Here is a 111,363-nt window from a genome sequence, read left to right on the forward strand (position 1 = left end):
AGGTATGTATTTATTTTTTTGAATGTTGTGTCAATCGACTCTAATGTTTGCCAATTTTTTTCTGGGATGGATTCATTGCTATTAAGATGCTTGGCTATTTGATTAAGATTATTGTATGGCTCTGATATTTTCTTTTCGAATGCCTCATATATCTTTTTTAAAGATTCGCTATTGATTTCAATAATCAAACCAAATCCATCTGTAATTATTTTTTCAATCAACTGCTCATAGGTTAAGCCGGTTTTAATTTTTAATTCTTGGAATGCAAGTGCAGTCTTTTCTGTTGTTCTAATTGTTATGGTAGAACCTTTACTTCTGTTTGCTTTTTTCTTCTCCTTATCTGGAAATAAATCACTCATATAATCACCTTAAATTGTTATCTTAATTTTGGCAGTCTTTCCGCTTTTATATTTTCTAAACGAAGTGCAGAAAATCGAGCAACAATGGAAGTCCACGAAGTGGCACTCCATTGTTATTGCTCGCATATAATTAGAATGCCATATAAATGTTGTATCATATATTTTAATGTTTTCAAGTGGCGTGGACTGCCATTTAAATTGATAACAAAATATTGGAAACAAAAAAGGCCACTATTTAGTGGCCTTTGGTAACTGAATAAATTAGTTAATTGAAATATTGATTTAGGTTGTCAATGCCAAATTCTTTCAAAGGGTTATGGAGTGGAAACTTTTTATTGATAACATCAACATGTATATCTTTATAGTAAATCTTGCATCTTAACATTCTGGCTTTCTGGTCGAATGAAAAACTGAAAGCAATATTGTTGCTTGTGAAGAAACTATTGATTTTTAACCTTCCGGCTTCTGTCTTATATAAATCAATTATGTCATTGTAAGAATGAACCATCAAAGAAATATTCCTTGTTGAGCTTTCAATATTAAGCTCCGCAAGCTCTCTTTCTAATGCTTCAATCTTAATTTCTGTTTCGCTGGCTTTCTTTATGAAAGCGGCTGGAATGATTCCATCTGTGAATGCTTCAAAAGATTTATTGATATTGTCTTGATAGTTCTTTTGTTCAAGCAATAAATTTTTCACATGTGAAATTTTCTTTTCAAGTTCTTTATCTTTTTCGGTACTTGTTAAAAGTTTGAACAAGGTTTTATGGAATGAGCCGACTGATGTGGTTTCATTATTCCAATCATTGGGGTTTATTGTTTCGCTGCTTGTTGTGGCAAATTTAACCAATTCTAAAAAAACACCGAAAGCCAAATCAAATCTAAAACGCGGTTGGTCGCAGCCGTTTTTTAATTCTTTTCTGGTGAAGCATTGGAAATATGGATAAACAACGCCTTTGGGGTTTGTTTGCTTTTCAAATAGCATTGAGGCATTGCAATTACTGCATTTAATTGAGTGCCTGAAAATATTCAAACTACCTACGGTTTGATTTCCATAATGTTTGCGGTGTGCTCTATTTTTCATTGAAGCAACTGCTTCATTGAATAACTCAAATGAAACTATTTGAGGGTAATAATTTTCAATATATCGTTCAAACACCTTCTTTTTATTTTCGTCTCTTCTTTGAGCCATATAAGAGCCGAGAACATATTTGGTGTCTAAAAGATGTTTAATGTTGCGGTTTGTCCATTTTCGCTTTGAATATTCATTTACCTTTTTAATAGTCAATGAAACGCCAACATATTTAAGGCTTTCAAATATGTCTCTAATTTCTTGGGCTTCTTCTTCTACGATTTCAAAGCGGCTTTCTTCTTTATTAAATGAAATGCCATAAGGCGGATTGTGACCGTTAAAAATTTCCTTTTCTTCATCTGCTAATTTTTTGGCTCTATTCCAAGCAGATTTACGACGAACAGATTTAGTTTTGCTTTCTTCGTGTGCTCGCTGAGCAATCACGGAAAGCATAATATCTTGTTCCATACCATCTTTGGCACGGCTATACATCTGACCATCTATTGTGGTCACAAGCGTCACGCCACGGTCTAAAATCGTATAAACAAGGTCTTTTGATAACCTCATTTTTTGCCGAGACAATCGGTCAATTGACTCAACAAAGACAAAATCACCATCTTGGATTTTTTGACTAATAATTAAGTCGATAAGGTCTTTGAGCTTTCCTTTGTTTTTATTTGAGCCATCAAAGCCAGATATGCCGGTATCACTGAAAATATTTTCAGTCCTTAGCTCGATACCTTGCTGCTTTGTGATGGCCTGAATTGAAGCCATTTGACGGTCTACCGAGTCCCTACCGGCTTCGCCCTGGGCTTTTGATGAGTAGCGTATATAGGCGTATGCGGTAGGCATTCCGGGCTTCCTGCTGAGATCTTAGGAAGTGTGAGAATACCACCTGCCAGTCTCCAGCGGTTCTCGCAGCACCTCCAGCACTTTCCTATCGAATTCCGGCAGCTCATCAAGGAACAGGATACCCATATGGGCCAAGGTTATTTCGCCAGGCTGCGGGCGACTGCCACCCCCCACCAATGCCGGCCCGGAGGCACTGTGGTGCGGCGTGCGAAAGGGGCGCTGCGGCCAGTGCTGCAGCGGCAGATGGCTGGCTACCGAATGGATGGCGGCGACCTGTAGCGCCTCGCTTTCGTCCAGCGGTGGCAGCAAGCCGGGCAGGCGGCTGGCCAGCAGCGTCTTGCCGGTACCGGGTGGGCCGCTGAGCAGCAGGTTATGCGATCCCGCGGCAGCCACCAGCAGCGCACGCTTGGCGGCCAACTGGCCCTGCACTTCGGCCAGATCCGGATAGGGCAGGCTCTGCCTGAGCAGACCCTGGGCTGCATAGGGTTCGAGAGGAGCACTGCCGTTGAGGTGCGCGGCGATCTGCAGCAGGTGCTCGACGGCGATTACCTTCAGCCCCGAGGCCAGGCTGGCCTCTTCGGCATTGGCCTGTGGCACCAAGAGGGTGCGCCCGGCTGCGCGCGCGGCCAGGGCGGCCGGCAATACGCCCTGCACGGGGCGCACCGCGCCTGACAGTGCCAGTTCGCCCAGGCATTCGCATTCATCCAGGGATTGAGCCGGCACCTGCCCGCTGGCCGCGAGAATCCCCAGGGCGATGGCGAGATCGAAACGGCCGCCGTCTTTCGGTAAATCGGCGGGCGCGAGGTTCAAGGTGATGCGTTTGCTGGGGAATTCGAAGGCGGCATTGAGGATGGCGCTGCGCACGCGATCCTTGCTCTCCTTGACTGCTGTCTCCGGCAGGCCCACCAGCGTCAGGGAGGGTAGGCCGTTGGCCAGGTGCGCTTCGACGGTGACGGCCGGTGCTTCGACGCCGACCTGGGCGCGGCTGTGGACGATGGCCAGGGACATGATCTCTCCTTGATCAGTCCACCTTCCTGTGGGATCAGTCGGTGGATGGGTTCAGCTTGGCTTCCAGTTCGGCGACCTTTGCTTCCAGCGCCTCGAGGCGGGCGCGGGTGCGGGCCAGGACTACCATCTGGCTGTCGAATTCGTCACGGCTGACCAGATCGAGCTTGCTGAAACCGCTCTGTAGCAGGGCTTTGAACTGCGCTTCCAGTTCGGCGCGAGGCAGCGGGCTGTCGCCGCTGAAAAGACGCGAGGCGTGGCTACTGAGAGTGTCGAGCAAGGCTTTCGGCGGCAGCATGATCAGGTTCCGTAAACAGACGGTCGGCAGTGTAGCACGCAGCCAGCGGCGGGGCGGTCTAGCACTGCTTGCACGATTTTTGAGCATTGCTCAATGTGTCGATGCACCAAGTTTGTGCGTTGCATTCGACGTGAATGACCGGTCACCGTGGCTGGAAGCTGTTAAAGGCCTGATAGATAGCGCTTTTGCGTGAGCTGGCAAGCTTTCTGCTTAGACCCCAGCGACGCATGCACCGATGCAGTTCTGGTGCTGCAGGCGAAGCGGGGGAGTGCTTCGTCGGGAGCGGTTGGTGGGTATCGACCACGCCAGGCTGGAGCGGTCGATGCATTACAAAAGCCAGACACTGCGCTTAGACTTGAGCCGGGTTCGCAATTCCTGGGGCAAGTCCACCTTACACGGGAGAAAGTTTCATGAAGCTAGTCACTGCCATCATCAAGCCGTTCAAGCTGGACGACGTGCGCGAGTCGCTGTCGGAGATCGGCGTGCAGGGCATTACCGTCACCGAGGTCAAGGGCTTCGGCCGCCAGAAAGGCCATACCGAGCTGTATCGTGGTGCCGAGTATGTGGTCGACTTCCTGCCCAAGGTGAAGATCGACGTGGCCATCGCTGACGATCAGCTCGATCGCGTGATTGAGGCCATCACCAAGGCCGCCAACACCGGCAAGATCGGTGACGGCAAGATTTTCGTAGTCAACCTGGAACAGGCGATTCGTATCCGTACCGGCGAAACCGATACCGACGCGATCTAACAAGCCTCCGAACCCCACGCCCCAGGAGTAAACCCATGACTCTGCGAACTTTCGCAGGGCTAGGAGCCCTTTTGTCCTCGAATTCTGGCTTTACGCTGTTTTCGAGGGCCAAAGCCGGAGCTGGCGATGTCTTCGCCGCTCTGCTGTGTCAGACCCTCTTTGGTCTTGCGCTCGGCCTAGTGATGGGAATGCCTGGTCGCCTCACGGCGCAAGGGGTTCCGGTGATCCAGAGCGAGCGTGGCAACGACCTGTAAGCATGCGGAACGCGTCCTGAGCCAACCTGGACGTTTCAACCGAACAGCGCACAACAAAAGCGCCGGCAAGAGGTGAAAAATGGATAACACAGCATTGACTGCATTGCAGTACGGCTTCGATACCTTCTACTTTCTGATCTGTGGTGCCCTGGTGATGTGGATGGCAGCGGGTTTTGCCATGCTCGAATCCGGCCTGGTGCGTGCCAAGAACACCACCGAGATTCTGACCAAGAACGTGGCGCTCTATGCCGTGGCCAGCGTCATGTACCTGGTGATTGGCTACCACATCATGTACTCCAGCCCGGAAGGCGGCATCCTGCCGAGCCTGGGCTTCCTGATCGGTGACGAAAACAGCGTCGACTCGGTACTTGCCGGTGGCGACGATGCACCTTACTACTCGGCGCGTTCGGACTTCTTCTTCCAGGTGGTGTTCGCCGCGACCTGCATGTCGATCGTGTCCGGTGCCGTTGCAGAGCGCATGAAGCTGTGGGCCTTCCTGGCTTTCGCCGTGGTCATGACCGGCTTCATCTACCCGGTTCAGGGTTTCTGGAAATGGGGCTCGGGCTTCCTCAACGAAGCTGGCTTCCTCGACTTCGCCGGTTCCGGCGTGGTTCACATGGCCGGTGCCGCCGCTGCTCTGGCTGGTGTTCTGCTGCTCGGTGCGCGTAAAGGCAAATACGGCGCCAATGGCCAAGTCAACGCCATCCCGGGTGCCAACCTGCCGCTGGCGACGCTCGGCACCTTCATCCTGTGGATGGGCTGGTTCGGCTTCAACGGCGGCTCGCAGCTGAAGATGAGCACCATCGAAGATGCCAACGCCGTTGCCCAGGTGTTCGTCAACACCAACATGGCAGCCGCCGGTGGCCTGATTGCCGCGCTGATCGTTGCCCGCATCCTGTTCGGCAAGGCTGACCTGACCATGGCGCTCAACGGTGCCCTGGCTGGCCTGGTGGCCATCACCGCGGAACCGCTGACCCCGAGCGGCCTGCAGGCGACTCTGATTGGCGGCGTGGGTGGTGTGCTGGTGGTGTTCGCCATCCTCGGTCTGGACAAGGTCAAGATCGACGATCCGGTTGGTGCCATCTCCGTACACGGTGTGGTCGGCATCTGGGGTCTGCTGGCTGTTTGCCTGACCAACAGCGATGCTTCGCTGGGTGCTCAGTTGCTGGGTATCGGCAGTATCTTCGCCTGGGTCTTCATCGCCAGCCTGATCGTCTGGAGCATCATCAAGGCGGTGATCGGTCTGCGCGTCAGCGAAGAAGAAGAATACGAAGGTGTGGATATCGCCGAGTGCGGTATGGAGGCCTACCCGGAATTCACCAACAAGTGATCCTCCGGTAAATCGCAAAGGGCGCCTTCGGGCGCCCTTTGTTTTTTCTGGCAGCACGCTAGAATGCGCGCGCTGGAGCCATCGAGAGTGAGAGCGGCATGTGGCAGCAACGCATCATCAGCCTGCGTCCGCGTGAGCGCGGTTTTCATCTGGTGACCGAGGAAGTGCTGGCAGCATTGCCGGAACTGGCGCAGGTACGTGTTGGTCTGTTGCATCTGTGGCTGCAGCACACCTCGGCATCGCTGACGGTCAACGAGAACGCCGATCCCGCGGTACGCCGCGATTTCGAGCGCTTCTTCAACCGTCTGGTGCCGCAGGGGGAGGCGGGCTACGAGCACGATTACGAAGGGCCGGATGATTTGCCGGCGCACTTCAAGGGCAGTCTGCTGGGCTTTCAGCTACAGCTGCCGATACAGCAGGGACGGCTGGCACTTGGTACCTGGCAGGGGATCTACCTTGGTGAGCATCGCGATCATGGCGGTGCTCGGCGAGTGGTGGCGACCTTGCATGGTGAGGCTATTTGAATTTTTTCCGGTCGAGCGGTGTACATCGCGCGACTGGGCTATAACTAACCTGCTTTTCGCAAGTCATGAGGTTGAACATGAGCGACGAAGACCTGGAACAAGACGATCTGGACGGGGCTGACGAGGACGATGGTGAGGAGCTGGCTGCTGCCGATGACGGCGACAGCGGTGACGATGAAGGCGATGGTGCGGTTGTAGCCAGCGGCAAGAAGAGCAAGGCCAAAGCCGTTGAAGTCGATGAGCTGCCCAGCATCGAAGCCAAGCAGAAGGAGCGCGATGCCCTGGCGCGTGCCATGGAAGAGTTTCTCTCCCGTGGTGGCAAGGTGCAGGAGGTGGAGCCCAATGTGGTCGCCGACCCACCCAAGAAGCCCGACAGCAAATACGGCAGCCGCCCCATCTGAGGACGGCTAGCTACAAGGAACCCGCCCCTGTGGCGGGTTTTTTGTTGCCCATATCCCCGGTGGCACCCCTCGAGGCTTGCGCGCAAAAAAACGCTGCCGACGTCGATGGCGCGGCATAGGGTGCGCCGTGCGCACCGATGTCGTGCGTGGCTCGAGCCTAGACGCGCCGCGACGCCGTGCGGGTCAGCGCGTCCAGCTGCCCAGCAGTGCCGGTAGTTCGGCCAGGCTGACGATCTGCGCGTCCGGGGTCGTTTCACCCTCCCAGGACCGCCCTTGCGGGTTGAACCAGATCGCACGCATCCCGGCTGCCTGGGCGCCGGCAATGTCGTCACTGGGGTGATCGCCGATGTGCACGGCGCGCTCGGCCGCCACGCCGCCTGCGCGGCTGAGCGCTTCACGGAAGGGTTTCGGGTCCGGCTTGCCGATGCCCAGTTCTTCGGCACAGAGGGCGAACTGGAAGTAGTCCGACAGACCCAGGCGACGCACGTCGGCATTGCCATTGGTGATCACCCCGAGCATGAAGCGCTCGGCCAGGGCCTCCAGCGTCGGATGTACCTCGGTGAACAGTTCGACTTGATGGCGGGCGCTGAGAAAGACCTGGAATCCCGCTTCGGCCAGCGTCTGCGCTTCGCCGTACGGGTAGCCGGCGTCTTCCAGTGCATGGAACAGAATGCGCCGGCGCAACTCGCTGAGGCGATGCTTGAGCATCGGCTCGGCGTCGAGCAGACGGCTGCGGACCGCCCACAGATGCTCGACCGGCACTGCGCCCAGGCGCGGTGCATGCAGGGCCAGCCAATTGCGCAGGGCGGCTTCGGCATCCTGCATCACCGGAGTGACGTCCCACAGGGTGTCGTCGAGGTCGAAGGTGATCAGTTCAATGCTCATTCGGAACCGCCTTTGCGCTTGGCGCGTGGATGGGCCTGGTCATAGACACTGGCCAGGTGCTGGAAGTCCAGGTGGGTGTAGATCTGCGTGGTGGCGATATCGGCATGGCCAAGCAGCTCCTGTACCGCGCGTAGATCCTGCGAGGATTCCAGCATATGACTGGCGAAGCTGTGGCGCAGCATGTGTGGATGCAGGTGCTGGCCCAGCTCGCGCACGCCGGCCTGGCGCACGCGCAGTTGCACAGCGCGTGGCCCCAGGCGTCGGCCCTGCTGGCTGATGAATACGGCACCGTCGCCAGGGTTGGCCAGCTTGCGCAGTGGCAGCCAGTGTTCCAGTGCCTGTCGCGCCATGCTGCCGACCGGCAATTCGCGCACCTTGTTGCCCTTGCCGCGCACGCGTACCAGACCGGCGGGCAGGTCCAGGCCGTCGAGGTCGAGTCCGACCAGCTCGGACAGGCGCAGGCCCGAGGAATAGAACAGCTCGAGCATGGCCTGATCGCGGCGGGCGATGAAGTCGTCCTCGACTGCGCCGTCGAGCAGTTGCGCGCTGCGGTCGGCGTCCAGGGTGCGGGGAAGGCGGCGCTCGCGTTTTGGCGGGCTCAGGCCGGTCGCCGGATCGTGACGGCACAGGCCTTCACGCAACAGATATTGATAGAGGCTGCGGGTGGCCGAGAGCAGGCGCGCCAGGCTGCGGCTTGCCAGGCCCTGCTGATGCAGGCGGGCAACCAGGCGGCGCAGGTTACGTGTGTCCAGCCCGGTCCAGTCGCTCAGGCCTTCGGCTTCGCAGAATGTCCGCACCTTGTTGAGGTCGCGCCAATAGCCGTCGAGGGTATGCGTCGACACTTGGCGCTCGCGGCGCAGGTGTTCGATGTATGCGTCGAGGTGGGCTTCAAGTGTCACGTGGCGGGTTCCGAGCGGGCCAATGGTGGATGAGCTTCGTCATCCACCCTACACGACCTAGCAGGCCGTTGAAAAACTACCTACATTGCCATTGCTGCGTTAAAAACAGCCTCGCGTGCGAGCCCAGTCAAAATGCTCATTTACAACACGTAAAGTCGGACGCGACCCCGGTCGTTTTTCGGCTGTTTTTGCGGGGCCGCCATCGGTATTGCACTGGCTGCCTCGCCTACGTTTTTCAACAGCCTGCTAGCGTACCGAACGCAGCGGTGTGGAGAAACCGGGCACGACACGTGCCAGTACTTCGGCGATGTAGCCGAGGAACAAGGTGCCGAGCGAACTCTTGTAGTGCTGCGGGTCGGCGCTGCCGATGGCGAGAATGCCATGCAGGCCCTGATGGTTGAGGCTGACCACGGCGGCGGAGCCGACTTGCGCCGCGTCTTCCTTGCCGAAGAGAAACTCCAGCTCGTGCGGGCGCAATACGCCGCAGATGGTCTTGCCGCCGCTGAGCAGGCCGCCGACCTGTTGATGCGCCTCGGCCGAGCTGACCGAGCGACCGACCGGCAGCTTGTTGTCGCTGAACAGGATCAGGCCGACGAAGGGCACCTGGAATTCATGGCGCAGGCTGTCTTCGACCACACCGACCACTTCCTCGAGGCTGCCGGCATCGAGCAGGTCCAGCACCAGGCGGCGGGTCTTGTCGAACAGGCGGTCGTTGTCGCGCGCCACGTCCATCAACTGGCCAAGGCGGTGGCGCATCTCGATGTTGCGCTCGCGCAGCAGCTTGACCTGGCGTTCTACCAGCGACACGGCGTTGCCGGGCTGGTGCGGAATACGCAGCTCGGGGATCAGTTCTTCATGGTCGATGAAGAACTCCGGGTGCAGACGCAGATAGGCCGCGACCGTTTCCGAATCGAGCGGTTTGGGCGAATCCTGCTGGTCGGTCATAGGCGAACCTGTCCTTCGTATACGCGGGCAGCGGGCCCGGTCATCATAACCGGCTGACCTTCGCCTGCCCATTCGATGGACAGTTTGCCGCCTGGCAGTTCCAGTTGCACGGGCGAATCCATCCAGCCCTGGCGAATTGCCGCAACGGCCGCCGCGCAGGCCCCGGTGCCGCAGGCCAGGGTTTCGCCGGCACCACGCTCCCACACGCGCAGGCGCGCACGCTGACGATCCTGTACCTGCAAAAAGCCGACGTTGACCCGCTGCGGGAAGCGCGGATGGTGTTCCAGTTTCGGCCCAAGCGTGTGCACCGGCGCGTCATCGACGCTATCGACGCGCAGCACCGCATGCGGATTGCCCATCGACAGCGCGGCCAGCTCTACGCTCTGGCCCTCGACGTCGACGCGATAGGTCAGCGCGGCCTGGTCGGCCTGGAACGGCACCTGTTCCGGCTGCAGGCGCGGTGTGCCCATGTTGACGCAGACCTGGCCATCGTTCTGCACGCGCAGCTCGATGATGCCGCTCTTGGTCTCGACGCGAATGACCTTCTTGGTGGTCAGGCGCTTGTCCAGCACGAAGCGGGCGAAGCAGCGCGCGCCGTTGCCGCACTGCTCAACTTCCGAGCCGTCGGAGTTGAAAATGCGGTAACGGAAGTCGACATCCGGGTGACTCGGCGGCTCGACGATCAGCAGTTGGTCGAAACCGACACCGATGTGGCGGTCGCCCCATTGTTTGGCATGCTTGGGTTGCACGTGGGCGTGCTGACTGATCAGGTCGAGGACCATGAAGTCATTGCCCAGGCCGTGCATCTTGGTAAAGCGCAATAGCATGACGTCGCCCTCAGGCCGGCAGCAGGCTTTCGCCGGCATAGAGCTCTTGGACTGTCTCGCGACGACGCACTTCATAAGCCTGCTCGCCATCTACCAGCACCTCGGCGGCGCGGCCGCGGGTGTTGTAGTTGGAGCTCATGACGAAGCCATAGGCGCCCGCCGAACGCACGGCCAGCAGGTCACCCTCGGCCAGCACCAGCTGACGATCCTTGGCCAGGAAGTCGCCGGTCTCGCAGATCGGTCCGACCAGGTCGTAGTTACGCGACTCGCCTTCACGCGGCTGCACCGGCGACACGTCCATCCATGCCTGATACAGGGCGGGGCGGATCAGGTCGTTCATCGCCGCATCGACAATGGCGAAGTCCTTGTGCTCGGTGTGCTTGAGGTATTCCACCTGAGTCAGCAGTACGCCGGCGTTGGCGACGATGAAGCGGCCCGGTTCGAATACCAGGCCCAGGTCGCGACCTTGCAGGCGTTTGCGCACGGCGGTGATGTAGTCGCCGGCCAGCGGCGGCTGCTCGTCGCGGTACTGCACGCCAAGGCCACCACCGAGGTCCAGATGTTTGATGGTGATACCGCGTGCGGCCAGTTTGTCGACCAGCAGCAACAGGCGATCCAGGGCATCGAGGAAGGGTTCGAGAGTGGTCAACTGCGAACCGATATGGCAGTCGACGCCGATCACTTCCAGGTTCGGCAGCTCGGCAGCGCGGGCATAGACCGCCTCGGCCTGCTCGATGTCGATGCCGAACTTGTTTTCCTTGAGGCCGGTGGAAATATACGGGTGGGTGCCGGCGTCCACGTCCGGATTGACCCGCAGCGAGACGGGCGCTTTGACGCCAAGCTCGGCAGCGACCTTCTGCAGGCGCTCCAGCTCGACGTTGGACTCGACGTTGAAGCAGTGCACGCCGACTTCCAGCGCGCGGCGCATGTCGTCGCGGCTCTTGCCAACGCCGGAGAAGACGATGCGACTCGGCTCGCCACCGGCGGCCAGTACGCGCTCCAGCTCACCGCTGGAAACGATGTCGAAGCCGGCGCCGAGGCGTGCCAGCACGTTCAGCACGCCGATGTTGGAGTTGGCCTTGACCGCGAAGCAGACCAGGTGCGGCATGCCGGCCAGGGCATCGGCATAGGCGCGGTACTGCCCTTCGATATGGGCGCGGGAATAGACGTAGGTGGGCGTGCCGAAGCGCTGGGCCAGCGCGGACAAGGCAACGCCTTCCGCGAACAGCTCGCCGTCGCGGTAGTTGAAGGCTTCCATGGGGCAGCTCCTGTCAGAGTTCGAAACGGTCTCGGCTGTTGCCGGCGTTGTCGTCGCCCGGCAGATACAGCGGGCCTTTCTGACCGCAGCCAGCCAGCAGGCAAACGGCGGCGAGGAGCGCGAGGGTCAGTCGCTTCATGGGACAGTCCTTGAAAATAAGCGTGAATTGCGCCGGAGTATACCGACCCCCTGCCACCTTGCCTATGCGCCCGGCGCCCGCCTGGCGGGGCGCTGGCTCGATTTGCGTCTGCATCTGGCGTGTGTGCCGAAGGCATTCGTGCCGGCTTGGGTTAGCATGCGGCGAGTAACGAGGAGCCTCGATGGACAATCCCGCGATTCTGGCCGGCTCGGTCTCGGTGGCCTACCTGCAAGGCTTGATCGAACACCTGCAGCGCCACGGGGTGGCGGCCGACGCGCTGCTCGCCCATGCCCAGCTCAGCCCTGAAGCCCTGAGCCAGCGCGATCAGCGTATCGCGGCCAGTGCCTACCTGACGCTGCTGGGCGAAGGCGTGCGCCTGACCGGTGACCCTAATCTGGGCCTGCATCTGGGGGAATCGGTGCGGCCGGGTTATTACGGCGTGCTCGGTTACCTGATCATGAGCTGCGCAACTCTGGCCGACGCGCTGCACCGCCAGGCGCGCTATGCCTCGCTGGTTGGCAACCTGGGGCTGGTGGTGCTCGACGACGAGCCCGCTCGGCCCGACAGCGAGCCGCTGGTCGCCCACAGCTGGCAGCCGTTGCTGGCGCAGCAGCAGCGCCAGCTGAGTGAAGAAACCCTGGCCGGCTGGGTCAGTTTCGGACGCTGGATCAGCGGCCTGGATATCGCGCCGACCGAGGTGCGCTTCCAGCATCCGGCGCCGGCGGATACCTCTGAGCACGCGCGCATCTTTCGCTGCCCGGCGCTGTTCGAGCAACCCGACAATGCCCTGATCTTTCCCAAACGTTTGCTCGCGGCGCCGCTGAACCAGGCCGACGCCCAGGTGCGTGGCATGCTCGATGCCTACGCCGATCGCCTGCTGGCCGAGCTCAATCAGGGCAACAGCGTGCTTGATCGCGCGCGCCTGGAGCTGGCGCGCCAGTTGCCGGAGCAGGGGCCTGATCTGGAGGCCATCGCCGCTGCCCTGGCGCTGAGCCCGAGGACCTTGCAACGGCGCTTGCGTGAGGGCGGGCTGTCGTTCAGCCAATTGGTCGACGAAACCCGCCAGCAATTGGTGCTGCACTACCTGCGAGATCCCGCACTGGAGCTGGCGGAAATCGCCTTTCTGGTCGGTTTCAGCGAGCCGGGTTCGCTGGCGCGCGCATTTCGTCGCTGGACGGGAACGAGTCCGGGCGAGTACCGTCGCCACCTTTGCGCCTAGGCCGCTAGCCTGGTCTTGCGTTTTCGCCTAATTTTTCTGCAGTCGCTGCATCTAGTGAGGACACCCCGATGAGCCTGAGCGAAGCCCGCTTTCACGACCTGGTCGATGCCACCCAGCAGGCGGTGGAGGACATCTTCGACGACAGCGGTCTGGACGTCGATCTGGAAAACAGCGCCGGTGTGCTGACGGTGCGTTTCGATAATGGCAGCCAGCTGATCTTCAGCCGTCAGGAGCCGATTCGCCAGCTGTGGCTGGCCGCGCGCTCCGGTGGCTTCCACTTCGACTACGACGAGGCCGACGGCCGCTGGATCTGCGATACCAGCGACGAACAGCTGGGTGAAATGCTGGTACGAATCACGCTCGAGCAGTCGGGCGCCGAGCTGGAGTTCGATGAGCTCTGAGCCGAACGTGGCGCCGCTGGCTTCGCCGTGCCGGCGCCAGTGTTGCCTCGACGAGCATGAGCAATGCCTCGGTTGCGGTCGTACCCTGCAGGAGATTCTCGACTGGGGTGCGGCCGATAACGCGCGGCGCCGCTTGATCTGCCAGGCCGCCGAGCAGCGGTTGCGTGAGCGCAAACGGGCGCACTGACCCGGCGGTCTTGTTTATTTGTCCGGCTGTGTTAGGGTCGACAGAACATTCAGCTGAACCCCGCCTTCGGGCGGGGTTTTGCTTTTTTACGGTTTACGCAAGGAGTCCGCCCGGCATCATGAACAGTTCACCGACCATCACCATTACTCGCCTCGATCTGCAGCGTCTGGAGCGCCTGCTCGACAGCCTGGACGAGTTCGGTCCTGGCGCCCAGGCGCTGCAGGCTGAGCTGGATCGCGCCGACGTGGTGGGGCACGACGAGGTGCCGGCTGGTGTGGTGACCATGAATTCGCGCGTGCACTGCCGCGAGGAGAGCAGTGGCAAGGACTATCACCTGACCCTGGTCTACCCGCAGGATGCCGGTGGCGAAGGCAAGGTCAGCATCCTCGCGCCAGTGGGCAGCGCCTTGCTCGGTCTGTCCGTCGGCCAGCATATCGACTGGCCGGCGCCGGGCGGCAAGCAGCTCAAATTGACCCTGCTGGAAGTCGAATACCAACCGGAAGCAGCAGGCGAATACGACCGCTGACGCCTTTCTCTAGGCTGGGCTAGAGTGAGGTTTCCGCTAATGGCAAGGAGGCCTCGCCATGCCGAGTCTGCCGCTGTATTTCCCGCCGTCCTACCAGCTGTCGCGCGCCTTGCTTTGCGCCGAGCTGCTGATGGCCGCCTACGGCCAGTACGAGCAATGGCTGGCGCAGCAGTGCCCGCGCACGCCCGAGCGCTTTCATTGGCAACAGCCTGATCTGGAGGGCTGGCAGCTTTCCGCGCCAATCTGGAGCGTGCTCAGCGATTGGCATGTGTTCAATGAATCCGAGCCCTTCGGCTTCGCCGCGCGGGATCCGCAGGGTGATTGCTATCTGGTGTTTCGCGGCACCGAGTCGGTGCAAGACTGGCTCGATGACGTCGACCTGGATCAGCGCGATTACCCCTGGCAGGCTGGGGCGGGTCTGGTGCACGACGGCTTTCTGAAACTCTACACCTCGTTGCGTGACCAGGCTCTGCTGGCACTGGACGGCTTGCAGCCGCAGGCGCGGCTCTGGGCCTGTGGTCACAGCCTGGGCAGCACCCTGAGTACGCTGGTGGTGCCGGATCTGCTGCAGCGCTGGCCTGCATTGCCGCTGCAGCATTACAACTTTGCCAGCCCGCGTCTGGCGTCCCCGGCGTTCGCCAGCTACTACAACGGGCTGGCCGTGCCGACTTACCGGTTGGTCAACGACAGCGACCTGGTGCCCGAGGTGCCACCGGCGGACAGTGATCGCTGGTTCTATCAGCACCTGGGCTTGCCGGTGACCTTCACCGCCAGTTACGGAGGTGTCGCCGCCAACCACAGCATGGGCGGCTGCTACCTCTATGCACTGAACAATCCGGATGCGCCGATGAAGGGCTAGACCTGCTGCAGCGCCATATTGAGGGCATCTTCCAGCCCGCTCTTGTAGTGCAGGTAATGCACCGTTTGCGCCTGTTGCCCGGCCAGCACGGCGGACAGGTCGAGGTCGGTGATGTAGCAGGGATAGCGTTCGCCGCCGGCACGCTGGGCGAGGATGTGCTGCGCCACGGCGCGATACAGCTCGCGGCCGTACTCCAGCTCTGAGAATTCGCGATGGTTGCAGTACAGGGTAACGTGGCGCTGGCGACCGTCGCCAGGCTCGACGATGGCCTGCACATCGTAGAACGGGTGGCTGACCTGCGCCTCGGGCGCCGGTCTGCGCTCAAGGCGCTGAGCGCGTAATGGCGCCGCCGGCAGCAGTTGGTAGTAGAGAATTTCCAGGGGCGGCTGGTTGTCGGCGCCATCGAGCGGCAGCATGGCATTGCGCCGATAAAGCAATGACTGCAGGAAACGGTGGATCGGCGTCAGCAGGCTCTGCTCATCGCGAAATGGCAGGCGCCGGCGCCAGAGTGCATTGCGTTCATCGAGCAGGGTCAGTTCCGCTTCGCCGCTGGTTTCGTGCAGGCGATAGAACACCTGGATGCACTGTGGGCGGCCCATGGGCAGGATCAGCGCGAGGTCGTCGCCATCGAGGGCATGGCGGTCCAGGTGCAGGGGGCTGTAGAGCTCCTGCTCGGCGCCGAGGTGCTCCAGCAGTGCTGGCAGATCACCCAGAGCAGTGTGGCTGACCTGGCCGGGTGTCAGCTGCAACACGTGGTAATGCTGGCGTACCTGCACCAGATAGCGTGACTGGCGACCTTCGGCATAGGTGTCGAGCAGGTCGCGCAGCAACTCGTCGACGCGTTCGGCAATCGGCTGGGCGCGATTACGACAGTAGCAGCGCACCTGTACCTGGGGTTGCGGGCCGCCGATCGGCAAGCTGTTGAGCAGATCGCGCAGGCAGTCGAGCAGGGCGTCGGTGCCGTCATGGCGGCTGACCTGCAGTTCGTTCCAGCTGTTGAGCACCACCTGATCGAGGGTCAATACCAGGTTCTCGCGCACCCCCGAATAGCCCAGCGCATCGGTGCGCCCGGTGGTCATGTGCACGTTCATCTGGCTGTGCTGCCTGAGCGGGTCAACCCCGACATTGACCAGCAATAGCACCTGGCTGGGGATGCTGGCGCGCAACAGGGCGGCCTCTTCGACGCTGGGCTGCGGCAAGGGGAAGCTTTGCTGCAGGCTGGCGATCAGGTTGGACAGTTCGAAATCGGTCAGGTCGCTGGCGCCCGGATGCAGCGACAGGCGCGTGCTGCTGTCGATCACGCCGTTGCGATGGCACCAGGCGAGCAGTTCGATCAGTTCGCGCGAGCGCTTGAGAGGGGCGAAATCACTCCACTCCTGGGCGCCCAGGCTGCCGTTGAACAGTGCCCACTGGTATTCGTTGGGCGCCTCAGGGCTGGGGTGCTGGACCAGGGTCAGAGTGTCTTCGGCCAGGTCCGGGGCGATACCGGGGTTGATGTACTCCACCTTGCCGGCCTTGCGTTCGAAGGCTGCATACAGGCGCCGGCCCAGCACGTTGAGGTCACGGTTGTTCAGTGAACTGCCGGTTTCGGCACTGCGGGCGAACTGCGAGAGGAAGCGGTAGCTGTAGGTCAGCTCGTTGACCAGCACGCGGCGCTCGGCGGCGACCTGGCGCACCTTCCACTGGCTGCGACTGTCGAGCACGTTGAGCTGGCGGCTGTGCCAGCCCCATTCAGCAGTCAGGCGCTCAAGCAGTAGGCGCTGCCAGCTTTTGGCGCGGCCGCGCGTCGGTGGGCGGCTGACCTTCTTGTTGACCTTCAGGTACAGGCAGCGGCGAATCAGCTCCAGCCTTTCCTGGTCGCCGCGCGCGCTCAGATACTCTTCCAGGCGACGGTAGACGACGATGTAGGGGTCGAGTTCGTCGAGGTCCAGGCGGCCTTCGAACACCGCCCGCTTGAAACGCAGCGCCAGGCACTCGACCTTGGGATGCTCGCTGGCGTAGACCTCAGTCAGCAGCAGTTTGAGTACCGACTTGTAGGGCGACTCGATGCCCTTGTACAGCTGCCACATGCCGGCGCCGATGAACTCTTCCGGTGGGATATGCGCCAGGTTACCGAGGTCCAGTACGTCCTCGGCGCGTACGAAGCGCTTGCTCAGCAGGGTGCGGCAGTAGTCGTGGTAGCGCGTTTCCTCGTAGACCGGCACCAGCCACCAGAGTGGCGTACGACCGCCTAGCCAGATGGCGGTGCGGTAGAACTCGTCAAGCAGCAGATAATGCTGGGTGGTGCCGCAATCATCGGAGGTCAGTTGCGCCTCACGCGCGCCCTGGGTGAAGCGCTGCGGGTCGACCAGAAAGACATGCACTTCGGCGCCCTGGGTGGCGGCCCAGCTTTCCAGTTGGTCGCACTTTTTGCGCAGATCCTGCAGTTCCTGCGCCGTGAGGTTGGGCGAGTGGCACAGCCACAGGTCCATATCGCTCTGCTCGGCCTGCGCCACGGTGCCCAGGCTACCCATCAGGAACAGCCCATGCAGCGGCGCGGCGCCCTGGCCACGACGTGGCTTGTAGACGAACGAGCGGGTCAGGCGCTGGACTTCGGCGAGGCTGGCATCATCCGGCTCGAAGCCGCTGAGGCCGGCCGGTGTGCTGGCCGAGACATAGCCAGGTAGCAGTGGATGATTGACGTGCAGCAGCAATGGCAACAGCTTGAGGACCAGTTGCTGACGTGTGGACAGCGCCTCCATGGCCCGCTGCAGGCGGCCCTGATTGATCTGCAGAAAGCGCGCGCGCAATTGCGCCAGCACCTTGCGGTCGATGCCGTCATCGATATCGGGGCGTATTTCCTGCGTGCGCGTCATGCTCGAACTCTACTGCAGATGCGGCAAGCCTATCAGCGGCAGGCTCGCCAGTGCAGTGCCTTTGACGCTATATCGCCCGCCGCGCCTTTCCCTGAAGGGTGGCCGGCGGGCAACCGAGATTAAGCGGAGGTGGTCTGACGGGTCGAGAGAATGGTCAACAGGGCTTGCGCATGCTCGGCGGCATCGATGCCCAGGCTGGTCAGATAGCCGCCGTCGGCTTGGCTCACCAGGCCTTTTTCGTGAAGACGGGTGATGGCGCCTTGCGCCTTGAATGAGGCGTTGTTGTGCACCTTTAGCCCCTCCTGATGATTGTCCAGGTTGTACAGGGCGAGGATTTCCAGCTCGTCGATCAGGTCAGCGGTGAATGACTTCATGGTGACTCCGTCTTGTTGTTATGGCGCTCTTGCAGTGTAGAGCCATGTGCCGAGCTCTGCCCATCGCTGAGCTGCCAGTTGGCAAGAATTCGTTGATAGGTGCCATCCTGCTTGATCTGTCGCATGCCTGCGTCGAAGTCTCGCAGCAAGGCAGCAGCCCGTGGGTGGTGGCGGGAGAAGGTCAAGTAGAGTCGCGGGCGATGTACCCTGGTTAGCGCCTTGAATTGGCCGACCAGTTCGGGGTTGTCGCGCAGCAGTGCGTCGGTGGTGCCGCGAAAGGCGATGACGTAGTCCACGCGCCCGCGCTGCAGCATGCGAAAGCCATTGATATCGCGTCGCACCGCAATGCGCTGAATATCTGCATAGCTGTCGAAGTACTCGCCGTAGGTATAGCCGATGGTGACCGCCACGCGTTTGCCACGGATGGCGTCCAGGTCATCTATTGCCGCGTCCCCTGCATGGCCCCAGAGCAGAATGTCGTCGCTGAACAGCACCTCCTGCGGTAACAGGAACTCCGCACGGATGTGCGCATCAGGCGTGGTGTTGAAGCAGCCTGCCAGGCTGCCTGAACGCGCCAGCTCCATGCAGCGCGAATAGGGATAGGGCGTCAGCTCGACGGATGTGTCGCTGGCATTGAAAGCGGCGCGGACTATGTCTGCCGACATGCCCTCGATCCTGTCATTGCGCAAAGCTGTGTAGGGGTACCAGTCATCCTCGGCACCAATACGCGGCGTTTCGGCTCGAGCAATGCACGCTCCGCTCAAGCAGAGCGTGAAGACAAGCAGAGCGAGAGTTCGAGTCGACTGACAGGCCATCGAAGACGGTGCCTTCTTGGTCGGAGTTGGCAGTGACAGTAGCAATCTGCTTGCCAGTCCGGCCAGTGGCCTGGATCAATCCTTGCTCAGTTTTCTTCCGGCAGCTCCGGCAGGGCGCGCAGGGCCTGCTCATACCAGGCGCCATCGAAGGGACGATCCTCGCGCAGCATGGCGTCGACTTCATGGGCCAGGACCAGCGCCATCAGCTCGAGGATCTCTTCGCGCTCGTAACCGACCAGCGTCAGCTTGTTGTAAACCGCCTTGGCTGCAGCGGGCTCAACGCTTTCCAGCTGGTTTTCGATGGCCTGAATCAGGGTGGCTTCGGCGAAGTCTTCGTCTTCTTGCTCGTTGTTTTGACTCATGGTTCCTCTCGTGTTCAGGCCCTGGCTCAGTCGCAGGGGACGCCAACGCCTTTCAGGCTGACTTTGAAGAATTGCAGACGAAAGCCGGAGTTCGCGGCTCGACGGCAAAGACTCGTATTGAGGGTGCGGTACTCGGCGATGAAGATCGGTTTGCCCTGGTTGCGCATGTGACTGTAACCGTCGCATTCGTTGTAGCGATAGCAGCTCTCGTTGATGGCAAAGTCGAAGTAGTCGCCAAGCTCAGGCAGCAGTTCCACGGCATTCTTCAGGCCGATGCTCAGGTCGCGGCTGTGCGCCTCGCTGGCCAGCCAGCGGTTGAAGTCTATTTGCTCGGCTTCCGTCAGGCTCAGGCCATTGTCATTGCTGTAGCCGTCCACGTTGTCCGGATCGACAGCGTCGCAGCCCTTGTCGACGGCCAGGTCCAGGCGTTTGGCCAGCAGTTGGCGTACATCGTCACGGCGATAGTCGAGCCAACGCTCGCCAGGCCAATCAGGCAATGCTTTGCCCAGCGCCGCCGTGGGGTAAGCCTGAGCGTCGCTGCGCCAGTCTTCCCAGGTGCCCGCGCTGAAATAGCAGATGACGATACGGCCTCCCGCCTTGAGATTGGTGATGGTTTGCTTGGGCGTGTCGTACAGGTCGATGTCATAGACCAGGCGATTGGGTGTTTGCAGTTTGCCATCGAGCTGCATATGCCAGGAGGCATTGGCGGGAATGGTGATCGGTGTAGCCGCTGTCAGTGCCGGGGCGATAACGCTGAGCAGTGCAAGGAGTGTGCGCATGATGGTCCGGGGCAGGTGGAGGTGTAATTACCTTAGGCTAGAGGTGTTGCCCTGGCCAGGCGCTGGCTTGCTCAGCCTGCGGCGAAGTCCAGCAAGGCCTGGCCGGTAAGGCGATAGGTCGTCCATTCGCTCTGCGGGCGGGCGCCGAAGGATTCGTAGAAGTCGATGGCCGGGGTGTTCCAGTCCAGCACCGACCACTCGAAGCGACCGCAGCCTCTCGCCACGGCCAGTTGTGCCAGGTGGCGCAGCAGCGCCTTGCCGGCGCCCAGTCTGCGAGCCTCGGGGCTGACGTAGAGGTCCTCCAGGTAAAGGCCGTGCTTGCCCAGCCAGGTGGAGTAGTTGAAGAAGTACACGGCATAGCCAATGGGCTGGCCGTCGTTCTCGCAGATCAGGCCGTGGGCAGTGCTGCCTTCGGCGAACAGGCTGTCGCGGATGCCGGCTGCGTCGGTTTTCACCTCGTGCTCGGCCTTTTCGTAGATGGCCAGGTCGGTGATGAAACGCAGGATCAGCTCGGCGTCGTCAGGGGTGGCGGGGCGGATATTTATAGCCATGGAATGTCTCGCGGCAGTGTTCAGCTGTAAGTGACGGTCAGCCACGTCAGGGGCAGGCCAACCAGGCAGAGGAAACCGAATGCGGCGACCCAGGCGCTGCGCGAACTCATCGGGTCGGCCATGCGCAGCGGCAGATTCGGGTAGTGGCCCAGAGTCAAAAGTCGTAGTGCCAGCCAGCCGGTGGCGTAGAAGACGTAGCCGATGATGATTTCAAGCGCGAGCTCGGCGATTAACGCCAAGCCGCGCAGCAACAATTCTGCCATGGGAACTCCTTTTCCCAGGTATTTCTCCGAGACGTCGCTTAGCGGCTAGCCAGCAGTTCCCGACCGCGCACTACCGCCGCACGCACCTGATTCGGCGCCGTGCCACCGATATGGTCGCGTGCGCCGACCGAGCCTTCCAGGGTCAGCACGGCGAATACGTCATCACCGATCTGGTCGCTGAACTGGCGCAGCTCGTCCAGGCTCATCTCGGCCAGGTCCTTGCCGCTGTCGACGCCGTACTTCACCGCATGGCCAACGATCTCGTGGCAGTCACGGAAGGGCAGGCCCTTGCGCACCAGGTAGTCAGCCAGATCGGTGGCGGTGGAGAAGCCGCGCAGCGCTGCCTCGCGCATGATCTCGCGCTTGGGCTTGATCGCCGGGACCATGTCGGCGAAGGCGCGCAGGCTATCGCGCAGGGTGTCGGCGGCGTCGAACAGCGGTTCCTTGTCTTCCTGGTTGTCCTTGTTGTAGGCCAGCGGCTGGCCTTTCATCAGGGTCAGCAGGCCGGTCAGGGCGCCGAATACGCGGCCGGTCTTGCCACGCACCAGCTCGGGCACGTCCGGATTCTTCTTCTGCGGCATGATCGAGGAGCCAGTGCAGAAGCGATCCGGCAGGTCGATGAACTGGAACTGGGCGCTGGTCCACAGCACCAGTTCTTCGGAGAAGCGCGACAGGTGCATCATCGCCAGCGAGGCGGCGGCGCAGAATTCGATGGCGAAGTCGCGATCCGACACGCCGTCCAGCGAGTTGCCGCCCACGGCATCGAAGCCCAGCAGTTCAGCGGTGATCTCGCGCTGGATCGGGTAGGTGGTGCCGGCCAGCGCGGCGCTGCCTAGCGGCATGCGGTTGGTGCGCTTGCGGCAGTCCACTAGGCGCTCGTAGTCGCGCGCGAGCATCTCGAACCAGGCCAGCAGATGATGACCGAAGGTCACCGGCTGGGCGGTCTGCAGATGGGTGAAGCCGGGCATGATGGTGTCCGCTTCGGCTTCGGCCAGACCCAGCAGGCCCTGCTGCAGGCGGGTGATCTCGGCCAGGATGACGTCGATCTCGTCGCGCAGCCACAGGCGAATGTCGGTGGCTACCTGGTCGTTGCGCGAGCGGCCGGTATGCAGCTTCTTGCCGGTAACGCCGATGCGGTCGGTCAGGCGCGCCTCGATGTTCATGTGCACGTCTTCCAGGTCCACGCGCCAGTCGAACTGGCCGGCTTCGATCTCGCCCTGGATCTGCTTGAGCCCATCAATGATGGCGTCACGCTCGGCATCGGTGAGTACGCCGACCTTTGCCAGCATGGTCGCGTGGGCGATGGAGCCCATGATGTCGTGGCGGTACAGGCGCTTGTCGAATTCGACCGAGGCGGTGAAGCGGGCGACGAAGGCGTCGACAGGTTCGCTGAAGCGGCCGCCCCAGGATTGGTTGGTTTTTTCGCTGCTCATGGCACTTGCTCTGGATCGGGCGGCCGCGTCGGCGGCCGGCATGGCGGACAAAGTGCGTCGATAATAACAGGGTCGGCAGGCGTTTCGCCGGGGCGCGTTCGCTGTTGGGCGTTCGATGGCGTTGTCGGCTGTTTCACAATTTTGCCCTGAAGGCGGCATTTCGGTGCTTTATTTTGTCCGGCTGGAGCCGTCTGGCTTGCCGGCTCGCAGGGCGACAAGGAAACTGCGTCGATGCACAGACAATCCTCTACCAAGAACAAATACAACGCCGCTATCGACGACTTCTTCGTCCCGGAGCTGTGTCAGCCCGAAGCGCTGCTGAGCATGGTGCTGTTGGCCGAGTTGCTGGTATTGGTGTTGGTGCTCGCCGAGCCGATGACGCCGGGTTTCGACTGGGTACGCCTGGCCCTGACTTCACTGTTCGTGCAGTGGATCGTGCTGTTGTCGGCTGCTGTGCTCTGCCGCTTGCGGCCGCTGTTGGCGCGTCTGCGTCCCGCGTTGGCTGGGGGGCTGTGCTGCGCGCTGGTGGTGCTGCTGACCCTGGGTTGTACGGCCGTGGCCGACTATTACGAGCTGGGCGGGCCACTGCCGCGCAGTGGTGAAGTGAATCTTTATCTGCGCCATGCGTTGATCAGCCTGATCATGTCCGCACTGCTGCTACGCTATTTCTATCTGCAGAGCCAATGGCGTCGGCAGGAACAGGCCGAGCTGCGTGCGCGGATAGAATCGTTGCAGGCGCGGATTCGCCCGCACTTTCTGTTCAACAGCCTCAACAGCATCGCCAGCCTGGTCACGCTCGATCCCTACAAGGCCGAGCAGGCGGTGCTGGATCTGTCCGATCTGTTTCGCGCCAGCCTGGCCAAACCTGGCACGCTGGTGCCTTGGAAGGAGGAACTGGAACTGGCGAAACGATATCTATCGATCGAGCACTATCGGCTCGGCGAACGACTACAGTTGCAGTGGGAGGTCGAAGGTGTGCCGGAGGATCTGCCGATTCCCCAGCTGACCCTGCAGCCTCTGTTGGAGAATGCGCTGATCTATGGCATCGCGCCGCGTATCGAAGGCGGTCTGGTGCGGGTCGAGGCGGATTACCAGGATGGTGTGTTCAGCTTGTGTGTCAGCAATCCGTATGAAGAGCGGGGCGAGCAGCATCCGTCACGGGGAACGCAGCAAGCGCTGAGTAATATCGATGCGCGCCTGGCGGCACTTTTTGGGCCGAGGGCGAGTCTCAGCGTGGAGCGCCGTGACGGCCGTCATTACAGCTGTCTACGCTATCCTTGTGCGAGACTCACGCAGGAAGCCAGAGCAATATGAATGTCCTGATCGTCGATGACGAACCCCTTGCCCGCGAGCGCCTGAGCCGCATGGTCGGTGAGCTCGAGGGTTACCGGGTCCTGGATCCCGCCGCCAGCAACGGCGAGGAGGCCCTGACCCTTATCGATAGCCTCAAGCCGGATGTGGTCCTGCTGGATATCCGCATGCCCGGCCTCGACGGCCTGCAGGTCGCTGCCAAATTGTGCGAGCGCGAAGCGCCGCCAGCGGTGATCTTTTGCACGGCTCATGATGAATTTGCCCTGGAAGCCTTCCAGGTCAGTGCAGTGGGTTATCTGGTCAAACCGGTGCGGCCTGAGAGCCTGAGCGAAGCGCTGAAAAAGGCCGAGCGGCCCAATCGTGTGCAGTTGGCCGCCCTGACTCGTCCCGCAGCGGAGACTGGCGGCGGCCCGCGTACCCATATCAGTGCGCGTACCCGCAAGGGCATCGAGCTGATTCCACTGGATCACGTGGTCTACTTCATCGCTGACCACAAATACGTCACCCTGCGTCACGAGGGCGGTGAAGTCCTGCTGGATGAGCCGCTGAAGGCGCTGGAAGACGAGTTCGGTGATCGCTTCGTGCGCATCCACCGCAATGCGCTGGTGGCGCGCGAGCGCATCGAGCGCCTGCAGCGCACCCCGCTCGGACACTTTCAACTGTTCCTCAAAGGTCTGGACGGCGACTCGCTGGTGGTCAGCCGCCGCCACGTGGCCGGCGTGCGTAAGCTGATGCAGTCTCTTTAAGAGGCGGGGCGTCGGCTGCGGCCTATGGCCGCCTCCTTCAACTGGCGCCGGGCGAGCCTGTTATGATTCGCGGCAATCGGTTTTCTGGAATTGCCCCATGTCCCGCGAAATTCGCATCGCCACCCGTAAGAGCGCCCTGGCCCTGTGGCAGGCCGAACATGTCAAAGCCCGTCTGGAACAGGCTCATCCAGGTCTGAAGGTCAGCCTGGTGCCCATGGTCAGCCGCGGCGACAAGCTGCTCGACGCGCCGCTGGCGAAGATCGGCGGCAAGGGGCTGTTCGTCAAGGAGCTGGAAACCGCACTGCTGGAAAACGAGGCCGACATTGCCGTGCACTCGATGAAGGACGTGCCGATGGACTTTCCCGAAGGGCTGGGCCTGTACTGCATATGCGAGCGTGAAGACCCGCGCGACGCCTTCGTCTCCAACACCTATGCCAGCCTCGATGCGCTGCCTCCCGGCAGCGTGGTCGGTACGTCCAGTCTGCGCCGTCAGGCCCAGTTGCTGGCGCGCCGGCCAGACCTGAAAATCCAGTTCCTGCGCGGCAACGTCAATACCCGCCTGGCCAAGCTCGATGCCGGTGAATACGACGCCATCATCCTTGCCGCAGCCGGCCTGATTCGCCTGGGGTTCGAAGACCGCATCCGCAGCTCGATCAGCGCTGAGGACAGCCTGCCGGCCGGCGGCCAGGGCGCCGTGGGCATCGAGTGCCGCAGTGCCGACAGCGACGTGCATGCCTTGCTGGCGCCGCTGCATCACCGTGACACCGCGCTACGTGTCACCGCCGAGCGCGCGCTGAACAAGCACCTCAATGGCGGCTGCCAGGTCCCTATCGCCTGCTATGCCCTGCTCGAAGATGACCAGCTGTGGCTGCGCGGTCTGGTCGGCCAACCTGACGGCGGCCTGTTGTTGCGCGCCGAAGATCGCGCCGCCAGTAGCGATGCCGAGGCTCTGGGCGTGCGTGTCGCCGAGGCGCTGCTGGCGCAGGGGGCCGATGCCATTCTCCAGGCCGTCTATGGTGAGGCCGGTCACCCTTGAGCGCCTGGCGCCTGTTGCTGACGCGTCCTGCCGAGGATTGTGCGGCGCTGGCGCAGATACTGGCTGCGCAGGGTGTCGTCAGCCACTGCATGCCGCTGCTGGCCATCGAGGCACTGGACGAGACACCCGAGCAGCGCAGCGCCTTTGCCGATTTGCAGCGTTACTGCGCGGTGATCGTGGTCAGCAAGCCGGCAGCCCGAATTGGCTTGCAGCTCTTGGCGCAGCATGGAGCGTCGACGCCTGATCTGCCCTGGTTCAGTGTCGGCGCGGCTACCGCTGCGGTACTCGCCGAGCAAGGCTTGGCCGTGCATTTTCCCGACGTGGGCGATGACAGCGAAGCGTTGCTCGCTCTGCCTGCACTGCAGCAGGCCATCGCGGCACCTGCACCGTGCGTGCTGATCCTGCGCGGCGAAGGTGGCCGAGAATTCCTCGCCGAACGCTTGCGCAGCCAAGGTGTGAGCGTCGACTATCTGCCACTGTATCGCCGCGTGCTGCCACAGTACGCGCCGGGCGAGTTGAGCCGACAGGTGCGAGCGGAACGCCTGAATGGCCTGGTTGTCAGCAGTGGGCAGGGTTTCGAGCATCTGCTGCAGCTAGCCGGCGATGACTGGCCGGCGTTGGCTCGGCTACCCTTGTTCGTACCCAGCCCGCGCGTCGCCGAACAGGCCCGCGCTGCGGGTGCCCAGATCGTTGTGGACTGTCGTGGCGCCAGTGCCGCGGCCTTGCAGGCAGCTTTGGAGCAGTTTCCGGCTGCCGCCCTCTAAAAGGACGGATACGTGAGCGAAGCATCCACCCCGAACACGCCAGAAGACAAACCGGCCAGCGAAGCCGTGAAACCCACACCTGCACCGCCACCGGTGAAGGCACCACGCAGTGGCGGTGGCAGCGGCCTTGCTGCATTCGCCCTGCTGATTGGCCTGGCTGGCGCCGGTGCTGGCGGCTGGAGCCTGTGGCAACTGCATGCAATGCAGAGCAGGGACCTGCAGCAGGCCGAAGACCTGCAGCGCACCCGTGACGACAGTGCGAAGAAAGTGGATGAGCTGGCCCAGCGCCTCGATTCGCGTCTGTCCGCCCTGCCCAGTGCGGCTGAGCTGGACGAGCGCCGTCGTCTGCTGGCTAACCTGCAGAGCGATCAGCAGCGCCTGAGTCAGCGCCTGGAAAGCGTGCTCGATGGTAGCCGTCAGGATTGGCGCCTGGACGAGGCCGAACACCTGCTGCGCTTGGCCACCTTGAGATTGTCTGCGCTGCAGGATGTGGCCAGCGCCGAAGCGCTGGTACTGGCCGCCGATGAAATCCTCCGCGAGCAGGACGACCCTGCCGCATTCGCCGCCCGTGAGCAGCTCAGTCGTAGTCTCGAAGCCCTGCGTACCACCGAGCGCCCGGATCGCGTCGGCCTGTTCCTGCAGCTGGGCGCCTTGCGTGAGCAGGCCGCTACCCTCAATCCACTGGCGCCGACCTTCGAAGGGCAGGGTGACGTGCTCTCCGACCTGGCAGCCGAAGGCGACGGCAGTGCCTGGTGGAGCGAGTGGGCGAAGAAGCTGTCGGAGTACTTCCGTATCGAGTTCGACGCCGATCGCAACGTGCGTCCGCTGCTGTCCGGGCAAAGCCTGTCGCAGGTGCGCCTGAGCCTGTCGCTGGCGCTGGAACAGGCGCAGTGGGCCGCACTGCATGGTCAGACCGGTGTGTACAAGCAGTCGCTGAAACAGGCCGAGGAAATCCTCGACGCCCACTTCAACCTGGATAACCCGGACAGTCGCGCCCTGCGCCAGCGTTTCGGCGAGCTGGCCGATGCCAGCATCGAGGTCAAGGTGCCGGATCTGAGCGACTCGCTCGATGCGCTGCAGGCCTACCTGCAACGCAAACAGGCGCAACGTCGGCAGGGGGCCGCGGCGGCCGAGGAGGCGCAATGAGACGCCTGATCTGGCTCCTGTTATTGCTGGCCATCGCCGCCGGGCTGTATCTGCTCAGTCTGGCCATCGAGGCTGATCGCGGTTATGTGCTGTTCGCCTACCAGGGCTTTCGCTACCAGTCCGGCCTGTGGGCATTCCTTGGCCTGCTGGTGGTCGTGGTGGTGCTGTACTACCTGATCAAGTGGACACTGCGTTTGTTGCTCAGCTCGACACGGCTGGCCAACCCCTGGTCGCGTCTGCATCGTAACCGCCGTGTGCGCCTGGCTTCCGAGCAGGGCATGCTCGACCTGGCCGAAGGTCGCTGGGCGCGTGCCCAGCGTCAACTGACCCGTGCCGCCGAAGCCGACAGTCAGCCATTGATGTACTACCTCGGCGCTGCTCGTGCTGCCAGCAAGCTTGGCGATCACGAGCAGAGCGACGCATTGCTCGAGCGCGCACTGAACAAGCAACCCCAGGCCGAGCTGGCGATTGCCCTGACCCATGCCGAGCTGCAGCGTAACCGCGGCGACAGCGACGCGGCACTGGAAACCCTGCAGGCCATGCGTGAGCGCCACCCAGGCCATCACCTGGTGCTGCGTCAGTTGCAGCGTCTGTATCTGCAGCGCCAGGACTGGTCGGCACTGCTTGGCTTGCTGCCCGAGTTGCGCAAGGAAAAGGCGTTGCCCGCTGCAGAACTCGACGAACTGGAGCGCGAGACCTGGCGTGGTCGCCTGGCCGATGCCGGCCTTGCTGGTCAGGGCCATGGCGAAACTGCGCTTCAGCCGCTGACGCAAGCCTGGCAGCAGCTTTCCGCGCCACTGCGTCAGGAGCCTGAGCTGATCGCCACCTATGTCGAGCAACTGCGTCGACTGGGCGCGCAGGAAGAAGCCGAGGAAGTTCTGCGCGGCGCGCTCAAACGTGGTTACGACAGCCGTCTGGCGCGCTTCTACGGCGTGCTGCGTGGCGCCGACCCGGCGCGTCAGCTGCAAACGGCCGAACTCTGGCTCAAGCAGCATCCGCAGGATCCTGCCCTGTTGTTGACCCTGGGCCGCCTGAGCCTGCAGAACCAGTTGTGGGGCAAGGCGCGAGACTATTTCGAGACCAGTCTGAAGCTTGAGCGCCACCCGGAGACCTGCGCCGAGCTGGCGCGTCTGCTGGCGCAATTGGGTGAGTTGGAACGCAGCAATCAGCTGTTGCTGGAGAGCCTCGGTCTGTTACATCAGGGCTTGCCTCCGCTGCCGCAACCGCAGGACGTGACAGCCTGAATGGATGCGGCTGATTGCCGCAGTTTACTCGCCGTACGGACGGAGGGGCGTTCGGGCATGATGAATAGCCTGCTCTGAGTCATGGGGCGCCTTGAAAGGCGCCCTCGCTTTCCTCTACCGTACTGCCCTCGATTTCCCTCCCGGAGCCACCATGCACTTGGCCAGCCCGCGTCCCCTGTTTTTCCTGGCATTCATCGGCTGCGTACTGCTGATGGCGGCTGCGTTGTACCTGGAACATGTCGTTGGCCTGGAACCCTGTCCGATGTGCGTGCTGCAGCGAATCTGCGTGATTCTGTTCGGCGTGGTCTGCCTGATCGCTGCGATCCATGGGCCGGGGAGTCTCGGTCGTCGCATCTATGCGGTGCTGGCACTGCTGTTCGCCAGCGCTGGCGCCGCTACCGCTGGCCGGCAGATCTGGTTGCAGAGCGTGCCAGCCGATCAGCTCGAAGCCTGTCTGCCCAGCCTCGAGTTCATGATGGAAGCCCTGCCGATGCAAGACATCGTGCGCCTGGTGTTCCAGGGTAGTGCTGACTGTGCCGAGGTGAAGTGGACGCTGTTTGGTATGAGCATCCCCGAATGGAGCCTGCTCGGTTTCATCGGTATGCTCGGTTTCTGCCTGTTCCAGCTGCTGCGTCGCAATTGAGAATGCGAATTGCACGAAGCCACGCGGGTCGTGGCTTCGAGATTAAACGCTCGTATGAAACTTTCTCACGGCGATGCCTTGATGGTGGGTGCCCACGAGCATAATCTGGCTCGCACGCACCGCCGGAAAAATGCCATTTTGCGGTTGCCTTCCCAAGGCCAAGCACCGATTGACAGAAAAACGTCTCGGGAGCGGACGTATAACAGGCATTATCGATAAGGGAAGCGAGGTTCATCATGCTTGAGAGTTGCCGGAACGCACAGGAACGTTGGGGTGGGGTTCACCAGCTGATTGATCGCTGGCTGGGTGAGCGCCGCGAACTTGTGCTGGCTTACACCGCCCTTACCAAGGCGCCGCAGGCGCCAGCCATCAACTGTGAGTCTCTGCAGGGTTTCTGCGAGTTGCTGGTGGACTACGTGTCTGCTGGTCACTTCGAGGTCTACGAGCAGCTGACCAACGAGGCCAAGGCCTTCAACGACCAGCGTGGTCTGGAACTGGCCAAGCAGATCTACCCGCGTATCGAAGCCATTACGGCGGTCGCGCTGGCGTTCAATGACCACTGCGACAATGGCGATTGTCGCGACAGCACGTCGCTGGTGGCAGAGCTCAATCATCTGGGGCAGTTGCTGCACGAGCGTTTCGAACTGGAAGACTGCCTGATCGAAGTGCTGCACAACGCTCATCAGGAACAGGCCGCCGAAGCGCTCTGAACCCTTGCTGGCAATGGTCCGGAGCACTCCGGGCCGTCAGGCTGACGCCAGTCAGTCAAGCGTCGACGCACAAGTTTTTAGCAGCGGCGTCCCGCCGCGCATCAGGGCCGCGCGCAATCGAAAAGCTTCCCCCCCGGGCGGGCTCCTGCGCAAGACCGCTTTGGCAACCTGATCGGATCGGCATCAGGCCTGCAGGCTGGCCTTCAGTCGGCCACGTCGAGCAGGCGCAGATCGAACACCAGCGGCGCATAGGGCGGTATCAGGTCGCCCGCACCTTCCTCCCCATAAGCCTGATCCGATGGAATCACCAGGCGCCAGTGAGCGCCTTTCGGCATTTGCAGCAGTGCGCTGCGCCAGCCGCCGATCAGGCTGTCCAGGCGAAACCACTGCGGTGTGCTGCTCTCGTCGAAGACGCTGCCGTCCGCCAGTTCGCCGCGGTAGCTCACCTGTACTCGGCTGCGAGCGGTGGGCATGGGGCCGCTGCCAGGGCTGAGCTCTGTCACCAGTACGCCGTTGGCCAGCTCCCGCACGTCAGGGCGGCGACGTTGCTCGGCGAGAAAACGCTGCTCGGCCTCGATAGCTTTGCTCTGGCGCTGTGGTGAGGCTTCGATACGCGCTTCGTGCTCATCGAGCAGCTGCTCGATCCGACTGGCGTCGAGGCGCAGAGGCTTGCCCTCATAGGCCTGGCGCAAGCCTTCGAGCAGCTCGCTCAGCGGCAGGTCTGGCACCTCGTCGTGCAGGCGCTCGCCGAGTCGCACGCCGAGGCTGTAGGCCAGATCCTGCTGGTGCTGGTCAGCCTGTACGCCCAGGCTGCAGCAGATGGCGAGGGCGGCTAGTACGGCGCGGCTCATTACGGTGTCTCCCGATCAAGATGCTTAGGGGCTGTTGAGATTACGCTGCGCCGCAGTCTGCGCTGAAACGGCAAAAGGCCTCGACGATTATGCCAGCGCGGTTCGGCATCTGCTCGGTTCGCCAAAAGGCCTATGGCGAGCCCTCGCGGCTGCGTCTAGTATGGGCGCGTTCACATCCGCCTGGAGGCGCGCCATGTCGGCCAAGAAGAAGTCCATCACTACCCCGTTGCACCTGCTGCACCAACTGTCTGCCAGCCTGCTCGAACACCTGGAAAATGCCTGCTCGCAAGCGCTGATCGACGCCGAGAAACTGCTCGCCAAGCTGGAGAAGCAGCGCGGTAAGGCGCAGGAAAAACTGCACAAGGCTCGCAGCAAGCTGCAGGACGCGGCTGTTGCCGGCAAGGCCAAGGCGCAAGCCAAAGCCAAGGATGCAGTCGCCGAGTTGGAGGAGCTGCTCGACTCGCTCAAGGCCAGCCAGAGCGAAACCCGCACCTACATCGCCCAGCTCAAGCGTGATGCCCAGGAAAGCCTGAAGCTGGCACAGGGCGTAGGCAAAGTGAAGGAAGCCGCTGGTAAGGCGTTGGATGCACGTGAGACCAAAGCCGCTGCTCCGGCCGCCAAGCCGACCAGCAAACCGGTCGCGGCGAAGAAGCCTGCTGCTGCGAAGACGCCCGTGAAGAAGGCCCCGGCCAAACCGACTGCTGCCAAACCGGCGAGCAAACCCGTCGCCAAGCCAGCAGCGAAACCTGCGGCAGCCAGCAAACCTGCGGTTAAGCCAGCTGCCAGCAAGGCCGTTGCGGCAAAACCCGCTGCGCCGAAAGCTGCCGCCAAACCCGCTGCCGCCAAGCCAGCCGCCAAACCGGCAGCCAAGCCTGCTGCAGCAAAAGCACCGGCCAAGCCCGCAGCAGCCAGTAAACCTGTCGCCAAACCTGCTGCCAAGCCGGCTGCCAAGGCCACGCCTGCAAAACCCGCGAGCAAACCTGTCAGCAAGCCGGCTGTGGTGAAGAAACCAGCCGCTGCCAAGGCTCCGGCGAAGAAGGCTCCGGCCAAGCCAGCAGTTGCCAAACCAGTCGCCGCAGCGGTTGCTCCGGCAGCCCCTGCTGCTCCTGCGACCACCAATGGAGCCACCGCCCCGGTTACTCCGAGCGCTTCCTAAGGGTGATCAACGGCGCCGCGTAGCACCTGCAGCGCGGCGCTGTTCCCTCCGGCCAGGCGAATCAGCCAATCGTTTTCGCCTGCCTCGTTTGGCCAGTGCTCGGCCAGCACCTGCAAACGATCGAGCAATACCCGCTCGGCCTGCAGTTCCAGTTTCTTGACCTGCTCACGCAAGGCTGCCAGCTCCGTATCCTGGCTTGCGTTCGCGCGCCAGTCCTGGCGTACCTGGCGCAAGGGTGCGATCACCTCGCGTTGCCAAGGGGCAGCCGCTTGCTGCAGTGCCTGCAGGCGCTCATCCAGGCAGCGCACACCGCGCCGCTGCAACCAGGCTCCGGTCAGCAGCAGGCAAACGTCACTACCTGTGTCCTGCAACTCCAGGCAGGCCTGTTCCACGCCTGCTCTGGCGTAGAGTTCGAGGGCGAAATTCCACAGATCCTGCACGCGGCCTCCGGGGCGATTTGATAGACTCCGCCGCCATTATGATCCGACTCCAGAACCTCACTCTACAGCGTGGCCCGCAGCGTCTTCTCGAAGGCGCCGAGCTGACCCTGCACGCCGGTCACAAGGCCGGTCTGATCGGTGCCAATGGCGCCGGTAAATCCAGCCTGTTCGCCCTGTTGCGTGGCGAGCTGACGCCTGATGCCGGCGATTGCCTGCTGCCTGGTGATTGGCGCATCGCCCATATGCGCCAGGAGGTCGACACCCTTGATCGGCTGGCGGTGGACTATGTGCTCGACGGTGATCACAACCTGCGCCGCGTGCAGGCCGAACTGGCTGCCGCCGAGCAGGCGCATGATGGTGCGGCCATCGCTCGCCTGCACAGCGAGCTGGACAGCGCCGACGGCTACACCGCCGATGCTCGCGCGCGCAAACTGCTGGCCGGTCTGGGCTTCGAGAACGCGCAGATGGATCGCCGCGTCGGCGACTTCTCCGGTGGCTGGCGCATGCGCCTGAACCTGGCCCAGGCGCTGATGTGTCCGTCCGACTTGCTGCTGCTCGACGAGCCGACCAACCACCTGGATCTGGACGCCATTCTCTGGCTGGAAGGCTGGCTGCAAAGCTACCCCGGCACCTTGCTGCTGATTTCCCATGACCGCGATTTTCTCGATGCGGTGGTCGACCACGTCGCCCATGTCGAACAGCGCAAGCTGAATCTCTATCGCGGCGGCTACACGGCCTTCGAGCGTACCCGTGCCGAACGTCTGGCCCAGCAGCAACAGGCCTACGAGAAGCAGCAGGCGCAGCGCGCGCACATGGAAAAGTACATCGCCCGCTTCAAGGCCCAGGCCACCAAGGCCCGTCAGGCGCAGAGCCGGATCAAGGCCCTGGAGCGCATGGAAGAGCTGAGCGCGGCGCATGTCGACTCGCCCTTCGACTTCGTTTTTCGCGAGGCCGACAAGATCTCCACGCCACTGCTCAGCCTCAGCGAAGGTCGCCTGGGTTATGGCGACAAGACCGTGCTGCAGCAAGTCAAGCTGAGCCTGGTGCCGGGCGCGCGTATTGGCCTGCTCGGCCCCAACGGCGCGGGCAAGTCGACGCTGATCAAGAACCTGTCGGCCGAACTGCAGCCGCTCGGTGGCAGCCTGACCCGTGGCGAGAACCTGGTGATCGGCTATTTCGCCCAGCATCAGCTCGACGCCCTGGACGACAAGGCCAGTCCGCTGCTGCACCTGCAGCGCCTGGCACCGGCCGAGCGCGAGCAGACCCTGCGTGATTTCCTCGGTGGCTTCGACTTCCGTGGCGCACGTTGTGACGAGCCGGTGGTGAATTTCTCCGGTGGCGAGAAGGCGCGTCTGGCCCTGGCGTTGATCGCCTGGGGCAAGCCCAACCTGCTGCTGCTCGACGAACCGACCAACCACCTCGACCTGGAAATGCGCCTGGCTCTGACCATGGCCCTGCAGGAGTTCGCCGGTGCTGTCGTAGTGGTCTCGCACGATCGTCATCTGCTCAAGAGCACCACCGATGAATTCCTGCTGGTCGCGGAAGGGCGTGTGGTGCCGTTCGACGGCGATCTGGACGACTACGCGCGCTGGCTGATCGATTACCGGCAGCGCCAGGCGCCACCGAGCGCACCAGCTGAAGGGGCGGCGGACAAGACCGACAAGCGCGCCCAGCGCCAGGCCGCCGCCGCGCTGCGTCAGCAACTGGCGCCGCACAAGAAGCAGGCCGACAAGCTCGAGCAGGAACTGGGTAAGGTGCAGGAAAAGCTCGCCGCCGTGGAAACCCAGCTGGGCGACAGCGGTCTGTACGAGTCCGCGCGCAAGGATGAGCTGCGCCAGCGTCTGGCTGAACAGGCGCAGCTCAAGGCCCGCGAGGCCGAGCTGGAGGAAGCCTGGCTGCTGGCGCTGGAAACCCTGGAGGCGTTGCAGCAGCAATTGGAGGAAGCCGAGTAATGGAACAGCTTGAACTGCTGGCGGCCTGGCGCGACCCACTGATTCGCACCGGCCAGGTACTGCTGATCATCCTGCTGGCGTGGATCGCCCAGCGTATTCTCACCCGTGCCATCAGCCGTCTCGGCGCGCGTTACAGCCTGCTGCCGCCAGAAGTGCTGCAGCCGCTGCGTGGGCTGGTGCGTTGGCTGATCATGGGCAGCGCTCTGCTCATGGTACTGGAGCGCCTGGGTGTTTCCGCGACCGTGCTGTGGACGGCGCTGACCGGCTTCACCGCTGTCGCCGCGGTGGCGTTCTTCGCCATTTGGAGCGTGCTGTCGAACATGTTCTGCGCGCTGCTGATCTTCACCATGGGGCCGTTCCGTATCGGCGATACGGTCGAGGTGATCGACAGCGCCGACAAACCGGGCGTCAAAGGCCGGGTCATCGCCATCAACCTGTTCTACACCACCCTGCAGGACCTCAGTGAGGAGGCTGCCGGCGCCGTGTTGCAGGTGCCCAACAGCCTGTTCTTCCAGAGGTCGGTGCGCCGCTGGCGCTGACCGACTGGTCGAGGCGCTGGAGCAGGAGTAGGCTGTGCTGCTCTTCCCCTGAATTCAGCTTCTCGAGGTACGCATCATGGCATTGGAAACCTGGCTCGCTTTCTTCGTCGCCTGCTGGGTGATCAGCCTGTCGCCGGGTGCTGGTGCCGTGGCCTCGATGTCGGCCGGTATGCAGTACGGCTTCTGGCGCGGCTACTGGAACGCGCTCGGCTTGCAGCTCGGTCTGGCGCTGCAGATCGCCATTGTCGCCGCGGGTGTGGGCGCCGTCCTTGCCACCTCGGCCCTGGCCTTCAGCCTGATCAAGTGGTTCGGCGTGGCCTATCTGGTGTTCCTCGCTTACAAACAGTGGGTCGCCCTGCCCAGCGATCTGGATGCCGGCGCGGCCGAGCGTCCTATCGGCCGGCCGCTGGCCCTGGTTCTACGTGGCTTCTTGGTCAATTTCAGCAACCCCAAGGCCATCGTCTTCATGCTCGCGGTACTGCCGCAGTTCATCAATCCGCATGCACCGCTGGTGGCGCAGTATCTGGTGATGGGCGTGACCATGATCATCGTCGATCTGATCGTCATGGCCGGTTACACCGGCCTCGCCTCGCGCGTCCTGCGCCTGCTGCGCACCCCTCGTCAGCAGCGGGTAATGAATCGCAGTTTCGCCGCGTTGTTCGCTGCCGCTGCGGGCTTGCTGGCGACCGTCAAGCGCGCGGCAGTCTGAGGCTCGCCCGCTATCGTCCAACGCTGGCCGATAGCGTTTGTCCGGGATGTTCTGAAAAGCCATTCATCGTCTCTCCCGCGAAGGCGGGAGCCCGGGTGATTGGCAGGTTCTGGATGGCCGCCTGTGCAGGCAAGGCGGTTTTCAGGGTCCGCTCGGCAGTTTGTTACTGAATATTTCATATTCTTCTTGTGCTCAATCGTTAGGCCAGCAACAATTTAATGCCACCCATTCTCGTTTGGGATGCATTAATGACCCGCTTTCGCTTCTCTCTTTCCTGGCTGATGCTGCCCTTGCTGGCCAGCCTGAGCTTTCTCGCCATTGGCGAGCCCCTCGACGGCGCCGCACAGGCGTTGCACCTGATCGGTTACATCGGTGCTGATTACCCGGCCACCGTTGCGGGCGGTCAGGTTATCGATGCCGGTGAATATCAGGAGCAACTGGAGTTTCTCGATGTACTGCAGGGCCTGATCGTCGCCTTGCCCGCTCAGGTCGGCCGCGCCGAGCTGGAGCAGGGCGTCAGCAATCTGCGTCAGGCGATTGCTCAGCGCCAGCCGGGCGAGGAGGTTGCTGGCGCCGCCCGCAAACTGGGCGCACGTCTGGCTGAGCTTTATCAGGTGGCGCAGAGCCCAGTGCTGACGCCGGACCCGGAACGCGGCGCGCCGCTCTACGCTCAGCACTGCTCGGTGTGCCACGGCGACACCGGCCTGGGCGATGGACCTGCCGGTATCGGCCTGGAGCCAGCACCGGCCAATCTGCGCGATGCCGCGCGTCTGGATCGGCTGAGCCTTTACGATCTCTACAACACCCTCGGTCTGGGCATCGAAGGCACCGATATGCCTGCCTTTGTTGATCAGCTCGACGAACGTCAACGCTGGGATCTGGCTGCCTACATCGCCGGCTTCACAGCAGTGCCGGCGCAGAGCCAGACACGCTTTGCCATGAGCGAGCTGGCGGGGCGTACGCCCGCCGAGATCGCCGCCACCGGCGGTGATGTCGCCGCGTTCCGCGCCCTGCGCGCGCATCCGGTGCTGGAGCAGCGCGGTCCGCAGCAACTGATCGGCTACACCCGCTCGACCCTGGAGCGCAGCCTGCAGGCTTATCGCGAGGGTGATCGCGAGCAGGCTTATGACCTCTCCGTAGGCGCCTATCTGGAAGGCTTCGAACTGGTCGAAAGCGCTCTCGACAACCTCGATGCCGCGCAGCGCAAGATCACCGAGCGCGCCCTGATGGCCTATCGGCAGGCGCTGCAGGATGGCGCCAGCGTCGCGCAGGCTGCTCTGGCACTGGAGCAGGCCAAGGTCGAGCTGGACAAGTCCGCTGCACTGCTGGCCGAGGGCGCCATGGACGACAGCCTGAGCTTCTTCGCCAGCCTGCTGATTCTGCTACGCGAGGGGTTGGAAGCGATTCTGGTGCTGGCGGCGATTCTCGCCTTCCTGCGCAATACCGGGCAGCAGCAGGCGGTACGCAGTGTGCACATTGGCTGGGGTCTGGCGCTGCTCGCCGGTGTCGCGACCTGGGCGGTGGCGGCCTACCTGATCGATATCAGCGGCGCCCAGCGCGAGCTGCTGGAGGGCGCCACGGCGCTGTTCGCCAGCGTGGTGCTGCTGTGGGTCGGCGTGTGGATGCATGATCGTCGTCATGCTGCGGCCTGGCAGGATTACATCAAGAGCAGCCTGGTCGGCGGTGGTGGCCGTTTTGGCTTCGCCATGCTGGCGTTCTTCTCGGTGTATCGCGAGCTGTTCGAAGTGATTCTGTTCTACGAAACCCTCTGGCTGCAGGCCGGCCCTGCCGGGCACGGTGCGGTGCTGGGTGGCGCTGCTGCCGCGCTGGTGCTGCTGATCGGCCTGGCCTGGGTGATCCTGCGCGGTTCGCGCAAACTGCCGCTGGCGACCTTCTTCGGCGTAAACGCGGTGCTGCTGTGCGTGCTGTCCGTGGTCTTCGCCGGTCATGGCGTGGCCGCGTTGCAGGAGGCTGGCGTGCTAGGCACGCGTCCGGTGGCCTTCTTCGAGTTCGACTGGCTGGGCATTCATGCCGATGCCTGGAGCCTGTCGGCGCAGGGCCTGGCGCTGGTCGGTATCGCACTGCTGTACGGACGCAGCCTGCTAGGGGAGCGTCGACGCATGGTCGAGCAGGCCTAGACAACCTGCTCAGGTTTGAACGAGGGCGAGCTTTGCCCGCCCTCGTTGTGTCATAGCGTGAACCGCCGCTACGACAGCTGGTCTCAGTGCACCTAGGCTGCTTCCAATTCCTCTGCCGAGTGCGCGCATGTCTTCCTCGATCCACTCCACTCACTACGCCGACAGCCCCGATCTGGCGTTGGCTGTATTGCGTCACCCCACCCTGGAGCAGGCACTCTCAGCGGCCTGTGCCCAACTTGCCATACGTGAGGCCTTTCTCGCTGCGTTGCGTGATCCAGCCATCGGTCCACAGCCGCGGCTGCTGTTGGCAATTTCCGGCGCCGACATGCGTGGCCAGCGTCGCCTGGCTGCGCTGGTAGCCGAGCTGCTGCCGGACGAGCTGGAGCTGGATCTGATCGAACTGGCCGAGGATAACCTGTCGCGCGCCGTGCGTGAGCGCTGCGAGCCGTTCTACCAGGCCTGAGCCTCGCGCCTGCTGGCATACTGGGCGCTGGTTTCTCTACGGACGTTGCTGCATGCGCGTATGGATCGACGCCGACGCCTGCCCTCGGGCGGCGCGGGATCAAGTGGTCAAGTTTGCCCTCAAACGGGGTTTCGAAGTGGTGCTGGTGGCCGGGCAGGCCGTGGCGCGGCCGAACTTCGCCTGTGTGAAACTGATCGTGGTGCCCAGCGGGCCGGATGCCGCCGATGATCATCTGGTCGAGCACGCGGTGCCTGGCGAGCTGGTGATCTGCAGCGACGTGCCGCTGGCCGACCGCCTGGTGAAGAAGGGCGTGGCCGCGCTCGATCCGCGTGGCCGCGAGTTCGACGAGCGCAACATGGGCGAGCGTCTGGCGGTGCGTAATCTGTTCACCGATCTGCGCGAGCAGGGACAGGTGGGTGGTGGTCAGGCGCCGTATTCGGAGAAGGACCGGCAGGCTTTTGCCAACGCGCTGGATCGGATTCTCACGCGTTTGAGTCGTTAGCAGCCTCGGCTATCGAGGCAATGACCGTAGGAGCGAGCTCTGCTCGCGAATTTCCTGAGGCTGGGCGCTTCGCGAGCAGAGCTCGCTCCTAAAAGGCATCCGTTCAGCCGCACAGATAGGTGCCGGTGCCAACCGCCACCAGTACGCCCTCGTCGTTGTGCAGCTCCATGCGAATCACCGCCACCTTGTTACCGGCGCGCAGTGGCGTGGCCGTGGCAGTGAAACGCTGGCCGCGACCGGGGCGCAGGTAGTCGATGCGCAGGTCGATGGTGCCGAGCTTGGACAACTTGCTCATGCGCTCGGCTGGCGGCAGGTGCTGGTGGTTGGCGAAGGCGCCGATCAGCGCCATGGCGCCGCCACAGACGTCGAGCAGCGAAGAAATCACCCCGCCGTGGAGGATGCCGTGGACGAAGTTGCCGATCAGTTCGGGTTTCATCGGCAGGTGCATGGTCACCTGCTCGGGGCTCAGCTCATCGAGCTCGATGCCGAGCACCTGATTGAAGGGAATCCGCTGGAAGAAACTGGCCACCGCCTGCTGCAGGTCGGGGCTGAGGACGAAGGGCTGGGACATGGCAGGGGCTCCGGGAAATCCTGTCGCCACGCTGCCGCAGGCTGGCCGGTTTGGCCAGCGGCGCGGCGGGAGTGTCGTGAGCATTGGCCGGATCGGCCTGGCTGCAGCCGATAGAGCGGTGTTGCGTTTCAGTCCGGCCATGGCGAGCGAGGTGGGCTGAAGCCCACCCTACAAGGCTCCGGCATTACATGGGTCAGTGGTGCGCCAGCTCCAGCACGCGGTCGACCATCTTGTTGATGCCCGACGCTGCCTCGGCGATGGACTGGGCGAGCATGTAGGCCGGCGTGGTCACCAGCTTGCGCTGGCTGTCTTCGATGATGTCGCTGACCTCGCACTCATGGTGCTCGGCGCCCATCTGGGTCAGGGCGGCGGCGGTGTCGTGATCGTTGCCGATGGTGCAGACCACGCCGGCACCGAAGATCTTCGCCGCCAGTGCCGGGGCGATGCACATCAGGCCGACCGGCTTGCCGGCATCGACGAAGGCCTTGCAGGCGGCCAGTACGTCCGGTTGTACGGTGCAGCCGGCGCCACTGGTGGCGAAGTCGGAGAGGTTCTTCGCCACGCCGAAGCCGCCGGGCAGGATCAGTGCGTCGAACTCGGCCACATGCAGCTCTTTCACGTCCTTGATCTTGCCGCGGGCAATGCGCGCCGATTCCACCAGGACGTTGCGCGTCTCGTCCATCTCGTCGCCGCTGTAGTGATCGACCACGTGCAGCTGCGGCACGTTGGGGGCGAAGCACTGCACCCCGGCGCCACGCTGGTCGAGGCGCAGCAGGGTGATCACGCTTTCATGGATCTCGGCGCCATCGTAGACGCCACAGCCGGACAGAATCACTGCCACTTTCTTGCTCATGCTCGACTCCTGGTGAGGAAAGACGCGACCGTGAAGCGGGCGCGGGTACTACCAATTCTTGGGTTGTCGCCAAATGCCACTCGGACTGTCATTTGCCGCCGCGAAGCCTGGCGAAGCTGCGCATAGGATGAATAACAGCTCATTCCCGACACAAGTACAACGATACGGCGCAGTCATGAATTATGTTCTCTACGCAGTGCCCTTCTTCTTCCTGCTGATCGGCCTGGAATTGCTCGCTGACCGCTGGCGCGGCATGCGTACCTATCGCCTGGCCGATGCCCTTAACAGTCTAAGTGCCGGCGTATTGTCCCAGGCCACCGGGATTCTCACCAAGGTGGTCGGCCTGCTGACCTACGCCTTCGCCTGGGAGCATTTGGCGCTGTTCGAGTTGTCCGAAAGCAGTCTCTGGGTGTGGCTCTTCGCCTTCGTCTTCTACGATTTCTGCTACTACTGGAACCACCGCCTGGGCCATGAGCGCAACGTGCTCTGGGCCGCACATGCGGTGCACCACCAGAGCGAGGACTACAACCTCTCCACCGCGTTACGGCAAACCAGCACCGGTTTCATCTTCGGCTGGATCTTCTACTTGCCGATGGCCGTGGTCGGTGTACCGCCGCTGGTCTTCCTCACTGTTGCCGCCCTGAACCTGCTCTATCAGTTCTGGGTGCATACCCGGCATATCCCCAAACTGGGCTGGTTCGAGTGGCTGTTCATCACTCCGTCCAACCACCGCGTGCACCATGCACAGAATCCTATCTACATGGATCGCAATTACGGCGGTGTGTTCATTGTCTGGGATCGAATTTTTGGCACCTTTCAGGAGGAGCTCGATGAAGAGCCGGTGGTCTTCGGCGTGACCGTGCCGCTGGCAAGCTGGAACCCGCTGTGGGCCAACCTGCAGGTTTACGCCGGGCTGTGGAACGATGCCAGACGCGCTGGCGCCTGGTGGGACCGCCTGCGCATTTGGTTCATGCCCACCGGTTGGCGCCCGGCCGACGTCGCGGCGCGTTATCCACAGGCCAAGGCGGACCTGAGTCACTTCCGCAAGTTCGAGGTACCGCTGGGGCGTGGCGCCCAGGTCTACGCGCTGCTGCAGTTCGTCTGCTACCTGCTGGCCGGCGTGTGGCTGCTGGCGCAGGGCGATTCACTGGCGATAGGCGCAGTGCTGCTGGCGTGCCTGTGGATGGCTCTGGGCCTGTGCAGCATCGGCATGTGGCTGGAGAATCGCAGCAATGCCTGGCAGATGGAGTGCCTGCGTCTGGTGAGCAACCTGCCGGCGTTCTGGCTGGCTGGTGAACTGGGCATGCTGACGTTGGATGCCAGTGCCTGGACCTGGCTTATCGCTTACAGCCTGGCCAGCCTGCTGGGCATCTGGCTGGCTCGCGGTTCAGCCGCGCCGGCGCTGACGCCACCGGTATAGCCAGGCGAGGGAAAGCAGCAGCACCACGGCCGCGAGCAGGATGACCTGATAGTTGCGCAGTTCTTCCAGCAAACCGCCCATGGCATTTCCCAGGCTGTAGGCCAGCAGGCTGATGCCGCCAGCCCAGACGCCGGCACCGATGGCGTCGAGCAGCAGATAACGGCGCCAGGAATAGCCGGACAAGCCGATGGTCAGCGGCATCACCGTGCGCAGGCCGTAGAGAAAACGAAAGCACAGCACCCACAGGTCCGGGTAACGTTTGATCAGCGCGCTGGCGCGTTCACCCAGCGGTTGCCAGCGCGGTTTGCGCTCAAGCAGCGCGCGGCCATGGCGACGGCCCAGGTAGTACCACAGCTGATCGCTGGCGAAGGTGCCGAGGAAGGCGCACAGCGCCACCCATTCGATCTCCAGCACGTTGCGCACGGCCATGTAGGCAGCCAGCAGCAGGGATACTTCACCTTCGAGAAAGGTGCCCAGTACCAATGCTGGATAGCCAAACTGGCGGATCAGGTCTTGGAGCATGCCGTGCGCTCGATGAGAAGGTGCTGAAGACTACTCTGACCACGAGGAAGCCGGAAGGTGGCGCGTCATGCCACAATGGCCAGGTTTCGTGGCATTGCCGCCGCCCTGGCTGCGACCCGCAGTCGCATCGCGTCATGCGGCTGTCATCATTTGGTCATAATGCCCGCTTATAACCGTCACACTGGCCCGCCCGTGCGGGCTCTGGAGTCTGCCGTGAGCGTTACCCCCGCCAATCGTCTGTTCCCTGCCACCCGCCTGCGTCGCAATCGCCGCGACGATTTCTCCCGCCGTCTGGTGCGCGAAAATCGCCTGAGCGTCGATGACCTGATCCTGCCAGTGTTCGTCCTCGACGGCGAAAACCGCCGCGAAGCCGTACCGTCGATGCCGGGCGTCGAGCGTCTGTCCATCGACCTGCTGCTCAAGCAAGCCGAGCACTGGGTCGAGCTGGGTATTCCGGCGCTGGCACTGTTCCCGGTGACGCCGCTGGAGAAGAAATCCCTCGACGGGGCCGAGGCCTGGAACCCGGACGGTATCGCCCAGCGCGCGATCCGTGCTCTGCGTGCGAAATTCCCCGAGCTCGGCGTGATCAGTGACGTGGCGCTCGACCCGTTCACTACTCATGGTCAGGACGGCATCCTCGATGAGTCCGGCTATGTGCAGAACGACATCACCGTTGATGCGCTGGTCAAGCAGGCGCTATCGCATGCCGAGGCCGGTGCCCAGGTGGTGGCCCCGTCGGACATGATGGATGGCCGCGTGCAGGCGATCCGCGAGGCGCTGGAACTGGCCGACCACGTCAACGTGCGCATCATGGCCTACTCGGCCAAGTACGCCAGCGCCTACTACGGCCCGTTCCGCGATGCGGTGGGCTCGGCCGCCAACCTCGGCAAGGGCAACAAGCTCGGCTACCAGATGGACCCGGCTAACGGCAACGAGGCGCTGCACGAAGTGGCAGCCGACCTGGCCGAAGGCGCCGACATGGTCATGGTCAAACCCGGCATGCCCTACCTGGACATCCTCTGGCGGGTGAAGGATGCCTACAAGGTGCCGACCTTCGTCTACCAGGTCAGTGGCGAGTACGCCATGCACATGGCCGCGATTCAGAACGGCTGGCTCAGCGAGGCGGTCATACTGGAGTCGCTCACCGCCTTCAAACGTGCCGGTGCCGATGGCATCCTCACCTATTTCGCCGTACGGGCGGCAGAACTGCTAAAACAAGAGCGATGACGCTCTCAGGAACCCAGCGATGAACAGCGAAGGACTCAACAGCGAAGTGCTCGACAACAACCCGCCTCAGGCCGAGGTGGTCGCCGAGACGCCCGTGGTGGAAACTCCACCGCCGGCCCCGATCCCCAGCCTGGATGACAGCAGCCTGTACATCCACCGTGAACTGTCGCAGCTGCAGTTCAATATCCGGGTGCTGGAGCAGGCGCTGGACGAGTCCTATCCGTTGCTCGAACGCCTGAAGTTCCTGCTGATCTTCTCCAGCAACCTCGACGAGTTCTTCGAGATTCGCGTCGCCGGCCTGAAGAAACAGATCAATTTCGCCCGTGAACAGGCCGGCGCGGATGGCCTGCAGCCACACCAGGCGCTGGCGCGCATCAGCGAGCTGGTGCACGAGCAGGTCGAGCGGCAGTACGCCATCCTCAACGACACCCTGTTCCCGGCGTTGGCCAAGCACAACATCACCTTCATTCGCCGGCGGTTCTGGACCACCAAGCTCAAGGCCTGGGTACGCCGTTACTTCCGCGACGAGATCGCGCCGATCATCACCCCCATCGGCCTCGACCCGACGCACCCCTTCCCGCTGCTGGTGAACAAGAGTCTGAACTTCATCGTCGAGCTGGAAGGCGTCGATGCCTTCGGCCGCGACTCCGGTCTGGCCATCATCCCGGCGCCGCGCCTGCTACCGCGCATCATCAAGGTGCCGGAGGACGTCGGTGGCCCTGGCGACAACTACGTGTTCCTGTCGTCGATGATCCACGCTCACGCCGATGATCTGTTCCAGGGCATGAAGGTCAAGGGCTGCTACCAGTTCCGCCTGACCCGCAACGCCGACCTGTCGGTGGACACCGAGGACGTCGAGGATCTTGCGCGCGCCCTGCGTGGCGAGCTGTTCAGTCGTCGTTATGGCGATGCGGTGCGCCTGGAAGTGGTCGACACCTGCCCGAAACACCTGCGCGATTATCTGCTCAAGCAATTCGGCCTGACCGAGGGCGAGCTGTACCAGGTCAACGGCCCGGTCAACCTGACCCGCCTGTTCAGCATCACTGGCCTGGATAACCACTCGGACCTGCAGTACGCGCCGTTCACCCCGGTGATCCCCAAGCTGCTGCAGAACGCCGAGAACATCTTCAGCGTGGTGAGCAAGCAGGACATCCTCCTGCTGCATCCCTTCGAGTCCTTCACCCCGGTAGTGGACCTGCTACGCCAGGCGGCGAAGGACCCGCACGTGCTGGCGATCAAGCAGACCCTGTATCGTTCCGGCGCCAACTCGGAGATCGTCGATGCTCTGGTGGAAGCAGCGCGTAACGGCAAGGAAGTCACGGCGGTGATCGAGCTGCGTGCGCGCTTCGACGAAGAATCCAACCTGGCCCTGGCCAGCCGTCTGCAGGCCGCTGGCGCAGTGGTGATCTACGGTGTGGTCGGCTTCAAGACCCACGCCAAGATGATGCTGATCCTGCGCCGCGAGAACGGCGAAATCGTTCGCTATGCTCACCTTGGCACCGGCAACTACCACGCTGGCAACGCCAAGCTGTATACCGACTACAGCCTGCTCACCGCCGACGTGGCCCTGGGCGAGGACGTGTCCAAGCTGTTCAGCCAGCTGATTGGTATGGGCAAGACCCTGCGCATGAAGAAGCTGCTGCATGCACCCTTCACCCTGAAGAAGACCCTGCTCGACCTGATCGCCAAGGAAACCACAGCGGCGGCCGAGGGCAAGCCGGCACACATCATCGCCAAGTTCAACTCGCTGACCGACCCCAAGGTCATCCGCGCGCTATACAAGGCCAGCCAGACCGGGGTGAAGATCGACCTGGTGGTGCGTGGCATGTGCTGCCTGCGACCAGGTATTGCCGGGGTCTCGCACAACATCCAGGTGCGCTCGATCATCGGCCGCTTCCTCGAGCACACGCGGGTGTTCTACTTCCTCAATGGCGGTGACGAGCAGATTTATCTGTCCAGCGCCGACTGGATGGAGCGCAACCTCGACAAGCGCGTGGAGACTTGCTTCCCGGTGGAGGGCAAGAAGCTCATTACCCGCGTCAAGAAGGAGCTGGAAAGCTACCTGACCGACAACACCCAGGCCTGGGTGTTGCAGTCCGACGGCCGCTACCTGCGCCAGCAGCCCACCGGCAACCAGAATCCACGCAGCGCTCAGTCCGGGCTGCTGGAGAAGCTGACCGCGCCGGTGATCATCGCTCGATAAAAAAGCGGCTGCGTGCAGCCTTCTGATGACCCTCTCCCATTCATGGGAGAGGGTGCCCGAAGGGCGAGAGAGGAGGCTTTGTGGTCCTGGCGGGTCTCATCCGCCCTACAGGCCGAGCCGCGCCCGTAGGGTGCGCCATGCGCACCGGGGTATCAGCGCACGCTCAAGGTCAGATCGATACGGCTGAGCCACGCGGCTTCGGCTTCGAAGTCCGCCAGGGTCAGCGGGTTGGCGGCCAGCCAGCCTTCAGGGAAGACGATCTCCAGGCTGTTGTCGCCGGCCTTGAACTGCACCTGTGGCATGTCCTGCGTACCACGGATGTGGTGGAACAGAATGGCGAAGCGCAGCAGCACGCACAGGCGCATCAGCTTCACGCCTTCCTCGCCGAAGTCTGCGAACTTGTCCTTGGGAATGTTGCGGCGGTGGCCGCGCACCAGCAGGGCGAGCATCTGCTGGTCCTGGCGCGAGAAGCCGGCCAGGTCGGAGTGCTCGATCAGATAGGCGCCGTGCTTGTGGTACTGGTAGTGAGCGATATCCAGACCCACCTCGTGCACCTTGGCACCCCAGCTCAGCAGTTCGCGGTGCCAGTCGTCGGTCAGACCCCAATCGGCGGACACCTTGTCCAGCGCTGACAGCGCCTTGGCCTCGACCCGTGCGGCCTGGTCGACATCGACGTGGTAGCGCTCCATGAACGCCGCCAGCGTGCGTTCGCGTACGTCCTCGTGCTGGTGACGGCCGAGCAGGTCATACAGCACACCCTCTCGCAGCGCGCCTTCGGAGTGGCTCATGCGCTGAATGTCACAGGCATCGAAGATGGCTTCGAGAATTGCCAGGCCGGCGGGGAAGATGCCACGGCGGTCCGGCTTGATGCCGTCGAGGTCGATCTTCTCCACCTCGCCGAGTTTGAACAGTTTGCGCTTGAGCCAGGCCAGGCCTTCGAGCGTGACCTCGCCATTACCGAGGCCGGCGGCCTTGGTCGCCAGGCCGATGGCCTTGATGGTGCCGGAGGCGCCGACCGCGTCCTCCCAGCCGAGCCGGCGCAGGCCCTGTTCGATGCCCATCAGTTCCAGGCGAGCGGCGGTGTAGGCCTGGGCGTAGCGCGCCGGGGTGACCTTGCCGTCCTTGAAATAACGCTGAGTGAAGCTGACGCAGCCCATTTGCAGGCTCTCGCGCAGCAGCGGCTCGAAGCGCTGGCCGATGATGAACTCGGTGCTGCCGCCGCCGATGTCGGCGACCAGGCGCTTGCCGGGCGTGTCGGCGATGCTGTGGGAGACGCCGAGATAGATCAGGCGTGCTTCCTCGCGACCGGAAATTACCTCGACCTGATGACCGAGGATCTCCTCGGCGCGGCGGATGAACACCGCGCGGTTGCGTGCCTCACGCAGGGCGTTGGTGCCGACGATGCGTACGGCGCCTTCCGGCAGCGTGTTGGTGAACTGGGCGAAGCGGCGCAGGCAGTCGAGCCCGCGCTGCATCGCTTCTTCGCTGAGCTGACGCTCGTCGTCCAGGCCTGCGGCCAGTTGCACCTTGTCGCCGAGGCGCTCGAGGATGCGAATTTCGTGATTGTCGGCCTTGGCCAGCACCATGTGAAAGCTGTTCGAACCCAGGTCGATGGCAGCGATCAGGGGAAAACTCTCGGCAGGGGCTTTGGGCATGATTACGGCATCTCGTTCGATTTCCGCGCATCCTGCCACGACTGAGCGCATGAGCCAACGCATACGGTTGTCGCATGAAACTGGTCTAGACCTGTGATTACTGCAGGTTCAGTACACTCAGTGGCTGTTTCAACACCTGCTCGTCGCAGTTGTGACCCTCGCCGCCACGGTCCACCACGATGAATCGGCCGGGGTGCTGCAGGCACAGCAGTGGGTGATGCCAGGTGCCGCGGGCGTAGTTCACCCCCTGATCTGGCGCGCTGATGAAGGCGCGGATCTGCGACTCGTCCAGCTCGCCTGGTGGGGCGACGACGATCAGCATGCGCCCGCCGTCCACCGGATAAAAGGCCTGGCTGCCCAGCGGGTGGCGTTCGAGCATGCGGATGGCGATGGGCGCGTGCCAGGCCTTACCCTCGAACAGGTTGACCAGGGTGCGCGGCGCCTCGCCGGCCAGCTCCACTTTGGCCAGGTCGTGGTAGCGCGTGGTGGTGCCTACGTTGATCGGGAAGGCCGTGGCACCGGCCGTCTCGATCACCTCGCCGAAGGGGGCGAAGGCTGCGCGGGTCAGCGGCTCGATGCGCAGCGGTAGGGGCGCTGGTGCGTTCACAGGTTCACCGAGCCGATGAAATTGCGCAGCTCTTCCGTGCGTGGCGTGGCGAACAGCTCCTTGGGGTCACCGATTTCATGCACCTTGCCATGGTGCATGAACACCAGCTTGTTACCCACTTCGCGGGCGAAGCGCATCTCGTGGGTGACCATGATCAGGGTCATGCCCTCGCTGGCCAGTTGCTTGACCACCGCCAGCACCTCGTTGACCAGCTCCGGGTCGAGCGCCGAGGTGATCTCGTCACACAGCAGCACCTTGGGCGACATGGCCAGGGCGCGGGCGATGGCTACGCGCTGCTGCTGGCCGCCGGAGAGGCGCTCGGGGTAGGCGTCGAACTTCTCCGCCAGGCCGACGCGCTTGAGCATCTGCCGGGCGATCTGCTCGGCTTCGGCGCGCGGGGTTTTCTTCACCACTTGCGGCGCGAGCATGACGTTCTCGCCGACGGTCAGATGGGGGAACAGGTTGAACTGCTGGAACACCATGCCGACTTTCTGCCGCAGGCTGCGCAGGTCAGCGCGGGCGGCGTCGATGTACTCGCCATCGACTTCGATGACGCCATCGTTGATCGACTCCAGACCGTTGAGGGTACGCAGGAAGGTGCTCTTGCCCGAGCCGCTGCGGCCGATGATGGCGACCACTTCGCCTTCCTCGACCTTGAGGTCGATGCCCTTGAGCACATGGTTGTCGCCGTAATACTTGTGCAGGGCGGTGACGTTAAGCAGTGACATTCAGCCTCCTTTCCAGGCGGTATGCAGCGAGCGAGAGCGGGTAGCAAAGCAGGAAGTAACCGAGGGCGACGAAGCCGTAGACCATGAAGGGCTCGAAGGTGGCGTTGGCCAGCATGCTGCCGGTCTTGGTCAGTTCGGTGAAACCGATGATCGAGGTCACCGCGGTGCCCTTGACCACCTGTACCGAGAAGCCAACGGTAGGCGCCACGGCGATGCGCAGTGCCTGCGGCAGGACGACATGGCGCAGGGTTTCCAGGCGGCTCATGGCCAGGCTTTCAGCGGCCTCCCATTGGCCGCGGGTGATGGCCTCGACGCAGCCGCGCCAGATCTCGGCCAGAAAGGCGCTGGTGAACAGGGTCAGTGCGGTGGCCGCAGCCAGCCAGGGCGACACGTCGATGCCGAGCAGGGCGATGCCGAAGAACACCAGAAAAAGCTGCATCAACAGCGGCGTGCCCTGGAACAGTTCGATATAGCCACGGGCCAGGATGCGCGGCGCCGATAGCGGCGACAGCCGCGCCAGCAACACCAGCAGGCCGGCGATACCGCCGCAGACGAAGGCCACCAGTGACAGCAGCAGGGTCCACTGCAAGCCGGTGAGCAGGTTGCGCAGGATGTCCCAGAGGGTGAAGTCCATCAGCGGGCTCCCATGATGAAGCGGCGGCCGAACCAGGCCAGCAATTGGCGAATTCCGATGGCCATGACCAAGTACAGCGCGGTGGTCAGCAGGTAGGTCTCGAAGGCACGGAAATTACGCGACTGGATGAAGTTGGCGGCGAACGACAGCTCCTCGGTGGAAATCTGCGAGCACACTGCCGAACCCAGCATGACGATGATGATCTGGCTCGACAGCGCCGGCCACACCTTGGCCAGCGCCGGGCGTAGCACCACATGGCGAAAGGTCTCGAAGCGGCTCATCGCCAGCGCCGCAGCGGCTTCGAGCTGACCGGAGGGGATGGCCTGAATGCCGGCACGGATGATCTCCGTGGAGTAGGCGCCGAGGTTGATCACCATCGCCAGCACCGCGGCCTCCCACTCGCTCAGGCGCACGCCGAGTGAGGGCAGACCGAAGAAGATGAAGAACAGCTGGACGATGAACGGCGTATTGCGGATCAGCTCCACGTACACGCCGAAAATCCGGTCGAACGGGCGGATGCGCCAGGCGCGCAGTATCGCCCCGACGATGCCGAGACCGACCCCCAGCAGGGTGCCGATCGCCGTCAGGCCGAGGGTGAAGGCCGCGCCCTGCAGCAGCAGATCACTGTGCTGCAGGACGGCGGCGAAATCGAACTGATACGCCATGGCTCAGCTCTCCGCGCGGCTCAGAGGCCGGCCGGCAGCGGCTGCTTCAGCCACTTCTGGCTGAGCGACTCGAGGCTGCCGTCGGCCTTGGCGTCGGCGATGATGGTGTTGACCTTGTCCAGCAGCGCGCTCTGGTGCTTGTTCACGCCGACGTACACCGGCGAATCCTTGAGCTTGAGCTTCATGCTGGGTACGCGCTTGGGGTTGCGCTCGGAGATGGCCACCATCACCACGTTGCCGCTGGCGATCAGCTCGACCTGGCCGGAGAGGTAGGCGGCGATGGTCGAGTTGTTGTCCTCGAAGCGCTTGATGGTGGCGCCTTTCGGGGCGACGTTGCTCAGCTCGATGTCCTCGATGGAGCCACGGGTGACGCTGATGGTCTTGCCGCTCAGGTCTTCGAGGCTGGCGATGGCGGCGTCCTCCGGGCCGAACACGCCGAGGTAGAAAGGCGCGTAGGCGGCGGAAAAGTCGATCACCGCTTCACGCTCGGGGTTCTTGCCGAGGCTGGAGATCACCAGATCGACCTTGCCGGTGGTGAGGAAGGGGATGCGGTTGGTGCTGTTGACCGGGGTCAGCTCCAGTTTCACCGCCAGCTTGTCGGCCAGCAATTGCGCGGTGTCGATATCCAGGCCGCGCGGCTTCATGTCCGGGCCGACCGAGCCGAATGGTGGAAAGTCCTGCGGTACGGCGACCTTCAGCACACCGGCCTTGCTGATGTCTTCGAGTGCATCGGCGTGAGCGGTGCTGGCGCCGAAGGCCAGGGCAGCGAACAGGGTACCCAGCAGGGTGCGGTGAAATTTGCGCATGTCGAACTCCCGATGAATTAACGAAAACTGAAGCGTTTTGCCTGGCTCGTGCAGTGCATCGCCTGTGCCAAATTCAATGAAATAAGGGCTCTCATCGTTTCAGGCGAGTGGAAACAAGGTCTTACTGGTCTGAACAGTTGGTGTAACTGACCAGTTGGTCAGAAGCGTTTCTGAGCTATCTCGGTGCATCCGCGTGACGGGCTGTTCCACAAGAGGGCGTCGCTTGCCTGGGGCGGCCTTATGGCCGTACAAAGGCGACTTCACTGGACTGACCGGCCCGAACAGTCATGAATGCTTCTGCTCCCCGCGCGGTACCCGAATACGCCTTGCAGGCAATCCGCCGACTGATTGAGGAAGAGGGTTATCGCCCCGGCGACGCGCTGCCGTCGCAGCGCGATCTGGCCGAGCGCCTCGGTGTCAGCCGTGCGTCACTGCGTGAGGCGCTGTCGTCGCTCAGCGCGTTGGGCCTGGTCAGCGTGCAGGCCGGCAAGGGTGTATTCGTGCAGGAGGCAAGTAAGGCCGAGGCGGCCGGCGCTTTCGCCTGGCCCTTCGCCGCACAGGTGTCGGCGGCCGATACCTTCCAGTTGCGCTTCGCTCTGGAGGGCTTCGCCTGCGGCCTGGCGGCCGGGGTGATGACCGCCGAGGAGCTGGACATTCTCGAAGACAACGTCGAGCAGATGCGCCGCGAGCTGCGTGCCGGCGATTTCGAGCAGGCCAACCGGCTGGATTTCGAGTTTCACCAGCGTATTCTCGCCGCCAGCGGCAACCAGGCGATGTTCGCCCTGGTTACCTCCAGCGCCGAGATCTTCCTGGAAAGTCAGAAGCTGCCGTTCATCCGCCCGGAGCGTGCGCAGGAAACCTGGCAGGAACATCGCAAGATCCTCAAGGCCCTGGCCCGGCATGCCGCCGGCCCGGCACAGAAAGCCATGCAGCAGCACATCCGCGCGGCAGCGCTGCGCACTGGAATAGCCTTCATCACGCTTGGTGATTGAAACTATTGAGTGGCTCAATCGCCAGTGCCTTTCGGTGTCAGGCAAGCCGGGCTATGATGTCGCCACTTTTTGGTTGCCAGTCATCCTTGGCAGCAGCCCATCGGGCCGTCGCAAGCGACGTCAAAAATTCCTCCCGGCAATTTTTTGCTTCCGAATATACGGAGACTCCTCATGAGCGAATTCATCACCAACGTCAGCGACGCCAGCTTCGACCAGGACGTCATCCAGGCTGAAGGTCCGGTTCTGGTCGACTATTGGGCTGAGTGGTGCGGCCCGTGCAAGATGATTGCACCGGTGCTCGACGAGATCGCCAAGGAATACCAAGGCAAGCTGAAGATCTGCAAACTGAACATCGACGAGAACCAGGAAACGCCGCCTAAGTACGGCGTGCGTGGTATCCCGACCCTGATGCTGTTCAAGAACGGCAACGTCGAAGCGACCAAGGTCGGCGCGCTGTCCAAGTCGCAGCTGGCTGCTTTCCTCGATAGCAACATCTGAGGCAAGTCGCTGTGGAAGAGGCCCCGCAATTCGCGGGGTTTTTTCGTTTTCGGGGCTAGACGCTGTTTTTTCACAGTGTTAAATTCGACCCCGCTGCATCCTCCATGCAGCTCTCTGCACGCCGTCGCCGATTCATTCCTATACGAACTCGTTCGCGATCCTGTCGCCTTCTCTGCGGCGCGGCTTCTCAAGCTAACAGCTTTCTTCTCCTCTCGATGATCACGTCATTCCTATGAATCTGACCGAACTCAAGCAAAAGCCGATTGCCGAACTGCTGGACATGGCCGAACAGATGGGCCTGGAAAACATGGCTCGTTCGCGCAAGCAGGACATCATCTTCGCCCTGCTGAAAAAGCATGCCAAAAGCGGCGAGGAAATTTCCGGTGACGGCGTGCTGGAGATCCTCCAGGACGGTTTCGGCTTCCTGCGCAGCGCCGATTCTTCCTACCTGGCCGGCCCTGACGACATCTACGTCTCGCCCAGCCAGATCCGCCGTTTCAACCTGCGTACCGGTGACACCATCGTCGGCAAGATCCGCCCGCCGAAGGAAGGCGAGCGTTACTTCGCCCTGCTCAAGGTCGACAGCATCAACTTCGACCGTCCGGAAAACGCCAAGAACAAGATCCTGTTCGAAAACCTGACGCCGCTGTTCCCCAACAAGCGCCTGACCATGGAAGCCGGTAACGGCTCCACCGAGGACATCACCGGCCGTGTGATCGACCTCTGCGCGCCGATTGGCAAGGGCCAGCGCGGCCTGATCGTCGCCCCGCCGAAAGCGGGCAAGACCATCATGCTGCAGAACATCGCCTCGAACATCACCCGCAACAACCCCGAGTGTCACCTGATCGTTCTGCTGATCGACGAACGCCCGGAGGAAGTGACCGAGATGCAGCGCACCGTGCGCGGCGAAGTGGTTGCCTCGACCTTCGACGAGCCGCCGACCCGCCACGTGCAGGTCGCCGAGATGGTGATCGAAAAGGCCAAGCGCCTGGTCGAGCACAAGAAGGACGTGGTCATCCTGCTCGACTCCATCACCCGCCTGGCGCGTGCCTACAACACCGTGATCCCGAGCTCCGGCAAGGTACTGACCGGTGGTGTCGATGCCCACGCCCTGGAGAAGCCGAAGCGCTTCTTCGGCGCCGCGCGTAACATCGAAGAAGGCGGCTCGCTGACCATCATCGCTACCGCGCTGGTGGAAACCGGCTCGAAGATGGACGAAGTGATCTACGAGGAATTCAAGGGCACCGGCAACATGGAGCTGATCCTCGATCGCCGTGTTTCCGAGAAGCGCGTGTTCCCGGCGATCAACATCAACAAGTCGGGCACCCGCCGCGAAGAACTGCTGACCGGTGAAGAAGAGCTGTCGCGCATGTGGATCCTGCGCAAGCTGCTGCATCCGATGGATGAGATTGCGGCGATCGAGTTCCTCATCGACAAGCTGAAAGCGACCAAGACTAACGATGAGTTCTTCCTGTCGATGAAGCGCAAGTAAGCGGTTCATGTCTTGCCACAAGGCCGGGGAAACCCGGCCTTGTGGTATCTGGAGGCTTTCAAGCCTTCTGAAAGCCCGACTTCGGCGCTAAACTTTGCGGCCGACTCTTGCCTGTCCGACACGAGGCTCCTGCATGCAGTATCGCGACCTGCGCGATTTCATCCGTGAACTGGAAAAGCGCGGTGAACTCAAGCGCATCCAGACCCCGGTATCGCCCGTTTTGGAAATGACCGAAATCTGCGACCGCACCCTGCGCAAGGGCGGCCCGGCACTGCTGTTCGAAAAGCCCACAGGCTTCGATGTGCCAGTGCTCGGCAATCTGTTCGGCACGCCCAAGCGCGTAGCCCTGGGCATGGGTGCCGAAGAGGTGTCCGAACTGCGCGAGATCGGCAAGCTGCTGGCCTTTCTCAAGGAGCCTGAGCCGCCCAAGGGGCTCAAGGATGCCTGGAGCAAGCTGCCGATCTTCAAGAAGGTCATTTCCATGGCGCCCAAGGTGGTCAAGGACGCGCCTTGCCATGAGGTGATCGAGGAGGGCGACGACGTCGACCTGGGCAAACTGCCGATCCAGCACTGCTGGCCGGGCGACGTGGCGCCGCTGATCACTTGGGGCCTGACCATCACCAAGGGCCCGAACAAGGAGCGGCAGAACCTTGGGATCTACCGCCAGCAGGTGATCGGCCGCAACAAGGTGATCATGCGCTGGCTCAGCCACCGTGGCGGCGCGCTGGATTACCGCGAATGGTGCCAGAAGCATCCGGACAAGCCTTACCCGGTTTGTGTCGCGCTGGGTGCCGATCCTGCGACCATTCTCGGCGCCGTGACGCCAGTGCCCGATACCCTCTCCGAATACGCCTTCGCCGGCCTCTTGCGCGGCCATCGCACCGAGCTGATCAAGGCGGTTGGCAGCGAACTACAGGTGCCGGCCAGTGCCGAGATCGTGCTCGAAGGCGTGATCCATCCGGGCGAGACCGCGCCGGAGGGCCCCTACGGCGATCACACCGGCTACTACAACGAGGTCGACACCTTCCCGGTGTTCACCGTCGAGCGTATCACCCGGCGCCGCGATCCGATCTACCACAGCACCTACACCGGCCGGCCGCCGGATGAGCCGGCGATCCTCGGCGTGGCGCTGAACGAAGTGTTCGTGCCGATCCTGCAGAAGCAGTTCCCCGAGATCACCGACTTCTACCTACCGCCGGAAGGCTGTTCCTACCGCATGGCGGTGGTGACCATGAAGAAGCAGTACCCGGGCCACGCCAAGCGCGTAATGCTCGGTGTCTGGTCGTTCCTGCGACAGTTCATGTACACCAAGTTCGTTATCGTCACCGACGACGATATCAACGCACGGGACTGGAATGACGTGATCTGGGCGATTACCACGCGCATGGACCCCAAGCGCGACACGGTGATGATCGACAACACGCCGATCGACTACCTCGACTTCGCCTCGCCGATCTCCGGCCTTGGCTCGAAGATGGGCCTGGACGCCACCCACAAGTGGCCGGGCGAGACCACCCGCGAATGGGGCCGCGCCATCGAGAAGGATCCAGCCGTGGTGGCGCGTGTCGACGCGCTGTGGAGCGAGCTGGGAATCGATTGATGAACGTCACCCTGCAACCTTCTGGCGTCACCCTCGCGCTGCATCCGGGCGAACGCATTCTCGATGGCGCCCGCCGTCTGGGCTACGACTGCCCGCAGAGCTGCCGCAATGGCAACTGCCATATCTGCGCCGCGCTGCTGGTGGAGGGGCGGGTGCGGCAGAACGGCGCCGAGCTGGATCACGGCGAGCTGTTCACCTGTCTGGCCGAGCCGCTGGAAGACTGCGTGCTGCATTGGGATGGTGTGCTGGCGCCGGGTGAGTTGCCGGTGCGCGAGCTGAACTGCCAGGTGACCGAATGTCAGGCGGTGGGTGGCGATGTGTTCCGCGTGTGTCTGCGCGCCCCGGCCGGCAAAGTGCCGCGTTATCACGCCGGACAGTACCTGCTGCTGCAGCGCCCGGATGGCGAGATGGCGGCCTTTTCCCTGGCTTCGGCGCCACACGCCGGACGTGAGTTGGAGCTGCATATCCTCGCCCGCGAAGACAGCAGCATTGCCCTGCTGGAGCATCTGCGCAGCACCGGCATGGCTCGTGTGCAGATGCCCTACGGTGACACCCACCTCGCCGACCTGCCCGATGGGCCGCTGGTGCTGATCGCTGCCGGCACTGGCATGGGCCAGATGCACAGCCTGATCGAGCACTGCCGCGCGGCGGGTTTTGCCCATCCGGTGCATCTGTACTGGGGCGCGCGTCGGCCCGAGGATTTCTACGAGCTACCACATTGGGCAGAGTGGCAACAGTTGGATAATCTGCACCTGCATCAGGTGGTCAGCGACCAGTGCGGCTGGCAGGGTCGTTGCGGCCTGCTGCACGAAGCGGTGCGCCAGGATTTCCCGGATCTCAAGGCATTGCACGTCTATGCCAGCGGCTCGCCAGCGATGGTCTATGCCACGCTCGATGCGCTGGTCGAAGCGGGGATGGACGCCCACCAGATGCGCGCCGACGTGTTCGCCTACGCGCCGCGGCCGTAACCATAGGGCGCAGACTAGCTTGGTGGGTGCTCCCGCCCCAGGCAGTTCAGAGAAGCGTCACGCCACCTTGCCGATCGTCTCGCGCTGAGCAAAACGGTCGGCCGCTTATCCGCCTGGTTTCAGCGGGAGGGGCGAAATATCCCCCAGCGCTCTGCCTCAGCCAATCCATGGGTTTTCGTTGTCACGTCCTGGCTCTGCGCCACCAATTTAAAGTTGGCACTTTCCGATTCGCTGCCGAGTCGTAACTGATGCAGAGGGATGGCGAAGTATCGAGAGCATTGCCAGATATTGGCCTCGCAGCATGGTCATGCCCTGCGTACGAACGGCAGCCGCATAAGCGCTGCCGGTTCCAGGCGCGCCGCTCCTTCTTTGGCCGCCACAGACATGCGAGGAGATTGTCATGGGCTTGGGAACCATACTGCTGATCATTCTGCTTCTGATGCTGGTTGGTGCGCTCCCCGCGTGGCCCCATAGCCGCGGCTGGGGCTACGGGCCTACTGGTGGCTTGGGACTGGTGCTGGTCATCGTGCTGGTGCTGGTGCTGCTGGGATACATATGAGCCTTCGTCGCTGACGGACCGGCAACTTCCAGCTCGTTGCCGTCGCCCATTTTGCGCAGGCCGCCAGTTGGATCTGGCAGCCCGTAGAGTGGGCGTTGGCCCACCAGCGGTGGTTGGTGTGGGGTAACGGTCCACCCCACAAGGCTTGGCGTCGCAGGGGCGGGCCTTACCGCCCCTAGGCTCCCTGGCGAATTTGCACCACCAGCTTGCCTACAGCCTTGCGCTGGCCGAGGGCATCGATGGCTTCGCCGCCACGCTCCAGCGGGAAGGTCTGCGAGACCAGCGGCTTGAGCTTGCCTTCGGCATGCCAGGCGAACAGTTGCTGGAAGTTCGCTGCGTTGTCTTGCGGCTGGCGTTGGGCGAAGGAGCCCCAGAACACGCCGACCAGGGAGGCGCCCTTGAGCAGCGGCAAGTTGGCTGGTAGCGCCGGGATGCCACCGCCGGCGGCGAAGCCCACCACCAGGAAGCGGCCGTTCCATCCGATGCTGCGGAAGGCTTCTGCGAACAGCGTGCCGCCCACCGGGTCGTAGATCACGTCGACGCCCTGGCCGCCGGTGAGCTTTTTCACCTCGTCCTTTAGGCTCTGCTCACTGTAGTTGATCAGCTCATCGGCGCCGGCTTTGCGCGCCACTTCCAGTTTCTCGGCGCTGCTCGCTGCGGCGATGACCTTGGCGCCCATGGCCTTGCCGATTTCCACAGCCGCCAGGCCGACGCCGCCGGAGGCGCCGAGCACCAGCAGGGTTTCACCCGGTTGCAGGTTGGCGCGCTGCTTGAGGGCGTGCATCGAGGTGCCGTAGGTCATGCCGAAGGCCGCCGCGGTGGTCAGGTCCATGCTCTTGGGCACCGGTAGCACGTTGTAGGCCGGCACGGCGACCTCTTCGGCGAAGCCGCCCCAGCCGGTCAACGCCATGACCCGATCACCCGCGCGCAGATGGCTGACTTTCTCGCCGACGGCCTTGACCACACCGGCTACCTCGCCACCCGGGGCGAAGGGAAAGGGCGGTTTGAACTGGTATTTGCCTTCGATGATCAGCGTGTCGGGGAAGTTGACCCCGGCGGCCTGCACCTCGATCAGCACCTCGTTCTTTTTCGGCTCGGGGCTTGGCAGGTCTTCCAGTACCAGGGTATCGGCGGGGCCGAAGGCTTTGCACAGCAGGGCTTTCATGAAGGTCATTCCTCTTGCAGGGTGCCATGCAGTGTAGAAAGCGCCCGCTGAGGGTCAACGAGCATGCCGATGCCTGATAGGTCGGCATAAGCGCCGGACTTGGGTGCGGGCCTGTGGATGGCTATGCTAGGCACATCCCCGATGGAGTGCCGAACGTGAAACTGTTGACCGCCCTGCTACTGAGCCTGTCGATCTGCCTGCCTGCCCTGGCCTCTTCGGAAAAGAAGGAGGAGGCTCCTGCGACGATTTATCACAACCTGACGCCAGCGCTGATCGGCAACCTGGCGGATCAAGGCAATCGCCTGAAGTTCTTCAAGGCCGATGTATCCCTGCGGGTGACCGGTACCGAGGCCGAGGAGAAGCTCAAGCAGCATGAACCGCTGATCCGCCATCAGATGGTGATGCTGTTTTCGGCGCAGACCAGCGAGACCATCAACGCTCCCGATGGCCGTGAGAACCTGCGCCTGGAAGCCTTGAAGAAGGTGCAGGACGCGATCAATGGTGAAGAGGGCAAGCCGATTGTCGAAGACCTGCTGTTCAACAATCTGATTATTCAGTGAAAGGGTGCGGCTTCAGCAGCGTGATTTTCGCGGCTGAAGCCGCTCCTACATGTTGTTCAGGCCATCTGCGCCAGGGTCTTGCGAAAACGCGTCAGTGCCGCGACGAAGAACAGCGTGCCGATGCCGGCGATAGCCAGCATGTAGGGCCAGACGATGGTCAGCCCCGCACCGCGATAGAGAATGGCCTGGGCCAGCGCGACGAAGTGAGTGGTCGGCGCCGCCAGCATGATCTGTTGCACCAGCTCGGGCATGCTTTCACGTGGCGTGGTGCCGCCGGAGAGGATCTGCAGCGGCAGCAGCACCAGGATGATCAGCAGGCCCAACTGCGGCATCGAGCGCGCTACCGTGCCGAAGAAGATACCCATCGAGGTGGTGGCGAACAGGTGCAGGGCCGCGCCGGCCAGGAACAGAGCGATGGAGCCTTCGATCGGCACCTGCAGCCAGCCCTGAACCACCAGCAGCAGTGACAGGGCTGCAGCCGTCAGTACCACCAACCCCATCGACCAGACCTTGGCCAGCATTATTTCCAGTGGCGTCACCGGCATCACCAGCAGGTGTTCCACGGTGCCGTGCTCGCGCTCGCGGATCAGCGCTGCGCCGGTGAGGATGATCGACAGCATGGTGATCTGGTTGATCACCTCCATCACCGAGCCGAACCAGGCGCGCGTCAGGTTGGGGTTGAACTGTATGCGCAGCGCCAGTTCGGCCGGCTGCTGCAGCTCGCCACGGTAGCGGTGGACGAACTCGGCCACCTCGCTGGCACCGATGTTTTGGATATAGCCAGCACCGGTGAAGGCCATGCTCACCTGGGTGGCGTCGACGTTGAGCTGGATCGCCGGGCTGCGGCCGGCGAGCACGTCGCGCTGGAAGTTCGGCGGAATGTTCAGGGTGAAGGTATAGCGCCCGGAATCCATGCCGCGATCCATCTCGCTCAGGTCGATGCGCTCCGGCGTACGGAAATAGGGCTCCTGAAAGGCCTGGATCAGCCGCTCGGAGAGCTGCGACTGGTCTTCGTCGACCACGGCGATGGCGGCGTTGTGCAGGCTCTCCGGCATGCTGGTGGCGGCGGAGTAGATGCCCATGCTGAAGGCCCAGAGGATCAGCAGCACCAGTGCCAGATCATGCTGCAGGCTGCGCAGCTCCTTGATGCCGAGGTGGAGGATATTGGCCAGGCGTTCCATCAGACCTCCTGTTTGCGCAGCAGGCTGGCGCTGAGCAGCGTCAGCAAGGGGATGGTCAGCGCCAGGGTAAGGAAGTACCCGACCAGATCATGGAGTTCGAGTGCCTTGGAGAACAGGCCCCGGCTGATCACGAGAAACTGCGAGGTCGGGTAGAGCTGGCCGACCAGCGCGCCGAAACCTTCCAGCGAGGCCACCGGGTAGATCAGCCCGGAGAACTGGATGGCCGGCAGCAGGGTGGCGATGGCGGTGCCGAACACCGCGGCGATCTGGCTCTTGGTAAAGGTCGACATGAGCAGGCCGAGGCCCGTGGCGCACGCCAGGTAGAGCAGGGCGCCTGCCAGCAGGGTTAGCGGGTTGCCCTTGAGCGGTACGTCGAATACGGTCACCGCCAGCAATACCAAAAGAACGAAGTTGAACAGGCCCAATGCGATGTAGGGCAGCTGCTTGCCGAGCAGGAACTCCAGGCGGGTGACTGGTGTGACGTAGAGGTTGATGATCGAGCCCAGCTCCTTCTCGCGCACCACGCCGAGGGCCGTGAGCATCGCCGGGATCAGCATCAGCAGCAGCGGAATCACCGCCGGCACCATGGCCTTGAGGCTTTCCACGTCCGGGTTGTAGCGGTAGCGCACTTCCAGTTCGGCGGCGCTGGCGGCTTGCGGCTGGGGTGAGCGGCGCGCCAGTTCGCTCAGGTAGTGCTGATGCAGGCCGGTGACATAGCCCTTGATGGTTTCGGCGCGGGTCGGCATGGCGCCGTCGATCCACATGCCGATCTGCGGATTGTCGCCGCGCTTGAGGTCGCGGCCGAAATTCGGCGGAATCTCCACCGCCAGGCTGATGTCGCCATTGCGCAGGCGTCGTTCCAGTTCGTCGTAATCGGAGAGCGGCGCCTTCTCCAGAAAGTAGCGCGAGCCGGACAGGTTCAGGTGGTATTCCTGGCTGGTGGTGGTCTGGTCGCGATCCAGCACGGCGAAGCTCAGGTCCTCCACGTCGAGGCTGATGCCGTAGCCGATGATGAACAGCAGCAGCACCGTGCCGAGCAGTGCCATGCCGCCGCGAATGGGGTCGCGGCGCAGTTCCAGCGCTTCGCGCCGGGCATAGCTGAGCAGGCGGCGCAAACTGAACAGCTGGCGCTGCGGTGGTGGTGCCTGTTCAAGCGGCGGCGCCTCGCTGGCGGGCTGTTCGCCAACCGCCTCCTGCAGGTAGGCGATGAAGGTGGCTTCGAGGCTATCCAGCCCGCGTTTTTCCATCAGGCCTTGCGGCGTGTCGCTGTCGAGCACCTTGCCGGCGTGCATCAGCGAGATGCGGTCACAGCGCTGCGCCTCGTTCATGAAGTGGGTGGAGATGAAGATGGTCACGCCGTCACGGCGCGAGAGGTCGAGCATCAGTTGCCAGAAGCCGTCGCGGGCCACCGGGTCGACGCCTGAGGTGGGCTCGTCGAGGATGAGGATCTCCGGCTTGTGGATCACCGCCACGGCCAGTGACAGACGTTGGCGAATGCCCAGCGGCAGGCGTTCGGGGAGCATGTCCATGACTTCGCCGAGGTCGAAGCGTGCTGCCATCTGTGCCACGCGCGGCTCTATCTCAGCGGTCGGCACATGGAACAGCTGGGCATGCAGCATCAGGTTCTGCCGCACCGTCAGCTCGCCGTACAGGGAGAAGGCCTGGGACATGTAGCCGACGCGCTTGCGTGTGGCCATGTCGCGCGGGTCGACGGCCTGGCCGAACAGCAGCGCCTCGCCCTCGGACGCTGGCAGCAGGCCGGTGAGCATCTTCATGGTGGTGCTCTTGCCGCAGCCGTTGGAGCCGAGAAAACCGAAGATCTCGCCACGGCGGATGCGGAACGATACCGAGTCCACCGCGACGAAATCGCCGAAGCGCATGGTCAGGCCCTTGGCTTCGATGGCGATCTCGTTGCTGTCTTGCAGGGGTGGAATGACCACCTGCTGATGTCCGCGGCGGCGTTCCTCGGGCAGCAGGGCGATAAAGGCCTGTTCCAGGCTGGTGCTATGGGTGCGGGTGCGCAGTTCTGCCGGGCTGCCTTCGGCCAGCACGCGGCCGGCATCCATCGCTACCAGATGGTCGAAGCGCTCGGCTTCCTCCATGTAGGCGGTGGCCACCAGCACGCTCATCTGCGGGCGCTGCGTGCGGATGCGGGCGATCAGTTCCCAGAACTGGTTGCGCGACAGTGGGTCGACGCCGGTGGTCGGCTCGTCGAGGATCAGCAGGTCCGGGTCATGGATCAGCGCGCAACACAGCCCCAGTTTCTGTTTCATGCCGCCGGACAGCTTGCCTGCCGGGCGCTCGCGGAACGCGGCCATGCCGGTGCTGCGCAGCAGATCGTCGATGCGCCGCTCGCGCTCGGCAGCGTCCTGGCCGAACAGGCGGCCAAAGAAGTCCAGGTTCTCGAACACCGACAGTGTCGGATAGAGGTTCTTGCCCAGGCCCTGCGGCATATAGGCGATATGCGGGCAGACACGGCGGCGATGGCGGGCATCGGCCATGTCACCACCGAGCACCTCGATGTTGCCTTCCTGAATCTTGCGCGCACCGGCGATCAGCGCCAGCATACTGGACTTGCCGACGCCGTCCGGACCGATCAGGCCGACCATGCGACGCTCTGGCAACTGCAGATCCACCTTCTGTAGGGCCTGGGTCTGGCCGTAGCGCAGGCCGACGCCAGCCAGGCGTGCGACCGGGGCGTTCATTGCGGAACCTTGATCGCCAGATGCGTGGGCCACTCGGCGTCAGGATCGAGGCGCAGGTAGGCCATGCCTGGTACGCCGGTCTTGACCTGCTGCAGGTGTTTGCTCAGCAGCTCGGGGTCGATGCGCGCCTTTACCCGGAACATCAGCTTCTCGCGTTCGCTGGCGGTTTCCACGGTCTTCGGCGTGAACTGGGCGACGCTGGCGACATAGCTGACCTTGGCTGGAATCACGTATTGCGGTGCGGCGTCGATCACCAGGCGCACCTCGCTGCCCAACGCGACGCGACCTGCCTGGCGCTCGGGCAGGAAGAAGGTCATGTAGACGTCGGTCAGATCCACCAGGTTGAGCAGCTTGCCGCCGGCACCGAGCACTTCGCCGGGTTGAGTGACGCGGTATTGCACGCGGCCGGCGCGTGGTGCCTTGAGCTGGCTGTCGTCGATGTCCACCTGCAGCCTCTCGACGCTGGCGCGGGCCGCTTCGGTGGCCGATTGCGCTTCGATGGCCTGCGACTGGGCTGCAGCTATGCCGGCCTCGGCCGAGCTGACCTGAGCGCGCGCGGCGGCCAGCGCGGCCTCGGCACTCTGCAGGCGGGCCAGGTCGTCATCCAACGTCTGCTGAGGCAGGGCGTTGCGCTTGACCAGCGTGGCGCTGCGCGCGTGACGTTTGCGCGCGGCATCCAGCTCCGCCTGGCGTTGGTGCACCACGGCCTCGGCGGCAAGTTTTTCGCTTTGACGCAGGCTGATCTGGCTGGCGGCGGTGATCTGGCCATTCTCTGCCTGACGCAACTGGGCACGGGCCTGGGCCAGTTGGGCTTCGAGCACCTGGGTGTCCATGCGGGCGAGAATCTGGCCGGGCTCGACGAAGTCACCTTCGTCGACTTCGATGCTGGCGACGCGCCCGGCTAGTTTGGTCGCCACATCCACTTCGGTGGCTTCGATGCGCCCGTTACCGCTGGCGAACCCCTCGCCCAGCCCCGCTGGGCGCAGTTGCCACCAGGCTGCGGCCGCCAGCAAGGCCAGGCTGGCGGCGATCAGATAGGGCAGGCGGCGTTTTGCGTTGGTCATCTCGGCTTCCCTGTAGCGCCCCATGGCTGGGGGCTATCACGACATTTCCATTGTCTGCCAGATGCGCCTCAGGGGGCTTGATGCAGGTCAAGCGCGGGGGGCTGCCACAGGCAGGTTCGGTTGCGACCCTCATGCTTGGCACGATACAGCGCCTGATCACCTTGGGCGAGCAGTTCGCCTGGCTGTTCGTCGCTCACTGGGTCGACCACCGTGATACCGATGCTCAGGGTCAGGTGGCCGAACGGGCTGGCCGGGTGATGGATATCCAGGCTGGCGATGGCTGCATGGACGCGCGCGGCGACCTGCTCGGCACCCTCCAGATTAGTGTTGGCGAGAATGATCGCGAACTCCTCGCCACCGTAGCGGCAGGCCGTATCGCCTTCGCGTTGCAGGCTGTCGCGCAGGGCTGCACTGACTCTGCGCAAGGCGTCGTCACCGGCGAGGTGGCCCAGTGCATCGTTGTAGGCCTTGAAGTGGTCGATATCCAGCATCAGCAGCGCCAAAGGCGCGTTGAGGCGGCGCAGGCGGCGCCATTCGGCGAGCAGTTGCTGATCGAAGTAACGGCGGTTGTACAGCCCGGTCAGGCCGTCGAGCTGCGACAGGCGCTGCAGTTGCGCTTCCAGTTGCAGTCGCTCGCTGTTGTCGCGGGAAACGGCGATCAGGTATTCGCGGTCATGCAGTTGCACCAACTGGGTGTTGATTTCGGCTGGTTGGCGACTGCCATCGCGGCGGATCAGCTCGCGCTGGAATATCCGCGAAAGGTTGTCGCGCTGCGCCTGGCGCGCCTGCTCCAGCCAGCGGTGGAAGCCTGGCAGAAGTTTCTCCGGATCATCGCGCAGCAACTCGGCGAACTGTTCAGGGCGATAGCCAAGCGTGGCGTAGGTGGCCTGATTCATATGCAGCAGCTCGCGGGTGCCGCTGTCGAAGATGAACAGCCCGTCATGGCTGGAGTCGGTCAGGTCCAGCACCAGCTGTAGACGCTCGCGGTTCTCGCGCAGGCGCTGCTCGGTCTCTTCGCGGCGTTCGGCCTCCAGCTTGAAACGGCGGTTGGCCAGTTGCAGGGCATGGGCGCGACGGCTGTTCTCCAACGCCAGGGCCAGGGCGGCGACCAGTAGCAGGCTGATCGCCAGGCTGGCGCCGAGCACCACGCCGGGCAAGGGCGACTCGAGCTGGTCGAGCAGTTGCTCGGTGGGGCTCAGGCGCAGGCTGAAGTCCTGATTGTTGAGCAGACTCAGGCCCAGTTGCAGGCTGTGTCGCGCATCGGTGTCCGCTGCGCCATGACGGAACAGGCTGTGACTGTTTTCCAGCAGTTCGAGGTTGAAGGCTTCGCGATCGATCTGGGTCAGCAACTGCAGCATCAGCGGTTCGACGCGAAATACCCCCTGGAGGAAACCGTCGAACACCTTGGTACCGTCATGCTCACGGTACAGCGGTGTGTAGAGGACGAAGCCGCGTCCGCCCTGGACCAGATCGAAGCTGTTGGAGAAACGCTGTTCGCCGCTCTCGCGAGCCTCCATCGCCAGTGGGTAATTGGGGTGCTCCGGGTCCAGGCGAAAATTCAGCGCCGCTTCGTTGCCGGCCACCGGTAGCAGCCAGCGCATGCGTAGATCGTCGCCGACCCACTGGATTGATTGATAGGCGGGAAAGCCTCGCAGTACACGCTCCACCTCCTCACCCCAACTGGCATGCGGCAGGCGGCCCAGGCTGTTCCACAAGCGGGCGATGCGCTCGAGGCTGGCCACCTCCAGGTGCAGCGTGCTCTCCAGCTGACGCGCCAGGCTGCGTGCCTGGTAGCCGATACGCTCATCGACACGCTGTTGCTGTACGGCCTCGATCTGACGCCAAAGCAGAACGCTGGCGCCGCTCAGCACCAGTAACAGGAACGCCAGCGCAAGTCGCGCCGGCCAGGGGGAGGATGCCGGCATGGAAAAACTCCTAGGCTCTGTGTCGTGATAGCACAGTGCCGCATGCGACTCAACGCATGGCGAGAATTGCTGTCCATTCGGCATCGCTCACCGGCATCACCGACAGGCGACTGCCCCGTTGTACCAACGCAAGTTCGGCCAGTAGCGGATTGTTCTTCAGTTGCTGCAGCGCCAGCACCTCGTCGAAGGCTTCGTCGAACTCGACGTCCAGAGCGCTCCAGGGGTTCTTCTCGGTACTGGCCTTGGGATCGTGATAGTGGCTTTGCGGGTCCAGCGCGGTGGGGTCCGGGTAGATCTCGCCGGCAATACGTGCAATACCGGCGATGCCGGGTTGTGGGCAGCTGGAGTGATAGAAGAAGAACAGATCGCCCGGCTTCATTGCGCGCATGAAGTTGCGCGCCTGGTAATTGCGTACGCCATCCCAGCGCGTTTTGCCCAGTCGTTGCAGGTCGTGGATGGACAATTCATCGGGTTCGGACTTCATCAGCCAATAAGGCATGAACTTTGCTCCTGCAGGTCTGTCCGTAAGCGGACGCTCGTTTGAGGGATATCTCCGACGGCCGGTTGGCGCCGGAAATTGCACAGTGCTTGGCGCTGACGGAAAATGCCCGGCTTAACGCTTGGCGCCGTCGTATTGCACACAACAATAACGCGCGACCAACGCGCGCATTGCCTTGAAGGGGGAGGCAATAGATGAAACGTAAGCCAGATCTTTTGTGGGTTCTCGTCGTACTGTTCAGCCTGGGCGTGGTTACCACGGGTTACACCCAGAGCCTTTGGGAGCGCCAGAGCGAAGCTCCGATCAATGTAACGCAGCAGCCCTGATTCGCGGACTGCCAGCGTAAGCGCCGCAGGGAACGCGGTGCCGCATCTTTCGATTCAATACCACGCCTTGTCCGTCACCGTTGCCTGCAAGGGCACGTCCCAGCTGGCCATCGCCAGTTCTTCCACGCGCTGACACTCATGCGCCAGGCCCAGTAGTGTCGGCATGTGCCAATTTTTGCGCATGCGCAGATAAGCCAGGCTGCGGTCGTAGAACCCGCCGCCCATACCCAGGCGCCCGCCGCGATCATCGAAGCCCACCAGCGGTAGCAGCACCAGATCCAGCGCCCAGACCTTGCGTTGGCGCTTGGGCTGCGTGCGTGGCTCAAGGATGCGAAAGCGATTGCTCGCCAGTTTCTCGTGCTGGCTGACGCGCTGAAACACCATCTTGGTGCGCGGCCAGGCGCTGAGCACCGGCAGGTAGGTGTGTTTGCCGCGCTTGTGTGCGGCGGCCAGCAAAGGCCTTGGGTCGATTTCGCCATCGTTGGGCAGGTACAGGGCAATATGCCTGGCGCGGCGAAACTGCGGGCTTTGTGCCAACTGACGATACAGGTTACGTGCGGCAAGACGTTGCTGGCTGCGGCTGAGTGCGCGACGACGCTGGCGCAGCACGCGGCGCAGTTGCGGGCGACTGAGAGTGGCGGGCGTAGTCATGAAAGGAAGTTTGGACGAGGCGGGTAGCAGCGCTGAAGGTCACTGCTGGACATGATGACTTCCCGGCGTGCCGCTGTCGGTTTAGCCCTTGAACCCGAAAGTTCAAGGTGGAGGTTGCAGGAGGCGTTAAGGCTTTCCGTCAGGCGGACATGCACACCGGCCCCAACGTGCAACCCCCGTGGTTGTGCGTATCGGCTCAGGGACATCACCGACTGGCGCACACCCCAGGAAGTTGCGCCCAGTATACCCGAACAGAGGGTCTGCGGGGCGGCCTGCGACGAACTGGCAGGCATGACGGTGCTCAGGAGCTCGGGTCGTCGGCCAGTGCATGGTCGACACGATCGAGCAGGTCGCGCACCTGCTGGCGGGTGGAATTGGCGTCCTGATCCAGGCGCTGCTGCTTGTGCAGCAGGTCGTGGGTGATGTTCAAGGCTGCCATCACGGCGACGCGGTCGGCACCTATCACTTTGCCGCTGGTACGGATCTCGCGCATCTTGCCGTCCAGGTAGCGAGCCGCGCTTTCCAGATTGGCGCGTTCGTCCTGCGGGCAGGCGATGCAATATTCTTTGTCCAGAATATGGACGGTCACGGTGTTCGACTGGGTCATGAGTCCTGCTCCAGGGCTTTAAGGCGCGAAATCATCGATTCGACCTTGTGCCGGGCCATTTCGTTCTTTTCGATCAGATGGGCGCGTTCCTCACGCCAGGCCTGTTCGTTCGCCAGCAGGAGTCGGTTGTGAGCCTTTAGCTGCTCGACACGCTGGATCAGCAGTTCCAGCTTGGCGGTCAATGCGTGCAGATCGGCGTCTTCCATGGGCTCTCGCTATGGGATGGCTGGCTGGACTGTATAGGCCTGTCCCGGTTACGGGTCAAACCCAGATAGCAGTGGTGTGATGCAGATGGCGGCATCACCCCGGCGGCCTCGGATGGTCTTGCCGCGTCTGCCGGTGCTAGGATACGAGGCCTCCATTCTAGAGATTGCGCCGCCTGGCGCCTAGCTATCTATGTCGATTCCAAGCTCTCCCTACGCCGCCTTCGCCGCTCTGCTCAATAGCGCCGGGCATTCCGTTTCCCCTGCCGAACTGCACGGCCTGCTGCTTGGTCGCAGCTGTGCTGGCGCTGGCTTCGACGCCGATGCCTGGCTGCTCGACGCGGCCGACCTGCTTGGTGGCGAGCCTCAGGACAACGTGCGCCAGGCGCTGATCGGCCTGCAGGAAATGGTCAAGGGTGAGCTGTGCAGCGAAGACGTCACCGTGGTGCTGCTGTTGCCGGATGACGAAACCCCGCTGGCGCAGCGCGCGGTCGCTCTGGGGCAGTGGTGTCAGGGCTTTCTCGGTGGCTTCGGCCTGACCGCTCGTGACGGTGCGCTGAGTGCCGAAGCCATGGAAGTGTTGCAGGATCTCTCCGCCATCGCCCAGGTGCAGAGTGCACTGGAAGAATCGGAGGATGGCGAGAGCGACTACATGGAGGTGATGGAATACCTGCGTGTGGCACCGCTGTTGCTGTTCACCGAGTGCGCCAAGCCTGCGGCACCTGCTGCTAAACCGTCCCTGCACTGATTTTTCGTCGGAGCCTGCCTTGATCAGCATCCCCAAGTCCGAATATGCCCGTCGGCGCAAGGCGCTGATGGCGCAGATGGAACCCAACAGCATCGCCATTCTGCCGGCGGCGCCGGTGTATATCCGCAATCGTGACGTCGAGCATGTGTACCGTCAGGACAGCGATTTCCAGTACCTCACCGGTTTTCCCGAGCCGGAAGCGGTGATGGCGCTGATTCCTGGGCGCGAGCATGGTGAATATGTGCTGTTCTGCCGCGAGCGTGATCCCGAGCGCGAGTTGTGGGATGGCCTGCGTGCCGGCCAGGACGGTGCGATCAGCCAGTTTGGCGCCGACGATGCTTTCCCCATTGGCGATATCGACGACATCCTGCCGGGGCTGATCGAAGGCCGCGAACGTGTCTATTACGCCATCGGCAGCAATCAAGAGTTCGATCATCGGCTGATGGAGTGGGTCAACCACATCCGCGCCAAGGCGCGCCAGGGCGCTATGCCGCCAAACGAATTCGTCGCCCTCAACCACCTGCTGCACGACATGCGCCTGTACAAATCGGCCGCCGAAGTGAAGGTGATGAAGGAAGCTGCCGAGATCAGTGCGCGCGCTCATATCCGTGCGATGCAGGCGAGTCGCGCCGGCCTGTTCGAATATCACCTGGAAGCCGAGCTGGACTACGAATTCCGCAAGGGTGGGGCGAAGATGCCGGCCTATGGCAGCATCGTCGCCGCCGGCCGCAATGCCTGCATCCTGCACTACCGCGAGAATGACGCGGCGCTCAAGGACGGCGATCTGGTGCTGATCGACGCCGGCTGCGAGATCGACTGCTACGCCAGCGACATCACCCGTACCTTCCCGGTCAGCGGCAGGTTTTCGCCCGAGCAGAAGGCTATCTACGAACTGGTGCTCAAGGCCAACGAGGAGGCATTCAAGTTCATAGCTCCAGGCCGGCACTGGAACGAGGCCCATGAGGCTACCGTGCGGGTGATCACTGCCGGCCTGGTCGATCTGGGTCTGCTTGAGGGAGATGTTGACGAGCTGATCGCCAGCGAAGCCTACAAGCCTTTCTATATGCATCGCGCCGGCCACTGGCTGGGCATGGATGTGCATGACGTCGGCGACTACAAGGTCGGCGGGCAGTGGCGCGTGCTGGAGGTCGGCATGGCGATGACCGTCGAACCAGGCATCTATATCGCCCCTGACAACGACAAGGTCGCCAAGAAGTGGCGCGGCATCGGCGTGCGCATCGAGGACGACGTGGTCGTGACCAAGAAGGGCTGCGAGATTCTCACCAATGGGGTGCCCAAGACCGTTGCCGAGATCGAGGCACTGATGGCGGCCGCTCGCACCGAGGCGGCCTGAGCCCATGTCACGCATACAGCTGGCCATTATCGGCGGCGGCCTGGTGGGTGCCAGCCTGGCACTGGCGCTGCAGGACACGGCGCGTCAGCGTGGTTGGCGCATCGCCCTGATCGAACCCTTCGCCCCAGGCAGCGAATACCAGCCCAGCTATGACGCGCGCTCTACCGCGCTGTCCTATGGCAGCCGGTTGATCTACGAGCGCCTGGGCCTGTGGCAGAGCATTGCCCAGCGGGCCGAGCCGATTCAGCAGATTCATGTGTCTGACCGCGGCCGCTTCGGTGCCACGCGCCTGCAGGCCATCGAGGAAGGCGTGCCGGCGCTCGGTTACGTAGCTGAGAACGCCTGGCTCGGCCATTGTCTGTGGCAGGCGCTGGATCAGGATGTGATCGAGTGGCGTTGCCCGGCCGAAGTGGTCGGCATGCAGCGTCTCGACGATGGCTATCGCCTGACCCTGAACGACGAAACCTGCCTCGACTGCGACCTGGCGATTCTCGCTGATGGTGGGCGTTCCGGCCTGCGTGAGCAGCTTGGTATCGGCGTCAGCAGCAAGCCCTATGGGCAGAGTGCGCTGATTGCCAACGTCAGCCCGCTGGAGGCGCATCGCGGCCAGGCCTTCGAACGTTTCACCGATGATGGCCCGATGGCGCTGCTGCCCCTGAGCGACAACCGCTGCGCACTGGTCTGGACGCGCGCCGCGGCTGACGCCGAACGTCTGTTGCGCGCCAGCGAGTCAAGTTTTCTCAGCGAGTTGCAGCAGGCTTTCGGTTATCGCCTGGGTGCCTTGCGCCAGGTGGGTGCGCGGCATCTCTATCCGCTGAGCCTGGTCGAGGCGCAGGAGCAGGTGCGTCCGCATCTGGTGGTGCTGGGCAATGCCGCACACAGCCTGCACCCCATCGCCGGCCAGGGCTACAACCTGTCGTTGCGCGATACCCTGGCGCTGGCCGAGGTGCTGATCGGCAGCGAGGCAGCACTGGGCGATTTCGCCACCCTTCAGCGTTACCAGCAAAGGCAGCAGCTCGATCAGCAAATGACCGTCGGCTTCTCCGACCAGGTGACGCGCCTGTTCAGCAACGCGCAGCCGCTGCTGACCGCCGGGCGTAACCTGGGCCTGCTGGGCCTGGATCTGCTACCACCGGCCAAGCGCTGGTTCGCCCGCCAGGCGATGGGCATGGGCACGCGAAGTCTCTGACAGCCAAGGAATGAATATGCGAGCGGATCTGATCATCGTCGGTGCCGGAATGGTCGGCAGCACCCTGGCCCTGGCATTGGAGCACAGCGGTCTGGACATTCTGATCGTCGACGGCAGCCCGCTGAGCGTGGCGCCGTTCGACGTGCAGGCGCCGTTCGAGCCACGTGTCAGCGCGTTGTCGATGGCCAGCCAACGCATTCTCGAACGCCTGGGCGCCTGGCAGGGCATCGCCACTCGGCGTGCCTGCCCCTACGGCGAGATGCGCGTCTGGGATGGCTCCGGCACCGGCAGCATCCACTTCGCTGCGGCCAGCGTGCATGCGGAGACGCTTGGCCATATTGTCGAGAATCGCGTGGTGCAGGATGCCCTGCTCGAAAGGCTGCACGACAGCCAGATCGGCCTGCTGCCTGGCGCGCGCCTGGAGCAGCTGCGCCGCTCCGGCGACGACTGGTTGCTGACGCTTACCGATGGTCGCCAACTGCGCGCACCGCTGCTGGTCGCGGCCGACGGCGCCAACTCCGCGGTACGCCGCCTGGCCGGCTGCGCCACGCGCGAGTGGGATTATCTGCACCATGCCATCGTCACCAGCGTGCGTTGCGAGCGAGCGCACCAAGCCACTGCCTGGCAACGCTTTACCGACGATGGTCCACTGGCCTTTCTGCCGCTGGCAGGCCCTGCCGGCGAGCACTGGTGCTCGATCGTCTGGTCGACCGTGCCGGTCGAAGCCGAGCGCTTGATGGCGCTGGACGACGAGGCTTTCTGCATCGAGCTGAGCAAGGCCTTCGAATCGCGCCTGGGCAAGGTGCTGCACGCCGACCGCCGTCTGTGCATCCCGCTGCGCCAGCGTCATGCCAAGCGTTATGTCGAGCCTGGGCTGGCGCTGATTGGCGATGCTGCGCACACCATCCATCCGCTGGCGGGGCAGGGCGTCAACCTGGGTTTCCTCGACGCTGCCGTGCTGGCCGAGGTGCTGCTGCATGCCGCCGAACGCGGTGAGTGCCTCAGTGATGAGCGCGTGTTGAGCCGTTTCGAGCGTCGGCGCATGCCGCACAACCTGGCGATGATGGCGGCGATGGAAGGCTTTCAGCGCTTGTTCCAGGCCGACCCGTTGCCACTGCGCCTGCTGCGCAACGTCGGTCTCGACCTGGTGGATGGTCAGGCCGAGGCCAAGGCGCTGTTCGTGCGTCAGGCGCTTGGGCTGGCCGGCGACCTGCCGGAACTGGCGCGAGCCTGAGCTGACGCAACTTGTAATAACTGCTGCGTGTCGTCTCGCTGTTTACGTTGAGAAGGCAAATAACATTCACTACTATTCAGCCACTTTGCTCACCCACAAGAGGCTGGTCCCATGAAGGCTCGCAACGCGCTTCTCGCTGCATTCACTCTCAGCACCCTGGCAACCGCCGTTCAGGCTGCTGATGAGGTGGTGGTCTACTCCGCCCGTATCGACGAGCTGATCAAGCCGGTATTCGATCTCTACACCGAGAAGACCGGGGTCAAGGTGAAGTTCATCACCGACAAGGAAGCCCCGCTGATCGCCCGTCTCAAGGCCGAAGGTGCCAACACCCCGGCTGACCTGCTGATCACCGTCGACGCCGGCAACCTCTGGCAGGCCGAGCAGGAAGGCGTGCTGCAGCCGACCAAGTCCGATGTGATCGACGCCAATATCCCCGCCCAGTACCGTTCCAGCACTGACAGCTGGACTGGCCTGTCGCTGCGCGCGCGGACCATTTTCTACTCCACCGAGCGCGTCAAGCCGGAAGAGTTGTCCACCTACGAAGCCCTGGCCGACAAGAACTGGGAAGGCCGCCTGTGCCTGCGCACCAGCAAGAAGGTCTACAACCAGTCGCTGACCGCCACCCTGATCGAAACCCATGGCGCCGAGAAGACCGAGGAGATCGTCAAAGGTTGGGTCAACAACCTGGCCACCGACGTATTCCCGGATGACACCGCGCTGCTGCAGGCCATCGACGCCGGCCAGTGCGACGTGGGCATCACCAACACCTACTACTACGGCCGTCTGCACAAGCAGCAGCCGGATCTGAAGGTCAAACCCTTCTGGCCGAATCAGGACGACCGTGGCGTGCACGTCAACCTGGCCGGTGCCGGTGTGACCAAGCATGCACCGCATGCCGAGCAGGCCAAGAAGCTGCTGGAGTGGATGACCACCCCGGAGGCACAGAGCATCTTCGCTGGCGTCAACCAGGAGTTCCCGGCCAACCCGGCGGTCGCACCGTCCGACGAAGTGGCTGCCTGGGGCAGTTTCAAAGCTGACTCGATCGCCACCGAAGTAGCCGGCAAGCGTCAGGCTGAAGCGACCATGCTGATGGATCGCGCCGGCTGGCAGTAAAGGGGATCGTGCCCACGCTCCGGCGTGGGTACGTCACCAGTGGCGCTCCGCGTCATGTCTGTTGGCTTCTGACGCTGGAGCGTCGAGCGCTGCATCATCGTACTTTCGGTGATCCACACTGCTGCCGCTATACTGCGACGCCCCGCCTAGCCGGGGCGTCGTCATTTGCGTAGTCGAGGAATCCGCGTGCCGCATCCCGTCCAGCGTCGCTGGTACCCCATCGTCCTTGCCGTCGCCGTTCTGGTGCTGATGCCGTTGTCGGTATTGCTGCTGAGCTGGCATGAGGTCGATCAGCAGATCTGGTCGCACCTGTGGCAGACACAGATGGCGCGGCTGATTGGCAACACGCTGACGCTGGTGATTGGCGTCGGTGTGGGCGTGACACTGCTGGGCGTCAGCCTGGCCTGGCTCACCAGCCTTTGCGAGTTCCCGGGTCGGCGCTGGCTGGACTGGGCGCTGATGCTGCCCTTCGCCATTCCCGCCTATGTCCTGGCCTTCGTCTTCGTCGGCCTGCTGGATTTCGCCGGACCGCTGCAGACGCTGCTGCGCGAATGGTTCGGCAGTGGCCTGCGCCTGCCGCGGGTACGCTCCACCGGTGGCGTGATCATCGTCCTGGTGCTGGTTTTCTACCCCTACGTCTATCTGCTCGCCCGTGGCGCGTTCCTGGCCCAGGGCAAGGGCCTGATGGAAGCCGCGCGGGTGCTCGGGCAGAGCCCCTGGCAGGCGTTCTGGCGGGTGGCACTGCCGATGGCGCGACCGGCCATTGGCGCCGGTCTGGCCCTGGCGATCATGGAAACCCTGGCCGATTTCGGTGCGGTGTCGGTATTCAACTTCGACACCTTCACCACGGCGATCTACAAGACCTGGTACAGCTTCTACAGCCTGACCAGTGCGACCCAGCTGGCCAGCCTGCTGCTGCTGGCGGTGGCGCTGGTGCTCTATGGCGAGCGCCGTGCGCGTGGCGCCGCGCGGCCAGCCAATGAGCGGCCACGCGGCAAGGCGCTATACCACCTGCATGGCTGGAAGGCCTTTGCCGCCAGCGCCTGGTGCGGCCTGGTGTTCGCCTGTGCCTTCGTCATCCCGCTGCTGCAACTGCTGGCCTGGTTCTGGCAACGCGGCCGCTTCGATCTCGATGAGCGCTACGCCGGGCTGATTCTGCATACCCTTTATCTGGGCGGCATGGCGGCGCTGATAACGGTGAGCGTGGCCATGCTGCTGGCCTTTGCCCGGCGTCAGGCGCCGAATCGCGGTGTGCGTTTCGGTGTGGCGCTGGGCAACCTCGGCTATGCCTTGCCGGGGTCGGTGCTGGCGGTGGCGATCATGCTGGCGTTCAGCTTTCTGGATCGTGAACTGGTGATTCCGCTGTCCACGGCATTGGGCGGTGCCGGCAAGCCGCTATTGCTGGGTAGCCTGGCGGCGCTGCTGGTGGCCTATCTGATTCGTTTCATGGCGGTGGCCTTCGGGCCGCTGGAAACCAGCCTGGCGCGTATTCGGCCGTCCCTGCCGGAGGCCTCACGCAGTCTGGGCGTTGGCAGCTTCGGGCTGTTCTTCAGGGTCTATCTGCCGCTGCTGCTGCCGGGCACCCTGTCGGCTGCGCTGCTGGTATTCGTCGACGTGCTCAAGGAAATGCCGGCAACCCTGCTGATGCGCCCGTTCGGCTGGGACACCCTGTCGGTGCGGGTGTTCGAAATGACCAGCGAAGGCGAATGGGCGCGCGCCTCGCTGCCGGCACTGACCCTGGTGCTGGTCGGCCTGCTGCCGGTGATCCTGCTGATCCGCCGTTCGGCCCGCGGCTTCGGTTGAGGCGAGGGCCTGCCAAGGGAGCGACCTTCGGTCAGATGACCCCCGCCGGCCTTGCGGCTACAATGCGCGCCATTCGCGAGTCGGGGTGACCCGATAGGACTCATCTAGAAGCGTAGCCGAGGCAGCCAGTGCAAGGCGAAAGTGGGAGAGAAAGCGGAATGTACTTTTGTACATGAGCATTTCGAGCCCACTTTCAACGCAGCAATGGCAACGCAGGTAGCTTCTAGGGGGCTGAATCGCTTCGCCAAGCCCGGAAGGAGATTTACCCATGGGACAGCGCACCCCCCTCTATGACCTGCACCTGGCACTGGGGGCCAAGATGGTGGATTTCGGCGGCTGGGACATGCCGCTGCACTACGGTTCGCAAGTGGAGGAGCATCATCAGGTGCGCCGCGAGTGCGGCGTGTTCGATGTCTCGCACATGTGCGTGGTGGACGTGAGCGGCAGTCAGGCGAAGGCCTTCCTGCAGCGTCTGCTGGCCAACGATGTGGCCCGCCTGGAGAGCCCCGGCAAGGCGCTGTATAGCGCCATGCTCAATGAGCAGGGTGGGGTGATCGACGACCTGATCGTTTACCTCACCGAGCAGGGTTACCGCCTGGTGGTCAACGCCGGTACCCGTGACAAGGACCTGGCGTGGATGCATGCCCAGGCAAGCGACTTCGATGTGCAACTGCGCGAGCGTCGCGATCTGGCCATGCTCGCCATTCAGGGGCCGAAGGCGCGCGCACGGGTTTCCGAACTGCTGAGCCAGGCACGTGCCGCACTGATCCACGAGCTCAAGCCGTTCCAGGGCCTGCCTGAGGGCGACTGGTTCATCGCGCGTACCGGTTATACCGGCGAAGATGGTCTGGAAATCGTGCTGCCAGTGACCGAGGTGGTGTCCTTCCTCAACGACCTGGTCGGTGCTGGTATTTCGCCCATCGGCCTTGGCGCCCGTGACACCCTGCGCCTCGAGGCGGGTATGAACCTCTACGGCCAGGACATGGATGAGCAGGTCAGCCCGCTGGCCGCCAATATGGCCTGGGTCATCGCCTGGGAGCCGGCCGAGCGCGACTTCATCGGCCGCCAGGCGCTGCAGGCGCAGCATGCTGCCGGCTGCCCGAGCAAGCTCGTTGGCCTGGTGCTGGAGGAGCGTGGCGTGCTGCGCGCGCACCAGGTGGTGCGCGTCGAAGGTATCGGTGACGGTGAGATCACCAGCGGCAGCTTCTCGCCGACGCTGAACAAATCCATCGCACTGGCACGGGTGCCAGCAGCGACCGGGGATCGTGCCGAGGTGGAGATCCGCGGCAAGTGGTACCCGGTGCGTGTGGTCAGGCCGGGCTTCGTGCGTAACGGCAAAACCCTTATCTGAATCATCAGGTCGCGGTGCTGGCTTCCCCTGGCGCCGCGGCCTGCTAAATTGTCCTGACGGCCCACTTGCCGTCATCGTTTACGAGGAAAGACACATGAGCAATATCCCCGCCGATCTGCGTTATGCCGCCAGCCACGAGTGGGCGCGCCTGGAGGCTGACGGCAGCGTGACCGTGGGCATCTCCGACCACGCCCAGGAAGCCCTTGGTGACGTGGTGTTCATCGAGCTGCCGGAAGTTGGCAAGCAGCTGAACGCTGGCCAGGAAGCTGGCGTGGTGGAGTCGGTCAAGGCTGCTTCCGATATCTATGCGCCAGTTGGCGGCGAAGTGATCGCCATCAACGAGGCATTGGCCGACAGCCCGGAAAGCGTTAACGGCGATCCGTACGGTAGCTGGTTCTTCAAGCTCAAGCCAAGCGATGCCAGCGAGCTGGACAAGCTGCTGGACGCGGCAGCCTATCAGGCTGCTGCTGACGCCGACGCCTGATTCATCTGGCTTCGACCCGGAGACCCGCTACGGCGGGTTTCTGCGTTTCTGGGCTCCGCTAACGAATTCGCTTGTAGGGTGTCAGTGTTAGCCCGGATGTCATTCGGGGAGTGACGATACCCGTGTGGGAGGGGGCTTCATCGGCGAGCTCTTGTCGCGGCTAAAGCCGCTCCTGTAAGGCCTGTTGAATCCTCAACCGCTGGTCAGTTGGGCTAACACTTATTCGAAATACAATATATAAAAATACATATTGTATTGAATGAAGGTATCCCATGGATGAACCCATCGATATCCAGCAGTTGCGCGCCAATGCTGACGCTGCCGGGCAGTTGCTCAAGGCATTGGCCAACCCTGATCGTCTGCTGCTGCTCTGCCAGCTGTCGCAAGATGAGCGCAACGTCAGTGAGCTGGAGGCGCTGCTCGGTATCCAGCAGCCTACGCTGTCCCAGCAGCTGGCCGTGCTGCGTCGTGAAGGGCTGGTGGCAACCCGTCGCGACGGCAAGCAGATCTTCTATCGCATCAGCAGCCCGGCGGCGCTGGCCGTGATCGAAACCCTGTATCGGCTGTTCTGCGAGGGGCAGCAATGAGCATCGACTGGGCCGCTTTCACACCCTGGAGCGCTCTGGCCGGCGGCGCCCTGGTTGGCCTGGCGGCGTCCGTGTTCGCCTTGGCCAATGGCCGCGTGGCCGGTATCAGTGGTCTGCTCGGCAGCGTTCTGCAGCCAGGCGCAGAAGGGCGCGGCGAGAAGGCATTGTTCCTCCTCGGGCTGTTGTTGGCGCCGCTGCTGTGGGGGCTGTTCAGCGCCTTGCCAGCGATCAGCTTCGATGGCGGCGCGCTGTCGCTGATTGGCGCCGGTTTGCTGGTGGGCATCGGCACGCGCTACGGCTCTGGCTGTACCAGCGGCCATGGCGTATGCGGCATCTCGCGCCTGTCTCCGCGCTCCATGCTGGCCACCTTGTGCTTCATGGCCACGGGTTTCGCTACGGTTTTTGTCCTACGTCATCTTCTGGGGGGCTGAACATGGCCAGACTGAGCGCATTCGTGGCCGGTCTGCTGTTCGGCCTCGGTCTGCTGCTGGCCGGTATGGCCAACCCGACCAAGGTGCTGGCCTTTCTCGACCTGGCCGGTGCCTGGGATCCTTCCCTGGCGCTGGTGATGGCCGGTGCCATCGTGGTCGCGGCGCTGCCGTTGCACCTGGCGCAACGGCGCGCCAGGGCACTGCTCGGCGGCGCCATGCAGTTGCCGATGCGTCGTGACCTCGATGTTCGCCTGATTGGCGGCAGCCTGCTGTTCGGGATCGGTTGGGGCATCGCCGGCATCTGTCCGGGACCGGCCGTTGCCATCCTGCTGACCGGGCACTGGCAGGTCCTGCTGTTCGTCGCGGCGATGCTCGCCGGGATGCTGATCTTTACTGCGCTGGAAGGCCGGCGCGGACGTTGACCTGGAGAACCTCGATGAAAGCCAATGTTGGAACGCTCGATCGCAGTCTACGCATCGCCGCAGGACTGATTCTTATCGCGCTGAGCCTTGCCGGTGTCATCGGCCTGTGGGGCTGGATCGGTGTGGTGCTACTGGCGACCGGCATCTTTCGCTTCTGCCCGGCATATCCACTGTTGGGTATCAACACCTGCAAAATGAAATGAAACATATCCACTGAGGTGGCATGCATGTGCGGCTTGATGTAGATCAAGTCGCCCCGGGTTTGCGCTGGGCATGGTCAGGACATAACCAGAACAGCCAATACCTGAGGAGAAATACGCATGCGCACTCTGAGCCTGATGGCCGGGTTGTGCCTGGGCGCCAGCGCCTGGGCCAATGTACCGGCCAACGAACCCGTCGAGCCTATCGCACCGGCCGAGATCACCGATCCGGCCAAGGTGGAACTGGGCAAGCAGCTGTTCTTTGACCCGCGCCTGTCGCGCTCGGGGTTCATTTCCTGCAACTCCTGCCACAACCTGTCGATGGGCGGCAGTGACAACCTGCCCAGCTCCATCGGTCACAACTGGCAGCAAGGGCCGATCAATTCGCCCACGGTGCTCAATTCCAGCCTCAACCTCGCGCAGTTCTGGGATGGCCGCGCCGCCGATCTCAAGGAACAGGCTGCCGGCCCCATCGCCAATCCGATGGAAATGGCCTTCACTCACATTCTCGCCATTGACGTGCTGCGCTCGATCCCGCAATACCGCGAGTCGTTCAAGGCCGTGTACAAGAGCGATGAAATCACCCTGGATGAAGTGACCGACGCCGTCGCCGAGTTCGAAAAGACCCTGGTCACGCCCAATTCGCGCTTCGACCTGTGGCTCAAGGGCGACCAGCAGGCCATCACCCAGACCGAACTGGAGGGCTACCAGCTGTTCAAGTCCATCGGCTGCGTCGCCTGCCACAACGGTCCGGCGCTGGGCGGCAACTCGTTCCAGAAGATGGGGCTGGTCGAACCCTATGAAACCAGCAATCCGGCCGAGGGAGTGGCTGGCCTGACTGGCAAGGATGCCGACCGCTTCAAGTTCAAGGTGCCGACCCTACGCAACGTCGAACTGACCTATCCCTACTTTCACGACGGCGCCTACTGGAAGCTGGAGGAGTCGGTAGACATCATGGCGCGCTTGCAGTTGGGGCGTAAGCTGAGCGAGGAAGAGATCGGCAAGATCACCGCCTTTCTCAAGACCCTGACCGGCCAGCAGCCGAGCTTCGCCCTGCCGATCCTGCCGCCGTCGAACAACGATACGCCGCGGCCGCAGCCATTCGAGTGAGCAGGCTGTAACGACAACGCCCGGCGTATGCCGGGCGTTATCGTTTTGTGCAAGGAAGGTGAAACCCTGGGATCGGCGCGCTAGCCTTTGGGCTGCTGCTGGGTGATGCAGTGGATATTGCCACCGCCGAGCAGGATCTCGCGGCCTGGCACCATCACCACGCGATGCTCGGGGAAAATACGCTCAAGGATGGCGCGCGCCTCTTCGTCCTTCGGGTCATCGAAGCTCGGCGCGACGATGCCGCCGTTGACGATGAGGAAGTTGACGTAGGAGCCGGCCAAGCGAACCTCCGGGCTACGCTCCTGGCTGCCGTCGACGATGTCGACGCCTGCGCATTCTTCGGCGCTGGCGTGGATCGGGCCGGGGATCGGCATCTTGTGCACGGTCAACTGACGGCCCTTGGCGTCGCGCGCGTTTTCCAGCACACGCATGGCGGCCTGGCAGCGCGGGTGGTTGGGATCGTTCTGATCGTCGGTCCAGGCCAGCAGCACCTCGCCCGGGCGCACGTAGCAGCAGAAGTTGTCGACGTGGCCGTTGGTCTCGTCGTTGTAAAGGCCGTCGGGCAGCCAGATCACCGTATCGATGGCCAGATGCTCGCGCAGCACGGCCTCGATCTCTTCGCGCGACAGGTGCGGGTTGCGGTTTTTGTTCAGCAGGCACTCTTCGGTGGTGATCAGGGTGCCTTCGCCGTCGACGTGGATCGAGCCACCCTCGAGCACGAAACCTTCGGTGCGATAGCGCTTGCAGCCTTCGATCTCGAGAATCTTGCGCGCCACCTGGTCGTCGCGCTGCCACGGCCAGTACAGGCCACCATCAAAACCGCCCCAGGCGTTGAACGTCCAGTCCACGCCGCGCACTTCGCCGCTGGTGTTGGTGATGAAGGTCGGGCCGGTGTCGCGCACCCAGGCGTCGTCGGTGGTGATTTCCACCAGGCGGATGTTGTCGTCATCCAGTCGCGCGCGGGCGTTCTCGTACTGCGCCGCGGATACGCAGACGGTTACCGGTTCGAACTGGGCGATGGCCTTGGCCACTGCGGTGAAGGCCGCCTGCGCCGGCTTGCCGCCGTTGCGCCAGTTGTCCGGGCGCTCGGGCCAGACCATCCAGGTCTGGCTGTGCGGTTCCCATTCTGCCGGCATACGAAAGCCATCGGCGCGTGGTGTGGTGGTCAGCGTGGTCATGTCCTGGTTCCGTAGGGTGCGCCATGCGCACCGGCAAAGTGTTTGTAGGGCTAGGTGCGCACAGCGCACCCTACGAGATCGACGGGGTTTGACCATCGAGCGTGGAAAGTGGCCAGTATAGGTTCGGCCGTCGGTCGCGGAACACACCCCAGGCCGTGCGCACTTTCTCCAGCTCGGTCAGATCGAAGCTGTGCACCAGCACGCCTTCCTCGGTCTGATTCAGCTCCTCGACCTTCTCGCCGAACTGGTTGGCGATGAACGAGCTGCCGTAGAAGGTGATGTCGTAGCCGTCCTGTTCCTCGCGGCCGATGCGGTTGCTGGCCACCAACGGCATCAGGTTGGCGCCGGCATGGCCCTGCTGCACGCGCTGCCAGTGATCGCGCGAGCTGATGTTCGGGTCATGCGGCTCGCTGCCGATGGCGGTCGGGTAGAAGAGGATTTCCGCGCCCATCAGCGCCATGCTGCGCGCGCATTCCGGGAACCATTGGTCCCAGCAGATGCCGACACCGATCCTGGCGTAGGCGGTATCCCAGACCTTGAAGCCGGTATCGCCGGGGTTGAAGTAATACTTCTCGTGGTAACCGGGGCCGTCCGGGATATGGCTTTTCCGATAAATACCGAGGTTGCTGCCGTCGGCATCGATGACGGCGATGCTGTTGAAGCGCGCGCGGCCAGCGCGCTCGAAGAAGCTGATCGGCAGTACCACCTGCAGCTCGGCAGCGACCTTCTGGAAGTGCTGGATGGCCGGATTTTCCGCCACCGTGGTGGCCAGCTGGGTGTAGTCGGCGTCCGGTTTCTGGCAGAAGTAGGGCGCCTCGAACAGCTCCTGGATCAGGATGATCTGGGCGCCCTGGGCTGCCGCCTGGCGCACCAGCCTCTCGGCGTTGGCGATGTTAGCGGGGGTATCCCAGGAGCAGGCCATCTGGGTCGCAGCGACGGTAACGATACGGGACATGAAGCACCTCTTGGCTCGTTCGCAGGCCGCTCCGGCGGCCCATTCAGAGTGCCGTGGCTGAACATCGACCAGGGCGGGATGTTCGATTTATATCCGATAAATATCGATATTAGAAGGTGCCTTGGTCGAATCGCAAAAAAAATATCCGATTTTTATCGATTCAGAAGTTGGCAAGCCGTAGGGTGCCCCAGGCCTCGATTGCCGAGATGTCAGCGGTGCGCACGGCGCACCCTACGGGATAAGCGGCGTGGCTCGTTTCGGCAATGCAGCCGGCAGATACAGGCCGAGATAGGCATCGAATACGCGCATGCCTTCTTCGGCCAGGCGCGGGGTGATCTCCCCGTACAGTTGCACGGAGCGCGCGTAGACGCGATCACCCAGGGACATGGCCAGGCTGAATACATCGATATCCATCGGTAATTGCGGCAGGGGGAAGTGCCGCTCGAACAGTGCGCGCATCAATCGGCCCAGTTCCAGATCGTGCTGGTGATCAGCCTGGGTCACCTCAGCCAGACCATGCTGGGCGAGGATCAGCTGCCGTGCGGCGGCGTCCTTGGCGTAGATAGCCAGCATGCGCTGCTCGATCAGGCGCGAGAGGTCGTGCCAGGTGCGCAATGCGGCATGCTCGACCGGTTCGAGCAGGCTGCCACGGAAGGCTGCGTGCACGTCCGCGGTCAGCCCTTCGAGCAGGGCCGGCACGCTGGCGAAGAAGTGATACACCGAAGAAGGCGGAATGCCGGCTCGTTCGGCCACCGTGTAGACCGACAGGTTGGCCATACCCTGCTCGGCCAGCAACTCACGAGCGGCAGAGAGAATCACGGCAATACGTGCCTGGCTGCTGGCGCGCGGTTTGCGGATGCTGGCGGGGCGCGACATGGTGAGCTCCTCGGTGGGCGAGGTGCTATTGGACGTCAGGCGCTATTGGCGAGGCAAGCCTCGCCATCCGTTCAGCTGCCGTCGCGGAAGCGCTGCCAGACGTTGTTGCGTACCTGGGCATGTTTCTCCGAGAGAACCTCCAATGGATACAGGCGGCGCTTGGTGTCCTGATCCGGATACAGGCCGGGCTGCTGCAGCAGGGCGCTGTCGATGAACTGTGCCGAGTCGGCATTGCCGTTGGGGTAGAGCGTCTCGGCGGTAATCTGGGCGATTACCTGCGGCTGCATCAGGTAGTCGATGAAACGGTGGGAGAGATCGGGGCGGCTGGCATTGGCGGGAATCACCAGGTTGTCGACGAACAGTACCGAACCCTCGTCCGGTACCACGAAGCGCACTGGCTGGCCGGCCTGGGCTGCGGCAAGGGCGTCGCCGACCCAGGCCATGGCCAGGCACAGGTCGCCGCTGTTGAGATCTTCGATGTAGCGTTCGCTGTCGACGTAGCGCAGGTTCGGGCGCAGGGCGTCGAGTATCTCTCCGGCGCGCTCGACGCGGCTTGGGGCGCTGCGTGCCAGGCTGCGGCCCTGGTAGTTGAGCAGCAGTGACAGGGTTTCATCCGGTGCATCCAGCACGCTGATGCCGCAACTGGCCAGGCGCTTGCTCTGTTCGGCGTCGAACAGCAGGCTCCAGCTGTCCGGCAGGGGGCCACCATAGGCGGCCTCGGCTCGTGGGGTATTGATTGCCAGGCCAACCGCGCCCCACAGGTAGGGGACGGCGTGCTGGTTCTGCGGGTCGACCGCAGCCAGCTTGCTCAGCAGTTGCTTGTCCAGGTGCGTGCGGTTGGGCAGCAGGTTGAAATCCAGCGGGCGAATGCGGCCGCTGGCGATCAGCCCTGGCAGGTCGTTGTGCGAGGGTACGGCGATGTCGATGGGCTGGCCGCTTTCCAGCGCTTGCGCCAACTCCTCTGCGCTGGCGAAGGTGTGGTACTCGACTTCGATGCCGGTGTCGCGAGTGAAGTTCTCCAGCACCTGCGGCGCGATGTAATCGTTCCAGTTGTAGACACGGATGCTGTCGGCGGCCTGAGCCAGGCCGCAGCTCAGGCCCAGCAGGATGGCGGCAAGAGCGCGTTGCATGAGTAACTCCCCGATTGATCAAAGCAACAGTATCCGGCGGTCTGATTTGCCGGAGTTTGATGCATGTCAGCGCAGTCGCCTTGTGGCGAACCGCTGGTCCCTACGCAAAGCGTCAGAGCTGTCGGTTGGCAGTTGGCAGGCAAAAAGAAGCCGGCTCTGCGGCCGGCTTTCTCGGTGTTACACGGTGTGCAGGTACCAGTTGTACTCGAGGTCGGAGATGGTGGTCTCGAACTCCTGCAGCTCGGCTTCCTTGCATGCGACGAAGATGTCGATGTACTTCGGGTCGATGTACTTGTTCAGCACTTCGCTGTCGTCCAGCTCGCGCAGGGCATCGCGCAGGTTGTTCGGCAGGCTGGGTTCGAGCTGTTCGTAGGAGTTGCCCTCGATCGGCTCGCCCGGTTCGATCTGGTTGGTCAGGCCGTGGTGGATACCGGCGAGAATCGACGCCAGCATCAGGTAGGGGTTGGCATCAGCACCGGCAACGCGGTGTTCGATGCGTACCGCGTCGGCGCTGCCAGTCGGCACGCGTACGGCCACGGTGCGGTTGTCCAGCGCCCAGCTCGGTGCATTGGGCACGTAGAACTGTGCGCCGAAGCGACGGTAGGAGTTGACGTTGGGGCAGAGGAAAGCCATCGACGCCGCCATGGTGTCGAGAATGCCGCCCACGGCATGGCGCAGCGAGGTGTTCTGCAGCGGGTCGTCGGCGGCGAAGATGTTCTTGCCGGTCTTCTTGTCCAGCAGCGAGATATGCACGTGCAGACCATTGCCCGCCTGGCCCGGGTAGGGCTTGGCCATGAAGGTGGAATCCATTTCATGGTCGTAGGCGATGTTCTTGATCAGGCGCTTGAGCAGCAGCGCGTAGTCGCAGGCCTTGATGGCATCTTCGACGTGATGCAGGTTGACCTCGAACTGCGCCGGGGCGCTTTCCTTGACGATGGCGTCGGCCGGGATGTCCTGCTCCTTGGCCGCTTCGAGCATGTCCTGCAGGCAATCGACGTACTCGTCGAGGTCGTCGATCAGGTAGACCTGAGTGGAATGCGGGCGCTTGCCGGAGATCGGCGAGCGTGGCGGCTGCGGGCGACCGTTCACATTCTCCTGGTCGATCAGGTAGAACTCCAGTTCGAAGGCTGCGCAGATACGCAGGCCCAGTTCGTCGAACTTCTGCACTACCTGGCGCAATACCTCGCGCGGGTCGGCGAAGAAAGGCGTGCCGTCCAGCTCGTGCATGGTCATCAACAGCTGCGCGGTGGGGCGCTTCTGCCAGGGTTCGTTGCACAGGGTATTGGGGATGGGGAAGCAGATACGGTCGGCGTCACCGATATCCAGACCAAGGCCGGTGCTCTCGACGGTGGAACCATTGATGTCGAGGGCGAAGAGCGAGGCCGGCAGGTTGATGCCTTTCTCGTACACCTTGTGCAGGGCGTTTCGATCGATGCGCTTGCCGCGCACCACGCCATTCATATCTGCAATAAGAAGGTCGACGAACTGGACCTCGGGATGTTCCTTGAGGAACGCGTTCGCTTCGTTAAGCTGAACGGCACGCGGGGGTACCGACATGATGCAACACCTTTTTGTTAAATATATCAATCATGCGACTGCATGGGTGTGAGTCAATCCGAAACGCACTTTACTGTCAAGCTGGCCCAATGATGCCCTGTAGTGGGGCGTGGTGGCCATTTTTGGGGCATTTCAAGGCCTTTCAGCGGGCTCCAAGCGTTGATCTCTCAGGCTGCTCAGTGGGGTGTGTTCAATTTTTTACAGAGCTATTGTGTAAAAAAATGAACAAGGCTAAGCTCGGTTCAAACCCATAACAGCAATAATACGGGTGTCTCATGTTTTGCCTGCCGGCCATCGGCGTCAGCGCTTGCACCAGGACCATCGGTCACGCGACCTCTTCCCTCATCAACGAGGCGAGCCCGCTCATCATGCAGGCCGGATCAGTCATGAGCATGACCGCTGCAACGCAGCAACATCTCTCCTTTGCGGCCTCTGCGCCGCGTGGCCTGTCTCGTCAGGCTGTTCGCTCATTCCATACCCTGCACGATAGCGTACGTGGCTGCGCAACGCTCCCTGGCGTGCGCCCAGGCCGTTGCTCTGCAGCGCACCGCTCACTCGCGGGCTTTGCTGGGCTCGCGCAATACCCCGAGCTAGAAGGCTCGGCGCTCGTGAGAAAGGGTGAGCGATTTTATTTCGGTGGAGTGAAATGCCAGGTGTCGGAGGTGCCGCACCCCTAGTAGCATCCACCCGAATATCTCGCCTTCTTTCAGGCCTTTGGTGAGGCTTGCAGGGAGAAGGCGGGGCAACGCTGAACCCGCTATAACTCAAGCTGGTTCTACAACCCTGAGGTCTCTATGAGTACCAAGCTAGACCAGCTCACGAGCTGGCTGAAAGAACGCAAAATCACCGAAGTCGAATGCCTGATCAGTGACCTGACCGGCATTGCCCGCGGCAAGATCTCGCCGACCAACAAGTTTCTCGACGAGAAAGGCATGCGCCTCCCCGAGAGCGTGCTGCTGCAGACCGTGACGGGCGACTATGTCGAGGACGACATCTATTATGACCTGCTGGACGAAGCGGACATCGACATGTTCTGCCGTCCGGATGCCAACGCTGTCTTCGTCGTGCCCTGGGCCATCGAGCCCACTGCCATGGTGATCCACGATACGTTCGACAAGCAGGGCAACCCCATCGAACTGTCGCCGCGCAACATTCTCAAGAAGGTGTTGCAGATGTACGCCGAGAAGGGCTGGAAGCCCATCGTCGCGCCGGAGATGGAGTTCTATCTGACCAAGCGCAACAGCGATCCGGACTTCCCGCTGGTAGCACCTGTTGGCCGCTCCGGCCGCCCGGAAACCGGACGTCAGAGCTTTTCCATCGATGCGGCCAACGAGTTCGACCCGCTGTTCGAAGACATGTACGACTGGTGCGAACTGCAAGGCCTGGATCTGGACACTCTGATCCACGAAGAAGGCCCAGCGCAGATGGAAATCAACTTCCGTCATGGCGATGCACTGCACCTGGCCGACCAGATTCTGGTGTTCAAACGCACCATGCGTGAGGCCGCGCTCAAACATGACGTGGCGGCCACTTTCATGGCCAAGCCGATCACCGACGAGCCTGGCAGCGCCATGCACATCCACCAGAGCGTGGTCGACATCAAAACCGGCAAGAACATCTTCTCCAACGAAGACGGGACGATGAGCGAGCTGTTCATGCACCACATCGGGGGGTTGCAGAAATACATCCCCGAGCTGTTGCCGCTGTTCGCGCCGAACGTCAACTCGTTCCGCCGCTTCCTGCCCGATACCTCGGCGCCGGTGAACGTGGAGTGGGGCGAGGAAAACCGCACCGTAGGCCTGCGCGTACCTGAGGCCAGCCCGCAGAACCGCCGCGTGGAAAATCGCCTGGCTGGCGCTGATGCCAACCCCTACCTGGTGCTGGCGGCGACCCTGCTGTGCGGCTACATGGGCATGGTTGGCGGGGTCAAGCCCGGTGCACCGGTCAAGGGCCGCGGCTACGAGCGTCGCAATCTGCGCCTGCCGGTGACCATCGAGAGCGCCCTGGAGCGTATGGAAGCCTGCAAGGACGCCGAGAAATTCCTCGGCGAGAAGTTCATCCGTGGCTATGTCGCGGTCAAGCGTGCCGAGCACGAGAACTTCAAGCGCGTGATCAGCTCCTGGGAACGCGAGTTCCTCCTGCTGTCGGTGTAATGCATTGATGGCACTGTGGAAGGGCTTCAGTGGCGATGGCCGCCGCTGGAGCACCTTCCACGAACCAACGGATTTTTCGTGGGCCGCCAAGGCGGCTCGCACCAATAAGGTGTTGTGATGAACCAGCAATCCAAGAACCCCAAGACCGCCCAGTGGCAGGCCCTGAGCCAGGCCCACCACCTGGCGCCGTTCAGTGATTACAAGCAGCTGGCCGAGAAGGGCCCGCGCATCATCACCGAGGCAAAAGGCGTGCACCTGTGGGACAGCGAGGGCAACAAGATCCTCGATGGCATGGCCGGTCTGTGGTGTGTGGCGGTCGGCTATGGTCGCGAGGAGCTGGTCGAAGCTGCCGCTACGCAGATGCGCCAGTTGCCGTTCTACAACACCTTCTTCCAGACCGCCCATCCGCCGGTGCTGGAGCTGGCGCATGCCATTTCCCAGCTGGCGCCGGCCGGCATGGACCACGTGTTCTTCACCGGTTCGGGCTCGGAGGGCAATGACACCATGCTGCGTCTGGTACGCCACTACTGGGCGTGCAAGGGCCAGCCGGGCAAGAAGATCATCATCGGCCGCGACAACGGTTACCACGGCTCCACCGTGGCCGGTGCCAGCCTCGGCGGCATGAAGTTCATGCACGAGCAGGGCGACCTGCCGATCCCGGGTATCGCGCACATTCCGCAGCCGTACTGGTTCGGCGAGGGCGGCGACCAGTCGCCTGAAGCATTCGGTATCTGGGCTGCCGACCAGTTGGAGAAGAAGATTCTCGAACTGGGCGAAGAAAACGTTGCAGCTTTTATTGCCGAGCCGATCCAGGGCGCTGGCGGCGTGATCATTCCGCCCGAGACCTACTGGCCGCGCATCAAGGTAATCCTGGCCAAGTACGACATTCTTTTCGTCGCCGATGAAGTGATCTGCGGTTTCGGCCGTACCGGCGAGTGGTTCGGCAGCCAGTACTACGACCTCAAGCCTGACCTGATGACCATCGCCAAGGGCCTTACCAGCGGTTACGTACCGATGGGCGGGTTGATCGTCAGCGACAAGGTGTTCGAGGTGATCGAAGCGCACGGCGATTTCAACCATGGCTTTACCTATTCCGGCCATCCAGTGGCGGCAGCGGTGGGCCTGGAGAACCTGCGCATTCTCAAGGAAGAAGGCATCGTCGAGCGGGTGAAGGCAGAAACCGCACCCTACCTGCAAAAGCGCCTACGTGAGCTGGCCGATCACCCGCTGGTGGGCGAAGTGCGCGGCGTCGGCATGCTTGGCGCCATCGAGTTGGTGCAGGACAAGGCGACGCGCACACGTTATCCGGGTGACAAGGCGGTAGGCATGATCTGCCGCGGCCACTGCTTTAATAATGGTCTGATCATGCGCGCCGTGGGCGACACCATGATCATTGCGCCACCACTGGTGATCAGCCAGGCGGAAGTGGATGAGCTGGTAGAGAAAGCACGCAAGTGCCTGGATCTGACCCTGCGTGACCTGTCGGTCTGAAAGCCCGCAGTCACGGAAAGTTGTCAGCGGTGCCATGACCTTGCCAGACTGCGCCAGAGTGCACGAGCCGGCCTGATTCGAACGGCTTGCGCGACCTCTGGAATAACGACACAACAACAGGAGCTGTACGCATGAAAACATTCGGCAAGACCCTTCTCGCGTTGTCCCTGACCGCGGCCGTGGCAGGCGCTGCTCAGGCTGACAGCAAGGTGCTGCATGTCTACAACTGGAGCGATTACATCGCCGAAGACACGCTGGCCAACTTCGAGAAGGAAACCGGCATCAAGGTCGTCTACGACGTCTTCGACAGCAACGAAGTACTGGAAGCCAAGCTGCTGGCCGGCAGCTCCGGTTACGACGTAGTCGTGCCGTCCAACCCGTTCCTGGCCAAGCAGATCAAGGCTGGCGTGTTCCAGAAACTGGACAAGTCCAAGCTGCCGAACTGGTCGAACCTGGACAAGGACCTGCTCAAGGCCCTGGAGCCGAGCGATCCGGGCAACCAGTACTCGATCCCCTACATGTGGGGCACCATCGGCATCGGCTACAACGTCGAGAAGGTCAAGGCCGTGCTCGGCGAAGACGCGCCGGTCGACTCCTGGGATCTGGTGTTCAAGCCCGAGAACATGGAAAAGCTGAAGGCCTGCGGCGTTTCCTTCCTCGATTCCCCAACCGAAATTCTCCCGGCCGCTCTGCACTACCTGGGCTACGCCCCGGACAGCAGCAAGGCTGACGAACTGAAGAAGGCCGAGGAACTGTTCCTCTCCATCCGTCCTTCGGTGGCTTACTTCCACAGCTCCAAGTACATCTCCGACCTGGCCAACGGCAACATCTGCGTCGCCATCGGCTACTCGGGCGATATCTACCAGAGCAAGGCACGCGCCGAAGAAGCGAAGAACGGCGTGGAAGTCGGCTACAACATTCCGAAGGAAGGCGCGGGCTCCTTCTTCGACATGCTGGCAGTGCCGGCCGACGCCAAGAACGTCGAAGCTGCACACGTGTTCCTCAACTACCTGATGGAGCCGGCGGTGATGGCCAACATCACCAACTACGTGCAGTTCCCCAACGGCAACGCCGCAGCTACGCCGCTGGTCGATGAGGCGCTGCGCACCGATCCGGGCGTTTACCCGACTCCGGAAGTGCTGAAGAAGATCTACACCTTCCCGGACCTGGCGCCGGCGGTGCAGCGCAACATGACCCGCAGCTGGACCAAGATCAAGTCCGGTCGCTAAGCAACGAAGCAACGCCGCCTGGCGGGTTCGCCCGCCAGGTACCCAAATCGCGAGAAGAGGAAACGTTATGCGTCGTTCTACCCTGCTGGCCGGCCTTGTCGCCGCTGCCATTGGCATGTCCGCAGCTCAGGCAGCCGATCGTGTGGTCAAGGTCTACAACTGGTCCGACTACATTGCGCCGGACACCATCGCCGAGTTCGAGAAGGAAACCGGTATCAAGGTGGTGTATGACGTTTTCGACTCCAACGAAACCCTCGATGGCAAGCTGGCCACCGGCCAGAGCGGCTATGACGTGGTGGTGCCTACCAACCACTTTCTGGCCAAGCAGGTACGTGCCGGCACCTACCTGAAACTGGACAAGTCCAAACTGCCCAACCTGGTCAATCTCGATCCGACCATCATGAAGAACCTGGCCGCGGGCGACCCCGGCAACGAATACTCGGTGCCCTACCTGTGGGGCACCAATGGCATCGGCCTGAACGCCACCAAGGCCCGTGCCGTGCTCGGCGATGACGCCCCGCTGGATTCATGGGCGCTGCTGTTCGACCCGCAATATGCCGAGAAACTCGCCTCCTGTGGCATCGCCCTGCTCGACTCGGGCGACGAAGTGCTGCCGCAGACGGTCAACTACCTGGGCATGTCGCCGCATACCACCAAGCGCGAAGACTACGAGAAGGCCTTCGAGCAGATGATGAAGGTGCGTCCCTACATCACCTACTTCCACAGTTCCAAGTTCATCTCCGATCTGGCCAATGGCAACATCTGCGCCGCTTTCGGTTACTCCGGTGACGTGCTGCAGGCCGCCGACCGCGCCGAAGAGGCCGGCCGCAGCGACGAGATCATCTACATCATTCCCAAGGAAGGCACCGCCATGTGGGCGGACCTGCTGGCCATCCCCAAGGACTCGAAGAACGTCGACGAAGCGCACGCCTTCATCAACTACCTGCTGCGCCCCGACGTGATCGCCAAGATCAGCGACTACGTGGCCTACGCCAACCCCAACCTCAAGGCCACCGAGCTGGTCGACGAGAGCGTGCGCGAGAACCCGGGCGTTTATCCCAGCGAGGAGGTCATGGCCAAACTCTACGTTGCCGAGGAGCGTACGCCCGAGGTGCAACGCTGGCTGACCCGCGACTGGACGAGAATCAAGAGCGGACGCTGATCGGCGGAAGATTTTCCTATAAAGTGCCGCGCCTTTTTCGGGCGGCACACAATAACGAGGATGATACTGTGCGAGTTACCCTGCCCAAGTCTCTGATCGCCCTGGCGGCCTCCGCTGTCTGTGGTGTGGCCCTGGCCCAACCCAAGGTGCACATCTACAACTGGAGCGATTACATCGGTGAAGAGACGCTGGCCAAGTTCGAGGCGAAAACCGGCATCAAGCCGATCTATGACGTCTTCGACTCCAACGAAACCCTCGAAGGCAAACTGCTCGCCGGCCGCAGTGGCTACGATGTGGTGGTGCCGTCCAACCACTTCCTCGGCAAGCAGATTCGCGCCGGCGCCTTCCAGCCACTCGACCGCAGCAAGCTGAGCAACTGGGACAATCTCGATCCGGCGCTGCTCAAGCAGCTGGAGACCAACGACCCCGGTAACCAGTATTCGGTGCCCTACCTGTGGGGCACCAACGGCATCGGCTACAACGTCGAGAAGGTCAAGGCCGCGCTCGGTGTCGAGGAGATCGATTCCTGGGCCGTGCTGTTCGAGACCGAGAACATCAAGAAGCTCAGCCAGTGCGGCGTCGCCTTCCTCGATTCCGGTGATGAAATGATCCCGGCCATGCTCAATTACCTTGGCCTGGACCCCAACAGCACCAACCCCGACGACTACGCCAAGGCCGAGGCCAAGCTGCTGGAAGTGCGCCCCTACGTCACCTACTTCCACAGCTCCAAGTACATCGGTGATCTGGCCAACGGCAACATCTGCGTGGCTGCCGGTTTCTCCGGCGACATCCTGCAGGCCGCCGACCGTGCCGACGAGGCTGGCAAGGGCATCGAAATCGCCTACAGCATTCCCAAGGAAGGCGCCAACCTCTGGTTCGACATGATGGCCATTCCCGCCGACGCGGCGAACGCCGAACAGGCACATGCCTTCATCAACTTCCTCCTCGCGCCCGAGGTGATCGCCGAAGTCAGTGACTACGTCGGTTATGCCAACCCCAATACCAAGGCGGATGAATTCATGGATGAGGAGGTGCGCAACGACCCCTCCGTTTACCCGTCACAAGCGGTGCTGGACAAACTGTACATCTCCGCCGAGCTGCCGGTTCGCGTGCAGCGCCTGATGACCCGCAGTTGGACCAAGGTCAAGTCGGGTCAGTAATCGTTCCTGCCCGGCCGCAGGGGTCGGGCACAATCTTCCGGGAGTTTTCCTAAATGGCTGTTGCCTCCAGCGCCTACAAAAAAGCCCTCGAGGGGGATCAGACACCGAAAGAGGTGCTGGTCAAGATCGATCGGGTGACCAAGAAGTTCGACGAGACGGTGGCCGTCGACGATGTCTCGCTGACCATCAACAAGGGCGAGATCTTCGCCCTGCTGGGTGGCTCCGGCTCCGGCAAGTCGACCCTGCTGCGCATGCTCGCCGGCTTCGAGCGTCCGACCGAAGGACGCATCATCCTCGATGGCGTCGACATCACCGACATGCCGCCCTACCAGCGGCCGATCAACATGATGTTCCAGTCCTACGCGCTGTTCCCGCACATGACGGTGGCGCAGAACATCGCCTTCGGCCTGCAGCAGGACAAGCTGCCCAAGGCCGAGATCGAAGAGCGCGTGGCCGAGATGCTCAAGCTGGTACACATGACCCAGTACGCCAAGCGCAAGCCGCATCAGCTTTCCGGTGGTCAGCGTCAGCGCGTGGCCCTGGCCCGCTCCCTGGCCAAACGCCCCAAACTGCTGCTGCTCGACGAACCGATGGGCGCGCTGGACAAGAAGCTGCGTTCGCAGATGCAGCTGGAGCTGGTGGAGATCATTGAGCGTGTCGGCGTGACCTGTGTGATGGTGACCCACGACCAGGAAGAGGCCATGACCATGGCCCAGCGCATCGCCATCATGCACCTGGGCTGGATCGCCCAGACCGGTAGCCCGATCGATATCTACGAGACGCCGACCAGCCGCCTGGTGTGTGAGTTCATCGGCAACGTCAACCTGTTCGACGGTCAGATCACCAGCGACGAGGCCGACCACGCGATCATCGACTGCCCGCATCTGGACAAGCCGATCTACATCGGCCACGGCGTCAGTACGCGCGCCGAGAACAAGTCCGTCAGCTACGCCCTGCGTCCGGAAAAACTGCTGATGGCCACCGCGCTGCCGGATGACCACGAGCATCCCGATTACAACTGGAGCCGTGGCCACGTGCACGACATCGCCTACCTCGGCGGTCACTCGGTGTACCACGTCAAGCTCACTTCCGGGCAGATCGTGCAGTGCTTCATCGCCAACGCCGAGCGCCGCGGCAAGCGCCCGACCTGGGACGATCCGGTGGTGGTGTACTGGGAAGACGACAGCGGCGTGGTACTGCAATCATGAAACCGAGCAAACTGGCGCGCTATCTGCCCACTGGGCGGCATGCCGTTATAGGCATACCCTTCCTCTGGCTGTTCATGTTCTTCCTGCTGCCCTTCATCATCGTGCTGAAGATCAGCTTCGCCGAAGCCGACGTGGCGATTCCGCCCTACACGGAAATCTACCAGTGGGCGGACAACAAGCTGACGCTGCTGTTGAATTTCGGCAACTACATCTTCCTTAGCGAAGATGCCCTGTACCTGTCGGCCTACCTGGGTTCGCTGCAGATCGCCTTCTTCAGCACCTTGCTCTGCCTGTTGATCGGCTACCCGATGGCCTATGCCATCGCCCGGGCGCCGAAAGAGCACCAGACGGTACTGCTGCTGCTGATCATGATGCCGACCTGGACTGCGATCCTGATCCGCGTCTATGCCTGGATGGGCATTCTCGGCAACAACGGCCTGCTCAACAGCCTGCTGATGGGCATTGGTCTGATCGATACGCCGCTGCAGATTCTCAACACCAACACCGCGGTCTATATCGGCGTCGTGTATTCGTACCTGCCGTTCATGATCCTGCCGCTCTACGCCAACCTGGTGAAGCACGACCTCAGCCTGCTGGAGGCCGCCTCCGATCTGGGTTCGAGTAATTTCAACAACTTCTGGAAGATCACCGTGCCGCTGTCGAAGAACGGCATCATCGCCGGCTCCATGCTGGTGTTCATTCCGGTGGTCGGCGAGTTCGTCATCCCCGAACTGCTTGGCGGCCCGGAGACCCTGATGATCGGCAAGGTGCTGTGGCAGGAGTTCTTCAACAACCGCGACTGGCCGGTAGCGTCCGCCCTGGCCGTGGTGATGCTGGCGATCCTGATCGTGCCCATCATTCTCTTTAACCGTAACCAGGCGAAAGAACTGGAGGGCCGCCCATGAAGCGTTTCAGTTTCTCCAGCATCATGCTCTGGGCTGGCTTGATCTTCATCTACCTGCCCATGGTCATTCTGGTCATCTACTCGTTCAACGCCTCGCGGCTGGTAACGGTGTGGGGCGGCTGGTCGGTTAAGTGGTACGTCGGTTTGCTGGACAACACCCAACTGATGAACTCGGTGATGCGCTCGCTGGAGATCGCCTGCTACACCGCCATCGCGGCGGTGGCGCTGGGCACCCTCGCGGCCTTCGTGCTGACCCGCATCACCCACTTCAAGGGCCGCACCCTGTTCGGTGGCCTGGTCACCGCGCCGCTGGTGATGCCGGAAGTGATCACCGGTCTGTCGCTGCTGCTGCTGTTCGTGCTGATGGCGCAGCTGATCGGCTGGCCGATGCAGCGTGGCATGACCACCATCTGGATCGCCCACACCACCTTCTGCTCGGCCTATGTGGCGGTGGTGGTGTCGTCGCGTCTGCGTGAGCTGGACATGTCCATCGAAGAGGCGGCCATGGACCTGGGGGCGCGGCCGTGGAAGGTGTTCTTCCTGATCACCGTGCCGATGATCGCGCCGTCGCTGGCAGCAGGGGCGATGATGTCCTTCGCCCTGTCGCTGGACGACCTGGTATTGGCCAGCTTCGTCTCTGGTCCGGGTTCGACTACCTTGCCAATGGAGATCTTCTCCGCCGTGCGCCTGGGGGTTAAGCCGGAGATCAACGCGGTGGCCAGCCTGATCCTGCTGGCGGTGTCGTTTGCCACCTTCCTGGCCTGGTTCTTCGCCCATCGCGCCGAGGAAAAACGCAAGAAGGCCATGCAGCAGGCCATGGACGAGACCACCAATCCGTCCTGGCAGCAGGTCGTCGACAGCCGTCGCAGCACCAGCAGCAACTGAGCTTCTGGCTGAAAGCAAAACGGGCCCCGCGGGGCCCGTTTTTCATGCGGTAGGGTGCGCCGTGCATGCGCTATTTCACCAACGCCTTCCAGGCCTTGAGGCTGTTCACGATCTGCGTCTGAGTCGCACGCAGTTGGCGCTGCTCATCGTCCAATTCCTGCTGCGCCAGACCATACAGCTTGTTCAGCTCGCCATACAGGCGGTCGACCTCGGGCACTTCCAGCACGCCTCGCGCCAGACGCAACCAGACCAGCAGACGCTCCAGGCGTGGCATCTGCTCGGCCAGGTCTTCCGGTTGCTGCTGGTAGCGGCGCAGCTGCAGGGCCGTGCCTTCTTCGTTCAGCAGGGTCGGCAGCCAGTTGCCCAGGGCTGCGTTACCCTGGCGGTTACCGCGATTGTTGCGCTCTGCCGTCCAGCTGCGTTGCAGCAGCCAGTGCGACAGCTTCAGCGACAGCAGGCCCCAGCGGCAGCCATCCAGTTCGGCGGCGAACAGCGCGGGAGCGTTGCGCCGCATGCTGTCGTCGTGCTGCCCAGCCGCCAGGCGCGGTCGCCAGTCATCGAGCAGCGCATCGAGTGCTTCACGCAATTCGCGCGAGCTGGCACGCGGCGCCGCCTGGCCGAGGCTGGCGAGCAGGGCGCGCAGGTCGATCAGTTGCTCCAGCCATTGCTGCAACAGACTCCAGTGACCGTTCCAGCGATACTGCTCGGCCAGGCGCTGGCTGGCGCCGAGCAGGTGCCAGGCTAGTGCGGCGAAAGCGTCGTCCAGGCTCATCTCACCCTGCAGCTCGGGTGCTGGCAGGCTGAGGTTATAGCTGCCAGCATCGAACAGACGATAGCCCCGCTCGGCCTTGCTGATGTCGCAGGGCATCAGCGGCAGTTCGGCGGCCAGCTCACAGGCCAGCTCCAGCAGCGCGGCGGGTTCGCCCTGGCGCAGCTCCAGCTCCAGCTCGCAAATCTCTTCTTCGCCTTCACCGGCGATCACCTTGCCCAGGTCCAGCGCGGCTTCGATGACGACCTTGGCCTTGCCACGGCCCCAGGCAATCTCCGCTTTTTCACGGACGAAATCGGTGGTGAACAGCGGCTGCAGGGTTTTCTTGTCCAGTTCGGCCAGGCTGGCCGGCCAGCAACTGTCGTCGAGCTTTTTCAGGTCGAGCTTGGCCTTGCTCAGGTACCAGTCCCACTCGTTGCGTTCGGACAGGCCGGCGACGCTCTGGCCGCGGCTCTTCAGGGTCTGGATGAACTGCTCGCCGTCACGGCGCAGGCGCAGGGCGACCTTGGCCCCGGCCAACTCGCGATCGGGGGTGTCATAGTACTGGTTGAACAGTTCGCCGCGTTGCCAGCCGCTCTTGTTGCGCTTCTTCAGCAGCGGGTGTTCACGCAGTGCTGCCAGGGTGGCGCGGCTGGCGCGCAGTTTGATTTCGGTTTCTTTGACCATGGTGAGGAGCTAGATAGCCTTTTATGAAAATGTGACAGACCGATGACACGCGCTGGCGGATGACGAAGCCGGTCCCTATACTTGCGGCCTTCTCAAAACGGGGGCTTACCCTATGCCTATCAATCCCTTTGTCAGCCTGTTCGGTCGTTCACCCATCGGCCCCATGCAACAGCATATCGCCAAGGCCCACGAGTGCGCGGCGAACCTGGTGCCCTTCTTCGAGGCCATAATGGCCGAGGATTGGGCCAAGGTAGAACAGGTGCAACAGGAGATGTCCCGGCTGGAGCACGAGGCCGACAAGCTGAAGAAAAGCGTGCGCCTGCACCTGCCCAAGAGCCTGTTCCTGCCGGTACCGCGTTCGGACCTGCTTGAGCTGCTCAGTGTACAGGACAAAGTCGCCAACCGTGCCAAGGACATCGCCGGGCTGATGCTTGGCCGCCAGATGGCCATTCCGCAGCCGCTGCAGCCGCTGATGCGTACCTACGTGCAGCGCAGCGTGGACGCCAGCGCCCAGGCGCTGAAAGCGATGAACGAATTGGACGAGCTGCTCGAGACCGGTTTCGCCGGCCGTGAAGCGGTGCTGGTGGAAACCCTGATCGAGGAGCTCGGTTCGATCGAAAACGATACCGATCGCCTGCAAATCGAGGTGCGCCGCAACCTGTTCAAGCTGGAGAAGGACCTTCCCCCGGTCGATGTGATGTTCCTCTATCAGATCATCGACTGGGTCGGCGATGTCGCCGACCGTGCCCAACGAGTGGGCAACCGACTGGAACAACTGCTGGCGCGCTAAGCGCCAGTGTCCTTTCTGGGATCTACGGAAAACTAATTTATGTCTCTGATTGCGGACTACGGGCTGGTTCTGCTCGTTCTTGCCTGCCTTTTCGGTTTTTTCATGGCCTGGGGTGTTGGAGCCAACGATGTAGCCAATGCTATGGGTACATCCGTTGGCTCGCGTGCACTTACCATCAAGCAGGCGATCATCATCGCCATGGTCTTCGAGTTCGCCGGTGCCTATCTGGCTGGCGGCGAGGTGACCGAAACCATCAAGAACGGCATCGTCGATGCCAACATGATCAGCCCCAATCTGATGGTGCTGGGCATGATGTCGGCGTTGCTGGCAGCCGGTACCTGGCTGCTGGTGGCTTCGACACGTGGCTGGCCGGTATCGACCACACATACCATCGTCGGTGCCGTGATCGGCTTCGCTGCAGTCGGCGTGTCGATGGATGCGGTGCACTGGGGCGGCGTCGGCCCTATCGTCGCCAGTTGGGTGGTTACGCCGCTGCTGGCCGGGATCATCTCCTTCTGCCTGTTCGTCAGCGTGCAGAAACTGATCATCGACACCGATAATCCCTTCCTGAACGCCAAGCGCTACGTACCGCTGTACATGTTCATCACCGGTTTTGTGATCTCGCTGATGACCATGACCAAGGGCCTCAAGCATGTTGGTCTGAACCTTTCCAGCACCGAAGGGTTCCTGCTTTCGGTCGCTATCGGTGTGCTGGTCATGCTCATCGGTATTGCCCTGCTCAGCCGCATCCATGTCGATGTCGAGGCTGACAAGGCCTTCCATTTCTCCAGCGTGGAGAAAGTGTTCGCCATCCTGATGATCTTCACCGCCTGCTCCATGGCATTTGCTCATGGCTCCAACGACGTGGCCAATGCGGTCGGTCCGCTGGCCGCCATCGTCGGCGTGATCCAGAGTGGCGGTGAGCTGGCTGCCGGGGAAAAGTCTCTGGTACCGGGCTGGATTCTGCTGCTGGGTGCACTGGGTATCGTGGTCGGCCTGGCCACCTACGGTTACAAGGTTATCGCCACCATCGGCAAGGAAATCACCGAGCTGACGCCAAGCCGTGGTTTTGCTGCGGAGCTGGCTGCCGCCACCACCGTAGTCAGCGCTTCAGGTCTGGGGCTGCCGGTTTCTACCACCCACACCCTGGTCGGCGCCATTCTCGGTGTTGGCCTGGCACGCGGCATCGGCGCACTGAACCTGGGCATGATCGGCAAGATATTCCTGTCCTGGATCATTACCCTGCCGGCAGGTGCGATCCTGTCGATCATCTTCTTCTTCATCCTGCGCGCGCTGTTCGGCGGGGTTTGATTCCACTTCGGCGGTTTCACCGACAGGACGATGCCCCTATGATGGGGCATCGTTTTTTGGAGATCGCCGATGCCCCTGCCGTCCTTTCAAGAGCAGTTCGCTGCGCTGATCGCTGCGCCATCGGTGAGCTGCACCCAGCCCAATTGGGACCAGAGCAACGCGCCCGTCATCGAGCTGCTCGCTGCCTGGCTGGGTGATCTGGGTTTTGCCTGCGAAACCCAGCAGATCGCTCCGGGCAAATTCAACCTGCTCGCCAGCTATGGCTCCGGCCCTGGCGGTCTGGTGCTGGCCGGGCATAGCGACACCGTGCCCTTCGATGCCGCGCTGTGGCAGACCGACCCACTCAAGCTGACCGAGGTCGGCGACCGCTGGGTGGGCCTCGGCAGTTGCGACATGAAAGGTTTTTTTGCCCTGGCCATCGAAGCCGTGCGGCCGCTGCTCGATCAGCCGTTCAAGCAACCGCTGCTGATCCTTGCCACCTGTGATGAAGAGAGCTCCATGGCCGGCGCTCGCGCCCTGGCCGAGGCCGGCCGGCCGCTTGGCCGTGCTGCGGTGATTGGCGAGCCGACCGGCCTCAAGCCCATCCGCCTGCACAAGGGTGTGATGATGGAGCGCATCGACATTCTCGGCCAGAGCGGCCATTCCTCCGACCCGGCGCTTGGCCGCAGTGCGCTGGAGGCCATGCAGGACGTGATGGGCGAGTTGCGCGGCCTGCGCGCGCAGTGGCAACGCGAGTTCAACAACCCGCAATTCGGCGTGCCGCAACCGACGCTGAATCTTGGCTGCATCCATGGCGGCGATAATCCCAACCGCATCTGCGGCCAGTGCGCGCTGGAGTTCGACCTGCGCCCGTTGCCGGGCATGGACCCGGAGCAACTGCGTGAGGCGATTCGCGGCAAGCTGCAGCCGTTGGCGCTCAAGCATCAGGTGCGCATCGACTACGGCCCGTTGTTCCCGGCCGTACCGCCCTTCGAGCAATCTGCCGATGCCGAGCTGGTGCGCCTGGCCGAGCGTCTGACCGGGCACAGCGCGCAAGCGGTGGCATTTGGCACCGAGGCGCCTTATCTTCAGCAACTTGGCTGCGAGACCCTGGTGCTCGGCCCCGGTGACATCGACTGCGCCCACCAGCCCGGGGAACACCTGGAGCTGGCGCGCATCGAACCCACTGTGGCGCTGCTGCGCCAGTTGATCCAACACTATTGCCTGACGCGGAGTGAAGACGTGCAACGACGATGAGAGCCAGCCCCGAGCCCGCCCTATCGCTCATGGCGGGTTGTACCCGCCCTACGTCTGGACGCTACGGATCTCTACATGCACGACTACGTTACCTGGTTACGCCACGCTTCGCCCTACATCAACGCTCACCGCGACTGCACCTTCGTGGTCATGCTGCCGGGCGAGGGCGTTGCCCACCCGAACTTCGCCAATATCGTCCACGATCTGGTGCTGCTGCACAGCCTCGGCGTGCGCCTGGTGCTGGTACACGGCTCGCGTCCGCAGATCGAGGCGCGCCTAGCTGCTCGTGGCCTGATCCCGCACTACCATCGTGACCTGCGCATTACTGACGCACCGACCCTGGAATGCGTGATCGACGCTGTCGGCCAGTTGCGCATCGCCATCGAAGCGCGCCTGTCGATGGACATGGCCGCCTCGCCGATGCAGGGCTCGCGCCTGCGTCTGACCAGCGGCAACTTCGTCACCGCGCGGCCGATCGGCGTGCTCGACGGCATCGACTATCACCACACCGGCGAAGTGCGGCGTATCGATCGCAAGGGCATCAATCGCCAACTCGACGAGCGCAGCATCGTGCTGCTGTCGCCGCTGGGGTACTCGCCTACCGGGGAGATCTTCAATCTGGCCTGTGAGGACGTCGCTACCCGCGCGGCCATCGACCTGGGTGCGGACAAGCTATTGCTGTTCGGCGCCGAAGACGGTCTGCTCGACGAGCAGGGCAGGTTGGTGCGTGAGCTGCGCCCGCAGCAGGTGCCGGCGCATCTGGCGCGCCTGGGCAGCAATTATCAGGGCGAACTGCTCGATGCCGCAGCCGAGGCCTGCCGTGGCGGCGTCAAACGCAGCCACATCGTCAGCTACGCCACCGATGGCGCGCTGCTCAGCGAGCTGTTCACCCGCACCGGCAACGGCACGCTGGTGGCGCAGGAGCAGTTCGAATCTCTGCGTGAGGCGACCATCGAGGATGTCGGCGGTCTGATCGAGCTGATCAGCCCGCTGGAAGAGCAGGGCATTCTGGTGCGTCGCTCGCGCGAGGTGCTGGAGCGCGAGATCGAGCAGTTCAGCATCGTCGAACGCGAGGGGCTGATCATCGCCTGCGCAGCGCTCTATCCCATCGCCGATTCCGACTGCGGTGAACTGGCCTGCCTGGCGGTCAACCCCGACTACCGTCACGGCGGTCGTGGTGACGAGCTGCTGGAACGGATCGAGGCCAGGGCGCGGGCGCAGGGGATCAAGACCCTGTTCGTACTCACCACCCGCACCGCCCACTGGTTCCGCGAGCGCGGCTTCGAGCCAAGCAGCGTCGAGCGCATGCCCACCGCGCGGGCGTCGCTGTACAACTACCAGCGCAATTCGAAGGTATTCGAGAAGACGTTGTAAGCGAGGGGTATGAATCGCAGCGAACTGTAGGAGCGGATTTATCCGCGAGCTTCGCGGCTGAAGCCGCTCCTACAGAATTGATTCCAATCGCAACTGCTCCTCAGGCGCTGTGCTGCTGCAGGCGCATCTGCTCGAAACCGTCGTCCCAGCCGGCCTCCCAGGCCGCAGCGGGGATTTCGTCAGGGTAGGGCTGGCGCGTTCTGGGCTGGCCAGTAAGGCCGGCCATATAACCTTGCTGGTAGGCCTTGGTCAGGCTCTCCAGGCTCCATTGCGGCGTGGCGTCATCGGCCATGGGCGCTGCTCGTCTATCGTCCTTTACCCGGCAATGCTAGCTGGCCGGGCGGCCAAGGGAGTGGCCGCCCATCCTGGCTTTTGCTCCGCTGGTTGGCTTTGTGACGCAGTCGACGCTTCGCCGCCTTACACGGCCAAAGCCAGAATGCTCGCCTGGTAGGCCGCGACGAAAGCATCGAAATCACCCTTGGGCTGCGCTTCAAGCTCTGCCTGCGCGGCCAGCGAGTCGTGGGCGGCCTGTTCGAAGGCTTGCTGCTGCTGCGTGCTGAGCGGTTGCCCGCGGAAGTATTCGGCGTGGCGCAGGCTCTGCTGCAGGGCGAACTCGGTGAAGCTCTTGCCCTGACGCAGAATCGCCAGTACCTGGGCTGATGGCGTCATTTCCACATCCGCGACCTTGGCTTGCTGTTGCGCCAACGCCTCGATATGCACGCTGCTGCCCTGGCTGCGATCGAGCAGTTCGGCCAGCGGCAGGATGCGTTCGAGCAGTTCGCTGGCCCAGACCTTGAGTTCCACCTGCTGCTTGCCTCTGTGCAGGTGCAGCCCGGGACGACGCCCCTCCTTGACCACCTTGAGGAAGTTGCTGGTGCAGCTACTGCACTCGCCGTTTTCCAGCAGAGGGCTGTCCTCCAGTGCACAGAACAGCAGGAAGGCGTCGATGAAGCGCGCCTGCGCCACATCGATGCCCAGCGGCAAGAAGGGGTTGATGTCCAGGCAGCGCACTTCCACGTACTGCACGCCGCGGCTCATCAGCGCCTGGATAGGGCGCTCGCCGCTGTAGGTGACGCGTTTCGGGCGGATGCTCGAGTAGTACTCGTTCTCGATCTGCAGGATGTTGGTATTCAGCTGCAGCCACTCGTCGCCGCGCTTGATGCCGGCTTCGACATAGGCCGGGTAGGGCGTGCCGACTGCCAGGCGCAGGCTGTCGGTGTAGCTGGCCAGGTCGTTGTAGCAGGGGGTCAGGCCGGACTGCGCGCTGCTCTGGTAGCCCAGGTCGCTCATGCGCAGGCTGGTGGCGTAGGGCAGGTACAGGGTGCTGGCGTCCAGTTCCTGAAGGTGGTGCGGACGGCCACGCATGAAGCCCTTGTCCAGCGCCGGCGAGGCACCGAACAGGTACATCAGCAGCCAGCTGTAGCGACGGAAGTTGCGGATCAGCGCGATATAGCGCGCCGACTGATAGTCACGCGCACTCTGCTCGCTGCCTTCGCTGTGCTGTTGCAGCTGCCACAGCCTCTCGGGCAGGGAGAAGTTGTAATGGATGCCGGCGATGCACTGCATGGTCTTGCCGTAACGCAGCGCCAGGCCCTTGCGATACACGTACTTGAGGCGGCCAATGTTGGAGCTGCCGTAGCGGGCGATGGGAATGGTCTCCTCGTCCGGCAGGGCGCAGGGCATCGACGGGCTCCACAGCAGTTCGCCATCGAGCTTTTCGTAGGCGAAGCGGTGGATGCTGTCCAGTTCGGCGAGGGTGGCGGCTGGATCATTGGCGGTGCCGGTGATGAACTCCAGCAGCGACTCGGAATAGTCGGTGGTGATCTGCGCATGGGTCAGCGCCGAGCCCAGGGCCTGCGGGTGCGGGGTCAGGGCCAGTTGGCCATCGCGGTCGACGCGTAGGCATTCGCGCTCGATGCCGTGCAGACACTCACCCAGCAGGGACAGGTTGGCCGGCTCGCCGAGCTGAGCCAGGCGGCGGGAGAGAAGATCGCTCAAGATGCAATTCCTAACTGGGCAGTCGCCACAATATGGGGATCGCCCCTGCACTCTGCAAGGGGCGAACGGTTTGCCAGATTAGACCAGGCCGAGCGTGGGCGATTACACGCAGGCGAAGGTGCCTTGCGCCTTGGCGACCAGCTTGTCGCCCTGCAGCACTTCGGCTTCCACCACCTGAGTGCGGCGACCGGCGTGCAGCACCTTGGCGTGGCACAGCACGTTGCCCTCGGATACCGGGCGGATGTAGTTGATCTTGCACTCCAGGGTCACGCTGCTCGGGCCGCCATCGCCCAGGCTATGGCTGGCCTGACCCATGGCGGTGTCGATCAGCGAGAACAGCGCGCCACCGTGCAGCTTGCCGTGCAGGTTGCGCAGCTCGTCGGTGAGAGTCAGGCGCACGCGCGCCTCGCCGCCGCCGACCTGGAGAATCTCCAGGCCGAGCAGGCGGGAAAAGGCGCTGCTGGCGCCCACGTTGTCAGTCGTGCTCATTTCTTCAACTGCTTGGCGTTGGCGAACAGGGCGGCCATGCCGCCGGTGGCAGGTGCCGGTTTGTCCTGGCTGGAATGGCGTTCGCTGCGTGGGGTATTGCCGCCGCGGTTGCCACCGCGCGACTGGCCGCCACGCGCGCCCTCGACTTTCTCGCCGGGGGTGTCGCCCATGCGCATGGACAGGGCGATACGGTTACGCGGGATGTCCACCTCCATCACCTTGACCTTGACCACGTCGCCGGCCTTGACCGCCTCGTGCGGGTCCTTGATGAACTTCTCCGACAATGCGCTGATGTGCACCAGACCGTCCTGGTGCACGCCGATATCGACGAAGGCGCCGAAGTTGGTGACATTGGTCACCACGCCTTCGAGCACCATGCCCAGCTTGAGGTCATTGAGGGTTTCCACGCCTTCCTGGAACTCGGCGGTCTTGAACTCCGGACGCGGGTCGCGGCCGGGCTTGTCCAGTTCCTTGAGAATGTCGCCGACGGTGACCAGGCCGAAGCGCTCATCGGTGAACTTGGCCGGATCGAGGCGCTTGAGGAAGCTCGAATCGCCGATCAGCGAGCGAATGTCGCGGCCGGTGTCCTGGGCGATGCGCTCGACCAGCGGGTAGGTTTCCGGGTGCACCGCGGAGGCGTCCAGCGGGTTGTCGCCGCTCATCACGCGGAGGAAGCCAGCAGCCTGTTCGAAGGTCTTGTCGCCCAGGCGCGGCACCTTCTTCAGTTCGGCGCGCGAGGCGAAGGCGCCGTTGGCGTCGCGGTACTGCACGATGTTCTGCGCCAGGGTGGCGTTGAGGCCGGAGATGCGTGCCAGCAGGGCGGCAGAGGCGGTGTTGACGTCCACGCCGACGGCGTTCACGCAGTCCTCGACCACGGCGTCCAGGCTGCGCGCCAACTTGAGCTGCGACACGTCGTGCTGGTACTGGCCGACGCCGATGGATTTCGGGTCGATCTTCACCAGTTCGGCCAGCGGGTCCTGCAGGCGACGGGCGATGCTTACTGCGCCGCGCAGGGACACGTCGAGATCGGGGAATTCACGGGCGGCCAGCTCCGACGCCGAGTACACCGAGGCACCGGCCTCGGAGACCATCACCTTGGTCAGTTTCAGGCCCGGTACTTTCTTGATCAGCTCGGCGGCCAGCTTGTCGGTCTCACGGCTGGCGGTGCCGTTGCCGATGGAGATCAGGTCGACGCCATGCTTGGCGCACAGCTTGGCGAGGATGGCCAGGGTGCCGTCCCAGTCGTTGCGCGGCGCGTGCGGGTAGACGGTGGCGGTTTCCAGCACCTTACCGGTGGCATCGACCACGGCCACCTTGCAGCCGGTGCGCAGGCCCGGGTCGAGCGCCAGGGTGGCGCGGGGGCCGGCCGGTGCGGCCAGCAGCAGGTCATGCAGGTTGCGGGCGAACACGGCAATCGCCTCGTCCTCGGCCTTTTCGCGCAGCTCGCCGAGCAGGTCGGTTTCCAGGTGGTTGTACAGCTTGACCTTCCAGGTCCAGCGCACCACCTCGGCCAGCCATTTGTCGGCGGCACGGCCTTGTGCGCTGATGCCGAAGCGCTCGCCGATCATCAACTCGCACGGATGCATGGTGCCGGGCAGTTCTTCGCCGACCTTGAGGCTGGCGCTGAGAATACCTTCGTTGCGACCACGGAAGATCGCCAGCGCACGGTGCGACGGCACGCCCTTGAGCGCTTCGTCGTGCTCGAAGTAATCGCTGAACTTGGCGCCTTCGTTTTCCTTGCCTGGCACCAGGCGAGCGCTGAGGGTGGCGTTGTCCTTGAGGAAGCTGCGCAGCTTGTCGAGCAGCGCAGCGTCTTCGGCGAAGCGCTCCATGAGGATGTACTTGGCACCTTCGAGCACGGCCTTCACATCCGCGAAGCCCTTCTCGGCGTCGATGAAGCGCTCGGCTTCCGGCTCCGGAGTCAGGCTCGGATCGTTGAACAGCGCATCGGCCAGCTCGCCAAGACCCGCTTCCAGGGCGATCTGGCCTTTGGTGCGGCGCTTCTGCTTGTACGGCAGGTACAGGTCTTCGAGACGGGTCTTGGTGTCGGCGAGGTCGATCTCGCGCTTGAGCTCGGGCGTCAGCTTGCCCTGTTCCTCGATGCTGGCGAGGATTGCCACGCGACGCTCGTCCAGTTCGCGCAGGTAGCGCAGGCGCTCTTCCAGGTGGCGCAGCTGGGTGTCGTCGAGGCTACCGGTCACTTCTTTACGGTAACGGGCGATGAAGGGCACGGTGGAGCCTTCATCGAGCAGGGCCACGGCGGCGGCAACCTGTTGCGGGCGCACGCCCAGTTCATCGGCGATGCGGTTGTTGATGCTGTCCATATAAAAACTACCCACTGAAGCGACAGGGCGGCCGCAAAGATGCTGGCCAGACACGAAAGCGGCGCATTATAAACACCGCATTCGCGAGAGCTGCGAACCGTTGGGGAAAAATCTGCTAACAATGGCTAAAGCGCCCACCCATGCGCCTGAGCGATAATGCCGCCACTTGCCGTCCTCAGTACGGCTGTCCAAGGAGACGCCATGACCCAGTCCGCTGCCCCTGTCGCCGAAGGCGAGAAGATCCTCATCGTCGATGACGACGCCCGTCTGCGCCGCTTGCTCGAGCGCTTCTTCGATGAGCAGGGCTACCGGGTTCGCGCAGTGGAAAACGTCGAGCAGATGGATCGTCTGCTGGCGCGCGAACTGTTCAATCTGGTGGTGCTGGACCTGATGTTGCCGGGCGAAGACGGTCTCTCTGCTTGCCGCCGCTTGCGTGAAGCCGGCAACCAGATGCCGATCATCATGCTCACCGCCAAGGGCGATGAGTCCAGTCGTATCCAGGGCCTGGAGCTGGGTGCTGACGACTACCTGGCCAAACCCTTCAACCCGCGCGAGCTGCTGGCGCGGATCAAGGCGGTGCTGCGTCGTCAGGCACCGGTGGTGCCGGGTGCGCCGGGCAGCGAAGACGAGAGCGTCAGCTTCGGCGAATACGAACTTTCCCTGGCCACTCGCGAGCTGAAGAAGGGTGAGCAGGTGCACATGCTCACCACCGGCGAGTTCGCCGTGCTCAAGGCGCTGGTGCAACATGCGCGCGAGCCGCTGACTCGCGACAAGCTGATGAACCTGGCCCGTGGCCGCGAGTGGGATGCGCTGGAGCGCTCCATCGATGTGCAGATCAGCCGCCTGCGCCGCCTGATCGAGCCGGACCCGTCCAAGCCGCGCTATATCCAGACTGTCTGGGGTGTGGGCTACGTGTTCGTTCCCGACGGCAACAAGTGATGCGCGTGTGAAGGCTCCCGTCTGGTTCCCGCAAAGCTTCTTCGCCCGCACCCTCTGGCTGGTGCTCGTTGTCGTGCTGTTCTCCAAGGCGCTGACCCTGGTGTATCTGATGATGAACGAGGACGTGCTGGTCGACCGCCAGTACAGCCACGGTGCGGCGCTGACCCTGCGCGCCTACTGGGCAGCCAATCCCGATGATCGCGACCATATCGCCCAGGCCGCCGGGCTCAAGCGCATCCCGCGGGACAAGGTGCCGGCCAGTGAGCAGCACTGGCCCTACAGCGAGATCTTCCAGCGGCAGATGCAAACCGAGCTCGGCCCCGATACCGAAACCCGCGTGCGCGCGACCACGCCGCCAGCGCTGTGGGTGCGGGCGCCGAGTCTCGGCGATGGCTGGGTGCGGGTACCGATGTATCCGCATCCGCTGCGCGGCCAGCGTATCTGGAGCGTGCTCGGCTGGTTCCTGGGTATCGGCCTGCTGTCCACGGCTGCCGCCTGGATCTTCGTGCGCCAGCTCAATGCGCCGCTCAAGCGCCTGGTCTATGCCGCTCGCCAGCTAGGCCAGGGGCGCAGCGTGCGCCTGCCGGTGGGTGATACGCCAAGCGAGATGACCGAGGTGTACCGCGCTTTCAACCAGATGGCCGAGGACGTCGAACAGGCCGGGCGCGAACGCGAACTGATGCTGGCCGGTGTTTCTCATGATCTGCGCACGCCGCTGACTCGCCTGCGGCTGGCCCTGGAGTTCATGGATAGCGACACCGAGCTGACCGACGACATGGTGCGCGATATCGAGGACATGGACGCCATCCTCGATCAGTTCCTCGCCTTCATCCGTGACGGGCGCGACGAGCCGGTGGAGGAGCTGGACTTCTCCGAACTGGTGCGCGAAACCCTGGCCCCCTACAACCAGAACGGCGAGCGCGTGCGGCTGTGTCTTGAGCCGATCCCGCCTTTCCCGCTGCGCCGCGTCTCGACCAAGCGTCTGCTGACCAATCTGGTGGAGAACGCCCTCAATCACGGCGGTGGTGATGCCGTCGAGGTGGTCGCCAGCCTGGCCGGCGACCACAACGCGCCTTATGTGGTGCTGAGCGTGCTGGACCGTGGCAACGGTATCGATCCGGCCGAGCTGGACAGCATTTTCAACCCCTTCATTCGTGGGGATCGGGCGCGTGGCGGGCGTGGCACCGGCCTCGGCCTGGCCATCGTCAAGCGCATCGCGGCGCTGCATGGTGGCAGTGTCGAGCTGCGCAATCGCAGCGGTGGCGGTCTTGAGGCACGGGTGCGCCTGCCGCTCGGCCTGCTGTTGCCGCGCGACGCGGTGTAGCTGACGACCGACCGTCCTGGCGGCGGTCTGGGTGCTGGCAATATGCTGCCAAGCGCTCTGGCGCTGGGCTATGCTGTGCCAGCGCATCAATTCGAGGCCTGCATGCCCGCCGCCTTCCCCGACCGCTTGCCCAACTGGACCTGGTGGCTGCCGCTGCCGATTTTCCATCTGGCAACCTGGATTTCCCTGGCGACCCGTCTGAGTGACGGGGTGGCGTTGTGTTACCTGCCCTTGGTGCTCGGCCTTGCCCTGTGCCTGTGGTGGGGACCGCGGGTGCTGCCTGCGTTGTATCTCAATGCCCTGGTCAGTGTGCCGCTGTGGGGCCTGCCCTGGGCGTGGGCGCCGCTCTATGCCCTGCCGGAAACCGCCGCCGTTGCCCTGGGCTGGTGGCTGTTGCGGCGTCAGCCTTTCGATCCTGCCCTGGGACGCTTGAGTGATCTGCTCCGATTCCTTGCCTTCGCTGTGTTGATGCCGAGCGCCCTGGTGGCGCTCGGCTTGCAAAGCAACCTCTGGCTGACCGGTTTCCAGGTCAGCGAGCAGTGGGCGCAGGCCAGCCTGGCGATCTGGCTGGGCGACACCATCAATATGCTCGCTCTGACGGCGCCTTTGCTGGCGTACGGTACCCCGCTGCTGCGGGCGCGCGGTTGGACCCGCGAGCCGCTGGCAGATAGCGCGCCGACGTTGAACATCAGTCGCTCGCCAGGTGGTTGGTTGTTGGCGACAGGTGTATTTCTGGTACTGATGCTGCTCAGCGCCAGCCTGCCAGCTCAGTTCGCCCTGCCGCTGCTTGGTCTGAGCATGTTGGTCCTGGCGCTACGACACGCCTTTGCCGGTGCTCTGTATGGCGTGCTGCTGGTGTACGCCGCGACTCTGCCGCTACCGCTGCTGCGCGGCAGCCTGAGCTTTGGCGAGCTGGATCTGCAGCGTAGCCAACTGCACTTCGCCGTCATGCTGCTGATGGGCGCCACCTTGCTGGTGGGGCGTGCGCTTAGCGATCTGCGCCAGGCGCTGTCACGCAGTGCGCAGATTCAGCAGCAGCTGGCTCGCGCCAACCTGGCGATGGAGGCCAGCCCGCTGGGTGTGACCATCGCCGATGCGCGCCAGCAAGACATGCCATTGGTCTACTGCAATGCCGCATTCAGCCAGATAACCGGCTACAGCGCCGAGGAGGTGCTGGGGCGTAACTGTCGCTTCCTGCTCGGCCAGGATCGCGCCCAACTGGAGTTGCAGCAGTTGCGCCGAGCCCTGCGAGAGGGGCGCAGCGGCCACGCGGTGGTGCGCAACTATCGCAAGGACGGTAGGCCGTTCTGGAACGAGGTGGTGTTGGCGCCAATGCGCGACGGGGAGGGCATCAGCCATTTTGTCGGGCTGCAGCATGATGTCACCGAGCGTGTCGAGCTGGCGGCCAAGGTCGAGCTGCAGCGTGCGCAATTACTGCGTCAGAGCCATCTGTTCAGCCAGACCGAAGACATCGCCAACCTGGGTGGCTGGGTGCTGGAGATCAGCGACTACGGCATGTTCTGGAGCGATGGCTGCTACCGCATCGTCGAACGCGACATTCATCTTGGGCCACCGAATCTCGAGCAGGCGCTGCATTACTTCGACACGCCGAGCCAGACGCTGATCATGCAGACCCTGCAGGCAGCCTTGAGCGGGATGGATGATCTGGATATCGAGGTGCGCCTGGCCGCGCGTCTGGGCGGACGCCTGGTGCGCCTGCGTGGCATGGCCGAGCGCAATCAGGACGGTAGCCTGGTGCGCATCTATGGCGTGGTGCAGGACATCAGCGAGCGCAAACGCACCGAGTCGCAACTGCGCGAGCGTGACGAGCGGCTGCGCCTGTTCTTCGAGGCGCCGCTGATCGGCATGGCACTGACCACCCAGAGCTTTGGCTGGGAGGAGGTCAACCAGAAGCTGTGCAGCATCCTCGGCCGCAGTCGAGACGCATTGCTCGCCTGCAGTTGGCAGCAGCTGTCGCACCCGGACGATCTGCCGATCGAGCAGGCCCATGTGGAGCAGGTGCTGCTGGGTAGCAGCGATGGCTTCGAGATGGACAAGCGCTTTCTGCGTGCCGATGGCTTGGTGGTCTTCACCCGTGTCAGCCTGCGCGCCGTGCGCGGCGGTGGTGGCCGGCAGACGCTGTTCCTGCTGCTGGTCGAGGACATCAGTGCGCGGCGTGAGGCCGAGGCGCGCTACCGAACACTGGTCGAGCACGCGCCCGAGGCGATCTTGCTGTTCGACCCCGAAGGCGGCATCGTCGAGTGCAATGAGAACGCCCTGCGTCTGTTTCGTTATCGCCGCGATGAGCTGCTCGGTCGCTCGATTCAAAGCATCAGCCCGCTGCGCCAGGCCGATGGTCGCTCGTCCTCCCGCGCCGGCAAGGCCTTCCTGCGCCGCGCCATTGCCGGTGAAGCGCCGGTATTCGAATGGAACCATCGCGACAGTGGAGGTCGCCAGCTGCCCTGCGAGGTGCGCCTGGTGCGCATGCCGGGGGAGAGTCTGCTGATTCGCGCCAGCGTCACCGATATCTCCGAACGTCAGCGCTACCAGCGCGAGATCGAGCGCCTGGCCTACA

110 protein-coding genes, 1 other RNA gene and 2 pseudogenes (1 of these 113 only partly in view) are annotated in these 111,363 nt (G+C 62.9%); 64 read left to right on the top strand and 49 right to left on the bottom strand.

Annotated features, from left to right (window positions below; all coding sequences use genetic code 11):
• The 4 genes and pseudogenes from BM186_RS26215 to BM186_RS03215 all read right to left on the bottom strand — a co-directional run.
• Positions 1-359 (bottom strand): annotated as a pseudogene (locus BM186_RS26215) (hypothetical protein); the annotation flags it as partial.
• Positions 360-624: 265 nt separating this feature from the next.
• Positions 625-2,280, bottom strand: coding sequence for a recombinase family protein (locus tag BM186_RS03205; RefSeq protein ID WP_074913530.1), 1,656 nt, complete (start codon positions 2,278-2,280; stop codon positions 625-627).
• A 45-nt stretch (positions 2,281-2,325) separates the two neighbouring features.
• Positions 2,326-3,288, bottom strand: a pseudogene (locus BM186_RS03210) (YifB family Mg chelatase-like AAA ATPase); the annotation flags it as partial.
• A gap of 34 nt (positions 3,289-3,322) precedes the next feature.
• Positions 3,323-3,583, bottom strand: coding sequence for an accessory factor UbiK family protein (locus BM186_RS03215; RefSeq protein ID WP_072423575.1), 261 nt, complete (start codon positions 3,581-3,583; stop codon positions 3,323-3,325).
• A 410-nt stretch (positions 3,584-3,993) separates the two neighbouring features.
• On the opposite strand from BM186_RS03215, the gene glnK reads away from it, so the two are divergent.
• From glnK to sutA, 5 genes are all read left to right on the top strand, one after another.
• Entirely contained in the window at positions 3,994-4,332 is a 339-nt protein-coding gene (gene glnK / locus BM186_RS03220; protein WP_003096476.1) for a P-II family nitrogen regulator, read from the top strand.
• 35 nt (positions 4,333-4,367) lie between these two features.
• Positions 4,368-4,586, top strand: coding sequence for a hypothetical protein (locus BM186_RS03225; protein WP_072423574.1), 219 nt, complete (start codon positions 4,368-4,370; stop codon positions 4,584-4,586).
• A 79-nt stretch (positions 4,587-4,665) separates the two neighbouring features.
• Entirely contained in the window at positions 4,666-5,916 is a 1,251-nt protein-coding gene (locus BM186_RS03230; RefSeq protein WP_072423573.1) for an ammonium transporter, read from the top strand.
• Between the two features lie 98 nt (positions 5,917-6,014).
• Entirely contained in the window at positions 6,015-6,440 is a 426-nt protein-coding gene (locus tag BM186_RS03235; protein ID WP_017678297.1) for a secondary thiamine-phosphate synthase enzyme YjbQ, read from the top strand.
• A 77-nt stretch (positions 6,441-6,517) separates the two neighbouring features.
• Positions 6,518-6,841: a transcriptional regulator SutA gene (sutA, locus tag BM186_RS03240; protein WP_017678298.1), complete on the top strand. Its 324-nt coding sequence runs from the start codon at positions 6,518-6,520 to the stop codon at positions 6,839-6,841.
• Between the two features lie 183 nt (positions 6,842-7,024).
• Here the strand turns inward: sutA and BM186_RS03245 are convergent, their stop codons facing one another.
• From BM186_RS03245 to lptM, 6 genes are all read right to left on the bottom strand, one after another.
• Positions 7,025-7,726 (bottom strand): HAD family hydrolase, encoded by a 702-nt coding sequence (locus BM186_RS03245; protein WP_074913531.1) that lies wholly within the window; start codon positions 7,724-7,726, stop codon positions 7,025-7,027.
• Positions 7,723-8,625, bottom strand: a complete 903-nt coding sequence (xerC, locus tag BM186_RS03250; protein ID WP_074913532.1) for a tyrosine recombinase XerC — start codon at positions 8,623-8,625, stop codon at positions 7,723-7,725. Before xerC ends, BM186_RS03245 begins: the two co-directional genes overlap by 4 nt.
• A 246-nt stretch (positions 8,626-8,871) precedes the next feature.
• Complete coding sequence (locus tag BM186_RS03255; protein WP_017678301.1) at positions 8,872-9,570, bottom strand: DUF484 family protein; 699 nt, start codon at positions 9,568-9,570, stop codon at positions 8,872-8,874.
• Complete coding sequence (dapF, locus tag BM186_RS03260) at positions 9,567-10,397, bottom strand: diaminopimelate epimerase (protein ID WP_074913915.1); 831 nt, start codon at positions 10,395-10,397, stop codon at positions 9,567-9,569. Before dapF ends, BM186_RS03255 begins: the two co-directional genes overlap by 4 nt.
• A gap of 10 nt (positions 10,398-10,407) precedes the next feature.
• Positions 10,408-11,655, bottom strand: a complete 1,248-nt coding sequence (gene lysA, locus BM186_RS03265; protein WP_072423570.1) for a diaminopimelate decarboxylase — start codon at positions 11,653-11,655, stop codon at positions 10,408-10,410.
• A gap of 13 nt (positions 11,656-11,668) precedes the next feature.
• A complete protein-coding gene (gene lptM / locus BM186_RS03270; RefSeq protein WP_017361215.1) occupies positions 11,669-11,794 on the bottom strand; it encodes an LPS translocon maturation chaperone LptM in 126 nt (41 codons plus the stop codon).
• Between the two features lie 181 nt (positions 11,795-11,975).
• Here lptM and BM186_RS03275 point away from each other — a divergent pair, with 181 nt between their 5' ends.
• The 5 genes from BM186_RS03275 (at position 11,976) to BM186_RS03295 (ending at position 14,986) form a co-directional block, all read left to right on the top strand.
• Entirely contained in the window at positions 11,976-13,013 is a 1,038-nt protein-coding gene (locus BM186_RS03275; protein WP_074913533.1) for an AraC family transcriptional regulator, read from the top strand.
• 68 nt (positions 13,014-13,081) lie between these two features.
• Positions 13,082-13,414, top strand: coding sequence for an iron donor protein CyaY (cyaY, locus tag BM186_RS03280; protein WP_017678304.1), 333 nt, complete (start codon positions 13,082-13,084; stop codon positions 13,412-13,414).
• On the top strand, positions 13,404-13,601 hold the full coding sequence (locus BM186_RS03285) for a DUF1289 domain-containing protein (protein WP_017678305.1): 198 nt from the start codon (positions 13,404-13,406) through the stop codon (positions 13,599-13,601). The genes cyaY and BM186_RS03285 overlap by 11 nt, the downstream gene beginning before the upstream one ends.
• Before the next feature lie 118 nt (positions 13,602-13,719).
• Positions 13,720-14,127 carry a nucleoside diphosphate kinase regulator gene (rnk, locus tag BM186_RS03290; protein ID WP_072423567.1) on the top strand — a complete coding sequence of 136 codons (408 nt, stop codon included), beginning with the start codon at positions 13,720-13,722 and terminating at the stop codon, positions 14,125-14,127.
• Positions 14,128-14,185: 58 nt separating this feature from the next.
• Entirely contained in the window at positions 14,186-14,986 is an 801-nt protein-coding gene (locus BM186_RS03295; RefSeq protein ID WP_072423566.1) for a lipase family protein, read from the top strand.
• Here the strand turns inward: BM186_RS03295 and BM186_RS03300 are convergent.
• The 8 genes from BM186_RS03300 to argH all read right to left on the bottom strand — a co-directional run bounded on the left by BM186_RS03300 (position 14,983) and on the right by argH (position 22,418).
• On the bottom strand, positions 14,983-17,841 hold the full coding sequence (locus BM186_RS03300) for a class I adenylate cyclase (protein ID WP_074913534.1): 2,859 nt from the start codon (positions 17,839-17,841) through the stop codon (positions 14,983-14,985). The two genes, BM186_RS03295 and BM186_RS03300, sit on opposite strands and share 4 nt — an antisense overlap.
• A gap of 119 nt (positions 17,842-17,960) precedes the next feature.
• Positions 17,961-18,215 carry a TIGR02647 family protein gene (locus BM186_RS03305; RefSeq protein ID WP_021487644.1) on the bottom strand — a complete coding sequence of 85 codons (255 nt, stop codon included), beginning with the start codon at positions 18,213-18,215 and terminating at the stop codon, positions 17,961-17,963.
• Positions 18,212-19,030 (bottom strand): substrate-binding periplasmic protein, encoded by an 819-nt coding sequence (locus BM186_RS03310; protein WP_074913535.1) that lies wholly within the window; start codon positions 19,028-19,030, stop codon positions 18,212-18,214. Before BM186_RS03310 ends, BM186_RS03305 begins: the two co-directional genes overlap by 4 nt.
• Before the next feature lie 86 nt (positions 19,031-19,116).
• A complete protein-coding gene (locus tag BM186_RS03315; protein ID WP_074913536.1) occupies positions 19,117-19,392 on the bottom strand; it encodes a hypothetical protein in 276 nt (91 codons plus the stop codon).
• Positions 19,393-19,418: 26 nt separating this feature from the next.
• Positions 19,419-20,171 (bottom strand): endo alpha-1,4 polygalactosaminidase, encoded by a 753-nt coding sequence (locus BM186_RS03320; protein WP_241519874.1) that lies wholly within the window; start codon positions 20,169-20,171, stop codon positions 19,419-19,421.
• Positions 20,172-20,242: 71 nt separating this feature from the next.
• Positions 20,243-20,722 (bottom strand): GNAT family N-acetyltransferase, encoded by a 480-nt coding sequence (locus BM186_RS03325; RefSeq protein WP_074913537.1) that lies wholly within the window; start codon positions 20,720-20,722, stop codon positions 20,243-20,245.
• 20 nt (positions 20,723-20,742) lie between these two features.
• The gene (locus BM186_RS03330) at positions 20,743-20,985 is read right to left on the bottom strand and encodes a hypothetical protein (protein WP_072423562.1); all 243 of its coding nucleotides are present in this window, start codon (positions 20,983-20,985) and stop codon (positions 20,743-20,745) included.
• Between the two features lie 38 nt (positions 20,986-21,023).
• Positions 21,024-22,418 (bottom strand): argininosuccinate lyase, encoded by a 1,395-nt coding sequence (gene argH, locus BM186_RS03335; protein ID WP_074913538.1) that lies wholly within the window; start codon positions 22,416-22,418, stop codon positions 21,024-21,026.
• A 231-nt stretch (positions 22,419-22,649) separates the two neighbouring features.
• On the opposite strand from argH, the gene BM186_RS03340 reads away from it, so the two are divergent.
• From BM186_RS03340 to BM186_RS03375, 8 genes are all read left to right on the top strand, one after another.
• Complete coding sequence (locus BM186_RS03340; RefSeq protein ID WP_017678316.1) at positions 22,650-23,732, top strand: sensor histidine kinase; 1,083 nt, start codon at positions 22,650-22,652, stop codon at positions 23,730-23,732.
• Positions 23,729-24,475, top strand: a complete 747-nt coding sequence (locus BM186_RS03345; protein WP_072423559.1) for a LytR/AlgR family response regulator transcription factor — start codon at positions 23,729-23,731, stop codon at positions 24,473-24,475. Before BM186_RS03340 ends, BM186_RS03345 begins: the two co-directional genes overlap by 4 nt.
• Positions 24,476-24,572: 97 nt before the next feature.
• The gene (gene hemC, locus BM186_RS03350) at positions 24,573-25,511 is read left to right on the top strand and encodes a hydroxymethylbilane synthase (protein ID WP_021487653.1); all 939 of its coding nucleotides are present in this window, start codon (positions 24,573-24,575) and stop codon (positions 25,509-25,511) included.
• The gene (locus BM186_RS03355) at positions 25,508-26,275 is read left to right on the top strand and encodes a uroporphyrinogen-III synthase (RefSeq protein ID WP_074913539.1); all 768 of its coding nucleotides are present in this window, start codon (positions 25,508-25,510) and stop codon (positions 26,273-26,275) included. Before hemC ends, BM186_RS03355 begins: the two co-directional genes overlap by 4 nt.
• Before the next feature lie 12 nt (positions 26,276-26,287).
• Positions 26,288-27,421, top strand: a complete 1,134-nt coding sequence (locus BM186_RS03360; RefSeq protein ID WP_074913540.1) for a uroporphyrinogen-III C-methyltransferase — start codon at positions 26,288-26,290, stop codon at positions 27,419-27,421.
• A complete protein-coding gene (locus BM186_RS03365) occupies positions 27,418-28,665 on the top strand; it encodes a heme biosynthesis HemY N-terminal domain-containing protein (protein WP_074913541.1) in 1,248 nt (415 codons plus the stop codon). The genes BM186_RS03360 and BM186_RS03365 overlap by 4 nt, the downstream gene beginning before the upstream one ends.
• A gap of 151 nt (positions 28,666-28,816) precedes the next feature.
• Positions 28,817-29,308: a disulfide bond formation protein B gene (locus tag BM186_RS03370; RefSeq protein WP_072423555.1), complete on the top strand. Its 492-nt coding sequence runs from the start codon at positions 28,817-28,819 to the stop codon at positions 29,306-29,308.
• Between the two features lie 236 nt (positions 29,309-29,544).
• Positions 29,545-30,018 (top strand): Rsd/AlgQ family anti-sigma factor, encoded by a 474-nt coding sequence (locus BM186_RS03375; RefSeq protein ID WP_055984557.1) that lies wholly within the window; start codon positions 29,545-29,547, stop codon positions 30,016-30,018.
• A gap of 203 nt (positions 30,019-30,221) precedes the next feature.
• Here the strand turns inward: BM186_RS03375 and BM186_RS03380 are convergent, their stop codons facing one another.
• Positions 30,222-30,869 carry an FKBP-type peptidyl-prolyl cis-trans isomerase gene (locus BM186_RS03380; RefSeq protein ID WP_074913542.1) on the bottom strand — a complete coding sequence of 216 codons (648 nt, stop codon included), beginning with the start codon at positions 30,867-30,869 and terminating at the stop codon, positions 30,222-30,224.
• A gap of 193 nt (positions 30,870-31,062) precedes the next feature.
• Here BM186_RS03380 and BM186_RS03385 point away from each other — a divergent pair, with 193 nt between their 5' ends.
• Positions 31,063-32,025 (top strand): AlgP family protein, encoded by a 963-nt coding sequence (locus tag BM186_RS03385; protein WP_074913543.1) that lies wholly within the window; start codon positions 31,063-31,065, stop codon positions 32,023-32,025.
• Here the strand turns inward: BM186_RS03385 and BM186_RS03390 are convergent.
• On the bottom strand, positions 32,022-32,465 hold the full coding sequence (locus BM186_RS03390; protein ID WP_074913544.1) for a TIGR02444 family protein: 444 nt from the start codon (positions 32,463-32,465) through the stop codon (positions 32,022-32,024). The two genes, BM186_RS03385 and BM186_RS03390, sit on opposite strands and share 4 nt — an antisense overlap.
• Positions 32,466-32,503: 38 nt before the next feature.
• Here BM186_RS03390 and BM186_RS03395 point away from each other — a divergent pair, with 38 nt between their 5' ends.
• From BM186_RS03395 to BM186_RS03420, 6 genes are all read left to right on the top strand, one after another.
• Positions 32,504-34,417 carry an ATP-binding cassette domain-containing protein gene (locus BM186_RS03395; RefSeq protein ID WP_074913545.1) on the top strand — a complete coding sequence of 638 codons (1,914 nt, stop codon included), beginning with the start codon at positions 32,504-32,506 and terminating at the stop codon, positions 34,415-34,417.
• Entirely contained in the window at positions 34,417-34,956 is a 540-nt protein-coding gene (locus BM186_RS03400; RefSeq protein WP_072423550.1) for a mechanosensitive ion channel family protein, read from the top strand. The genes BM186_RS03395 and BM186_RS03400 overlap by 1 nt, the downstream gene beginning before the upstream one ends.
• Positions 34,957-35,032: 76 nt before the next feature.
• A complete protein-coding gene (locus BM186_RS03405; protein ID WP_074913546.1) occupies positions 35,033-35,665 on the top strand; it encodes a LysE family transporter in 633 nt (210 codons plus the stop codon).
• 248 nt (positions 35,666-35,913) lie between these two features.
• Positions 35,914-37,803, top strand: coding sequence for a cytochrome c/FTR1 family iron permease (locus tag BM186_RS03410; protein ID WP_074913547.1), 1,890 nt, complete (start codon positions 35,914-35,916; stop codon positions 37,801-37,803).
• 127 nt (positions 37,804-37,930) lie between these two features.
• A complete protein-coding gene (locus tag BM186_RS03415) occupies positions 37,931-38,266 on the top strand; it encodes an enhanced serine sensitivity protein SseB C-terminal domain-containing protein (RefSeq protein WP_074913548.1) in 336 nt (111 codons plus the stop codon).
• Positions 38,267-38,318: 52 nt separating this feature from the next.
• Positions 38,319-38,768, top strand: a complete 450-nt coding sequence (locus BM186_RS03420) for a YaiI/YqxD family protein (protein ID WP_004373364.1) — start codon at positions 38,319-38,321, stop codon at positions 38,766-38,768.
• Between the two features lie 103 nt (positions 38,769-38,871).
• Here the strand turns inward: BM186_RS03420 and BM186_RS03425 are convergent, their stop codons facing one another.
• A complete protein-coding gene (locus BM186_RS03425) occupies positions 38,872-39,339 on the bottom strand; it encodes a thioesterase family protein (protein ID WP_074913549.1) in 468 nt (155 codons plus the stop codon).
• A 193-nt stretch (positions 39,340-39,532) separates the two neighbouring features.
• Positions 39,533-40,192 carry an isoprenoid biosynthesis glyoxalase ElbB gene (elbB, locus tag BM186_RS03430; protein WP_074913550.1) on the bottom strand — a complete coding sequence of 220 codons (660 nt, stop codon included), beginning with the start codon at positions 40,190-40,192 and terminating at the stop codon, positions 39,533-39,535.
• A 175-nt stretch (positions 40,193-40,367) separates the two neighbouring features.
• Here elbB and BM186_RS03435 point away from each other — a divergent pair, with 175 nt between their 5' ends.
• Positions 40,368-41,612 carry a sterol desaturase family protein gene (locus BM186_RS03435; protein ID WP_072423544.1) on the top strand — a complete coding sequence of 415 codons (1,245 nt, stop codon included), beginning with the start codon at positions 40,368-40,370 and terminating at the stop codon, positions 41,610-41,612.
• Here BM186_RS03435 and BM186_RS03440 read toward each other — a convergent pair.
• Entirely contained in the window at positions 41,580-42,134 is a 555-nt protein-coding gene (locus BM186_RS03440) for a DedA family protein (RefSeq protein ID WP_003458614.1), read from the bottom strand. The genes BM186_RS03435 and BM186_RS03440 overlap by 33 nt on opposite strands.
• Positions 42,135-42,347: 213 nt before the next feature.
• Between BM186_RS03440 and hemB the strand changes: the two genes are divergently transcribed.
• Both hemB and ppk1 read left to right on the top strand, forming a co-directional pair.
• Positions 42,348-43,361 (top strand): porphobilinogen synthase, encoded by a 1,014-nt coding sequence (gene hemB, locus BM186_RS03445; RefSeq protein WP_074913551.1) that lies wholly within the window; start codon positions 42,348-42,350, stop codon positions 43,359-43,361.
• Positions 43,362-43,380: 19 nt separating this feature from the next.
• Positions 43,381-45,564, top strand: a complete 2,184-nt coding sequence (ppk1, locus tag BM186_RS03450; RefSeq protein ID WP_072423542.1) for a polyphosphate kinase 1 — start codon at positions 43,381-43,383, stop codon at positions 45,562-45,564.
• A gap of 152 nt (positions 45,565-45,716) precedes the next feature.
• Here ppk1 and ppx read toward each other — a convergent pair whose 3' ends face one another.
• From ppx to BM186_RS03480, 6 genes are all read right to left on the bottom strand, one after another.
• A complete protein-coding gene (gene ppx / locus BM186_RS03455; RefSeq protein WP_074913552.1) occupies positions 45,717-47,219 on the bottom strand; it encodes an exopolyphosphatase in 1,503 nt (500 codons plus the stop codon).
• A 97-nt stretch (positions 47,220-47,316) separates the two neighbouring features.
• On the bottom strand, positions 47,317-47,826 hold the full coding sequence (locus tag BM186_RS03460; RefSeq protein ID WP_072423540.1) for an ureidoglycolate lyase: 510 nt from the start codon (positions 47,824-47,826) through the stop codon (positions 47,317-47,319).
• Positions 47,823-48,554: an amino acid ABC transporter ATP-binding protein gene (locus BM186_RS03465; protein WP_074913553.1), complete on the bottom strand. Its 732-nt coding sequence runs from the start codon at positions 48,552-48,554 to the stop codon at positions 47,823-47,825. Before BM186_RS03465 ends, BM186_RS03460 begins: the two co-directional genes overlap by 4 nt.
• Complete coding sequence (locus tag BM186_RS03470) at positions 48,541-49,191, bottom strand: amino acid ABC transporter permease (protein WP_026088715.1); 651 nt, start codon at positions 49,189-49,191, stop codon at positions 48,541-48,543. Before BM186_RS03470 ends, BM186_RS03465 begins: the two co-directional genes overlap by 14 nt.
• Positions 49,188-49,853: an amino acid ABC transporter permease gene (locus BM186_RS03475; RefSeq protein ID WP_074913554.1), complete on the bottom strand. Its 666-nt coding sequence runs from the start codon at positions 49,851-49,853 to the stop codon at positions 49,188-49,190. The genes BM186_RS03470 and BM186_RS03475 overlap by 4 nt, the downstream gene beginning before the upstream one ends.
• Positions 49,854-49,873: 20 nt before the next feature.
• Positions 49,874-50,659 carry a transporter substrate-binding domain-containing protein gene (locus tag BM186_RS03480; protein WP_074913555.1) on the bottom strand — a complete coding sequence of 262 codons (786 nt, stop codon included), beginning with the start codon at positions 50,657-50,659 and terminating at the stop codon, positions 49,874-49,876.
• A gap of 287 nt (positions 50,660-50,946) precedes the next feature.
• Between BM186_RS03480 and BM186_RS03485 the strand changes: the two genes are divergently transcribed.
• From BM186_RS03485 to BM186_RS03510, 6 genes are all read left to right on the top strand, one after another.
• Entirely contained in the window at positions 50,947-51,651 is a 705-nt protein-coding gene (locus tag BM186_RS03485; RefSeq protein WP_072423535.1) for a FadR/GntR family transcriptional regulator, read from the top strand.
• A 171-nt stretch (positions 51,652-51,822) separates the two neighbouring features.
• Positions 51,823-52,149, top strand: a complete 327-nt coding sequence (gene trxA / locus BM186_RS03490; RefSeq protein ID WP_003458627.1) for a thioredoxin TrxA — start codon at positions 51,823-51,825, stop codon at positions 52,147-52,149.
• Positions 52,150-52,381: 232 nt separating this feature from the next.
• Positions 52,382-53,641 carry a transcription termination factor Rho gene (rho, locus tag BM186_RS03495; RefSeq protein ID WP_003458629.1) on the top strand — a complete coding sequence of 420 codons (1,260 nt, stop codon included), beginning with the start codon at positions 52,382-52,384 and terminating at the stop codon, positions 53,639-53,641.
• A gap of 133 nt (positions 53,642-53,774) precedes the next feature.
• Entirely contained in the window at positions 53,775-55,241 is a 1,467-nt protein-coding gene (gene ubiD / locus BM186_RS03500) for a 4-hydroxy-3-polyprenylbenzoate decarboxylase (protein WP_059390866.1), read from the top strand.
• Positions 55,241-56,209, top strand: coding sequence for a CDP-6-deoxy-delta-3,4-glucoseen reductase (locus BM186_RS03505; RefSeq protein ID WP_074913556.1), 969 nt, complete (start codon positions 55,241-55,243; stop codon positions 56,207-56,209). The genes ubiD and BM186_RS03505 overlap by 1 nt, the downstream gene beginning before the upstream one ends.
• A gap of 400 nt (positions 56,210-56,609) precedes the next feature.
• Complete coding sequence (locus BM186_RS03510; protein WP_036988588.1) at positions 56,610-56,768, top strand: DUF3309 family protein; 159 nt, start codon at positions 56,610-56,612, stop codon at positions 56,766-56,768.
• 175 nt (positions 56,769-56,943) lie between these two features.
• Here BM186_RS03510 and BM186_RS03515 read toward each other — a convergent pair whose 3' ends face one another.
• Positions 56,944-57,933 carry an NADPH:quinone oxidoreductase family protein gene (locus BM186_RS03515; RefSeq protein ID WP_074913557.1) on the bottom strand — a complete coding sequence of 330 codons (990 nt, stop codon included), beginning with the start codon at positions 57,931-57,933 and terminating at the stop codon, positions 56,944-56,946.
• A 155-nt stretch (positions 57,934-58,088) separates the two neighbouring features.
• On the opposite strand from BM186_RS03515, the gene BM186_RS03520 reads away from it, so the two are divergent.
• Complete coding sequence (locus tag BM186_RS03520) at positions 58,089-58,493, top strand: flagellar basal body-associated FliL family protein (protein ID WP_072423524.1); 405 nt, start codon at positions 58,089-58,091, stop codon at positions 58,491-58,493.
• A gap of 56 nt (positions 58,494-58,549) precedes the next feature.
• Here the strand turns inward: BM186_RS03520 and BM186_RS03525 are convergent, their stop codons facing one another.
• The 5 genes from BM186_RS03525 to BM186_RS03545 are packed head-to-tail and all read right to left on the bottom strand — an operon-like array spanning position 58,550 to position 65,867.
• Entirely contained in the window at positions 58,550-59,674 is a 1,125-nt protein-coding gene (locus tag BM186_RS03525) for an ABC transporter permease (RefSeq protein ID WP_074913558.1), read from the bottom strand.
• On the bottom strand, positions 59,674-62,379 hold the full coding sequence (gene rbbA, locus BM186_RS03530) for a ribosome-associated ATPase/putative transporter RbbA (RefSeq protein ID WP_074913559.1): 2,706 nt from the start codon (positions 62,377-62,379) through the stop codon (positions 59,674-59,676). The genes BM186_RS03525 and rbbA overlap by 1 nt, the downstream gene beginning before the upstream one ends.
• A complete protein-coding gene (locus tag BM186_RS03535; protein ID WP_074913560.1) occupies positions 62,376-63,467 on the bottom strand; it encodes an HlyD family secretion protein in 1,092 nt (363 codons plus the stop codon). The genes rbbA and BM186_RS03535 overlap by 4 nt, the downstream gene beginning before the upstream one ends.
• Positions 63,468-63,511: 44 nt before the next feature.
• Complete coding sequence (locus tag BM186_RS03540; protein ID WP_074913561.1) at positions 63,512-65,368, bottom strand: sensor domain-containing diguanylate cyclase; 1,857 nt, start codon at positions 65,366-65,368, stop codon at positions 63,512-63,514.
• A 49-nt stretch (positions 65,369-65,417) separates the two neighbouring features.
• Positions 65,418-65,867, bottom strand: a complete 450-nt coding sequence (locus tag BM186_RS03545; protein ID WP_074913562.1) for an EVE domain-containing protein — start codon at positions 65,865-65,867, stop codon at positions 65,418-65,420.
• A 194-nt stretch (positions 65,868-66,061) separates the two neighbouring features.
• Between BM186_RS03545 and BM186_RS26950 the strand changes: the two genes are divergently transcribed.
• Positions 66,062-66,193, top strand: coding sequence for a hypothetical protein (locus tag BM186_RS26950; protein ID WP_003458646.1), 132 nt, complete (start codon positions 66,062-66,064; stop codon positions 66,191-66,193).
• Positions 66,194-66,247: 54 nt separating this feature from the next.
• Here the strand turns inward: BM186_RS26950 and BM186_RS03550 are convergent, their stop codons facing one another.
• The 4 genes from BM186_RS03550 to BM186_RS03565 form a co-directional block, all read right to left on the bottom strand.
• Positions 66,248-66,844, bottom strand: a complete 597-nt coding sequence (locus BM186_RS03550; protein ID WP_074913563.1) for a 5-formyltetrahydrofolate cyclo-ligase — start codon at positions 66,842-66,844, stop codon at positions 66,248-66,250.
• 55 nt (positions 66,845-66,899) lie between these two features.
• A non-coding RNA gene (gene ssrS, locus BM186_RS03555) (6S RNA) lies at positions 66,900-67,078 on the bottom strand.
• Between the two features lie 67 nt (positions 67,079-67,145).
• A complete protein-coding gene (locus BM186_RS03560; RefSeq protein ID WP_017678355.1) occupies positions 67,146-67,451 on the bottom strand; it encodes a cell division protein ZapA in 306 nt (101 codons plus the stop codon).
• Complete coding sequence (locus BM186_RS03565) at positions 67,448-67,657, bottom strand: TIGR02449 family protein (RefSeq protein WP_003458652.1); 210 nt, start codon at positions 67,655-67,657, stop codon at positions 67,448-67,450. The genes BM186_RS03560 and BM186_RS03565 overlap by 4 nt, the downstream gene beginning before the upstream one ends.
• Before the next feature lie 190 nt (positions 67,658-67,847).
• Here BM186_RS03565 and BM186_RS03570 point away from each other — a divergent pair, with 190 nt between their 5' ends.
• The 13 genes from BM186_RS03570 to BM186_RS03630 all read left to right on the top strand — a co-directional run bounded on the left by BM186_RS03570 (position 67,848) and on the right by BM186_RS03630 (position 79,680).
• A complete protein-coding gene (locus BM186_RS03570) occupies positions 67,848-68,402 on the top strand; it encodes a YecA/YgfB family protein (RefSeq protein ID WP_017678356.1) in 555 nt (184 codons plus the stop codon).
• A 19-nt stretch (positions 68,403-68,421) separates the two neighbouring features.
• Positions 68,422-69,756, top strand: a complete 1,335-nt coding sequence (pepP, locus tag BM186_RS03575; protein ID WP_072423516.1) for a Xaa-Pro aminopeptidase — start codon at positions 68,422-68,424, stop codon at positions 69,754-69,756.
• Positions 69,757-69,760: 4 nt separating this feature from the next.
• Positions 69,761-70,945 carry a 2-octaprenyl-6-methoxyphenyl hydroxylase gene (gene ubiH, locus BM186_RS03580; protein ID WP_072423515.1) on the top strand — a complete coding sequence of 395 codons (1,185 nt, stop codon included), beginning with the start codon at positions 69,761-69,763 and terminating at the stop codon, positions 70,943-70,945.
• A 16-nt stretch (positions 70,946-70,961) separates the two neighbouring features.
• Positions 70,962-72,179 (top strand): 2-octaprenyl-3-methyl-6-methoxy-1,4-benzoquinol hydroxylase, encoded by a 1,218-nt coding sequence (locus tag BM186_RS03585; protein WP_162843946.1) that lies wholly within the window; start codon positions 70,962-70,964, stop codon positions 72,177-72,179.
• A gap of 111 nt (positions 72,180-72,290) precedes the next feature.
• Positions 72,291-73,292, top strand: coding sequence for an extracellular solute-binding protein (locus BM186_RS03590; RefSeq protein WP_017678360.1), 1,002 nt, complete (start codon positions 72,291-72,293; stop codon positions 73,290-73,292).
• Between the two features lie 186 nt (positions 73,293-73,478).
• Positions 73,479-75,095 carry an ABC transporter permease gene (locus tag BM186_RS03595; protein ID WP_072423512.1) on the top strand — a complete coding sequence of 539 codons (1,617 nt, stop codon included), beginning with the start codon at positions 73,479-73,481 and terminating at the stop codon, positions 75,093-75,095.
• A gap of 268 nt (positions 75,096-75,363) precedes the next feature.
• Positions 75,364-76,446 (top strand): glycine cleavage system aminomethyltransferase GcvT, encoded by a 1,083-nt coding sequence (gene gcvT / locus BM186_RS03600; protein ID WP_074913565.1) that lies wholly within the window; start codon positions 75,364-75,366, stop codon positions 76,444-76,446.
• A gap of 94 nt (positions 76,447-76,540) precedes the next feature.
• On the top strand, positions 76,541-76,930 hold the full coding sequence (gcvH, locus tag BM186_RS03605) for a glycine cleavage system protein GcvH (RefSeq protein ID WP_072423510.1): 390 nt from the start codon (positions 76,541-76,543) through the stop codon (positions 76,928-76,930).
• Between the two features lie 272 nt (positions 76,931-77,202).
• On the top strand, positions 77,203-77,517 hold the full coding sequence (locus tag BM186_RS03610) for an ArsR/SmtB family transcription factor (protein WP_074913566.1): 315 nt from the start codon (positions 77,203-77,205) through the stop codon (positions 77,515-77,517).
• Positions 77,514-77,948, top strand: coding sequence for a YeeE/YedE family protein (locus BM186_RS03615; RefSeq protein WP_074913567.1), 435 nt, complete (start codon positions 77,514-77,516; stop codon positions 77,946-77,948). The genes BM186_RS03610 and BM186_RS03615 overlap by 4 nt, the downstream gene beginning before the upstream one ends.
• 2 nt (positions 77,949-77,950) lie before the next feature.
• Entirely contained in the window at positions 77,951-78,370 is a 420-nt protein-coding gene (locus BM186_RS03620) for a DUF6691 family protein (protein ID WP_074913568.1), read from the top strand.
• Positions 78,371-78,384: 14 nt separating this feature from the next.
• Positions 78,385-78,573: a YgaP family membrane protein gene (locus tag BM186_RS03625; protein ID WP_074913569.1), complete on the top strand. Its 189-nt coding sequence runs from the start codon at positions 78,385-78,387 to the stop codon at positions 78,571-78,573.
• Positions 78,574-78,690: 117 nt separating this feature from the next.
• On the top strand, positions 78,691-79,680 hold the full coding sequence (locus BM186_RS03630; RefSeq protein WP_083431560.1) for a cytochrome-c peroxidase: 990 nt from the start codon (positions 78,691-78,693) through the stop codon (positions 79,678-79,680).
• An 80-nt stretch (positions 79,681-79,760) separates the two neighbouring features.
• Here the strand turns inward: BM186_RS03630 and aguA are convergent, their stop codons facing one another.
• The 5 genes from aguA to BM186_RS03655 form a co-directional block, all read right to left on the bottom strand.
• Positions 79,761-80,858: an agmatine deiminase gene (gene aguA, locus BM186_RS03635; RefSeq protein WP_074913570.1), complete on the bottom strand. Its 1,098-nt coding sequence runs from the start codon at positions 80,856-80,858 to the stop codon at positions 79,761-79,763.
• A gap of 70 nt (positions 80,859-80,928) precedes the next feature.
• Positions 80,929-81,813, bottom strand: coding sequence for an N-carbamoylputrescine amidase (gene aguB, locus BM186_RS03640; protein ID WP_074913571.1), 885 nt, complete (start codon positions 81,811-81,813; stop codon positions 80,929-80,931).
• A gap of 231 nt (positions 81,814-82,044) precedes the next feature.
• The gene (locus BM186_RS03645; RefSeq protein ID WP_072423502.1) at positions 82,045-82,689 is read right to left on the bottom strand and encodes a TetR/AcrR family transcriptional regulator; all 645 of its coding nucleotides are present in this window, start codon (positions 82,687-82,689) and stop codon (positions 82,045-82,047) included.
• Between the two features lie 71 nt (positions 82,690-82,760).
• Positions 82,761-83,819 carry a polyamine ABC transporter substrate-binding protein gene (locus BM186_RS03650; protein ID WP_074913572.1) on the bottom strand — a complete coding sequence of 353 codons (1,059 nt, stop codon included), beginning with the start codon at positions 83,817-83,819 and terminating at the stop codon, positions 82,761-82,763.
• Between the two features lie 177 nt (positions 83,820-83,996).
• Positions 83,997-85,376: a glutamine synthetase family protein gene (locus BM186_RS03655; RefSeq protein ID WP_047591612.1), complete on the bottom strand. Its 1,380-nt coding sequence runs from the start codon at positions 85,374-85,376 to the stop codon at positions 83,997-83,999.
• A gap of 794 nt (positions 85,377-86,170) precedes the next feature.
• Here BM186_RS03655 and BM186_RS03660 point away from each other — a divergent pair.
• From BM186_RS03660 to BM186_RS03695, 8 genes are all read left to right on the top strand, one after another.
• Positions 86,171-87,529 (top strand): glutamine synthetase family protein, encoded by a 1,359-nt coding sequence (locus tag BM186_RS03660; RefSeq protein WP_017678374.1) that lies wholly within the window; start codon positions 86,171-86,173, stop codon positions 87,527-87,529.
• A gap of 117 nt (positions 87,530-87,646) precedes the next feature.
• On the top strand, positions 87,647-89,020 hold the full coding sequence (locus BM186_RS03665; RefSeq protein WP_074913573.1) for an aspartate aminotransferase family protein: 1,374 nt from the start codon (positions 87,647-87,649) through the stop codon (positions 89,018-89,020).
• 131 nt (positions 89,021-89,151) lie between these two features.
• On the top strand, positions 89,152-90,249 hold the full coding sequence (locus tag BM186_RS03670) for an extracellular solute-binding protein (protein ID WP_017678376.1): 1,098 nt from the start codon (positions 89,152-89,154) through the stop codon (positions 90,247-90,249).
• Positions 90,250-90,316: 67 nt separating this feature from the next.
• A complete protein-coding gene (locus tag BM186_RS03675; protein ID WP_074913574.1) occupies positions 90,317-91,411 on the top strand; it encodes a polyamine ABC transporter substrate-binding protein in 1,095 nt (364 codons plus the stop codon).
• Positions 91,412-91,479: 68 nt separating this feature from the next.
• Positions 91,480-92,571 carry a polyamine ABC transporter substrate-binding protein gene (locus BM186_RS03680; protein ID WP_074913575.1) on the top strand — a complete coding sequence of 364 codons (1,092 nt, stop codon included), beginning with the start codon at positions 91,480-91,482 and terminating at the stop codon, positions 92,569-92,571.
• Between the two features lie 53 nt (positions 92,572-92,624).
• The gene (gene potA, locus BM186_RS03685) at positions 92,625-93,779 is read left to right on the top strand and encodes a polyamine ABC transporter ATP-binding protein (RefSeq protein ID WP_072423498.1); all 1,155 of its coding nucleotides are present in this window, start codon (positions 92,625-92,627) and stop codon (positions 93,777-93,779) included.
• On the top strand, positions 93,776-94,684 hold the full coding sequence (locus BM186_RS03690) for an ABC transporter permease subunit (RefSeq protein ID WP_072423497.1): 909 nt from the start codon (positions 93,776-93,778) through the stop codon (positions 94,682-94,684). The genes potA and BM186_RS03690 overlap by 4 nt, the downstream gene beginning before the upstream one ends.
• Positions 94,681-95,568: an ABC transporter permease subunit gene (locus BM186_RS03695; protein WP_017678381.1), complete on the top strand. Its 888-nt coding sequence runs from the start codon at positions 94,681-94,683 to the stop codon at positions 95,566-95,568. The genes BM186_RS03690 and BM186_RS03695 overlap by 4 nt, the downstream gene beginning before the upstream one ends.
• A gap of 70 nt (positions 95,569-95,638) precedes the next feature.
• Here the strand turns inward: BM186_RS03695 and BM186_RS03700 are convergent, their stop codons facing one another.
• Complete coding sequence (locus tag BM186_RS03700; RefSeq protein ID WP_072423496.1) at positions 95,639-97,003, bottom strand: CYTH domain-containing protein; 1,365 nt, start codon at positions 97,001-97,003, stop codon at positions 95,639-95,641.
• Positions 97,004-97,115: 112 nt separating this feature from the next.
• Between BM186_RS03700 and BM186_RS03705 the strand changes: the two genes are divergently transcribed.
• The 4 genes from BM186_RS03705 (at position 97,116) to argA (ending at position 101,714) form a co-directional block, all read left to right on the top strand.
• Positions 97,116-97,793: a TIGR00153 family protein gene (locus BM186_RS03705; protein WP_017678383.1), complete on the top strand. Its 678-nt coding sequence runs from the start codon at positions 97,116-97,118 to the stop codon at positions 97,791-97,793.
• A 39-nt stretch (positions 97,794-97,832) separates the two neighbouring features.
• Positions 97,833-99,104, top strand: coding sequence for an inorganic phosphate transporter (locus BM186_RS03710; protein WP_072423494.1), 1,272 nt, complete (start codon positions 97,833-97,835; stop codon positions 99,102-99,104).
• Positions 99,105-99,173: 69 nt separating this feature from the next.
• On the top strand, positions 99,174-100,340 hold the full coding sequence (gene argE, locus BM186_RS03715) for an acetylornithine deacetylase (RefSeq protein ID WP_072423493.1): 1,167 nt from the start codon (positions 99,174-99,176) through the stop codon (positions 100,338-100,340).
• A 75-nt stretch (positions 100,341-100,415) separates the two neighbouring features.
• Positions 100,416-101,714 (top strand): amino-acid N-acetyltransferase, encoded by a 1,299-nt coding sequence (argA, locus tag BM186_RS03720; RefSeq protein WP_074913576.1) that lies wholly within the window; start codon positions 100,416-100,418, stop codon positions 101,712-101,714.
• Positions 101,715-101,814: 100 nt separating this feature from the next.
• On the opposite strand, the gene rmf is transcribed toward argA, so the two are convergent.
• The 4 genes from rmf to BM186_RS03740 form a co-directional block, all read right to left on the bottom strand.
• Positions 101,815-102,006 (bottom strand): ribosome modulation factor, encoded by a 192-nt coding sequence (gene rmf / locus BM186_RS03725; RefSeq protein ID WP_017678387.1) that lies wholly within the window; start codon positions 102,004-102,006, stop codon positions 101,815-101,817.
• Positions 102,007-102,131: 125 nt separating this feature from the next.
• The gene (gene gshA, locus BM186_RS03730) at positions 102,132-103,712 is read right to left on the bottom strand and encodes a glutamate--cysteine ligase (RefSeq protein ID WP_072423491.1); all 1,581 of its coding nucleotides are present in this window, start codon (positions 103,710-103,712) and stop codon (positions 102,132-102,134) included.
• 102 nt (positions 103,713-103,814) lie between these two features.
• Positions 103,815-104,201 carry a PaaI family thioesterase gene (locus BM186_RS03735; protein WP_072423490.1) on the bottom strand — a complete coding sequence of 129 codons (387 nt, stop codon included), beginning with the start codon at positions 104,199-104,201 and terminating at the stop codon, positions 103,815-103,817.
• Entirely contained in the window at positions 104,198-106,525 is a 2,328-nt protein-coding gene (locus BM186_RS03740; protein WP_074913577.1) for a Tex family protein, read from the bottom strand. The genes BM186_RS03735 and BM186_RS03740 overlap by 4 nt, the downstream gene beginning before the upstream one ends.
• Positions 106,526-106,726: 201 nt before the next feature.
• On the opposite strand from BM186_RS03740, the gene ompR reads away from it, so the two are divergent.
• The 3 genes in view from ompR to BM186_RS03755 are tightly spaced (at most 42 nt apart) and all read left to right on the top strand, a layout consistent with a single transcriptional unit that may run on beyond the window.
• Positions 106,727-107,464 (top strand): osmolarity response regulator transcription factor OmpR, encoded by a 738-nt coding sequence (ompR, locus tag BM186_RS03745; RefSeq protein ID WP_021487699.1) that lies wholly within the window; start codon positions 106,727-106,729, stop codon positions 107,462-107,464.
• A 7-nt stretch (positions 107,465-107,471) separates the two neighbouring features.
• A complete protein-coding gene (locus BM186_RS03750) occupies positions 107,472-108,788 on the top strand; it encodes an ATP-binding protein (RefSeq protein WP_074913578.1) in 1,317 nt (438 codons plus the stop codon).
• A 42-nt stretch (positions 108,789-108,830) separates the two neighbouring features.
• A protein-coding gene (locus BM186_RS03755) for a bifunctional diguanylate cyclase/phosphodiesterase (RefSeq protein WP_241519873.1) crosses the window boundary here: on the top strand, positions 108,831-111,363 show its 5' portion. Its footprint extends 1,292 nt past the window's final position; the window shows 2,533 of its 3,825 coding nt (coding positions 1-2,533); the start codon lies at positions 108,831-108,833; the stop codon falls past the right edge of the window.

Origin of the sequence: Ectopseudomonas toyotomiensis (assembly GCF_900115695.1) — a bacterium.
Taxonomy (GTDB): Bacteria; Pseudomonadota; Gammaproteobacteria; order Pseudomonadales; family Pseudomonadaceae; genus Aquipseudomonas; species Aquipseudomonas toyotomiensis.

What these genes read in the sequence shown, in the direction of transcription:
- BM186_RS03325 (WP_074913537.1), bottom strand. Translation starts at nt 20,722, where the DNA reads ATGGCTATAAATATCCGCCCCGCCACCCCTGACGACGCCGAGCTGATC.
- BM186_RS03705 (WP_017678383.1), top strand. Translation starts at nt 97,116, where the DNA reads ATGCCTATCAATCCCTTTGTCAGCCTGTTCGGTCGTTCACCCATCGGC.
- BM186_RS03505 (WP_074913556.1), top strand. Translation starts at nt 55,241, where the DNA reads ATGAACGTCACCCTGCAACCTTCTGGCGTCACCCTCGCGCTGCATCCG.
- BM186_RS03545 (WP_074913562.1), bottom strand. Translation starts at nt 65,867, where the DNA reads ATGCCTTATTGGCTGATGAAGTCCGAACCCGATGAATTGTCCATCCAC.
- sutA (WP_017678298.1), top strand. Translation starts at nt 6,518, where the DNA reads ATGAGCGACGAAGACCTGGAACAAGACGATCTGGACGGGGCTGACGAG.
- BM186_RS03420 (WP_004373364.1), top strand. Translation starts at nt 38,319, where the DNA reads ATGCGCGTATGGATCGACGCCGACGCCTGCCCTCGGGCGGCGCGGGAT.
- BM186_RS03275 (WP_074913533.1), top strand. Translation starts at nt 11,976, where the DNA reads ATGGACAATCCCGCGATTCTGGCCGGCTCGGTCTCGGTGGCCTACCTG.
- BM186_RS03300 (WP_074913534.1), bottom strand. Translation starts at nt 17,841, where the DNA reads ATGACGCGCACGCAGGAAATACGCCCCGATATCGATGACGGCATCGAC.
- aguA (WP_074913570.1), bottom strand. Translation starts at nt 80,858, where the DNA reads ATGACCACGCTGACCACCACACCACGCGCCGATGGCTTTCGTATGCCG.
- BM186_RS03365 (WP_074913541.1), top strand. Translation starts at nt 27,418, where the DNA reads ATGAGACGCCTGATCTGGCTCCTGTTATTGCTGGCCATCGCCGCCGGG.
- BM186_RS03550 (WP_074913563.1), bottom strand. Translation starts at nt 66,844, where the DNA reads ATGACTACGCCCGCCACTCTCAGTCGCCCGCAACTGCGCCGCGTGCTG.
- aguB (WP_074913571.1), bottom strand. Translation starts at nt 81,813, where the DNA reads ATGTCCCGTATCGTTACCGTCGCTGCGACCCAGATGGCCTGCTCCTGG.
- BM186_RS03285 (WP_017678305.1), top strand. Translation starts at nt 13,404, where the DNA reads ATGAGCTCTGAGCCGAACGTGGCGCCGCTGGCTTCGCCGTGCCGGCGC.
- lysA (WP_072423570.1), bottom strand. Translation starts at nt 11,655, where the DNA reads ATGGAAGCCTTCAACTACCGCGACGGCGAGCTGTTCGCGGAAGGCGTT.
- BM186_RS03440 (WP_003458614.1), bottom strand. Translation starts at nt 42,134, where the DNA reads ATGCTCCAAGACCTGATCCGCCAGTTTGGCTATCCAGCATTGGTACTG.
- BM186_RS03710 (WP_072423494.1), top strand. Translation starts at nt 97,833, where the DNA reads ATGTCTCTGATTGCGGACTACGGGCTGGTTCTGCTCGTTCTTGCCTGC.
- BM186_RS03475 (WP_074913554.1), bottom strand. Translation starts at nt 49,853, where the DNA reads ATGGCGTATCAGTTCGATTTCGCCGCCGTCCTGCAGCACAGTGATCTG.
- BM186_RS03735 (WP_072423490.1), bottom strand. Translation starts at nt 104,201, where the DNA reads ATGAGCACGACTGACAACGTGGGCGCCAGCAGCGCCTTTTCCCGCCTG.
- BM186_RS03480 (WP_074913555.1), bottom strand. Translation starts at nt 50,659, where the DNA reads ATGCGCAAATTTCACCGCACCCTGCTGGGTACCCTGTTCGCTGCCCTG.
- BM186_RS03295 (WP_072423566.1), top strand. Translation starts at nt 14,186, where the DNA reads ATGCCGAGTCTGCCGCTGTATTTCCCGCCGTCCTACCAGCTGTCGCGC.
- BM186_RS03410 (WP_074913547.1), top strand. Translation starts at nt 35,914, where the DNA reads ATGACCCGCTTTCGCTTCTCTCTTTCCTGGCTGATGCTGCCCTTGCTG.
- BM186_RS03225 (WP_072423574.1), top strand. Translation starts at nt 4,368, where the DNA reads ATGACTCTGCGAACTTTCGCAGGGCTAGGAGCCCTTTTGTCCTCGAAT.
- BM186_RS03675 (WP_074913574.1), top strand. Translation starts at nt 90,317, where the DNA reads ATGCGTCGTTCTACCCTGCTGGCCGGCCTTGTCGCCGCTGCCATTGGC.
- BM186_RS03245 (WP_074913531.1), bottom strand. Translation starts at nt 7,726, where the DNA reads ATGAGCATTGAACTGATCACCTTCGACCTCGACGACACCCTGTGGGAC.
- BM186_RS03485 (WP_072423535.1), top strand. Translation starts at nt 50,947, where the DNA reads ATGAATGCTTCTGCTCCCCGCGCGGTACCCGAATACGCCTTGCAGGCA.
- BM186_RS03670 (WP_017678376.1), top strand. Translation starts at nt 89,152, where the DNA reads ATGAAAACATTCGGCAAGACCCTTCTCGCGTTGTCCCTGACCGCGGCC.
- BM186_RS03465 (WP_074913553.1), bottom strand. Translation starts at nt 48,554, where the DNA reads ATGTCACTGCTTAACGTCACCGCCCTGCACAAGTATTACGGCGACAAC.
- gcvH (WP_072423510.1), top strand. Translation starts at nt 76,541, where the DNA reads ATGAGCAATATCCCCGCCGATCTGCGTTATGCCGCCAGCCACGAGTGG.
- BM186_RS03560 (WP_017678355.1), bottom strand. Translation starts at nt 67,451, where the DNA reads ATGACCCAGTCGAACACCGTGACCGTCCATATTCTGGACAAAGAATAT.
- BM186_RS03565 (WP_003458652.1), bottom strand. Translation starts at nt 67,657, where the DNA reads ATGGAAGACGCCGATCTGCACGCATTGACCGCCAAGCTGGAACTGCTG.
- BM186_RS03235 (WP_017678297.1), top strand. Translation starts at nt 6,015, where the DNA reads ATGTGGCAGCAACGCATCATCAGCCTGCGTCCGCGTGAGCGCGGTTTT.
- argA (WP_074913576.1), top strand. Translation starts at nt 100,416, where the DNA reads ATGCACGACTACGTTACCTGGTTACGCCACGCTTCGCCCTACATCAAC.
- BM186_RS03415 (WP_074913548.1), top strand. Translation starts at nt 37,931, where the DNA reads ATGTCTTCCTCGATCCACTCCACTCACTACGCCGACAGCCCCGATCTG.
- BM186_RS03510 (WP_036988588.1), top strand. Translation starts at nt 56,610, where the DNA reads ATGGGCTTGGGAACCATACTGCTGATCATTCTGCTTCTGATGCTGGTT.
- rmf (WP_017678387.1), bottom strand. Translation starts at nt 102,006, where the DNA reads ATGGCCGATGACGCCACGCCGCAATGGAGCCTGGAGAGCCTGACCAAG.
- BM186_RS03695 (WP_017678381.1), top strand. Translation starts at nt 94,681, where the DNA reads ATGAAGCGTTTCAGTTTCTCCAGCATCATGCTCTGGGCTGGCTTGATC.
- elbB (WP_074913550.1), bottom strand. Translation starts at nt 40,192, where the DNA reads ATGAGCAAGAAAGTGGCAGTGATTCTGTCCGGCTGTGGCGTCTACGAT.
- BM186_RS03370 (WP_072423555.1), top strand. Translation starts at nt 28,817, where the DNA reads ATGCACTTGGCCAGCCCGCGTCCCCTGTTTTTCCTGGCATTCATCGGC.
- BM186_RS03630 (WP_083431560.1), top strand. Translation starts at nt 78,691, where the DNA reads ATGCGCACTCTGAGCCTGATGGCCGGGTTGTGCCTGGGCGCCAGCGCC.
- BM186_RS03315 (WP_074913536.1), bottom strand. Translation starts at nt 19,392, where the DNA reads ATGAGTCAAAACAACGAGCAAGAAGACGAAGACTTCGCCGAAGCCACC.
- BM186_RS03585 (WP_162843946.1), top strand. Translation starts at nt 70,962, where the DNA reads ATGCGAGCGGATCTGATCATCGTCGGTGCCGGAATGGTCGGCAGCACC.
- BM186_RS03590 (WP_017678360.1), top strand. Translation starts at nt 72,291, where the DNA reads ATGAAGGCTCGCAACGCGCTTCTCGCTGCATTCACTCTCAGCACCCTG.
- BM186_RS03525 (WP_074913558.1), bottom strand. Translation starts at nt 59,674, where the DNA reads ATGGAACGCCTGGCCAATATCCTCCACCTCGGCATCAAGGAGCTGCGC.
- BM186_RS03330 (WP_072423562.1), bottom strand. Translation starts at nt 20,985, where the DNA reads ATGGCAGAATTGTTGCTGCGCGGCTTGGCGTTAATCGCCGAGCTCGCG.
- BM186_RS03700 (WP_072423496.1), bottom strand. Translation starts at nt 97,003, where the DNA reads ATGGTCAAAGAAACCGAAATCAAACTGCGCGCCAGCCGCGCCACCCTG.
- BM186_RS03340 (WP_017678316.1), top strand. Translation starts at nt 22,650, where the DNA reads ATGCACAGACAATCCTCTACCAAGAACAAATACAACGCCGCTATCGAC.
- ubiH (WP_072423515.1), top strand. Translation starts at nt 69,761, where the DNA reads ATGTCACGCATACAGCTGGCCATTATCGGCGGCGGCCTGGTGGGTGCC.
- BM186_RS03625 (WP_074913569.1), top strand. Translation starts at nt 78,385, where the DNA reads ATGAAAGCCAATGTTGGAACGCTCGATCGCAGTCTACGCATCGCCGCA.
- BM186_RS03405 (WP_074913546.1), top strand. Translation starts at nt 35,033, where the DNA reads ATGGCATTGGAAACCTGGCTCGCTTTCTTCGTCGCCTGCTGGGTGATC.
- BM186_RS03570 (WP_017678356.1), top strand. Translation starts at nt 67,848, where the DNA reads ATGTCGATTCCAAGCTCTCCCTACGCCGCCTTCGCCGCTCTGCTCAAT.
- ompR (WP_021487699.1), top strand. Translation starts at nt 106,727, where the DNA reads ATGACCCAGTCCGCTGCCCCTGTCGCCGAAGGCGAGAAGATCCTCATC.
- BM186_RS03255 (WP_017678301.1), bottom strand. Translation starts at nt 9,570, where the DNA reads ATGACCGACCAGCAGGATTCGCCCAAACCGCTCGATTCGGAAACGGTC.
- cyaY (WP_017678304.1), top strand. Translation starts at nt 13,082, where the DNA reads ATGAGCCTGAGCGAAGCCCGCTTTCACGACCTGGTCGATGCCACCCAG.
- BM186_RS03540 (WP_074913561.1), bottom strand. Translation starts at nt 65,368, where the DNA reads ATGCCGGCATCCTCCCCCTGGCCGGCGCGACTTGCGCTGGCGTTCCTG.
- BM186_RS03665 (WP_074913573.1), top strand. Translation starts at nt 87,647, where the DNA reads ATGAACCAGCAATCCAAGAACCCCAAGACCGCCCAGTGGCAGGCCCTG.
- BM186_RS03435 (WP_072423544.1), top strand. Translation starts at nt 40,368, where the DNA reads ATGAATTATGTTCTCTACGCAGTGCCCTTCTTCTTCCTGCTGATCGGC.
- ppk1 (WP_072423542.1), top strand. Translation starts at nt 43,381, where the DNA reads ATGAACAGCGAAGGACTCAACAGCGAAGTGCTCGACAACAACCCGCCT.
- BM186_RS03535 (WP_074913560.1), bottom strand. Translation starts at nt 63,467, where the DNA reads ATGGGGCGCTACAGGGAAGCCGAGATGACCAACGCAAAACGCCGCCTG.
- lptM (WP_017361215.1), bottom strand. Translation starts at nt 11,794, where the DNA reads ATGAAGCGACTGACCCTCGCGCTCCTCGCCGCCGTTTGCCTGCTGGCT.
- ppx (WP_074913552.1), bottom strand. Translation starts at nt 47,219, where the DNA reads ATGCCCAAAGCCCCTGCCGAGAGTTTTCCCCTGATCGCTGCCATCGAC.
- BM186_RS03620 (WP_074913568.1), top strand. Translation starts at nt 77,951, where the DNA reads ATGGCCAGACTGAGCGCATTCGTGGCCGGTCTGCTGTTCGGCCTCGGT.
- rnk (WP_072423567.1), top strand. Translation starts at nt 13,720, where the DNA reads ATGAACAGTTCACCGACCATCACCATTACTCGCCTCGATCTGCAGCGT.
- BM186_RS03230 (WP_072423573.1), top strand. Translation starts at nt 4,666, where the DNA reads ATGGATAACACAGCATTGACTGCATTGCAGTACGGCTTCGATACCTTC.
- BM186_RS03650 (WP_074913572.1), bottom strand. Translation starts at nt 83,819, where the DNA reads ATGCAACGCGCTCTTGCCGCCATCCTGCTGGGCCTGAGCTGCGGCCTG.
- BM186_RS03740 (WP_074913577.1), bottom strand. Translation starts at nt 106,525, where the DNA reads ATGGACAGCATCAACAACCGCATCGCCGATGAACTGGGCGTGCGCCCG.
- rho (WP_003458629.1), top strand. Translation starts at nt 52,382, where the DNA reads ATGAATCTGACCGAACTCAAGCAAAAGCCGATTGCCGAACTGCTGGAC.
- potA (WP_072423498.1), top strand. Translation starts at nt 92,625, where the DNA reads ATGGCTGTTGCCTCCAGCGCCTACAAAAAAGCCCTCGAGGGGGATCAG.
- BM186_RS03380 (WP_074913542.1), bottom strand. Translation starts at nt 30,869, where the DNA reads ATGAGCCGCGCCGTACTAGCCGCCCTCGCCATCTGCTGCAGCCTGGGC.
- BM186_RS03305 (WP_021487644.1), bottom strand. Translation starts at nt 18,215, where the DNA reads ATGAAGTCATTCACCGCTGACCTGATCGACGAGCTGGAAATCCTCGCC.
- BM186_RS03655 (WP_047591612.1), bottom strand. Translation starts at nt 85,376, where the DNA reads ATGTCGGTACCCCCGCGTGCCGTTCAGCTTAACGAAGCGAACGCGTTC.
- gcvT (WP_074913565.1), top strand. Translation starts at nt 75,364, where the DNA reads ATGGGACAGCGCACCCCCCTCTATGACCTGCACCTGGCACTGGGGGCC.
- BM186_RS03615 (WP_074913567.1), top strand. Translation starts at nt 77,514, where the DNA reads ATGAGCATCGACTGGGCCGCTTTCACACCCTGGAGCGCTCTGGCCGGC.
- BM186_RS03425 (WP_074913549.1), bottom strand. Translation starts at nt 39,339, where the DNA reads ATGTCCCAGCCCTTCGTCCTCAGCCCCGACCTGCAGCAGGCGGTGGCC.
- BM186_RS03375 (WP_055984557.1), top strand. Translation starts at nt 29,545, where the DNA reads ATGCTTGAGAGTTGCCGGAACGCACAGGAACGTTGGGGTGGGGTTCAC.
- BM186_RS03385 (WP_074913543.1), top strand. Translation starts at nt 31,063, where the DNA reads ATGTCGGCCAAGAAGAAGTCCATCACTACCCCGTTGCACCTGCTGCAC.
- argE (WP_072423493.1), top strand. Translation starts at nt 99,174, where the DNA reads ATGCCCCTGCCGTCCTTTCAAGAGCAGTTCGCTGCGCTGATCGCTGCG.
- BM186_RS03320 (WP_241519874.1), bottom strand. Translation starts at nt 20,171, where the DNA reads ATGCGCACACTCCTTGCACTGCTCAGCGTTATCGCCCCGGCACTGACA.
- BM186_RS03395 (WP_074913545.1), top strand. Translation starts at nt 32,504, where the DNA reads ATGATCCGACTCCAGAACCTCACTCTACAGCGTGGCCCGCAGCGTCTT.
- BM186_RS03215 (WP_072423575.1), bottom strand. Translation starts at nt 3,583, where the DNA reads ATGCTGCCGCCGAAAGCCTTGCTCGACACTCTCAGTAGCCACGCCTCG.
- BM186_RS03515 (WP_074913557.1), bottom strand. Translation starts at nt 57,933, where the DNA reads ATGAAAGCCCTGCTGTGCAAAGCCTTCGGCCCCGCCGATACCCTGGTA.
- BM186_RS03400 (WP_072423550.1), top strand. Translation starts at nt 34,417, where the DNA reads ATGGAACAGCTTGAACTGCTGGCGGCCTGGCGCGACCCACTGATTCGC.
- argH (WP_074913538.1), bottom strand. Translation starts at nt 22,418, where the DNA reads ATGAGCAGCGAAAAAACCAACCAATCCTGGGGCGGCCGCTTCAGCGAA.
- BM186_RS03345 (WP_072423559.1), top strand. Translation starts at nt 23,729, where the DNA reads ATGAATGTCCTGATCGTCGATGACGAACCCCTTGCCCGCGAGCGCCTG.
- trxA (WP_003458627.1), top strand. Translation starts at nt 51,823, where the DNA reads ATGAGCGAATTCATCACCAACGTCAGCGACGCCAGCTTCGACCAGGAC.
- glnK (WP_003096476.1), top strand. Translation starts at nt 3,994, where the DNA reads ATGAAGCTAGTCACTGCCATCATCAAGCCGTTCAAGCTGGACGACGTG.
- BM186_RS26950 (WP_003458646.1), top strand. Translation starts at nt 66,062, where the DNA reads ATGAAACGTAAGCCAGATCTTTTGTGGGTTCTCGTCGTACTGTTCAGC.
- rbbA (WP_074913559.1), bottom strand. Translation starts at nt 62,379, where the DNA reads ATGAACGCCCCGGTCGCACGCCTGGCTGGCGTCGGCCTGCGCTACGGC.
- BM186_RS03610 (WP_074913566.1), top strand. Translation starts at nt 77,203, where the DNA reads ATGGATGAACCCATCGATATCCAGCAGTTGCGCGCCAATGCTGACGCT.
- dapF (WP_074913915.1), bottom strand. Translation starts at nt 10,397, where the DNA reads ATGCTATTGCGCTTTACCAAGATGCACGGCCTGGGCAATGACTTCATG.
- BM186_RS03310 (WP_074913535.1), bottom strand. Translation starts at nt 19,030, where the DNA reads ATGGCCTGTCAGTCGACTCGAACTCTCGCTCTGCTTGTCTTCACGCTC.
- BM186_RS03645 (WP_072423502.1), bottom strand. Translation starts at nt 82,689, where the DNA reads ATGTCGCGCCCCGCCAGCATCCGCAAACCGCGCGCCAGCAGCCAGGCA.
- BM186_RS03690 (WP_072423497.1), top strand. Translation starts at nt 93,776, where the DNA reads ATGAAACCGAGCAAACTGGCGCGCTATCTGCCCACTGGGCGGCATGCC.
- BM186_RS03205 (WP_074913530.1), bottom strand. Translation starts at nt 2,280, where the DNA reads ATGCCTACCGCATACGCCTATATACGCTACTCATCAAAAGCCCAGGGC.
- ubiD (WP_059390866.1), top strand. Translation starts at nt 53,775, where the DNA reads ATGCAGTATCGCGACCTGCGCGATTTCATCCGTGAACTGGAAAAGCGC.
- hemC (WP_021487653.1), top strand. Translation starts at nt 24,573, where the DNA reads ATGTCCCGCGAAATTCGCATCGCCACCCGTAAGAGCGCCCTGGCCCTG.
- BM186_RS03660 (WP_017678374.1), top strand. Translation starts at nt 86,171, where the DNA reads ATGAGTACCAAGCTAGACCAGCTCACGAGCTGGCTGAAAGAACGCAAA.